Here is a 115343-nt window from a genome sequence, read left to right as displayed (position 1 = left end):
TCGTTCCGCCCACCGAAAATAGCCAGGAACTGGGCCATGTTCGCCAGATAGACGATAACACTGGCGAGGGCACCGGCCACCGATGCGATCAGGATGTCCCGGTTGTAGACGTGGCTGAGCTCGTGACCGAGAACGCCGCGTAGCTCACGATCGTCCATAATCTCCATGATGCCCTCAGTGCAACAGACCGCCGCGTTTCGCGGGTTACGGCCGGTAGCGAAGGCGTTGGGCGCCCGGGTCGGGCTGAGGTACAGCCGCGGCATGGGCATCCGGGCATTGCGGGCGAGATCCCCGACGATCGCGTAGAGCCGGGGCTGCTCGACCTGCGTCACGGGATAGGCCCGCATGGCCCGCAGGGCTATCCGGTCAGAGAAGAAGTAGGCGAAGCCGTTCATACCGACCGCGAGCACGAGCGCGATGACCAGACCTCCGCGCCCGAACAGCGAACCCACCACGATGATGGCGGCGGACAGCACGCCCAGCAGCAGCGCGGTCTTCAGACCGTTGAAGTGGCGGTGTGGCATGGCGATCGAGTGTCCGTCCTGTCGAACCGGTACACCTGTCTCAACGCGACGGCGCTGGCCGAACGTTCCCGTCGGACGTGTGGCCGCCGCCCCVGACCCGTACGGCTGCCGGCCCGCGGCGGGCCTCGCCCGGTCGGTCGCCGGGCTCGTCCGGGACGGCTTCGCGCAGGCGTGCGACCACGGCCGGGGCGAGCAGCCCGACCCGTTCGAGCTCCTCCGCGGTGAAGATCGCCAATCGTCGGTACACGGCGGCGATCTGTGGATCCAGCCGGTCGAGCGCGGTCAGATGTGCCACGACGGTGCCGAGATCACCGCGTCGCACCGGTCCGGTCGACGCCGACCAGCCGTCGGTCAGGGTGTTCGCCAGCGATGCCCGCAGCAGCGGACCGAGCGCCGCGGCCGGATCCGGCACGCCCGCCGCGGCCAGCACCTCGCCGGCAGCTGCCACCAGGGTGGTCAGGAAGTTCCCGCCGAGCACGAGAGAGGCGTGGTAGAGATCCCGCCGGTCATCCGCGACGGGCAGAGCGATGCCGCCGACGTCGGTGACCAGGCGGCGGGCCAGCCCCTCGGCCACGGGATCGGCGGTGATCCCGAACGGGACACCGACGAGGAGACCGGAGTCCTCGATGATCCCCGGCAGGGTCATGATCGGATGAAGCGCGATACGGGCCGCGCCCACGTCACCGCCTGCCGCCAGGACGCCCAGGCCGTGGCGCCCACTGAGATGCACGAGTGTCCGGCCGGGTCCGACGGCTCCCGCCGCGACCAGGTCCGTGACGACCGGCCCGATCGCGTCATCGGGCACGGAGACGAGGAGGACCTCGGCCCGCCCGGCGACCTCGGCCACCCCGCCGACCCCCGCGTCCGGAAACAGGTTCACGGCCCTCGATCGGTGCCGCGGCGAGCGCACTCCCACGGCCACCACCGGATATCCGGCCGCTGCCAGAGCGAGGCCCAGCGCCGTGCCGGCCCGGCCCGGCCCGACGATTCCCACCTTCTCCCGCGGCCCGGCCTCCCGCGGCCCGGCACTCGCCGCCGTGGACGAAGGTGCGGCGTCGGGTCGACCGTCATCCGGGCCGCTCGCGGCATCCGACTGCTCGTGCGGGCGATGCGTCATGTCCCGATGCTCCCCGTTCCGGAGCCRGCCGCTTCCGAGGGGGCCGCCCCTGATACCTGACCACCCGCCGACCCCGGCCGCCCGCACAGCCAGCATGCCCCGATGCCGGGCCTCACCGGACATACAGCCACAAGCCACCAAATAGCTACAATCGGTAACATCGCGGATCGGGCCAGGTCGCCGGCAAGAGCGAGCTCACCACTCCGGGCGCCCGACGTAAAGATCACCCTGTCGATTCCCTGACAGGCCGGGCCTCCCCCGAAATTGTGGAAAGCATTACCGGAAGCGCATTGAACCGGATCCGGCCGATCACCTCCATCGGGCGGTACACCCCTTCTGACCAGCGATATCAGGGTCAAGACACGCCAGCCGGACGATCGCAACGACAAAGACTATATACGTAGAGTTGGCAAACAATCACCATACGGCGCGACGGCTACGGAGACCGAGGTCGATCGTCGATCGTCGACGAGGATGGAGCGATCGAACTCGGCGGCACGGTGCGCGCGCATCATTGATAYGGCCGGTAGGCTGGAACGGTACCCGAGGAGGTCACTGAAGGTGTCAGAGCAGGTCAGGGAGAGGGAGACCCGCCGGCTCGACCGGGTCGTCGTGCGCTTCGCGGGCGACTCCGGCGACGGTATGCAGCTCACCGGAGAACAGTTCACCAGCGAGACGGCAGCATTCGGCAATGACCTGTCGACGCTTCCGGACTTCCCTGCCGAAATCCGCGCCCCAGCCGGCACGCCGGCCGGTGTGTCCGGCTTCCAGCTACATTTTTCCGATCACGACATTCTCACCCCGGGTGACGCACCGGACGTACTGGTTGCAATGAACCCGGCGGCCCTGAAGGCGAATCTGAAGGATCTGCCGCCGGGGGCCAATCTCATTGTCAACACCGATGCATTCACCGGCGGCAACCTCAAGAAAGCCGGCTATACGACGGATCCGCTGACCGACGGCACGCTGGATGCCTACACGGTGCATCGGGTGCCGCTCACCTCGATGACCATCAACGCGGTGCACGCCGCCGAGGGTGTCGGCGCCGGGGTCAACAAGAAGGAGGCCGAACGAGCGAAGAACATGTTCGCCCTGGGCCTCATGAGCTGGCTGTACCACCGGCCGACCGAGAGCACCGTCGGCTTCCTGGAGAAGAAGTTCGCCAAACGGCCCGAGATCGCCGCGGCGAACGTCGCGGCCTTCCGTGCCGGCTTCAACTACGGCGAGACCACCGAGTCCTTCTCGGTCACCTACGAGGTGGCGCCGGCCCGGATGAAGGCTGGTACCTACCGACGGATCACCGGGAACACGGCATTGTCCTACGGTCTGATCGCCGCCGGCGAGCTGACCGGCCTGCCGGTGTTCCTCGGCTCCTACCCGATCACCCCGGCCTCGGACATCCTGCACGAGCTGAGCCGGCACAAGCGGTTCGGCGTGCGGACCTTCCAGGCCGAGGATGAGATCGCCGGCATCGGCGCCGCGCTCGGTGCCTCCTTCGGCGGATCACTCGGCGTGACGACGACCTCCGGCCCGGGTGTCGCGCTCAAAAGCGAGACCATCGGCCTCGCGGTCAGTCTCGAACTGCCGCTCGTGATCGTCGACATCCAGCGCGGCGGCCCGTCCACCGGYCTGCCCACCAAGACCGAACAGGCCGATCTACTCCAGGCGATGTTCGGCCGCAACGGCGAGGCTCCGGTTCCGATCGTCGCGCCGCGCTCCCCGGCGGACTGCTTCAACGCCGCGATCGAGGCCGCCCGCCTGGCTACCAAGTACCGCACGCCGGTGTTCCTGCTCTCCGACGGCTACCTGGCGAACGGCTCGGAGCCGTGGCTGCTGCCGACCCGCTCGGAGCTGCCGGACCTGAGCGTCGCCTTCGCCACCGAGCCGAACCACACCGGGCCGAAGGGGCCGGAGTTCTGGCCCTACCTGCGTGATCCGGAGACCCTCGCCCGGCCGTGGGCAGTCCCCGGCACGGCGGGCCTGGAGCACCGCATCGGCGGCATCGAGAAGTCGGACGGCCAGGGTGCCATCTCCTACGATCCGGCCAACCACGACCGGATGGTGCGGCTGCGCGCGGCGAAGATCGACGGTATCGCGAACGATGTCGCGCCACTGGAGGTGGAGGACCCGTCCGGGCAGGCCCGGCTGCTCGTCCTCGGCTGGGGCTCCACCTACGGCCCGATCGCGGCCGGCTGCCGCCGGGTCCGCGCCAAGGGCATGCACGTCGCTCAGGCACACCTGCGTCATCTCAACCCCTTCCCCGCCAACACCGGGGACATCCTGCGGTCGTATRACAAGGTGCTGATTCCCGAGATGAACCTCGGGCAGCTAAGGACCCTGATCCGGGCCGAGTACCTCGTCGACGCGATCGGCTACAACCAGGTTCGCGGGCTGCCCTTCAAGGCCGCGGAGCTGGCGGGCGTCTTGGAGGACGTGATCAACCAGTGACCGTCACGACGAATCGCAGCGGCATCAGTAACCGGCTGCTCGACCTGGTGCCGGCCGCGCCGGCCCAGCAGAGCCGCAAGGACTTCACCTCCGACCAGGAAGTGCGGTGGTGCCCGGGATGTGGCGACTACGCCATTCTCGCCACCGTCCAGGGGTTCCTGCCTGATCTCGGGGTGGCCCGGGAGAACATCGTCTTCATCTCCGGAATCGGCTGTTCCTCACGGTTCCCGTACTATCTGCAGACGTACGGGATGCACTCCATTCACGGCCGGGCACCGGCGATCGCCACCGGGCTCGCCGCCTCCCGTCCCGACCTGTCGGTCTGGGTCGTCACCGGGGACGGCGACGCCCTGTCGATCGGTGGGAACCACCTGCTGCACGCGCTGCGCCGCAACGTCAACCTGAAGATCCTCATGTTCAACAACCGGATCTACGGACTGACGAAGGGGCAGTACTCCCCCACGTCCGAGATCGGCAAGATCACCAAGTCGACGCCGTTCGGCTCGCTGGACCGGCCGTACAACCCCGTGTCGCTGGCGCTGGGGGCGGAGGCCACGTTCGTCGGACGGTCCATCGACTCCGACCGGGCGCACCTGACCTCGGTGCTGCGCGCGGCCGCGGAGCACCCCGGCACCGCCTTCGTGGAGATCTTCCAGAACTGCAACATCTTCAACGACGGCGCCTTCGACCCGCTCAAGGACCGGACCAGCCGGGACGACGTGACGCTGAAGCTGGCCCACGGCGAGCCCCTCGTCTTCGGCACCGAGGGCGACAAGGCCATTCGACGGGCGCCGGACGGCAGCCTCGAGGTGGTCCCGGCGGGCAGCCCGGACGTCCTCGTCCACGACGCCTGGGCGGCCGATCCGAGCCAGGCGTTCGCGCTGTCCCGGCTCACCGGTGACTCGCACGGCGTCACCCCGATCGGCATCTTCCGCGACGTCGACGCGCCGACCTACGACGAGGCGTTGAACGCCCAGATCGCCGACGCCAAGACCCGCCAGGGCGACGGGGACCTGATGTCGCTGGTCGCTGGTGGGGAGACCTGGACCATCGAGTGATCTGAAAGCCGTCCGCTGATCTGATCAGCACTCCACAGCCCGTGGCCCGGCCGGCCGGGGCGTGCGCGCGGCCCCGCGCCCCAGACGGCCGGGCAGAGCCCGCATTACCACAGAACTATGTCATTGATAATGCCGCTTGGCAGCTATCTGCCGGGGAGTGCGCCACTCCGGCACCTTCCGGTAAGGTGACATCGCGCGTGGGGGTGCCGTGTGGCCCGGGGGGGCTCACAACACCGATGCAGCCGGAGGCGCAGTGCGGGTTCATCGAGCCCTATGCCCGCGGTCCGTGGCGAGTCCGCGTTCGCCCAGGGGCACCATCAACATGACCGTTCCGATCACGGCCGGTCGCGCCGGGCAACCCCGCGGCTCGGTCGGCGTCGTCGTCCGGACCGCTCCCGGAGGTCGCCGTGGGTAATCATTCGGCCGGTCGGCATTCACGCCAGCGCCAGGGAGCCGCCAGGCAGGCCACCGGCCGCCATTCGGCCGCGGCGCCGACGACCTCCACCGCGGCGGCCGCGTCGTTCCCACCGCCGACCCCGCCACGGCCCCCGGTCGCCCCACCCGGCGAGCTCGACACGATTACCGGCCCGCTGTCGGTGAGCACCTCCGCCCGCCGGGCCCGGGAGGCCACGGCCAGCCGGGTCGGCGATGCCGCCCAGCGTCGCCGGCCGCTGGACACGCTGTCCCGGACCGGCCGGCCACGGTTCGCCACGACAGCCACGACAGCCGCCGCCGGGGTGCAAGCCGGCGGCACCCTCGGCACCCTCTACAATCCCTTCCACGTTCCCGGGCCCGCCTCCCCCGCCGCGAGCCACCGGCCCGCCGACGTCCATCCGACGAACCCGTCCGCCGGGAGCCCCGGCCGGATGCCCGGCGCGCACCGGGCACCAGCCGATCGGCGAAGCAGCGGGCGGGTGCGGCTCGCCGCGGCGGGAACCGTCTCGCTCGCCGGGCTGTCCGCGCTGGTCGCCGGCGTAGCCCTGGGCGGCGATCCGACGGGCGCCACGACCGGCCCGAACGCCGGCGAGGCGCCTCGGGTCCAGTACACGGGCGGGACCGCCTTCGGTTCCTCCCAGACGCAGGCCTCCCGCGACCGTCCGCAGGCCGCCTTGCCCACTCCGTCCCAGGCGCTGCTGGCGCCGAGCACGAGCCAGTCCGGCCTGGGCGCCCACCCCGGTAGTCCGTCCGGGCGGTCAGGTTCCTCCCACGCCACCGGCGAGGCCTATCTGGGCCCCGGCACCTCGCCGATCCCGATCGTGCCACTGACGCCGCGGGACGAGCTCAGCTCACCCAGCACGAGCCCCACCGACCTGCGTACCATCGCGCCCAGTCCGACGGAGAGCGCCGGCGCGGCCACGACATCGCCGTCGCCGACCGACTCGTGGCCGTGGGGCGACYCGACCCCCTCAACGAGCCCGACGCCGACTTCGGCCGGTGGCTCCCTGCCGTTCCATCCAACGCCGATCGACGTCACTCCGCTGCTCGAGACATTCTTCGATACGCAGACCGGTGCCACGAAGGGCCACGCCGACCCAGCCGGAACCACATACACCTGTACGCAGTCCGCGAGCACCGCCACGGCGGCGGTCGCGTCGGGACACTGACCCAGGACGACCTGGCGACCTCGCGACCTCGCGACCTCGCGACCTGGCCGGATCTCACCAGATGCGGCCAGGTCGCCGGATTTCCGGGCGCTCCCCACACCACGCTCAGCCGGTGCGGTCAACCACGAAGTCCGCGAGGGACTCCAAGGCGGTCTTCGCCGGGTTGTCCGGCAACGACGCGAGGCATTCCCGCGCCCGGCTCGACCAGGAGATAAGTTCCGCCCGGGCCCGGGCCATGCCCACGTGGCCGCGTAGCAGATCGAGAGCCTCGCCCACCCGGTCCTCCGTGTTCCCGTCGCCGGGGGCGAATCCGGTGGTGATGAGCTCCCGGAGCCGTCCCGCCGCCCGGTCGTCGGCCTGCAGCGCGTAGAGCACCGGCAGGGTCGGGATTCCCTCCCGCAGATCCGTGCCGGGCGTCTTGCCGGAGTCCACCGGGTCCGAGGCAACGTCGATGATGTCGTCGGACAGCTGGAAAGCCACCCCGAAAAGCTCCCCGAAGGTCGCGAGGGTATCGACGGTGATCGGGTCCGCGCCCGCCARCATGGCACCGAGCCGACCCGAGGTCGCGATCAGCGAGGCGGTCTTGTCCGTGATGACCCGCAGATAGTGCTCGACCGGGTCCTGCCCGGGCGCCGGGCCCACGGTCTCCCGGATCTGCCCCTCGCACAGGGTCGCGATCGTCCGGGCGAGGATGCGGGTCGCCTCCGGGCCGAGGTCCGCCGTGATGTCGGAAGCGCGGGCGAACAGGTAGTCCCCGGTGAGGATGGCGACCGTGTTCGTCCACCGCGTGTTCGCGGAGGCCGCTCCCCGCCGCCGCGGCGCCTCGTCCATCACGTCGTCGTGGTAGAGCGTCGACAGATGGGTGAGTTCGATCGCCACCGCCGCCGGCACCACGCCGACGGCCTCGGGATCGGCGAACTGYGCCGCCAGCAGCACGACGATCGGACGGAAACGTTTCCCCCCCGCGTCGACAAGATGGCGGGAGGTCTCGGTCACGAAGGCGGATTCGCTGCGCACCGACTCGCGCAGCAGATCCTCCACCCGGRCGAGACCCACCCGCACGGCCTTTTCCAGATCAGGATCGGTCCTGATCCCCACGACGTCCAGCCCGATAGCGCTCATACCACCGTCAGCGTACGAAGCCGGACGTCGCGGCGGTCGTCGCGAGGTCCAGGAGTGGCTGTGGCGCTACTCCCAGTACAAGAGTAGCCACGGTACCGATGGCGACCGCGGCGAAGGTCAGCGTCGGGCGGGTCACCACCACCGGTCCCTCGGCAAGCGGCTCGGAGAAGAACATCAGCACGATGACCCGCACGTAGAAGAAGGCGGCGATGGCGCTGCACACCAGTGCAACGACTACCAGCGGGGTGGCGTCCCCGGCGATCGCGGCCTGGAACACCGCGAACTTCCCGGTGAACCCGCTCGTCAGCGGGATCCCCGCGAGCGCGAGCAGCAGGAACGAGAACGTCCCGGCCAGCAGGGGCGAGGTCCTGCCGAGCCCCCGCCACTGGGACAGGTCGCCGGCCTCGCCGTCGCCGGTACGGACCAGGGAGACCACGGCGAAGGCGGCGATCGTCGTGAAGCCGTAGGTCACCAGGTAGAACATCGAGCCGCGCAGGCCGTCGGTGTTGGTGCCGGCGAGGCCCACCAGCAGGAACCCGGCGTGCGCGATCGCCGAGTAGGCCAGCATACGCTTGATGTCACGCTGGGTCAGGGCGAGCACCGCGCCGACCACCATGGTGAGGATGGCGATCGTCCACAGGATTGGTCGCCAGTCCCAGCGCAGCCCTCCGAAGGCGACGTAGAAGACCCGCAACAGGGCACCGAACGCGGYGACCTTCGTCCCCGCCGCCATGAACGCGGTAACCGGCGTCGGCGAGCCCTGGTAGACGTCCGGCGTCCAGGAGTGGAACGGCACGGCGCCGATCTTGAAGAACAGCCCCACCGCCAGCAGCGCGAGCGACAGATAGAGGTAGGTGTCGTTCGCACCGGCGTTGCTGACCGCGTCCGCGACCGCCCCGAGCTCCACGCTGCCGGCAAATCCGTAGGCGAACGCGACGCCGTAGAGGAAGAAGGCCGAGGAGAACGCCCCGAGCAGGAAGTACTTCATCGCCGCTTCCTGCGACAGCAGCCGACGGCGCMGGGCGAGCCCGGCCAGCAGGTACAGCGGCAACGAGAGGATCTCCAGCGCCACGAACATCACTAGCAGGTTGTTCGAGGCGACGAAGAGCATCATCCCGGTGACCGAGAAGACCATCAGCGGATACGCCTCGGTCTGCACGTCTGCCGAGGTCTGCTGCGCCGTCGATCCCTTCGAGCCCGGGGTGATCGCGGCCKAGGCCACAATAGCCCCGCCGGACGAGTCAAGCTGGCGTTCGGCCACCAGCAGCACCGACAGCAGGGCGAAGACCAGGATCGTGCCCTGCATGAACAAGGTCGGCGCGTCGATCGCCAGCGCACCGGAGGCGAGGATGGCCTGCCGGCCGTGCARCACCGCCACGGCCACGAGCGCGGCGACGAAGCCCRCACCCGCCAGGATCGGTTGGAAGGTCCGCCGGGCCCGCTTCGTGGCGAAGGCGTCGACGAGCACCCCGACGAGCGCGACCCCGAACACGATCAGGATCGGGCTGAGCGAGGAGTACTCGATCGACGGCGGTGTGATCATCGGGTTCGATCCCTGCGCCAGGAGAAGGTCGGGTGTGGCGCTCACGAGTGGCCTCCGGACTCCGCGGCCACCGAGTGCGTCGGAGCCGGGTCAGACTTGCCGATATCGGCGTAGGTCGCCGTCACCGTCGGCGTGATGATGTCGAGCAGCGGCTTGGGGTAGACCCCGAGCGCGACGATGAGCGCGACCATCGGGGCGACGACGAGCTTCTCGCGCAGGCTGAGGTCGACCAGGACCTTGTTCTCCTCGTGCACCACCGGTCCGGTCATCGTCCGCTGGTAGAGGTACAGGATGTAGATCGCGGCCAGCACGATGCCGGTGGTCGCGACGATCGCCAGCGGCCTGTTCCGGGTGAACGTCCCCACCAGCACCAGGAACTCGCTGACGAAGCTGTTCGTTCCAGGCAACGCCAACGACGACAGTCCGGCGACGAGGAACACCCCGGCAAGCACCGGCGTCACCCTGGCCAGGCCGCCGTAAGCACCGACGTCACGAGTGCCGCGGCGCGCCACCAGGAAGCCCACGACCATGAAAAGCAGGCCGGTGGACAGGCCGTGGTTGACCATGTAAAGCACCGCGCCGCTGCCCGCCTGGGAGGTGAAGGCGAAGGTGCCCAGCGCGATGAAGCCGAAGTGGGCCAGCGAGGTGTAGGCGACCAGCCGTTTCATGTCCCGCTGCCCGATGGCGAGCAGGGCGCCGTAGAAGATGCCGATCACCGCCAGACCAAGCACCAGCGGGGCGAAGTAGTCGGCCGCGTCGGGAAACAGCGGGATGCAGTACCGGATCAGTCCGAACGTGCCCACCTTGTCCAGCACCCCGACCAGCAGCACCGCGCCGCCGGTGGGCGACTGCGCGCCGGCGTCGGGCAGCCAGGTGTGGAACGGGAACAGGGGGGCCTTGATGGCGAACGCCAGGAAGAAACCGAGGAACAGCAGCTTCTGCACCCCGGGGGTGATGTCCATCTGCCGCAGGGTGGCGAAGTCGAAGGTTCCGCTGCCGAGGTTGTCGGCGGAGACGACGTACAGTCCGATCACGGCAGCGAGCATCAGCAGGCCGCCAAAGAGGCTGTAGAGCAGGAACTTGACCGCCGCGTAGGAGCGCTGGGCCTGCTCCCGGACCGGGCCGTAGCTCCCGATGAGAAAGTACATCGGGATGAGCATCGCCTCGAAGAAGACGTAGAACAGGAAGACGTCGGTAGCGGCGAACACGCCGATCATCCCGGCCTCCAGCGCCAGCAGCAGCGCGAAGAACGCCGGGACCGACCGCCTGCTCCGCGTCCCGGCGCCGTCCACCCCGGCGCCGTCCACCCCGGCGCCGTCCACCCCGGCGCCGTCCACCCCGGCGCCGTCCACCCCGACGGCGGCCGCGCCGACGGCGGCCGCGCCGGTCGGATCCGTCGCACCGGTCGTCCCGCCATCCGCGCCTGCCTCGTCCCAGGACGCCAGGACCACGACCGGCACCAGCAGCGCGGCAAGCAGGATCRGCACCAGYGAGATGCCGTCGGCCCCCACCGAGTAGGAGATGCCGAAGGTTTTGATCCAGTCGTAGGACTGGGCGAACTGGAAGCCGGCCTTGTCCGGGTTGTAGGCCGCGGTCGCAAGGACCGCGAGCACCAGAACCGCCAGCGAGAGCCCGAGGGTGAGCTGCTTGGCGAGGGTCGACAGCCGGCGGGGCAGAGCGGCGACGACCACCGCACCCGCGGCCGKGACGATCAACATGATCGTCAACCAGGGGACTGTGTGCATGTCAGCCCGCCCTCACCAGCAGCAGCGCGCCGACCACGAGGACGGCACCTCCCAACATCGACAGAGCGTAGGACCGGACGAAGCCGGTCTGGAGGCGGCGCATCCGCCCCGACAGGCCGCCGATGGCGGCGGCGCTGCCYCGCACGAGCCCGTCAACGCCGACGAGGTCCAGCCAGACCAGGAAACGGGTCAGGTACTGGCCGGGCCGCATCGCGACGGTCTCGTTGAAGGTGTTCGCGAACAGGTCGTGACGGGCGGCGACGGTGGCCAGGGTGACCTCGGAGTCCGGCGGGGCCGTCGCCTCGACCGGGCGCAGCTGGTAGCGCACATAGGCCCCGGCAAAGCCGCCGGCGGTGACCACCAGCGTGAGYAGGGTGAGGACGAGCGGCGAGAAGGTGTGGACACCCTCGACCCCCGCCCCGGCGACCGGTTCGAGCCAGTCCTGCAGCGAATGGCCGAGGACGAACAGGCCACCGGCGAGGAGCGAGCCGACGGCCAGCAGGATCATCGGACCGGTCATCGACCCCGGGGACTCGTGCGGATGCCGAGCGTRCTCGCCCTCCGTCGTCCAGCGCGGCCTGCCGTGGAAGGTCATCAGAAACAGGCGGGACATGTAGAAGGCGGTGATGCCCGCGCCCAGCAGCGCGATCGAGCCGAGCAGGTATCCCGACGTCCCGCCCTTGTCGAAGGCGGTCTCGATGATCCGGTCCTTGGTGAAGAAGCCGGAGAACCCGGGGAACCCGATGATCGCCAGGTAGCCGACACCAAAGGTCACCCAGGTGATCTTCATATACCGCCAGAGCCCGCCGTAGTGACGCAGGTCCTGGTCGTCATTCATCGCGTGGATCACCGAGCCGGATCCGAGGAACAGACCGGCCTTGAAGAAGCCGTKGGCGAGCAGGTGCATGATGCCGATCGCGTAGCCGGCCGGTCCCAGCCCCACCGCGAGGAACATGTACCCGATCTGGCTGACTGTCGAGTAGGCCAGCACCTTCTTGATGTCATCGTAGGCACAGCCGATGACGCAGCCGATCAGGATCGTGACCGCCCCGATGATCACCACGACGGTACGGGCGGCCTGCGTCTCGTTGAAGATCGGCCCGGCCCGCACGATGAGATAGACCCCGGCGGTGACCATGGTCGCCGCGTGGATGAGCGCGGAGATCGGGGTCGGGCCCTCCATGGCGTCCGGCAGCCAGGCCTGCAACGGGAACTGGCCGGACTTGCCGCACGCAGCGAGCAGGAGCAGCAGCGCGATCGCGGTGATCGTGCCGTAACCGATGACGCCCGCGGCGGCCGAGCCGAACACGTCGGCGTAGCTCGTCGACCCGACGGTGGCGAACATGAACATGATCGCGAGCGCCAGCCCGACGTCCCCGACCCGGTTCATGTAGAAGGCCTTGTTCGCCGCGGTGGCGGCGGCCGGCTTGTACTCCCAGAACTTGATGAGCAGGAAGGACGACAGCCCGACCAGCTCCCAGCCGGCATAGAGCGACAGGAAGTTGTCGCCCAGGACGAGCAGCAGCATCGACGCCAGGAAGAGGTTCATGTAGGCGAAGAACTTCCGCCGGGCCGGGTCGTGCGCCATGTAGCCGATCGAGTAGATGTGGATCAGTGTCCCGACCCCGGTGATCAGCAGCACGAAGACGACCGAGAGCTGGTCGACCAGCAGACCGACGTCCACCCGGAAACCGTTGACCGGAATCCAGGAGTACAGCTGCTGGGACAGCGCCCGGTCGTCACCGGGGCGGTCGAGCAGGCCGGCGAACAGCACCAGACCGATCACGAAGCTGGCGGCGGAGGTCAGTGTGCCGAGCAGATGCCCGAACCCGTCGGTCCGCCGACCGCCGAGCAACAGCACCGCGGCTCCGGCCAATGGAAGCGCGATGAGCAGCCAGGTCAGCGAGAAGACCCCCGACGCGGCCGCATAATGGATCTTGCTGCCGCCATGTTCGGCGGCAGCGAGCAGAAGCGGGTCAGCGTTCATCGCGACTCCGCCGCGGATGCCATTGGCGATAATGCGTCACTGCAGTGTCGTCCGTTCTTCCGTGGCCGACGGCCGGTCGCAGCCGCGTTCCGGCGGCGGGAGCGGACCGGAGAGTCCACCCGACCCGGTCCGCGGTGGGAGTGCTGGTCAAGATCTGGTGCTCGCGCTCGTACTCGTGCTTGGCTGGGATCTAGTACTTCAGCAGGTTCACGTCATCCACCGACGCCGAGCGACGGGTTCGGAAGATGCTGAGGATGATGGCCAGGCCGATGACGACCTCGGCCGCGGCGACGACCATGACGAAGAAGGCCATGATCTGCCCGTCGAGGGTCCCGTGAATGCGGGAGAACGTGACCAGGGTCAGGTTCACGGCGTTGAGCATGAGCTCCACCGACATGAACACGACGATCGCGTTGCGCCGGACGAGGACCCCGACCGTGCCGATGGTGAACAGTAGCGCGGAGAGGATCAGATAGTTCGCGGGGTTCATCGACCGTCCCCCTTACCGGCGCCGACGGGCGCCGAGCCGTCCGCGTCCCGGGAGATGCCGCCGCCCGGCTCGTCGGGCGTCCCGGGGACGCCCCCGATGCCCGAGGCGCGCCCGCCGCCCGGCAACAGCCCTAGCGTGTCGGCGGAGTCATGCCGGGCGAAGACGCCCGGCCCGGGCAACGGGGTGACCTGACGGCCCTCGGTGAAGCGCCGCCGCATCCACTCCCGCTGGCTGATCCGGCCGCCTTCACGTTCCCGGTGGCCGAGGACCATCGTGCCGATCGCGGCGACGACGAGCAGCGCCGAGATCGCCTCGAAGACGAAGACGTAGTCGGTGAACAGCAGACGGCCGATCGCCTGGACGTTGCCGCCGGTGTTCGCCTCGGACAGGCCCTTGGCGCTCCCGCCGTCGATCGCCGAACCGATCGGGAAGGCCAGCAGGCCCGCGAAGCCGAGGCCGAAGACGATCGCGCCGAGGCGCTGACCACGGATGGTCTCCACCAACGAGTCGGACGAGTCGACCCCGACGAGCATCAGCACGAACAGGAACAACACCATGATCGCGCCCGCGTAGACGATGATCTGCACAAACCCGAGGAACGGTGCCTCCTGAATCAGGTAGAACACCGCGACGCAGAACAGGTTGGCCACCAGCAGCAACGCCGAGTGCACGGCGCTGCGGACCATCACCATGCCGAGTGCGGCCAGCACCGCGACCGGCGAGAGAATCCAGAAGGTCGCGGCCTCACCGGTGGAGGTGCTGGTGATGTCCCCCGCCGCGGCGAGGATCTCGTGGTTCATCGTGGTCGCTCCGAACCGGCGCCGTGGGCGGGAACCTCATCCGCCCGGGAGTGCTCGCCCGCCGTCCGCCGGGCAATGACGTCTGCTGCCTCCAGCTCCGCGGCCTGCCCCGCGACCTGCTCTTGCCCCGAGGCCTGCCAGGGCAGCGGGGCGTCGGGGTCGCGAGTGTAGTAGTCGGTCTCGCTGGAGCCGAGCCGCATCGGATGCGGCGGCGCCTCCATACCCTCGCGCAGCGGAGCGAGCAGCTGTTCCTTGGTGAAGATCAGATCCTGTCGGCTGTCGTCGGCGAGCTCGTAGTCGTTGGACATCGTCAGCGCCCGGGTGGGGCAGGCCTCGATGCACAGCCCGCACAGGATGCACCGCAGGTAGTTGATCTGGTAAACGCGGCCGTACCGCTCGCCCGGGGAGTACCGCTCGGCCTCGGTGTTGTCCGCGCCCTCGACATAGATCGCATCGGCCGGGCACGCCCAGGCGCACAGCTCGCACCCGACACACTTCTCCAGGCCGTCGGGATGCCGGTTGAGCTGGTGACGGCCGTGGAAACGCGGAGCGGTCTCCTTTTTTTCCTCCGGGTACTGCTCGGTCGTCGGCTTCTTGAACATCGTCCCGAAGGTGACGCCGAACCCCTTGTACGGGTCGAGGATCCCCATGACTCAACGCTCCTGACGCGGACCGGGGTCCGCGGGGATGACAGTGGACGACCCATTGGCCGAGGCACCGGCGGACACCGCCGGACGACCCCGTCCAGCGGCCTGCGGTGGGGGGGGCCACGGGATGCGGTCGAGGCTCGGCGCCTCGGCCAGCTTGCGCTGCTCGGCCTCCTCCAGCTCCCGTTGGTGCCTCGCGCCGCCGGGATCGATGAGCGCRACGATCAGCAGGATGCCGACGACCACGCCAAACCCGACGAGCCAGGGCGTGCGGTCGTCCACGTGCTTCTGGTAGACGCGGAAGGTCGCGACGGCCAGCACCCAGACCAGACCGACCGGGATGAGCACCTTCCAGCCGAAGCTCATGAACTGGTCGTACCGCAGCCGCGGCAGCGTCCCGCGCAGCCAGATGAAGAAGAACAGGAACGCCAGCAGCTTGAGGACGAACCAGATCAGCGGAACCCAGCCGGAGTTCAGACCGGACAGGCCGGGGATGGGCGGAGGCTGCCAGCCCCCGAGGAACAAGGTCGTCGCGATCGCCGAGACGGTGACCATGTTGATGTACTCGGCCAGGAAGAAGAACGCGAACTTGATGGAGCTGTACTCGGTGTGGAACCCGCCGACCAGTTCGCCCTCGGCCTCGGGGAGGTCGAAGGGGGTCCGGTTCGTCTCGCCGACCATCGAGATGCAGTACAGGACGAACGACGGCACCAGCACGATGTACCAGCGACCCGACTGGCCCGCCACGATGCCGGAGGTCGACAGCGTGCCGGCGTAGATGAACACCGCGACGAACGCGAGCCCCATCGCGACCTCGTAGGAGATGATCTGCGCGGCCGAACGCAGCGAGCCGAGCAGCGGGTAGGTGGACCCGCTCGACCAGCCCGACAGAATGAGCCCGTAGACGCCGAGGGAGGCGGCTGCCAGCAGGTAGAGCACGCTCACCGGCAGGTCCGCCAGTTGCAGCGTGGTCCGCTCCCCGAAGATCGAGACCTCCGGGCCGAAGGGGATCACCGCGAAGGCGAGGAACGCCGGCACCGCGGAGACGATCGGCGCCAGGATGAAGATCGGCTTGTCGGCGAGTACCGGGATGAGGTCTTCCTTGAGCATCAGCTTGGCGCCGTCGGCGAGGCTCTGCAGCCAGCCCCTCGGGCCGTGGCGGTTCGGGCCGACCCGCTGCTGCATCTTCGCGACGACCTTGCGCTCGAACACGATCGCGAACAGCGTCATCAGCAGCAGGAAGGCGAACACCGCMACGGCCTTGAGCAGGATCAGCCAGAACGGGTCGTCGGCGAACGCGTGCAGGTCCGGATCCGCGGCCGCGGCCCAGACGAGCGTGGACGGGGTGGCGCTCATGCGCGGCCTCCGGGAGTGTCGTCCCCGGCGGGGGTGCCGTCCTCGGCAGGGGGATCGTCCTCGGCGGGGCCCACCCGGACGAGGACCCCGGCGTCCCCGGCGAGCGCCCGGCGCACGTGCGAGCCCGGCGAGTGGGTCGGCACCCAGACCACCCGGTCGGGCATCGCCGTGACCTCGACGGGCAGGGTGATCGAGCCACGGGAGGCCGTGATGGTCACCCGTCTCCCGGCCACGGCGCCGATCTCGGCGGCGGTCGCGGCGGACAGGCGGGCCACCGCCGGGCGCGCGGTGCCCGCCAGGTAGGGCTCGTCGGCCTGCAGAGCGCCGTCGTCGACGAGCTGGTGCCAGGTCGCGAGCACCGCCTCACCCACCCCCGCGACGGGCGGCTCGGCGATCGGCTCCGACGGTGCGGGCACCCGGCTCACGCCGTCGCCGGCCCGACCCAGGGCGCGCAGCTCGYGGGCGGCCGCGCCGGCGTCGGGCAGGCCGAGGTCGAGGCCCATCTCGGCGGCAAGCAGGTGCAACACCCGGACGTCTGGCAGGGCCGGGGTGTCCAGGGCCCGCTGGAACGGTCGCAGCCGGCCCTCCCAGTCGACGAACGAGCCGGCCTTCTCCGCCACCGGGGCGATGGGCAGAACCACGTCCGCGACCTCGGCGATCGACGACCGGCGCAGCTCGATCGAGACGCAGAACGGCATCCGGGCGAGCGTCGCGAGCGCACTCGCCGGATTCGGCAGGTCCTCCGCGTCAACGCCGGCGACGATMATCCCGTCGAGCCGCCCGGCCGCGGCGGCAGCCAGCATGCCGTCGGTGTCGCGGCCGGGCGCGCCGGGCAGCGGACCCCCCCAGACCTCCTCGACCTCGGCGCGCCCGGCGGCATCCGTGACCGGGCGACCGCCGGGCAGCAGCGAGGGAAGCAGTCCGGCCGAGACCGCGCCGCGGTCACCGGCCCGCCGCGGAACCCAGGCGAGCGAGGCACCCGTCGCCTCGGTCAGCCGGACGGCCGCGGACAGGGCCCCGGGGAACTCCGCGGCCCGCTCGCCCACCAGGATCACCGCCCCCGGCGCCCGCAGGGCCCGCGTGGTCGGTGCTTCCGGCCCGCCCCGGTCGGGGGCGGCGAGCGCGTCGAGGACGGCCGCCTCCTCGCCCGGCCGCGTCGGCACGAGGGTGCCGGCGAGCTTGGTCAGCCCCCGGCTCGCCAGGGGGGCGAGCGCGTGCACGGCCGCGGCGTGCTTGTCCACGGCCTTACGCAGCCGCAGGAAGACGATGGGCGACTCCTCCTCCGGTTCGAAGGCCACCAGGAGCACGGMCGGGGCGGCCTCGAGATCGGCGTAGGTGACGCCGATGCCGGTACCGGCGACGGCATACCCGAGGAACTGCTCCTCCTCGGCGGAGTGCGGCCGGGCCCGGAAGTCCACGTCGTTGCTGGCCAGCGCCACCCGGGTGAACTTCGCGTAGGCGTAGGCGTCCTCGCGGGTCAGCCGCCCGCCGGTGAGCACCCCGACCCCGCGCCGGTCCCGGCACTCGGCCAGCCCCCGCGCGGCGTACTTGAGCGCCTCGCTCCAGGAGACCGGGACGAGCTGCCCGGTGTCGTCGTCGCGGATCAGCGGGGTGGTGAGCCGATCGGCCGCGCGCGCGTAGGTGAAGGCGAACCGGCCCTTGTCGCAGTTCCACTCCTCGTTCACCGCCGGGTCGTCGCCGGCGAGGCGACGGGTCACCCTGCCCCGGCGGTGGTCGGTGCGCAGGGAGCAGCCCGACGCGCAGTGCTCGCACGCCGTGGGCGTGGAGACCAGGTCGAAGGGCCGGGCCCGGAAGCGGTAGGCGGCGCTGGTCAACGCCCCCACTGGGCAGATCTGCACGGTATTGCCGGAGAAGTAGGAGGAGAACGGCTGCCCGTCGCTCACCGCGACCTGCTCGGCGGCGCCCCGCTCGAACAGCTCGATGAACGGGTCCCCGGCGATCTGGGCGGAGAACCGGGTGCAGCGGGCACACAGCACGCAGCGCTCCCGGTCCAGCAGGATCTCGGTGGAGATCGCCAGCGGCTTCGGGTACACCCGCTTGGTCTCCTTGAACCGGGAGACCGCGCCGCCGTTCGCCATCGACTGGTTCTGCAGCGGGCACTCGCCGCCCTTGTCGCAGATCGGGCAGTCGAGCGGATGGTTGAGGAGCAGGAACTCAAGCGTGCCGGCCTGGGCCTTGCGGGCGACCGGCGAGGTCAGCTGGGTCTTCACGACCATGTCGGCGGCCACCGTCGTGGTGCAGGAGGCGACCGGCTTGCGCTGGCCCTCCACCTCGACGATGCACTGCCGGCAGGCTCCGACGGGGTCGAGGAGCGGATGGTCGCAGAACCGCGGGATCTCGATGCCGAGCAGCTCGGCCGCGCGGATGATGAGGGTGCCCTTGGGCACGCTCACCGACAGCCCGTCGATGGTGAGGGTGATGAGGTCGGGTGCGGCCGGCTGGGCCGGCTCGGAGGCGCGAGGCCTGGATGGGGCGACGGTCATGATGGTCAGTGCGCTCCCGCGTAGGCACCCGGGGCGGACGCGGGCGAGCCGTCGCCGGCCGTGGCGTCTCCCGGGGTGGGGTTCGGCTTCGTGGTCACCGCACTCACCGGGATGAACTCGTCCCGGAAGTACTTGATCCCCGAGACGATCGGGGAGGTGGCCCCGTCGGCCAGCGCGCAGAATGCYCGGCCGAAGATGTTGTCGCAGGCGTCGACGAGGGTGTCCACGTCCTCGGCGTCGCCTTGGCCCCGTTCCATCCGGGACAGGATCTGCACCATCCAGGTGGTGCCCTCGCGGCACGGAGTGCACTTGCCGCACGACTCGTGCGCGTAGAACTGGGTGAGCCGGCGGACGACCTTGAGCATGTCGACCGTGTCATCCATGATCATGAGTGCGGCCGTGCCAAGYAGCGACCCGGCCTCCTGCATGCCCTCGAAGTCGAGCGGCGCGTCGAGGTGCTCGGCGGTCARCATCGGAGTGGACGACCCGCCCGGGGTCCACGCCTTGAGCCCGTGACCGCCCCGCACGCCGCCGGCCAAGTCGAGCAGCTCCCGCAGCGTGGTGCCCATCGGGGCCTCGTACTGGCCGGGCCGGGTCACGTGCCCGGACAGGCTGTAGATCTTCGGCCCCGGCGAGCGCTCCCGGCCCATTGACCGGAACCAGTCCACGCCGTAGTTCACGATGTACGGCACCGACGCGATCGTCTCGACGTTGTTGACCACCGTCGGGGAGGCGTACAGGCCGTGCGTCGCGGGGAACGGCGGGCGCAGCCGCGGCTGGCCGCGACGGCCCTCCAGGGAGTCGAGCAGGGCTGTCTCCTCGCCGCAGATGTAGGCGCCCGCGCCGGAGTGCAYGACGAGGTCGAGGTCGAAGCCGCTGCCGAGGATGTCCCGGCCGAGGTAGCCGGCMCGGTAGGCCTCGGCCACGGCGGCCTGCAGCCGACGGGCCGCGTGGATCAGTTCGCCGCGCAGGTAGACGAACGCCCGGCCGGCCCRCACCGCGTAGGCCGCGATGATGATCCCCTCGATGAGCGAGTGCGGGTCCGCCATCATCAGCGGCGCGTCCTTGCAGGTGCCCGGCTCCCCCTCGTCGGCGTTGATGACGAGGTAGTGCGGCCTGCCGTCGCCCTGCGGGATGAAGCCCCACTTCATCCCGGTGGGGAAGCCGGCGCCGCCGCGCCCCCGCAGCCCGGAGTCCTTCACCAGCTTGATGAGGTCGTCCGGGGCCATCGCGAAGGCGGTGCGCAGCGCGGTGTAGCCGTCGAGGCGGGTGTAGGTCTCGATCGTCCACGACTCCGGCGTGTTCCAGCGCCGGGTGAGGACCGGGGTGACGGGCATTGTCAGCTCCCCTTCCGTTCCGAGGAGGCCGGGGTCGTCGGCGCTGGAACCACCGCGGGCGGCGGCCCGGCAGGCGGTGGGGCGGCGGGCCGCGGCGCCGCCGCGTCGGCCACCACGCCGTGGGTGACCAGCGGCGCGGGCGCCTGCTCGGCGCTCCAGCCGGCCGCCTCGGCCACGAGGAGACCCACGACCGACGGCTCGCCGACCCCCGGGCCCGCGACGCCCTCCGGTCTCGGATCGCCGAACCCGGCGAGCTGGCGGGAGACCTCGGCGAACGAGCACAGCGGACCGCCGCGGGTCGGCGCCGGCCGCCGCCCCGCTCGCAGGTCCTCGACGATCGCCTGGGCGGAGTCGGGGTCGACCTGGTCGTAGAACTCGTAGTTCACCGTCATGACCGGTGCGTAGTCGCAGGCCGCGAGGCACTCGGCGTGCTCGAGGGTGATCGACCCGTCCGGCGTCGTCTCGTCATGGCCGACCCCGAGGAGCTTCGAGACCCGCTCGTAGACGTCCTCGCCACCGAGCAGCGCGCACGACAGGTTCGTGCAGACCGAGACGAGGTAGWCCCCGACCGGATGCCGCTTGTACATCGTGTAGAAGGTCGCCACCGCGCCGACCTCGGCCCGGGTGATGCCCAGCACGTCCGCGCAGAACGCGACGCCCTGCGCGGTCACGCATCCCTRCTCGGCCTGTACCAGGTGCAGCAGCGGGAGCAGGGCCGAACGGGATCGGCCGGCTGGGTACCTGGCGATGATCTCCTGCGCGGCCGCATGGGTCTCCGGCGAGAACGCCATCAACGATCAACTCCCCCGAGCACCGGGTCGACTGAGGCGACCCCGACGATCACGTCCRCCACCTGGCCGCCCTCGGTCAGCGCCGGGACGGCCTGCAGGTTGACGAAGCTTGGATCCCGCACGTGGACGCGGAAGGGTCTCGTGCCGCCGTCGCTGACCACGTGGTAGCCGAGCTCTCCGCGCGGCGACTCGATCTGGGTGTAGACCTGACCGGCCGGGACGCGGAATCCCTCGGTCACCAGCTTGAAGTGATGGATCAGGGCCTCCATCGAGGTCCCCATGATCTTCCGGATGTACGCGAGTGAGTTGCCCGTCCCGTCGGACCCGACAGAAAGCTGGGACGGCCAGGCGATCTTCTTGTCGGCGACCATGACYGGGCCGGGACGCAGCCGGTCCAGACACTGATCAACGATCTTGAGTGACTCGCCCATCTCCTCCAGCCGCACCAGGTAGCGGGCGAAGGAGTCGCCCTCCAGCGCGGTCGGCACGTCGAACTCGTAGGTTTCGTAGCCGCAGTAGGGCATGGTCTTGCGCAGGTCCCACGGCAGGCCCGCGGCGCGCAACACCGGGCCCGTGGTCCCCAGCGCGATGCAGCCGGCCGCGTCGAGAACGTTGACGTCGACCATCCGGGCCTTCCAGACTGRCTGGCCGGTGAGCAGCGCGTGATACTCCCTGATCCGCTTCGGCATGTCCGCGAGGAACGCCCGGATGGCCCGCTCGGCGCCGTCGGGGAGATCCTGGGCGAGGCCCCCGGGCCGGATGTAGGCGTGGTTCATCCGCAGCCCGGTGATGAGCTCGAGCAGGTCGAGGACCTTCTCCCGCTCCCGGAAACCGAAGATCATGGCGGTGGTGGCGCCGAGCTCCATGCCGCCGGTCGCGAGCCACACCAGGTGCGAGGCGATCCGCTGGAGCTCCATCACCATCACCCGGATCACCGTGGCCCGCTCGGGTACCTRCTCGGTGATGCCCAGCAGCCTCTCCACCGACAGGCAGTAGGCCGCCTCGTTGAACAGCGGCGAGAGGTAGTCCGCCCGGGTGAGGAAGGTGACCGCCTGAGTCCAGGTGCGGTACTCACAGCTCTTCTCGATGCYGGTGTGCAGGTAGCCGATGACGAGGCGGGTCTCGGTGACCGTCTCGCCCTCGATCTCCAGGACCAGGCGGAGCACCCCGTGGGTCGACGGGTGCTGCGGCCCCATGTTGACGACGATCCGCTCGTTCTCCTCCTCGCCGACGCCGAGGATCTGCTCCCAGTCGCTGCCGGTGACGGTGTAGACCCGCCCGTTCGCCGACTCGGTGAAGCCGGCCTCGTAGGCCGGATGCTCCCCGGGTCCGCCGACGGTCCCGGTCGGGCCCCCGACGCCGTTCGCGCCGTCGGGGGCCCCGGTGCCGTTGGGAGCCCCGGTGGTCAGATCGTCCGTGGTGGAGGAAGTCGACGTGTTGGTCGTCATAGCGAACCTCGGATGTCGCCTCGTGGGATGTCGCCTCGTGGGATATCGCCTTGGCGGTGCCGCCGRCCGGCCGGGGCCGGACGCGGGGTCACGAGTAGCTCCGGCGCTCGTCTGGCGGCGGGATCGTGGCACCCTTGTAGTCGACGGGGATGCCCCCCAGCGGGTAGTCCTTGCGCTGCGGGTGCCCGATCCAGTCGTCCGGCATCATGATCCGGGTCAGGCCCGGATGACCCGTGTAGACGATGCCGAACATGTCGTAGGTCTCGCGCTCGTGCCAGTCCGCGGTGGGCCACACCGAGGTCAGGCTCGGCACGGTGGGATCGGCGTCGGTGACGGACACCTCGACCCGGACCCGGCGACGGTGCGTCATCGAGGTCAGGTGGGCCACCGAGTGCAGGCGACGGYCGGTGACGTCGTCCGGGTAGTCCACGCCGGACAGCGAGGACAGCAGCTCGAACCGCAGGTCGGGGTCGTCGCGCAGGGTTTGCCCGACGGCGACGAGGCTCTCCCGGCGCACGTGGACGGTCAGCTCCCCGCGGTCCACCACCACCCGTTCGACGGCGTCGCCGAGCTGGGGGAAGGCACGTTCGAGCGCGTCGTAGACGGCGTCGGCGTCGGCGTCACCGAACGGGCGGGCGGTGGAGCTCAGGATCGGAACGGGCGTGACGAGCCCGCCGAACCCGGAGGTGTCACCGCTGTCACCGGCGCCGAACGCGTCCCGGCGCTGCCCACCCGGACCGCCGGGCACGCCGGCGGCGCCCGGTATCAGGTCGGCGGAGGCTGTGCTCTCGTCGCTCACTGCCTAGATCCCCCGATCCGGGCCGTCGACATCACCGATGCTCTCGGTGGTTGGACCGGGCCCGTGCGCCCGGGCCTCGTCACTCGGCTTGGGGTCGACCGGTATCCGCTTGGCGCGCCCGAACACCGACGGCGGCGCGAGGGCGGCGGGGCGGCGGGTGTCCAGGGCGGGTTCGACCGCCCCGCCACCCGTCGGCGCCGGCGCCCCGGCCGGGATCGAGAAGCGCTTGCGGTCGTTCACCGAGAGGGTCCGGGTGTCGAACGCGCCCTCCGGCAGACCGGCCCGGGCGGTGGCCACCTCGATGGGTTTCGGATACGGCGAGGAGCCGATCTTCGTGTGCTCGATCCGGCCAGAGATCGGGCCGGCGAGGATCTTCTCGTGCAGCTTGATGATGGCATCCATGAGCATCTCCGGCCGCGGTGGGCAGCCGGGGAGGTACATGTCGACCGGGACGATGTGGTCCACACCCTGCACGATCGCGTAGTTGTTGAACATGCCGCCGCTGCTGGCGCAGACACCCATCGACAGCACCCACTTGGGCTCGGGCATCTGGTCGTAGATCTGCCGCAGCACCGGCGCCATCTTCTGACTCACCCGGYCGGCAACGATCATGAGATCGGCCTGGCGCGGGCTGGCCCGGAAGACCTCCATGCCGAATCGGGACAGGTCGTAGCGGCCGGCTCCCGTCGACATCATCTCGATCGCGCAGCAGGCCAACCCGAAGGTCGCCGGCCACAGCGACGAGCGCCGTGACCAGTTGGCGAGCTTCTCGACGCTGGCGAGAAGCACACCGCCCGGCAGCTTCTCCTCTAGTCCCATTCCAGACCTCCACGCCGCCACTCGTAGGCGTACGCGACGAAAATGGTCGCCATGAACAACGCCATCGCGCCGAGACCGAATACCGCCAGACTGTCGAAGGCGACCGCCCAGGGGAAGAGGAAGATAATCTCGATGTCGAAGACGATGAAGAGCATCGCGGTGTTGTAGTACTTCACCGGGAAACGCTGCGGTCCGGCCGGGGCCGGGGAGGGTTCGATCCCGCACTCGTATGCGTCGATCTTCGCACGGTTGAACCGGCGCGGGCCGATYAGCGCACCGGCCGCGACCGAACCGACCGCGAACAGGGCCGCGATCACGAGCAGAACGAGGATCGGCACATAGTTCGAGAGCATGCCGAACTCCTCTCCTTCGAGAGTTTGTTACCGGACGTTGGGGTGAAACGGCTCGCCGGTGAACGGACCGCGAACGGTCCGGACTCGGTCCGCGGAACCAGTGGCCATTTCGGACACGTCAGGCCGCGGGAGCGAGCCGGGTCATCGCGTTGATCAGCCGGTCCATCGCATCCCCTCCCCGGGGGTCGGTGAGATTTGCCATGATCTTGAGAACGAAACGCATGAGGACCGGTCTCGGCAACCCGTAGCGGGTACCGAACGCCATAATCGTCGGATTGCCGATGAGCTGGACGAAGAACCGGCCCAGGGTGTAATAGCCCCCGTACCGGGCCCGCATGAGTTCCGGGTACTGGCCGAGTGCCCGCTCCCGCGCCGGACCATCCGGGCGGGCGAGGGCCTGCACGGCGATCTCGGCGGCGTACCGACCGGATTCGAGCGCGTAGGYGATGCCCTCGCCGTTGAAGGGATTCACCATCCCGCCCGCGTCACCGACCAGCAGCACGCCGTCGCGGTAATGGGGGGTCCGGTTGAAGCCCATCGGCAGGGCGCTGCCACGCACCGGGCCGATGGCGTTGTCCTCGGTGTATCCCCACTCCGGCGGCAATGCGGCGAGCCAGCGGCGCAACAGGTCCCGGTAGTCGGTGTTCTGGAAGGCGTCCGTGGTGTTCAGCAGGCCGAGGCCCACGTTGCTCGTGCCGTTACCGACCCCGAAGATCCAGCCGTAGCCGGGCAGCAGTCGGCTCTCGCGCGGCCTGCCCTCCCACAGTTCCAGATGGGACTCGAGGAAGTCGTCGTGCGTGCGGGGGCTGCGGTAGTAGCGGCGGACCGCGACCCCGAGCGRCCGGTCCTCCCGGCGGCGGATACCGAGGGCGAGCGCGATGYGGGCGCTGTTACCGTCCGCCGCGACGACCAATGGCGCCCGGAACGTCACAGGTGCCCGGTCAGTGCCGGTCCTGGCGTGCACGCCGACGACCCGTCCGGTGCGCTCGTCGAGCAGCGGACCGGTCACGGCGGTCCCCTCGTGCAGCCGGGCACCAACCTTCACCGCGTGGCGGGCCAGCAGATCGTCGAAGTCAAGCCGCGGACGGACCAGGCCGTAGTCGGGCCAGCTCGCCAGCTCCGGCCAGGGCAACTCCAGGCGGACGCCGCCGCCAATGATGCGAAGCCCCCGGTTACGGGCCCATCCGGCCACGGGCGAGGTGTCGACACCCATGTCCACGAGGCTGCGGACGGCCCGCGGGGTCAGCCCGTCGCCACAGACCTTCTCGCGGGGGAAGGTCGTCTTCTCCAGCAGGAGCACGTCGAGCCCGGCGCTGGCGAGATGGTAGGCGGCCGAGGAGCCACCCGGACCCGCGCCGACCACGATGAYGTCGGCGTCGGCCTTCGACCGGCCGGCCGCACCATCAGCCCTTGTCGTCGCCATGGTCACGAATTGCTCCGGATCTGCTAGACCACTCGTCCCGGGGGCGCCCCACCGGGGGCCCTCCACCTGTGTGCTCGTGAAATTCTTCACGAGCGTTCCCGGCGAGTGTAGGCCTTGCACAGGTCAATCGCACCAACCAGGATGCTGCGAAGAACGGACGGGTTGATTTCGTACACCCTATCGTTACCGTGAGCGATAGTTCGCGGCGCCGGACGCCCGCCGCCGGGGCTCGGCCGCCGATCGCCRTCGTGAGCGGCGGGTAAAATCTTCGCCCGATCAGCCTGGATCAGGCCAGCTCACCCGCCTGGTGTCGGTCCGCAACACTCGCCCGGAGCGTGAAGCGCAACGGAGAAACCACGAAGCCGGGCCCCACCGCCCGCCGGTGGCCCATATTCGCCCCCGGGGTGGGATCAGCGCCCGTGCGGGGTAGTCCCTCCACAGGTCACCCGAAACGCGGTGGCTCGTCCGCGGTCGCCGCCGGTGTCCCGACGACACGGACGCATCATCACCCGAACGCCGTCACCCGAACACCGTCACCCAAAGCAGCACGGACTGGGAACGAGAGAACGCGATGACCACCGCAGAGACCGTCGTCATCCCCACCCCCGACGGGCCCGCCCCGGCCACGCTCACCGAACCCGATGGTCCCGCACGCGGYGGCGTCGTCGTCCTCCACGAGGCGTTCGGCCTCACCGAGCACATCACCGATGTCTGCTCGAGGTTCGCGCGCGCGGGCTGGCGGGCCATCGCCCCCGACCTGTTCCACCGCGCGGGCTCGCCCGTCTTCGACTACGACGACCTCGCCTCCGCGGTGAAGATCCTCGATGAGCTCAACGGCACCGACCTTCTCGCCGACATCGACGCCGCGCTGGCCATCCTCGCCGAGGAGGGCACCRCCATCGACCGCTGCGCCGTCGTGGGCTTCTGCGTCGGCGGGAGCATCGCCTTCCAGGCTGCGGTGGCCCGGCCGTTCGGCGCCGCGAGCACCTTCTACGGTGGCGGGATCACCATGCGCCGCTTCGGGGAACCCGCCCAGCTGGATCTCGCCGACCGCCTGCAGGCACCGTGGCTCGGCCTGTACGGCGACCAGGATCCGAGCATCCTCGCTTCGGAGGTGGAGGACCTGCGGGCGGCGACACGGAAGGCGTCCGTGCCCGCCGAGATCGTCCGTTACCCACAGGCCGGGCACGGCTTCCACAACGACGCCCGCGCCGGCGCCTACCACGGCCCGTCGGCGAAGGACGCCTGGTCACGCATGCTGACCTGGTTCGACTCGCATGTTCCCGGCTGAGCCCACCCCGCCTGCCGTGGCGCCGGCCGGTCCAGCACCATGACCGGTCCAGCACCATGACCGGTCCAGGACCGTCAGTCCGGGGCGTGACCCCGGTGCAACGCCACCACGCCGCCGGTGAGGTTGCGCCAGCCGACCCGGGACCAGCCCGCCTCCCGCAGCAGGCCAGCCAGCTCCGCCTGGGCGGGCCAGGCCCGGATCGACTCGGCGAGATAGACATACGAGTCCGGGCTGTTGCTCACCGCGCGGGCCACGGCCGGCAAGGCCCGCATCAGGTACTCGACGTAGACCGTCCGCCAGAGCGCCCAGACCGGGCGGCTGAACTCGCACACCACGAGCATCCCGCCCGGACGGGTCACCCGACGCAGCTCGGTGAGGCAGCCGAACGTGTCGGCGAYGTTGCGCAGACCGAACGAGATCGTCGTCCGGTCAAAGGTCTCGTCCCGGAACGGCAGCCGCAGCCCGTCCCCGGCGGTCAGCAGGATCCGCCCAGCCTCCCCCGGCAACGGCCGCGACGCCAGCCGACGCTGCCCGGCCCGCAGCATCCCCAGGGAGAAGTCACAGGCCACCACATCGGTCCCGGCGAGAGCGAAGGCTCGTGACGAGGTCGCCGTCCCGGCGGCGAGGTCGAGGACCCGAAGCCCCGGCCGCAGGTCCAGCGCGCCCGCCGCGGCGCGCCGCCAGGTCCGGTCGAGCCCGCCGGTGAGCACGGTGTTGGTCAGGTCGTACCGGTTGGCCACCCCGTCGAACATCGACGCGACGTCCCGCGGACGTTTGTCGAGTCCCGCTCTGCTCACCATGCCCCTTCCCCGCTCACCATGCCCCTTCCCCGCCGCCGAACCGCGCCGAGGCCGCCGCCGAGGCGTCGCGGGCGGCCCTCTCGACGGTGTCCCAGTCGGTGCTCTCGCCRATCCGCCGCAGCCGCGTGCGGGTCGGCTCGTCGCACAGCGCGCCCGCGACCCCGGCGGTGTACAGGTCGCGGGCCCGGGCACCGAGCCCTGCCGCGACCGCGTGCTCCGTCTCCAGATCGGTGCCGAACATAGCGGGATCGTCGGTGGCAAGCGAGCACGCGACCCCGGCCCGCAGCAACGCCGCCAAGGGGTGGTCGTCGAGGGATGCCACCGACCGAGTCCGCAGGTTGGACACCGGGCAGACGTCCAGCACGATCCCCTGATCGACCAGCCGTCGCATCAGCTCGGGGTCCTCGGCGGCCCGGATCCCATGCCGGATCCGCCTGGCTCCCAGCGCGTCGAGCGCGCCCCGTACGGACACCGGGCCCGCCGTCTCCCCCGCGTGCGGGACCGCGGCGAGCCCGCCGTCGGCGGCCAGTGCGAACGCCGGCGCGAACGGCTCGGGGGGATGACCGACCTCCGGTCCGCCGAGCCCAATGCCGACGACACCGCGATCGGCGAACCGCACCGCCCACCGCGCCACCTCCATCGCGGCCTCGACCGGCAGCACCCGCTCGATGTCCGGGGTGAGGCGCACCTCGACGCCATAGCGTTCCCGGGCCTCGATCGCCCCGTCGGCGTAGCCGTGGAAGATCTCCTCGACGCGGACCCCCCGATGGACCCGGAACCAGGGCGAGAAGATGCCCTCCAGGTAGACGGCGCCCGCCCGGGCCGCCTCGGCGGCGTAGTCGACGACCACCTGGCGGAAGTCGGCCTCCGTCCGCATCACGTGGGTGGTGAGGATCCAGGCCTTCAGGAAGTGGTCGAAGTCGCGGAAGCGGTAGAGGTCCGCGAGGCCCTCGACCGTGCGGGCAGGCAGCGCCTCGGAGTTGCGGCGCGCCATCTCCAGCAGGGTGGYGGGACGGACCGTGCCCTCCAGATGGACGTGGAGTTCKATCTTCGGCCCGGTCGGGGACGGGACCGCGAATCCGGAGGGGTCACTCACCCGGTCACTGTATGGTGCGCCCGGCTACGCGGAGATGAGCGGTAGCGCGGTGGAGGAGAAGTGCGAGGCCACCCGGTCGTCAACCGGGTCCTGCGCCGGGTCGCGGTGCACGACGAGGTGCTGGTAGCGGGTGTCGCGCTGAGCGGGGATGYGGCCGGCAGCACGGATCAGGGAGATCAGCTCCGACCGGTTGGTGCGGTGGCGCGCCCCGGCGGAGGAGACGACGTTCTCCTCCAGCATCACCGAGCCGAGGTCGTCGGCGCCCATGTGCAGGGTGAGCTGGCCGATCTCCTTGCCGGTGGTCAGCCAGGAGCCCTGCAGGTGCGTGATGTTGTCGAAGAACAGCCGCGCGACCGCGACGAGGCGGAGGTACTCCAGGGTCGTCGCCTGGGTGCGCCCGCCGAGATGATTGTTCTCCGGCTGGTAGGTCCAGGGGATGAACGAACGGAACCCGCCGGTCCGGTCCTGGACGTCCCGGATCATCGTCAGGTGTTCGATGCGCTCGGCGTTCGTCTCCCCCGTGCCCATCATGAAGGTGGCGGTGGATTCCAGGCCGAGGTTGTGGGCGGTCTCCATCACGGACAGCCAGACGTGACCGGGCTCCTTCAGCGGAGCGATCGCCTGCCGGGGCCGTTCGGTGAGAATCTCCGCTCCCGCGCCCGCGAAGCTGTCCAGGCCCGCGTCCCGCAGCCGGGTAATGACCTCGGGAAAAGTCAGATCGGACGTCCGGGCGATGTGCACAACCTCGCTGGCGCCCAGCGAGTGCAGCGCCAACTGGGGATATGCCTTCTTGATGGCGGCAAAGGTACGCTCATACCACTCGATGCCGAAGTCGGGATGGTGCCCGCCCTGCAGCATGATCTGCGTGGCGCCGAGCTCGACCGCCTCCCCGCACTTGGCGACGATGTCCTCGACGTCGCGGACCCAGCCCTCGGYATGCTTCGGAGCGCGGTAGAAGGCGCAAAACCGGCAGGCGGTCACGCAGACATTCGTGTAGTTGATGTTCCGGTCGATGATGTACGTCGCGATGCCATCGGGGAAACGGCGCCGACGGACCGTGTCCGCCGCGCCGCCGAGCGCGTGCAGCGGCGCCCTCGTATAGAGGAGCAGCGCCTCCTCCGCGGAGATACGCCCGCCGGCTGCGGCCCGGTCCAGCACAGACCGGATCTCGCCACCACCCCGACCCACCGGAATCTCACCATCGACATCCATACGGCCCTCCCCGCGTAGCGCCTTCGGCGCGACGCGGGGACCCCTGGCATCGGGCGCCGTCCGGGGTCTCCGTCGAATCACCTTCGGCGATCCTCCCAGGGTAGCCGTCGGAGCCTTCGGCGCGACGCGGGGGATGAACGGTCAGTGTCCGGATCGCGTCCTCGGGTCCACCGGGCTGGAGCCACCACGGGTGGCGTCAGTGTAGCCGGCTGTCGAGGAGCCGGCCGGGCTGGCGGGACCGGCGTCGTGGTGACCGTGGCCGCGGCTGGTGAGCTTCGCCTGGAGCTGCTTGATCTTGGCCCGGTTCTCCGGCCGGTTGGCCGCGGCCTTGGCCTTGTTGACCATCTCCTTGGTCTTCGGGCTGTGTAGGAAGTCCGTGATCTTGTTCGAGAAACTGGCCATGACAACGGTGTACCTATCCGGGCAGGGGTTTACGCCTGCCGGTCACCCGTTCGACGACCCGCCCGAGGAGCCRCCGAACGTGTCCCTCACCCGGTTCCACAGGCTGTCGAGCTGGTCATGGGTGTCATCCTTGACGGACGTGACGACCTTGTTCCACAACCGCTGGCGCTGTTCGTCGACCATCAAGGCGATCTGGTCCGCCGCGGAGAGCAGCAGCAGGACGACAAGAACGAACAGGATCGTGCGCTTGAAAGGGATCCGCAGCCGGAACCGACGCCGGGGACGCGGTCGCGGCACCGATTCGGCGTAGGGAGCCGGCGCGCGTCCGCGCGGCGCCGGCCGCGCCTCGGCCACCCGCGGGGCCGGGGCAGGCGCGGGACCCGCGGGCGCCGACGGGGGCCGCTGCTGGGCCACGGGGCGGGGCCGGGCCGGCGCCTGGGGAGACGGTGCCGCCTCCGCGGCACGGCCGGCGTAGGGCTGACCGGCGTAGGGCCGACCGGCGTAGGGCCGACCCGCGTGGGCCTGGTCCGGGTAGGGCTGACCGGCGTGCGGAGAATCCACCCGGGGCTGGCCGCCGTGCCTCGGGCGGGCGTCCGGCGCCGGCGGCGGATGGCCCCCCTCGCCGGAATTGTCGAAACCCGATCGGTGGCCGTTCCCGTCGGCCTCATCGTCGTACTGGACGAATCCGCCGCGGCGCCGTCGACGGGCCCGCGGCACCCCGTGCCGCGGGCCCGCGGCACGGTCGGCGGCCGGTGGCGGTGCCAGCGCGGGTGGCGGCACAGGCGGACCGGCCGGCGGGGGCCTGTCGCGGGCCGAGTCGTTCCACCAACGGTCGCCGCCGAGGGGCCGGGGCTCATTCTCCCACCAGCGCCGCTGTTCATACGGGGTCGCAACGTGGGTCGGATCCGGCCAACCGGCCCCGGCACCCCCGGCGAGCGCGGCCGCCCCAGCCCCGGCGGTACTGCGCCCCCGTGGCCAGGTCCCGTCGAGCAGTGCGGTCGCGGCGTCCCGCGCGTCACCGGCCCGGCCGCGTTCGCCGAGTAGGGTGAGCAGCAGGTTCTCGGTGGAGGGCCGGTCCCGGGGGTCGCGGGCGAGCGCGGACCGGACGATCGGCGTGAGATCCGGCGGCATGGCCCGCAGGTCCGGCTGACCCGTCAGGATCTTCTCCGACATCTCCAGGTAGGTGCCGTGGCCGTAGGGGTGACCGCCGGTGGCCGCGTAGCCGATCAGCAGTCCCCAGGCGAAGACGTCGACCGCCGGACCGAGCGCAGCGCCCTCCATCTGCTCGGGCGCCATCCAGCCGACCGAGCCGAGGACCAGACCCGTCTGGGTGCGGCCCTTCGTCATGTCGAGCGTGCGGGCGATCCCGAAGTCGATGACCCGGGGGCCGGAGTACGACAGCATGACGTTGCTCGGTTTGAGATCCCTGTGCACGATGCCGGCCCGGTGGATGGCGGTGAGCGCGGACGCCACGCCGACCGCCACGCCCTGCAGTGTCGACAGCGGCAGCGGACCGGACTCGGTGACGGCCTGATCAAGCCGGACGCCGTCGATGTACTCCGTGACCAGATAAGGACGACGCGCGTCGGGATCGGCGTCGAGTACCTGGGCGGTGCAGAAGGGCGCGACCCGCCGAGCGGCCGCCACCTCGTCCCGGAAACGTGCCCGGAATTCCGGGTCGGCGGCGAGGTCCGACCTGATCACCTTGATCGCAACGAACTTCTCGGCCGCGTCCTGGGCGAGGAACACCGTTCCCATCCCACCCGCGCCCAGYCGACCGACGACCTGGTAAACACCGATCGTGGTCGGATCATCGGGATGCGGCGCCTCGGCCGGATATCCGCCGATAGGCGAAACCCGACGCGCCGATCGTTCCGTCACTGTTCTCCCGCCCGTGTTATACCTCCGGCCGYGGCCCAGGTACCGTTCCGGCCTGGGAGCCGTCACCGGTGCCGCAATTGTCTCCCCGTGCAGGGAGATGAACCCATCATCACGCCACAGTCCGTCGTCGCCCAGTCCCTACGGGCATCCRCAACGGCGCGGAAGTCACGCTAACCCTCTCGAGTAAATCGATGTCGAGCGTTGTCCGCCAGCCGACGCGGCGGATCCGATCGTTCCCGCCAGCCGTATCCGAGGAGACCGCAGGTGGTCGACAACAACCACAGGTGGTCGACGACTCACCATTCCGCGGATGAAGGCGGGTGAGGTGTGTCTCMGGCAGGATGAGGGAGGGAACATCCACTGCTACCGACCGGCTGCCCCGACAGCGCCGGTCGGCCGCCAAGCCTAGGGAGTCACCCGTGGTCACGCAGTCCGCCGATGCGCACCAGCCCGCGAACGCGGTCACGGAGACCGACCCCGCGGCCGGAGCGAGCGTCACCGGCGCCGTGCGGTCGGGGACGTCCCCGGTCGACACCGACGTCGACATGCTGATCGTAGGCGCCGGTCCGGCCGGTCTCTACGGCGCCTACTACGCCGGATTCCGCGGCATGTCGGTCGCGCTCATGGACTCGTTGCCCGAGGCCGGCGGTCAGGTCACCGCGATGTACCCGGAGAAGGTGATCTACGACATCGCGGGTCTGCCGGCCGTCCGGGGGCGGGAACTGATCGACGCCCTGTTGATCCAGGCGAACCAGTTCTCCCCCACCTACCTGCTGGGCCAGCAGGCCGCCGAGCTGGCCCACAAGCCGGACGCCGTGGTGGTGACCAGCAGCCAGGGCCTTCGGGTACGCGCCAAGGTCGTCGTCATCACCGGCGGTCTCGGCRCCTTCGCCCCCCGCCCGCTGCCCACCGGCACCGCGCATCTGGGCCGCGGCCTGGTCTACTTCGTGCCCAAGCTCGACGTCCACACCGGCCAGGACGTCATCGTGGTCGGCGGCGGGGACAGCGCCTTCGACTGGGCGCTGGYCCTGGAGCCGATCGCCCGCTCGGTCACCCTCGTGCACCGGCGGGACCGGTTCCGGGCGCATATGTCCACAGTCGAGCGGGTCGAGGCGTCCTCCGTCGAGATCCTGACCTTCACCGAGGTCGCCATGGTCCACGGTGAGGAGTGGATCGAGAAGGTCGAACTGGTGCAGACCCGCACCGGCGACCRACATGTCCGACCCGCGCAGGCGGTCGTCGCCGCGCTCGGATTCACCGCCGACCTCGGACCGCTGACCCGCTGGAATCTGACCATTGACAAGCGGCACATTGTCGTCGACCCGACGATGGCGACCGGGGTCGAGCGGATCTTCGCGGCCGGCGACATCACCGAGTACCCGGGGAAGGTCCGCCTGATCGCGACGGGTTTCGGGGAGGCCGCGACGGCGGTCAACAACGCGGCGCCGCTGGTGGACCCGTCGGCAAAGATCTTCCCGGGGCACAGCTCCGACGACGGCACCGGCGGCTGAGCGCCCGGCGGGCGTGRCCGACAGGCGTGGCCGACGGATGCGGCCGACGGATGTGGCCGTTTCCGACCGGGCACCGGCGGACCCGCGGCGCACRCTGGGAACATGCGCGGTCTACTGGTGATCGGTCACGGATCCCGGCGGGACGAGGCGAACGCGACGGTTCGGGAACTCGCCCACCGGCTCCTGGTCGATCCCGGCCATGTGGTCGATCCCGGCCATGCCGCCGCGCCATGGACGTGGGGGGCGGTCGAAGCCGCCTTCCTTGAAATCGCCCAGCCCGACATCGCCACCGGGTACGCCACGCTGGCCGACGCGGGATGCACCGAAATCGTCGCCTACCCGTTCTTCCTGTTCGACGGCAACCACACCCGCCGGGACATCCCGGCGGCACTGGAGGGCGCCCGGTGCCGGCACCCGACGACCCGATGGGTGCTGTCGGAGCCGCTCGGGCTGCACGCGAGCGTCGTCGACGCGGTCCGCGCGCGACTCGACGACACCCTGCGTCTCCTGGTCCGCGAAGCCGATGCCGCCACCCTGAAGATCAACCCCCAGGCGAGCCGGTGGACCGGCTGGTGACGACGAAGTCCGCGACGGCGGCCGCGAGCGGATGGACCCCGGGTTCGGTGGGCACGATGTCCACCCGCATGCCCGCCGCCGCGCAGGCCAGCGCGCTGCGTCGACCCATCGCCGCGATGAGCAGATCGGGCGGGAGAGGTCCGTAGATCTCGGCGGTGCCGCGGGCGGCGGTGGACGACGCGAAGACCGCGACGTCGAAGTCGCCATGCCGGAGCTCCTCGGCGATCCGGGGATCCGGCTCGGCGGTCACGTCGGTGAGCAGCGGCACCCGGCGCAGGGAACACACCGCGTCCGGCGGGTCCGCCGCGCCGGCGATCAGCACCCGCGACGAGCCGGTCGGACCGGCGGGACCGGCGGGACCGGCGGGACCGGTCGACGATGGATCCGCGGACAGCGGATCCGTGGACAGCTCGGCGACGGGCACCGAGGCGAGGCCCAGGCCGTCAAGCGCTTCCGCGGCGTCCTCGCGGGCCGCGACGAGAGTCAGGCCGGCCAACGCCCGCACGTCGGTGCCGGCTCGACGCAGCAGGGTCACCACGGCGGCGACCTCGTCCGCATCGGCCAGCAGCAGGCCGCCCGCTCCCGGCAGCGCCGCCACCAGCGCGGCACCGGCGTCCTCGACCGGCGCGGGCCGGGCAACGACGGTCTCGACCGCATCCGCGCCCAGCTGCCGCAGCCGGCGAGCCAGCAGACCCGGCCGCGGCCGGGTACGGGCCACGAGTACCCGGATCCCGGTGAGCGGCCCCGCCTCCAAGGCCAGCGCGTCCCGGCGCGCCGCGACCTCTCMGACCACGATCACCGCGGGAGACCGCACACCGGCCGCGATCGCGTCGATCGCCAGCGCGTCCAGGGTGGTCCGCAGGACCCGCTGCGCCGGGGTCGCCCCGCGCTCGATGACCGCGACCGGCGTCGCCTCGGGGCGACCGCCGGTGAGCAGCGCGTCGGCGATGTCCATGAGACGCGCCACCCCCATCAGGATGACGATGGTCGCCCGGGAGGCCGCGAGAGCGGCCCAGTCCACCGTCGACTCCGGATGGCCGGGTGGCAGGTGCCCCGAGACGATGGCAACTTCCTGCGCGAGACCACGATGGGTGACCGGGATGCCGGCACAGGCGGGTACGGCCAGCGCCGAGGTGACGCCGGGCACGACGGTGCACGCGACCCCCGCCGCGGCGCAGGCCTGCGCCTCCTCGCTGCCTCGCCCGAGCATGTAGGGATCGCCGCCCTTGAGGCGGACGACGCGCGCACCGGCGCGCGCCCGGTCGACGAGGACCGCGTTGATCTCCTCCTGGGTCCACGACGGGGCGGCCGGGCTCTTGCCCACGTGGATGATCTCGGCGCCGGCCGGGGCGGCGCCGAGGAGGACGGCCGCGGCGAGCCGGTCGGTGACCACGACGTCCGCGTTCGCCAGCACCTCACGGCCGCGAACGGTGAGCAGACCGGGATCGCCCGGACCCGCGCCGACCAGCCAGACCTCACCCACACTTCGCCCGTCCGTCACGGCGTGCACCGTACCTGCTCGGTTGCCTTCGAACACCGGCAGCCGGCAGGCCCGAGGAGGTCAGTGGATGCCGCACTCCGTCTTGATCGAACCGACCCACCGGCCCTCCCGGCCGGCGCCCCGCCGGGTGCACGGCCAGCAGCCGACCGAGTCGTAACCATCGGAGAGGAGCGGGTTGACGATGACGCCGTGCTCGGCMACGTAGCGTTCGACGTCCTCGTCGGTCCAAGCCGCGAGCGGGTGGATCTTCACCTTGCCCCGTCGGGCGTCCCAGTCGACGACCCGGAGCTTCGCCCGGCTGGGCGACTCCGCCCGCCGCGACCCCGCGGCCCAGGCACGGTAGGGCGCCAGGGCCCGATCCAGCGGAACGACCTTGCGCATCCGGCAGCACAGGTCCGGGTCGGTCCGGTAGAGGTCCTGGCCGTAGACGGCGTCCTGGCCGACGACGGTGAGCTGCGGACGGGCGCTGATGATCGGCAGGTCGTAGGTTCCGGCCACCGCGTCCCGGGTACCGACGGTCTCGGGGAAGTGATAACCGGTGTCGATGAAAACCACGGGGACGTCGGACCGAATCYGGGCGAGCATGTCCACGAGGATCGCCTCAGCCATCGAGGCGGCGATCGCCAGCTTCGTCCCGAATTCCCCGACCGCCCAGCGCAGGATCTCCTCCGCCGGCGCGCCCTCGAGGTCGTCCCCGGCCCGCAGCGCCCGGGCCTGCAACGCGGCATCCATCAGCTCGTCTCCTCGTCGTCACGCAACCCGGCTCCGGCGACGCCGCAGGCGGATGCCGCGGTCGTCCACCGGGCAGCCGCCCGGGTGCTGTCCATTGCCGATCACCGTGCCGCCTGCTCTTCCGCCGCGCCGAACGCCCCGCCCGTGATGACGGCGGTCCCGCCCGAGGCGACCGCGAGGGCCGTCAGGCTCAGCCGGAAGCCCCGCAGGCAGGACCGGCACGCCCAGTACCCGTGACCATGTCCCGCGCCGGAGCCCTCCGGCGGCGTGTCCGGGACGATGTCCTCCTCGCCGCAATACGGGCAGTAGAAGGGCACCACCCGCTCACCGCTAGCCATCTGCGGCACCGAGCGCCGTCAGTTGGGCCTCGTCGGCCCGCTCCGCCCAGTCCGCGAAGCTCTCCCCCGCGGTCCGGTCCGCCCGGTAGGTCTCCAGCACCGCGACGACGTAGTCGACGAGGCCGTCGGCGGTCACCTTCAGACCACGCGACTTGCGGCCCAGCCGCGACCTGGTGCCCAGGTGCCCGCCGAGGTGGACCTGGAAGCCCTCGACCATCTCACCGGTGGCGTCGTCCGGTACCAGGGAGCCCTTGAGCCCGATGTCGGCGACCTGAAAGCGGGCGCAGGCGTTGGGGCAGCCGTTGACGTTGATCCCGATCGGCTCGTCGAAGTCGGGMAGCCGGCGTTCGAGCTCGTCGATGAGGTCGCGGGCCCGACCCTTGGTCTCGACGATCGCCAGTTTGCAGAACTCGATACCGGTGCAGGCCATCGTGCCGCGCCGGAACACGCTCGGGCGGACCACCAGGTCGAGCGCACCGAGTTCGGCCTCCAGCGCGTTGACGTCCGCGTCGGCGACATCGAGGATGACGAGCTTCTGCGTCGTCGTGGCGCGGATGCGGCCCTGCCCGAACCGGTCGGCGAGGTCCGCCACCGCGCTCAGCGTGGTCCCGCTGAGCCGACCCGCCCGCGGTGCGAACCCCACGGCGTTGCGGCCGTCGCGCTGGCGGTGCACCCCGATGTGGTCGCGCCCCTCGCTGCGCGGCGGGGCCGGCGGCGGGCCATCGGGCAGCGCCGAAGCCAGGTACTCCTTCTCCAGAGTCGCGCGCACCCATTCGGCGCCCATGTCCGCGACCAGGAACTTCAACCGGGCGCGGGTGCGCAGCCGTCGGTAGCCGTAGTCTCGGAACAGCGATACGACGCCGTGCCAGACCTCGGCAACCCGCGCCGGCGGCACGAACGCGCCCAGCCGCACGCCGAGCCGTGGGTTCGTCGACAGACCGCCACCGACCCACAGGTCGTAGCCGGCTCCCAGCTCCGGATGGACGACCCCGACGAACGCGATGTCGTTGATCTCGTGCAACGTGCAGTGGTCGGCGCAGCCGGAGATGGCGCTTTTGAACTTACGGGGCAGGTTGGCCAGCGTGGGGTCGCCGACGAACCGGCGGACGACCTCGTCGATCGCCTCGCTCCCGTCGATGATCTCGTCACCGTCGACCCCGGCGAGCGGGCAACCGAGGATCACCCGGGGGGTGTCGCCACAGGCCTCGGCGGTGGTCATGCCGGCGTTCTCCAGCGCCGCCCAGATCGCCGGCACATCCTCGATCCGGATCCAGTGGAGTTGGATGTTCTGCCGGTCGGTGACATCAGCGACGTCCCGGCCGTAGCAGGTGGAGACGTCGGCGATCACCCGGAGCTGATCCGAGGTCATCCGGCCGCCGTCGAGCCGGATGCGCTGCATGAAGTAGGAGTCGTCCAGTTCCTCGGGTTCGAGGATCGCCGTCCGCCCGCCACTGATCCCCGGCCGGCGCTGGGTGTACAGACCCCACCACCGGAACCGGCCCCGCAGGTCCTGGGGATCGATCCCGTCGAAACCGGTGCGCGGGTAGAGGTTGAGGATGCGGTCCCGCACCTCCAGGCCGCCTTGGTCCTTCTTCATCCGCTCGTTCGCGTTGAGCGGCTCGGAATATCCCAACGCCCACTGGCCCGCTCCCTTGGGTCGGGACGGGCGCGCGGACCGGGCAGGACGAGCAGGAGAAGTCATGAGATCTCTCGGTGCGCGAGGAAGTCGCGGCGCCGACAGCGGGCGCCACGAACGGAGACGTCAGCGGGGGCGGCGACAGCCGGCGCTGGAAACCCGCAGCAGGTCGACGTGCAGACGGGCGACGAGCATCGGCTCGATCACCAGGCACGGCACCGCGGGGGACGACGCAGCCCGGCGCCGGCGGGAGGCATCGACCGGAAGGCCCGACGCCTGCCCAACCGGCACCCCACCAGCGAGGGCGCACGTAGTCACGAGCCCATGTTTCCACAGAAGTACGGCCGATGGGCAAGTCGGGGCACTGTCCGGCCTACTTCGACCCGCCATGCTGCTCCAAACTGCAACAAACCGGACAGCCAGCCCCGAGATCGTCCATCATGGCCGATGCGACCGATGCGGCAACCATGACAGCCACCGAACATAAAACTCTATCATGCCAGTGGAGAAAATGAACAATTCTGCCAGTCGCAAGATCGCTCAGATCGTCCGGTGGACGGCGCACAGYCGTCGAAGCTGCTCCACCAGCGGACCGGTGGCCAGCCCTTTCTCCAGCAGGGCGTCCGCGCCGAGTTCCAGCACCTGGTCGAGCAACGCATCCTCAGAGAATCCCGTGAAAATCACCACCGTGGCCCGCGGCACGACCCGCCGGATCCGCGGCAGGGCGGCGATGCCGTCGAGGACCGGCATGGCCAGGTCAAGCAGCACGAGGTCCGGCTCGGTGCGGACGACCTCGTCGATCGCCTCCGCGCCGTTGGACGCGGCGCCGACGATCACGAAGTCGGGTTCGGTCTCCAGCAACAGGCACAATAGTTCGCGCACGCCGTCCGCGTCGTCAACGACGACGACGCGCCGTGGACCGGGCGGAGGCACCTGCTCCCCCGGAGGGGAACCACGGCCCACAGCGGAACCGCCGGCCAGGCCGACGGCCTTCTCCCCGACGAGCCCGACGGTGTCGGCATCCACCGAACGGCCGGTATCCACCATTCTTTTGTACGCGCCCCGCCCGACCCCGCGCATCGTCATTCAGGATGGTTTCCGAGGATGACCCACGTTGGCCATCAGGCCGATACCCGCAGACCGTCGCGAAGCACCGCAGCCTGGACGCGGCCGCGATAGCACACCATGCGGGAATAGCCCGTCCGGACGAGCCCTCGGCGATTCCGCCGCTTTCTGCCAACACTTCCGTGGCAACGCTCGCGTTTCCCAACAATAACCCAAGAAGGTCGGCATAATGTCTCGACGGAGGCGCGGTACGACGGACGACTTCCACGCTACGATCAATCGGTCGACCACGAAGCGCGACGCCGATCAACTTCGCCTGCCACCCGACAGCTGAGAGTAATCATTGGAACTGGATGTGTATGGGACTTTTGACCTCTAGTCTACTAGGGTGCAGTCTGGAGTAATCTGATCACTATCGGTGACTCTCTGCTGGCCATCGGGCGGGCGACCGTCAGGCGGGCGGGCAGAGACAGCACACGACTGCTGAGCTTCCCTCCTCGGGAGGCGGGACCTTGCCACGCGGAAGGACGTCACAGATGCGGCAACGGAGCCGAGGCCGGCACGATGCGGCGACCGCCGAAGACCTGCTACCCGCTGAGGTCCGACGGCGGCGCTGTGAACGTGTCCTCTCTCGGGAGGAGCTCGCCCGACGCACCGGCTACAGCCGCCAGTACATTCGGTCAGCTCGAACAGCCCAGCCGAGGCATCCCCTCCCGGCCGGTGATCGCCGCAGTCGACGCGGCGCTGGAGGCCGGGGGCGCCCTCATCGACCTGCGTGAGGCAGCCGTCGCCGCCCGGGCGGAACGCCTGCGTCGCAGGCCCGATCCGGAGCGGGAGTCCCGCCGCCGGGTTTCGGATCTGCTCGACCACCGCCGGTCGGACACCGAACTGGACTACCTCGATCGGTTGGTGGCCGATCTGATCGCCAAGGCCGATCGGCTCGATCCACAGGACGTCACCGCCCAGGTGCTGGAGCAGCAGAACGTCGTCGACAACCTGCTACACACGCCCATGCTGCCGCACCAGCAGTTCCGGCTGTTCATGCTCGCGGGTCACCTGGCCGGGCTGCTCGCCATCTCCCTGTTGGACGTGGACGAGCTCGCGGGAGCCAGCACCTGCTGCCTCGAGGCGGCGGTGTTCACCGAGCTGACCGGTCACGAAGGACTACGGGCCTGGACCCTCGCGGTCAACAGCCTCATCGACGCGGCCGCCCGGCAGGTCTGCGAGGGCACCGAACCCGGCACCGAACCCGGCATCGTSTCCGGCGACGGYCCCGGGGCCCCCGTGCCACCGGACCCACGGTCCGGGCCGCCAGGTGAGCCCAGCGCTCCGAGGTATGCTCTGGCCGACGGGGATGATTCCGGTGGCGAGACTCTCGACGAGATGCTGATCGCGCCGGGCGGGCGAGCCACCCCGCCCCGGTTGATCGCGCTGGTAAAGGGCCGTATCGCGCGCTTCGCCACGGCGAGTACGCGCCGAGCGGTTCCGATTCCGCCGACCAGTATCTCCCGCGCGTTCCGACCACCGGTCTGAGCGGGGTTCCGACYGCCGGCCTGAGTGGCGCTCAGACGTCCGCGAAACGCAGTTCGCGCAGCGCCGGAACATCACCTCGCCGCGCGGCACGTCCGGCGAAGGCGATAATCCCCGCCTGCTGGCGCGCACCAAGCCGAAAGTCGAGAGTGGTGAAATACCGGGCCAGCGTGCCCGGGTCGAACACCTCAAAACGGGCCGCCCGCGCCGCGACCTCGTCCACATCACGCAGCGCCAGGTCGAGTCCGGAGCGGAACGCGCCGTGCACCTCCTTGACCACCCCGGGACGGCGTTCGGCGAAGGACCGTCGGGCGGCCCACACGGCGAACACCATGGGCAGGCCGGTCCACTCCTGCCAGGCGGCACCGAGATCGATGAGCCGGAGAGGATGGTCCGGACCGCCCCGCTCGGCGTCGTAGGTCGCCCGTAGCGCGGTATCCCCGATGATCACCGCGGCATCCGCCTCCCGCAGCATCGACGGYAGGTCCGGCGGCATCGTCACGTACTCCGGTCGCAGGCCGTGGCGCTCCTCCAGCAACATCCGGGCGAGCAGCACGCTGGTCCTGGACGTCGAGCCGAGCGCGACGGTCCGGATCTCCGCGAGCGGCGCCGCCGTGCTCAGYACGACGGACAGGACCGGACCGTCGGAGCCGACCGCGAGGTCGGGCAGCACGACGAGCTCGTCGGCATGCCGGAGGTACTCCACCAGGCTGATCGGACCGATATCGAGATCGCCGACGATCAGCGCGTCGTTCAGCCGGTCCGGGGTGTCCTTCGTCAGCTCGATGTCGAGCAGAGCACCGGAGTGGACCAGTCCCCAGTACAGCGGCAGGCAGTTCAGAAACTGGATGTGCCCCACCCGGGGACGGGCCTGGGTATCGCCGTCGTCGTCCGCTCCGGCTCCGGTCAACACCGTCCGCCCCGGCGCTCCTCCATGACCTCGATGACCRCGCGGCGCTGGCGCAACGCCAGGGGATAGCTGAGCAGCCCGCTGAACACCACGGCCAGGGCGAAGGCCAGCAGCCCGTTCACCCCCAGCAGCAGGACCACGGCCAGCACCGCTCCGAAGAGCACCACGCGTACCGCGAAGTACCGCAGGTTGATGCCGAGCAGGCCGCGCTCGCCCGCCTGGCCCGATTCGGTCGGYGAGTYGGGCATCGCCCGCTGTGGCCACGAAACCCGCTGTGGCMACGAAACCAGCCGCCTACGCGATTGCGCCATCACGTCCTCCGTCTCTTCGTCGGCACCCAGCCGAGCCGGCGCRGCACGGTCGGGAAGAAGCCCAGCCCCAGGAAGACGACGAACAGACCCAGCAGGCCGGCGGCACCGATCGGCAGACCGATCCAGTCGAGCACCACATACCCGGCCACCCCCGGAAACAGGATCACCAGGAAGGCCAGCACAAAGATCGATCCGATGCCGGGTGCTCCGTGGGGCCGGACAGGCCCGGAACCCCCGGGCGCCGGCGACTCCTCGGATCCGCGGGCCGGCCCCGGCCCCTCCCCGGTGCCCATCCGGTCCACCGGTCAGGCGTCGATCGAGGTCGGGACGTCACGCCGAGCCGGGTCGGGACCGTCGTAGACAYGGATCTCCCGGTAGCGGGTGTCCCGCTCGACCGGGCGGAAGCCGGCGTCGCGGATGATTGCGAGCAGATCCTCGCGGGTCATGGTGTGCGGCGTCCCGAACCGGTCCGCATCGTGCGTGATCTTGTACTCGACAACGGAACCGTCGAGGTCGTCGGCGCCGAAGTTCAACGCGAGCTGCGCCGTGGTGAGACCATGCATCACCCAGAAGCACTTGATGTGGTCCACGTTGTCGAACAGCAGCCGGGAGACGGCGAACGTCTTCAACGCCTCGGCCCCCGTCRCCATCGGCTGGTTCATCAACCGGTTGCGCGGGTCGCCGGCGGCGTCGTGCTGGAAGCGCAGCGGGATGAAGACCGTGAACCCGCCCGTGGAATCCTGCAGCTCACGCAGCCGCAGCACGTGGTCCACCCGGTGCCGGGGGTCCTCGACGTGCCCGTACAGCATCGTGCACGGAGTGCGCAGGCCCTTGGCGTGGGCGAGCCGGTGGATGCGCGACCAGTCCTCCCAGTGCGTCTCGTGACCGACGATCTTCTGGCGGACCTCCCAGTCGAAGATCTCCGCGCCGCCGCCGGTGAGCGACTCGAGTCCCGCGTCGATGAGCTCGTCGAGGATCTCATCGGCGGACAGGCCACTGATCTTCTCAAACCAGTGGATCTCGGTAGCGGTGAACGCCTTCAAGGCGACGCCGGGCAGCGCCTTGCCGAGCTCCCGCAGCGAGCGCGGATAGTAACGCCAGGGCRGCGTCGGATGCAGACCGTTGACGATATGCAGCTCGGTGATCCCGGCCGGCTCCATCTCCTTCGCCAGCCGGACAGCCTCCTCGATGCKCATGGTGTAGGCATCGGACTCACCGGGCTTGCGCTGGAACGAGCAGTACGCGCAGGACGCCGAGCAGACGTTCGTCAGGTTCAGATGCCGGTTGACGTTGAAGAAGGTCTTGTCGCCGTTCTTTCTGGTGCGAACCTCGTGGGCGAGACCGCCCAACCAGACGAGGTCGTCGCTGGCGTACAGCGCCTCCCCGTCGGCACGGCTCAGTCTCTCGCCGGCGGAAACTTTGGCCTCGATCTCCCGCTTGAGCCCAGCATCCATGCCTTCCAGCCTAGCCCGCCGGTCTCGGTGTCCTCGGAGGCGAGCACGGCTGCCCGGTCACAGCCGCCCCGCGATCCGCCCCGCGATCCGGCGGGGCGTCCGACTACTCGCGGCTACCCGGCGTTCCCGCTGTTCCCGCTGTTCCCGGCGTTCCCGGCGTTCCCGGCGTTCCTCGCATCCGGGCGCTGAGCGGCCCGCTGTGCGGCCCTGCGCTGCATCCGCCCGAGCGGCCAGGTCAGCAGTCCGGCGACAGCGAACCCAACGAGCAGCGCCATCAGCAGGTTCAGCCCGACGGCCACCAGGATCACGGTAATCACGGCGAGGGCTGCGACGCGGATCAGGAAATACGGCAGTTGCGCACGCAGGTTCACGTCCTGCGGCGCGGGCCGCTCGGCGCGAGTGGGACGACCCGGCCGCGCCGAGGCGGATCTGCGTGCCGTGGCCCCGTCCACCCCACCGGTTCCCCGGCCCCGGTTCCTCGTCGGTCCGCGCCCACCCGTCGCCATATCGTCCTCATCCCGCCGGCACCGCGGCCCCGGTCGGGGCCCGTTCCCGACAACTGTGCCTGTCCGGGTGGGGCCTGCGCCAGGGGGAACAGACGTCACCCGGCCGGTGGCGCCGTCTCGACCTCCAGCAGGTCACGGCGGTCCGCCAGGTCACGGCGGGCGCCGCCGAGCTCGCCGGTCCAACGCCGGAAGAGCGTGTGCGGCACGTCGGCGGCGTCGAGCACCCGCCCGGCCACGAAGTCGACGAGATCGCCGGCCGTCCGCACACCCGCGTAAAACCCCGGGCTCGCCGCGGCCACCACCGCCCCGGCGTCGTGCAGGTCCAGCATGTGGCGCAGCGTCGCGCGGGTGTAGGGCATCTCCCGCGGGACGACGATCAGACGGCGGCCTTCCTTGAGCGTGACATCCGCCGACCGCTGCAACAGATCCTTGGACAGTCCCAGGGTGATGCCGGCCAGGCAGGCGGTGCTCGCCGGGACGACGATCATCCCGCGAGTCGGGTACGAACCGCTGCTCGTCGGCGCCCCCAGATCACCAGGGGCATGTACCGCGACGAGGGTGGACACCGTATCGGCCAGCACGTCAYGATCGGCCAGCCGCGCCGACAGACCCTCCGGAGGTGACACCCCGCCCGGGGGCATGGACAGCCACGTGACCAGGGCTTTCGCCCAGGCGGAGTCACGCCAGGCGATACCCGTCTCATCGAGCAGGGTCAGGCGGGCCGCGCGGGACAGCACCAGATCGACTGGCAGCCGAGCGGCCAGCAGGCCACGCAGCACCGCGGCCGCGTAGGGGGTTCCACTGGYGCCGCTCACCCCGACCACCCACGGCAGGCGCGCTCCGGCCCCCTCCTCGGGGGCACTGAACACATCGGCCATGACGAATCCGATGCTCAGACGGCCAGACCACGGCTGGCGAGATCGACAACGGCGAAGAGGAACAAGACGATGCCGACGAATCCGTTCGCGGTGAGGAAGGCCCGGTTGACCCGCGACAGGTCGTTCGGGGACACGATGGCGTGCTCATAGCAGAATGCCGCCGCCGTCAGCACGAGCCCAGCCCACCACCACGGACCGGCGTTGTCCATCAGCCCGTAGACGATGAACAACGCAAAGGTGATCATATGCGTAACCGTGGAACCAATGAGCGCGGCCCGCACCCCGAACCGGGCCGGCACCGCACGCACGCCGATGCGCCGGTCGACCTCGGCATCCTGGCAGGCGTAGATCACGTCGAAGCCGCCGATCCAGCTACCGACCGCAAGGCCGAGCACCAGTGCGGCCCAGGACCACTCACCGGTGACCGCGATCCACGCGCCGACCGGGGCCACCGCCTGGGCGATGCCGAGCACGGCGTGCGGGAAGTCGGTGAACCGTTTCGCGTAGGGGTAGACGACGAGCGGCGCGACGGCGACCGGCGCGAGCAGCAGGCAGAGCCAGGACAAGGCCGCGGCGGCGGTGAGGAAGACGGCGAGCGCGACCGCGGCGCCGACGACCGCCGTACGCACCGAGACCACGCCGGTGACCAGCTCTCGGTTCGCCGTCCTCGGATTACGGGCGTCGATCGCGCGATCGATGACCCGGTTTGCGGCCATGGCGAAAGTTCGGGCCGCGACCATCGCCACGGTGACGAGGGCGAGGTCCGACCAGTGCACCGACCGGGAATCCGCGAACGAGGCGGCGAGCGCCGCGATGTAGGCGAACGGCAGCGCGAAGACCGAGTGCTCGATGACGACGAGCCGCAGAAACGCCCGTACCCGGCCGGTGGCGTGTCCCGGGCCGGCTCCCGACCCTCGCCCGACCGGCTCCGACGCGCCAGGCACCCACGCGGCGTCACTCACCGCGATCACCACTCCTTGTTCCTTGCCCAGCCAGAGGCCCCAGCGTCCTTTTTGTCCCTCTGGCTAGGCAAGAAAAACGGAGGAYGGTCACAGGCCATACTCCTTCCATCGGCGGGTGACCCGTTCGCGGACCGCCTCGTCCATGACGATCTCCTCCGGCCAGCCGCCGTCGCGCCGGTAACCCTCGCTCGGTAGCTTGCGGGTCGCGTCCACACCGACCTTGCCGCCCCAGAACTGCTCGTAGGCGGCGTGGTCGAGATGGTCCACCGGCCCGATGGTGGTGATCAGGTCGTGGGCATAGTCGACGTTGCCRAAGGCGCGCCAAGCGACCTCGTGGTAGTCGTGCACGTCGCAGTCGGCGTCGACGACCACGATCAGCTTCGACAACGACAGCAGCCCGGCCCCCCAGACCGCGTTCATCACCTTCTGCGCGTGCTTCGGATAACGCTTCTCGATGGAGACGATGCAGCAATTGTGGAACACCCCCGCCTCGGGCAGGTCGTAGTCGACGATMTCGGGAATCATCATCCTGACCAGTGGCAGGAAGATCCGTTCGGTGGCCTTGCCCATCGGACCGTCCTCCTGCGGCGGCCGACCGACCACGATCGTCTGGAACACCGGGTCACGCTGCATCGTCATCACGTCGACGTGCAGCGCCGGGAACGGTTCGACGGGCGTGTAGAAGCCGGTGTGGTCGCCGAACGGCCCCTCGGGCAGCCGCTCCCCCGGCTCGAGCCAGCCCTCGATCACCACCTGTGCGTTCGCGGGCACCCGCAGCGGGACGGAGAGGCAGTCGACCATCTCCACCCRCTCGCCGCGCAGGTAACCGGCGAACAGGTACTCGTCGAGGTCGGCAGGCAGGGGGGCGGACGCGGCGTAGGTGACCGCCGGGTCGCACCCGAACGCGATGGCGACCGGCAGCCGCTCCCCACGCCGCTCGGCGACCGCGTGATGCGCGTTGGAGTCCTTGTGGATCTGCCAGTGCATGCCGACGGTGCGTGCGTCATGGCGTTGCAACCGGTACATCCCGAGGTTACGCGCCCCGGTCTCGGGGTGCTTCGTGTGCGTCAGACCGAGGTTGAGGAAGGCCCCGCCGTCATTCGGCCAGGCGTGCACCCCCGGCAGCCGGAACAGGTCGACGTCCGGACCCTTGAGGACGACGTCCTGGCAGGGCGCGGTCCGGACCCGGCGGGGCGGGACCGAGGCGAGCGACGCTGCCTTGCCGAACGCCTCACGCAACCCGGACAGGCCGATCGGCAGCTGCGGGCGCAGCAGCGCGCCGAGCCGTTCACCGATGTCGTCCAGCGCCTCGACGCCGAGCGCGGCAGCCATCCGCTCCTCGGTGCCGAACACATTGATCGCCAGCGGCATGTCGGCGCCGGCCGGGGACTCGAACAGCAGAGCCGGCCCGCGCTCCCGTACCACCCGGGTCACGATCTCGGTGACCTCGAGACGCGGGTCGACGGGTACGGTGACGCGGCGCAGATCCTTCCGCCTTTCGAGATGAGCAAGGAACGCACGCAGATCCGCCCAGGCCATGAGCTCCATCCTCGCAGTCGCCACGGGTGGATGCCCGACCGCCCACAGGTGGTCACKATCCCAGTTCAACACGTCACGTCCCGGGCACGRCCTCGTCGGATAACGGACCGGGAGGACGAGGAGCCGGCGCGGAAGGCACACTAGAGATACACGGGCCGGCCATCACCACGACATGTACGTCCGTCGCGGGCCATAGCGGACGGTACGTGCTCGCCTGACCCATCTGGTGAGGTCGCCCGTCCGTGGCGCCATCCGTCCGTGACGTCGCCACGGGTCGGGGGTTTCGCCACGGGTCGGGGATTAGATGCCCGCGGATCGGATGTTCCATACCTGACAGGTCAAGACGGACATAACGATCAAGAAAAGCAGGAAGGAGCGACCGGCCGGTGCTGGGCCTCGCGCTGACGTTTGTGATCATTGGTGTTTGGGCTTACGCGATCATCGATGTCTTCGGGACACCCCCCGAGGAGGTTCGGATCATGCCCAAACTCGCGTGGATCGTAGCAGTGATCTTCCTTGGTATCTTCGGCACCGCCGGATGGTTTTTCTTCGGTCGACCTCGCGCGAACAGCGTCGGCGAGCGGCCGTTGCGCCGGCCGGTCTCCGACCATCCGGCCTTCGGGCAACGATCGTCCTGGGGCATCGACAGCCGGCGTGATGGCGGCTTCGGCCGGTACAGCRCGCGGACGGGCACCCGCCGGGCCGCCGTCCGGCCGAAGGGTCCCGACGACGACCCGGACTTCATGCGGGAGCTGTCCGCCCGGATCCGCAAGGGCGAGGCCGGACCTCCGTCGTCATCGTCCCGCGGCTGAGCCGCATGGACGCGGGGGATCCAGGGGCACGAGCCCGCGGCTGACCGGCTCCGCGCACCGGGACGAGCAGCGGTCCGTCGTTCCGGTACGCGGCCGAGCGGGGTGTTCTCCGCAGGCTGCGGGTGGCCSGCCCGTTCTCCCCGGCGGGGCCAGGCCGGGACCAGGGAGCAGCAGCCGTGGGGAGGGTCAGATGCCGGYGTAGGAGTGCAGCCCCGAGATGACCAGATTCACCAGGTAGTAGTCCACGAACAGGGCGCTGAAGGCCAGCAGCGAGATCGCCGCGGCCCGCCGCCCACGCCATCCGGCCGTCGCGCGGGCGTGCAGGTAGGCGGCGTAGCAGACCCAGGTGATGAACGACCACGTCTCCTTGGGGTCCCACCCCCAGTAGCGGCCCCATGCTGATTCCGCCCAGATCGCCCCGGCAATGATCGCGAAGGTCCAGATCGGGAACGCGAACGCGATGACCCGGTAGGACAGGGTGTCGAGCGCCGCCGACGACGGCAGGCGCATGACGATGCCGCCCCGGCGCTRCATGGCCTGGCTCGCGTCAGCCCGTCCGGCCGCGACCTCGGCCAGCCGATTTTCCCAACGCTCCTTGACGAGGAACAACACCGTGGTCACGGCGGAGACCAGGAACACCCCGCTGGCGACGATCGCACCGACCACATGGATCTTGAGCCAGTACGAGTTGAGCGCGGGCACCAGCGGTCCCGCTGCGACATAGAGCACAGTGCCGGCGAAACCGAGCGAGAGCACGACCGGCAGCATGACGAAGACGCCCAGCCACCGGACCGGCTGCCGGATCATCAGGGCGAGAAACGTCGTGACCGCGATCAGGCAGATCATCGACGAGAACTCGTACATGTTGCCCCAGGGCACCCGGTCCGCCGCGAGGCCACGAGTGATGACGGACCCCAGGTGCAGCGTCCAGCCGACGACCGTCAGCGCGACGGCGATCCGCCCGATCCACCGGGCACGCGCGGGAACCGCCACGTCGCCGTCGTTACCGGCGGCCAGCGTGTGCGCGGCGTTCGCCCGCCGCCGGACAGCCTCGATCTCCCGGGCCCGGGCCGCAGCGAGGGCCACGGCGGCGGGGTCGGACGGGTCGATCGGGGTCGCGGCCCCGTCGGTCGGGCCGGCCGCCTCGGCGGGATCGGCGGCGCCGCCGATCCCGCCGGCCGCCGCCCCGATCAGCGCTGCCGGCAGCCCGGCCCCCTGCCGTGCCGGGACGGCCGCCGCCTCCTGAGCCACGTCGTGGCGCAGGCCGAGCCGGCTGAACGCGAACTCGGCCGCGTAGCCGAGCATCGCCGTGGCGTACACCGCCTCGCCGCTGCCAAACAGATGATCGGAAAGGCTGGCTACGCCCTCGTTGACCGCCATCAGTGCTCCCGTTCGCTGGCACTCGACGCGGCATCGCCGGCTGCGGTGCCACCCGGTTCGGTACTACTGGGTTCGGTACTGCCCGGCTCGGTACTGGCTGGTTCGGTACTGGCTGGTTCGGCGCCGCTCGATTCCGAGGCGGTCGGCACGGACCGGTCGGTGCCCGCGGGCCCGGTGGCCTCGCGGACCAGGGTCGTGAGCTGGGCCAGCTCGACGGCGAACCCGTCGGCGTCGGAGCGGGACAGCCCACCGATCTCCACCGTGCACCCACCGGCGGCCGCTGGCCGGGCCCGCACCCATACCCGGCGGCGGCGCACCCGAAGACTCGCGATCAGCCCGACGATGATGAGGACCGCGAAGAGCAACGCCTCACCCTTGAACGGGTCGGACTTGACCTGGAAGGTGGCGAACTCGGCTACGCGGTCGGCCTCGAGGCTCATCCCGCCGGGTAGCCCGGTAAGGGTGCGCTGCCGCGGGTTGTCGAGGGCCAGGACCTGCGCGGTGCGCTCGCTGCCCGCCGGACCCGTCATCGTGATCTGGCGCAGGTCGCGGGTGTCGACCGTGTAGACGTTCTGTGGAATGCCCTCGTTGAGATGGAGGTTGCCGACGAATCCCGTGATCGTCAGACCGGGCGCGCGGGCGGCGGGGAACGCGGAGACGTATCCCTGGGTCGGGTCGAGGCGGGTGGTCGGCGTGAACACGCCGCTGAAGGCCAGCTGCTGGGGCTCCTTGCGGACGCCCAGCGCGGGCAGTCCGGTGTCGGGGATCTTGACGGTGCAGGTTGAGGTGAACATGCCGTCCCGCGGGGTACACGGCAYGTTCGCCTCCCAGACGACCTTGCGTGCGGCGTCGCGAAGCACGAAGTGCGGGGCGAATCCATGCCCGATGAGGTAAATCTTGGCGTTGCCGATCACCAGCGGATGGTTGACGCGGATGGTCGCCTTGCGGGTCGGGGCGTTCAGCGCGRCGGCATACGTGACGTCGGCGCGGAAGTCGGACGGCTGGCCGCTTGGCTGGAACGTRGCGTTGAACCGGTCCAGCGTGAGCGAGAACGGACGCAGCTTCGCGGTGTCGACGCGCTGACCAGCGTTGAACTGGTCATAGGAGATGATCGTGTTCGCGAACCCGCTCCCGGAAACGACGAGCACGGTCCCGGAGTATCCGTACCAGGAACCGAAGCCCACCGCGGCGAGCAGCCCCACCAGGGCAATGTGGAAGACGAGGTTGCCGGTCTCGCGCAGGTACCCCTTCTCCGCGGCGACGGAGTGGTCGGCAGTCCCCTTCGCGTCGTGGGCCTCCCCAGCTGTGGCCGTGGCCCGGAAGCGCCGTCGGCGCAGCGCCTGCCGGGCAGCCGCCATCGCGTCGGCGGACTCCATCGGACTCGTCCAGGCGCTGCCGCCGGGCAGCCGGCCGGGCCGGGCCGGGGCCTTCGGCGGCGCGGTGAACAGCGCCCTGGCATGCCAGCGGATCCGGGACGACAGGCAGCCAATCAGGGAGATGAACAGCAGCAGGTAGATCGCCGCGAACCAGGGCGCGGCGAAGACGTCAAACCCGGAGAACCGGTCGAGCAGCGGACCGAGGGTGGGGTGGTCGGCGCGGTACTGCTCTACCCGCATCGGGTTGATGGCGCGTTGCGGCAGCAGCGATCCGGGCACGGCAGCCAGGGCCAGCAGGAACAGCAGCAGCAGCGCGGTGCGCATGCTGGTGAGCTGACGCCAGGACCGGACGGCGAGGGCAAGGGCCGGATGCCGGGTGAACCGGCCACCGGCGCCGGGAGCGCGCCCCGGTCCGCCGGTCGGCGTACCGGGGTCGTCGGACGACGGACCGGCCGCGCTGTCCGGCGGATCGAACGCCTCGGGGGCGGCGGCGCGGGCGTCGGCGTGCCCCTCGGGCAGACGGCGCGCGCTGGCCGCCGCGTCGGAGTCGAATCCCGCGGACTCGACGGCGGAATCGAGGTCGGACTTCTCAAGGTCGGACTCGACCTCGACGGTGTCGATGGGTTCGACGTCGACGGACCCGGCGGCGAGTGGCGCGGGATCGACGGCGAGTGCTGCGGGATCGACGGTTCCGGACGCAGGCGCGAGCCGGGCGTTCGAACGGGTTGAGGAGGTCACAGCGGCGTCTCCGAGAAGCCGGGGGCGTAGGGCCGTAGGTTCGCAACCAGGTCGGCCCACTCCCCCGTGAGTTGAAGCACTCCGACCGTGACGAGCAGCATGCCGCCGAGCAGGGTCAGGATGCGGGTATGCCGTCGCAGCACCCGCAGGGCGCCGACGGCACGTCGGAAAGCCAGTCCGACGGCGAGGAACGGCAGCCCGAGCCCGAGGCAGTACACCGCGGAGAGGAACGCTCCCCGCTGCGCCGTCGCGCTCGTCACCGCCAGCCCCAGGACGGCCGACAACGTCGGGCCGAGGCAAGGCGTCCAGCCGATTCCGAAGAGCACCCCCAGCACGGGCGCGCCGAGCAGGCCGGGCGCCGGCAACCGGTGGATGCGCCACTCCCTGTTCGCCCAGGACAGCCGGGAGAACACGCCGGCGAACGCGAGTCCCATCACAATGGTGACAACCCCGAGAAGCTGGCTGACGCCGACCTGATGGCGGGTGAGCCACTGCCCGAGCCCACCGAACGCCGCGCCGTAGGACACGAAGACCGCGGTGAAGCCGAGCACGAACAGACCCGTGCCCGCGGCGACCCGCCCACCCGCGCGCAGCCGGTACAGCCGCGGCCCGGGCGACCCGGTCCCCTCGTCGTCCCGGGCGAGGGCACCGGAGACCGCCGCCCCGCCGGCCACCGCCATGCCCGGCACCGCCKGCACCGCTACGGACACCGCCGGCATCGCCGGTGCCCGGCCCGGCAGCCCGCCCGGGGTGGCGGCAACTCGCCTCGAACGATCCTGAAGCTCCGCCCCGGACAGGCCGGTGACGAAGCTGAGATAGCCCGGCACCAGCGGAAGGACGCAGGGGGAGAGAAAAGAGAGCAGTCCCGCCGCGGCGGCGACCGGCGCGGCGAGCAGGACCGGCCCGTCGGTGATGAGCCCGACCACGCTCACCGCGGGTCCTCCGCCCCGGGCAAACGGTGYCCGCTCACGCCTCGGCCTGCAGACGGCTCAACGCGGGCTTCAGGTCGTCGGGCAGCACACCACCGGTGAACCGGGCCGCGATCCGCCCGTTCTGGTCGAGCACGAACGTCGACGGGAGGCCCGGAGCGACCGGCCAGCCCGCGGCGAGGGTGCCCAGCTTGTCGACGATGCTCGGGTAGGACCTGCCGAAGTCCTGCGTGAAGGCCTTCGCACCGGAGACGGTGTCCTTCTCGTTGACACCGAGGAACGCCACCGTGGGGTTGTCCTTGGCCAGCTGGACCAGGCCTGGCGTCTCCGCGCGGCAGGGAGCGCACCACGAGGCCCAGAAATTGATCACAACGATCTTCCCTCGGTAGGACGAGAGGTCGAGGGAGGTCCCGTCGAGAGTCTTACCGGACAGGGGGGGTGCTGGATGCCGGTTTCCGGGGGCGGCGAAGTCCTGCCCGGCCGCCTGCTGGACGAAGCCGTAGCCCCCACCACCGGTGGCGTCGACCGAGTTCGCCCCGGGGGAGCAGGCGGCCAGCAGCCCGGCCGCCGCGAGCGCCACGGCGGCCAAGGCGATGCGTCCCGCCCGGCGGACACGGCGGGCCGACCAGGCCCGGCGCGTCCGCCGCATCGGGGCAATGCCTGTCACCGGCGGGTCCGACCTGTCATCCGACGCGGACCGCCATCCCTTCTCCGCCACGCGAACCAGTATGTGCCCTGCCCCTTCCCACCCGGGAACCTGTCTACGACCAACTGTAGAACTCAACTCAGGGTAGGTGGAGGGGCCGCGAGACGCGCATGGGCTTCTCGACGAAGGACACCTGTGGGCTTCATCTGCCAGGCGGGCACCGTTCCGCCGCCTCACCGGCCGCCGGCCACCGGCGGGACCGGGAGCGGACGGTAACCGCGGATCTGAAAACGGGCCGTGACGGTGGCGCTCCCGGGGAAGGCGGTTTCGGCCCGTCGGCGCAGCTGGTCGGGCGCCCGGTGATGGCCGGTCGGGCCCATCAGAGCCAGGTCGACGATCTGCTCGGTGTTCAGCGTGAGCGGAACGTCAACGTGCTCGACGATGATCGGCTCGAACCGTCCGGTGGTCCGTTCGTCGAGCCGGTCGCTCTTGCCCGTCTGTATCCCGACGAGTCCGAGCGGGCCGTGCAGCTCGGCGAGATGGCCCGGCCCGGGGGTGACGACGATGAGCAGCCCGTCGGGGCGCAGCACCCGGTGCATCTGGGCCAGGTTGCGCGGCGCGAAGACGTCGAGGRGCACGGCGACGGCGTGGTCGGCCACCGGCCAGGGGGCTGCGACGTCGAAGGAGACCGCGCCGATCCGGGGATGGGCACGCGCCGCGCGACGCAGGGCGTACTTGGAGACGTCGACGGCGAGGCCGACGGCGTCCGGTCGCGCACCGACCACGCCGGCCAGATGGTGCCCGKTCCCGGCACCGATGTCGAGGATCACCCGACCGGGCGGCCCGAATGGCCCCCCGGGGACGGGATGCGCGATCTGGGCCAGCCGGGCGGTGAGCGGCCCGTAGTGGCCACCACCGAGGAAGGACTCCCGCGCGGCGACCATGACGGCACTGTCGCCGACGACCCGCCGAGTCCGGCCGGTGCGCAGGTTGACATAGCCGCCGCGGCCGACGTCGAAGTCGTGCCCGGCGGGACAGCGCAGGGATCTGTCCGCCGGGTGCAGCGCGTGGCCGCACACGGGGCAGCGCAGAAACGGCAGCACGGCCCGCAGGGCCGCGAGGGCCGGCGGGGCAGCGACGGCCGGCGGGGCAGCGACGGCCGGCGCCGGTGACTCGGGACCGGTGGAGTTCGTCAGGCGCCGACCGATCCAGGCGTGTTCGCGGTCGGCCCGTTCGGCTCCGCGTACTCGACGCCGACGAGCTCGGAGTCCCGGTAGACGGCCGTGGTGACGCTCGCCAGCCCGCACTGCCGCCGGTCGGGACGGTGCCAGAGGGGCACTCTCTCCAGGGCACGCCGAGCCGTCCAGACCGGAAGCTGGTGGCTGACGAGCACGACGTGCCGACCGGGGTGGGCGTCGCGCCATTCCACGACGGCCACGAGCATCCGCGCGGCGATCTCGTCGTACGGTTCGCCCCAGGATGGGCGGAACGGATTGAGTAGCAGGCGCCACAGGGCGGGGTACCGGACCACCGCCGGGCCGGCCTCGAACGTTCTGCCCTCGAAGGCGTTGCGGCTTTCGATCAGCCGCGGGTCGACCTGGACGGCGAGTGCGTGCGCCGCGGCGATGGGCGCAGCGGTCTGYTGGGCACGATCCAGCGGACTCGCGACCACGGCCGCGACGTCCAGCTCCGCGAGGAACTCGGCGGTGACCTTCGCCTGCTGCTGGCCCTTGTCGGACAACCGGAACCCCGGCAGCCGGCCGTAGAGGATCTTCTCCGGGTTGAAGACCTCGCCGTGGCGGACCAGATGCACCCGGGTCAACGAAGTCGGCTCCGTCATGCCCGCCCCTCGGGAGAGGCGGAGACGGTCACCGGTTCGGGTACCGCCGCGGCGGCACGTGCGGCCGCCGGTGCCGCCGCGGCGATCCGCTCCACCGTCTCGTCGTCATGCGCGGCCGAGACGAACCACGCCTCGAACGCCGACGGCGGCAGGTAGATCCCGGCGTCGAGCATGCTGTGGAAGAACGCCGCGTACCGGGCGGTGTTCTGCGCCTGGGCGCCGGCGTAGTCGACCACGGTGGCGGCGTCGGTGAAGAAGAAGCTGAACAGCGATCCGGCGCTGCTCGGCAGGTGGGCCACGCCCTCCTCGGTCAACGCGGTTGAGACGATCCCGGCCACGTCGGCGGCGCGGGTGTCGACGGTGGCGTAGACCTCATCGGTGCAGGCCCGCAGGGTGGCGAGTCCGGCGGCGACGGCAATCGGGTTACCCGACAGCGTGCCCGCCTGGTACACCGGGCCGGCGGGTGCGAGCCTGGCCATCACGTCCGCCCGCCCGCCGAAGGCCGCCGCCGGCAGCCCGCCGCCCATCACCTTGCCGAAGGTGAACAGGTCCGGCGACCAGTCCTCGATCGCGCCCTCGTTGCCCCACCAGCCGGCGCGTGAGATGCGGAACCCGGTCATCACCTCGTCGAGAATGAGCAGCGCGCCGTGGATGTCRCACAGCCGGCGCAACCCGGCGTTGAAGCCGGGCAGCGGCGGGACGACCCCCATGTTGGCGGCGGCGGCCTCCGTGATGACCGCCGCGATCGTCTCACCGCGCTCGACGAAGACCGCCTCGACCAGCGCGAGATCGTTGTAGGGCAGAACGATGGTGTCCGCGGTGGCGGCGCCGGTGACTCCCGGGGTGTCCGGCAACCCGAGGGTCGCCACTCCGGAACCGGCGGAGGCGAGCAGCGCGTCAACGTGCCCGTGGTAGCAGCCGGCGAACTTGATGATGGTCGACCGGCCGGTGAAACCCCGGGCCAGTCGCACGGCGCTCATCGTCGCCTCGGTGCCGGAGTTGACCAGGCGCACCTTCTCGACCGGGCCGACCCGGTCGACGATCAGCTCCGCGAGCTCCACCTCCCCCGGTGTGGGGGTGCCGAAGCTGGTGCCGACCGAGACGGCGCGCGACACCGCCTCGACGACGGCCGGATGGGCATGCCCGAGGATCATCGGCCCCCACGAGCACACCAGGTCGATGTAGGTACGCCCGTCCGCATCGGTCAGATAGGGGCCGTTGCCCGCCACCATGAAGCGCGGCGTGCCGCCGACGGCACGGAAGGCTCGGACCGGAGAATTGACCCCACCGGGAACAACACGCTCGGCGCGCCGGAAAAGCTCCTCGGATGCCGGCGCGGCAGACGGAACCACCATGCCCACGATCCTCGCAGGTCGGCTCCGCCTCCCGCGCCCCGCGTGTCCGGTGGCACGCCGCGTCCTCCTCCCCGGTCCATGCTCCGCGTTGACCCACCCGCCACCATCGCTGGAAGCCATCGCTGGAAGCCATCGCTGGAAGCCATCGCTGGAAGCCATCGCTGGAAGCCATCGCTGGAAGCCGCCGGTGGACGGGGGTCTGCCCCGGCCGCCCACCGACGGCGGCTCGTGCGCCCGGTCCTCCCCGGACACCCGCGGCCGTCGGTCGGCCGCTGTCCCTCCCAGGCCCCGGCGTTCGGCGATCCACCGCCGGTCGGCCCGATCTCGATGGGCGAGGACTACCGCGAGGGCTACAAGGAAGACGACGACGTTGTCCCGATGGTTGTCCTGGTGGTTGTCCTGGTGGTTGTCCTGGTGCTGCTTGCCCTAATGGTGCCCGGTACGCCGCCCACACGACCCACTCCAGTCAATGATCATTAGGGATCATTGAGGYAAGCCTGGCCCACGCCKGACGGATTCCGTCTCGGGACGGCCGCGGGATGAGGAGCTTCTCGCCGAGGCAGGTAATACTCGCCCGTGGGCCCGTCTGATAACCTCAGAATTCGCGRCACGCCGTCTTCGGGGTACTACACGTCAGATCTTCGGGGGACACTCGACGTGGCAGAGACGCAGTCCGTTAACCAGCGTGTACTGAACAGCCCGAGTGATCATTAGTCGAAATTCGTTGGCGGCCTCACCCGCAAGGACCGGCGAGGTCGTATAGTAGGAATTGTAGAGTGCTGCCAGATCCAGTAGATAGYGGACGAGAATGGCCGGGCTATCCTCGCCTGTTGCTCTGGTAATCTTGCTAGGCAACTCCTGCAACCTGAGAATGAGCTGCGCCTCTTGGTCGCTGACCTCGAAATGTGTCAGGTCAACCAGACTCGGCACGGGCTTGCCCCATTTCCGTAGGATTGCCCGTGCGCGGCATGCGGTGTAGACAACATACGGTCCTCCTGACTTCTCGAAGGCCGTCAAGGTCGGAGAAAGATCTCCGCGAGCCATGGCGACAGTCGTCTTCATGTCCTGCTTGAGGTCGTTGAAGACGAGCGAGCCGACCGCCAACTGCTGGGCGGCGACGGAGAGTTCCTCCTCCGTCATCGTGYCGCGCTCCGCAGACCTCTTCCAAAAGTGCTCGAATGACATTTTCAGTAGATCGTTTACTCCGGCGACGCTGTCTCGGCTTGAGAGCTTCCGGCCAGTCTTCTCATCGACGTAGAAGCCAAAGTAGATGTGTCGGAGGTCCAGTTCGTCACGGCTTGCGATGCCCAGGACCTCGACAGCTTGAAAGAGCCGCGCGAAATGGACGCGCTGCTCTTGGCCCACGACATAGTAGATGCCGGACGGGTCGAAGATATCACGGCGGAGCTTGATGGCTCCGACGTCGCGTGTCGCGTAGATGCTCCGGCCGTCCGACCTGCGGACCACGAACCGCTCGTTTCCTGGAAGAGGAACGACGATGGCTCCGAGATCCTTCCGGGYGAATTCCACAGTCCGGTCGCGAACGGCGGAGGTGATCTCACCGGCAGACATGGCCTGCTCGATCTTGGCGATTTCCTCGCGCAGGCGACTCTCCGTGAACTCGAATGCCCGGCCGTCGCGCAGAGCGGTCTCGATCACCTCATTACCGGCCTGGAAGTAAAAGCTTTCACCGATCGTGAAGTCGATGTGGATGTCGAGTGCTTCATAGAAAGAACGGAAATCTGCAAGGCTCCAGTCCACCATCTTGGACCAGAGTTCCACCTCCTCGGAGTCTCCGCCTTCCAGCCTCGCAAAGCGGGCATCCGACGCCTCCACGTAACCCTTGAACGCAGACTCAAGCGCATCCTTGCTGTCCACGCCCGGGAAATAGCGCTGGAGYACGGCGGCGTCCGATTCGCTGGCGCCGCCCAGCCCTCCGCCGGAGGCAACCACCCTCTCCAGCGCGCGGCGGATGGCGTAGATCTCCAGCAGGCGATCGTTCTCGGTCATGGCTGCGGGAAACATATCGCCGAAACGGCGAAACCCCTCCAGCATGAAACCGAATCCGCCGAAGTCATTGATGTGGTTCAACCGGTATACGAGCGCACCGCATGCTTGGTGTAGATTGCCGAGCACATGCCCAATGATAGTTGATCGGACGTGTCCGGCGTGAAGCTTCTTCGCGACGTTCGGCGACGAGTATTCGATGATGAGGGTCCGCCTGGCGGCACTGTCGTTCTCGCCGAATCTATCGCCAAGGCTGTTGATCCCCTGGACGGCCTGCGCCAGCCAGTTATCGGACAGCGTGAGATTGATGTAGATGCCTTTGGCGGTGGCCTCGGAAWTTACCTTCTTGAGCTCCTCGACCTGCAGGGCCTCGATGGCCCGCGGAATGTAGGTCCTAACGAACTCTTTCGCGCCCGCCTCTTTAAGGAGCATCGGCATCTTAACCGTCACGTCGGCGCCGAACTTCTCTCGGGAGATCAACTCGATCTCTGCCGTGAGATCGGAACGCGCAAACTTCTCCTGYAATGCTTGCGTGACGATCGCACTTAGCCTTGCCAGCGGATAGTCGCGTGACGAAGGAAAGGCCGCGGGGCGAGACCCGCGAACCCGGTCGCGGAGATCTTCGATATCACGCCTACGCGTGGAGGTCACCTGGGCAAGCATATTCACGGCTCAGAGTTTATCAGGGCGGCATAGATTGGCTGGTGGAGGCGGTGTTTGCCCGTTCCTCATGTTGGGCGTTGGGCTTCGTGCGGACGATTTCGTGGCGGTTCGTCGGCACGGTGGCCGGGCTGGCACAGCCGATCCGAGCCCTCAGTCGGAGCATCGCTCGGCCCCGGTCCGCCAGCGCCCTGTCCGACCCGGGCGAGGACGAGTGCAGCGGCTGGGCCAGCACGCAGCCGACGAGGCCCCGGCGGTGTTGGTTCAGGCCGCGGGCCGGGACGGTGCCGATGGAACTTCCACCACCCCTCCCCCAAGCGACCCAGTCGACGCAGGTTTTCACGCTCCGTGAAAGTGGCGGACGTCACACCAGTCGAGGCTTCTGATCGTTTCCAGACTCGCTCGGACGTCCGTACCCCTCCGCGCCCCCGAACCGGCGATCGGCACAATGCGGCCGTTCCGATCCCCACAGCCCGCCGTCTGTAGGGATCGCGCGACGTTGGCCATCCCGGGGCCTGGTGAGAGGTGTACGGGATCTCGGTGGCCGCCGATCTGGTCGGGATGGACCCGCAGAGCCTGCGTCTGTACGAGCGGCGCGGGCTGCTGGAGCCGGCCCGCACCGACGGCGGGACCCGCCGCTACAGCAGCGACGACCTGGCCCGGCTTCAACGGATCGGGCATCTATCTGCGATCCCTAGACCGTTGTAGGAAACGGATCTACTTGGCCACTCCGAGCTGGCAGGTCGCGGTTGTTGGCCAGCGCCAGCGCCCCGGCTGGCCACCGTAGTTGGCCAGCCGGGGCACGCCTAGGATGATCGGCCATGGCCGAGTCTGCCCCGAACTATCTGACGACCGTCGCGGCGGCGTATGACGGCGTGGCCGAGGTGTATGCCGAGCTATTCGCCGACGTGCTCGACCGCCAGCCGCTGGAGCGTGCGCTGCTGTCCGCGTTCGCCGACCTCACGCGCCCCCTGCCCGGCCCGGTCGCCGACCTCGGCTGCGGGCCCKGCTATGCGACGGCCCACCTGCACCGCTTGGGGCTGGACGTGTTCGGCGTGGACCTGTCACCGAAGATGATCGCTATCGCTCGACGCTCACATCCACAGCTGCGTTTCGAGGTGGGCACGATGACCGCGCTGGACCTGCCGGACGGCATCCTCAGCGGCGCCCTGTGCCGCTACTCGCTCATCCACACCCCGCCCGCCGACATCCCCGCCATCCTCGCCGAGATCTACCGCCTCCTTGCACCCGGCGGCCACCTGCTCCTCGGCTTTCTGGCCACCGACGAGCCCGCGGCCGGGGTGCACGCCTATGACCACCGGGTCACCGGCGCGTACCGCTGGCCGCCCGACCACCTCACCGAGCTGGCACGGCAGGCAGGACTGGTCGAGGTCGCCCAGCTGGTACGAGCACCGACGGACGAAGAACGAGGCCGACAGGCCCAGCTACTGGCCCGCCGCCCCCAGCAGACGTAGGCCTCCACCGGATTACGCCCGTACCGGCACCGAGACCACCTCACATCCGAAACAGCCCATCCTCAGGCAACCGGCCCCCTCGCCGTCGCTCGGCGCGGCCAGAGGAGGGGCCGACGGGCAGCGTCTACTTGGCCATTTTTGGCGATCCAGGAGGCGGCGGAGGCGCTGTTCGTCGTGATGCAGAACCTGGTGTCAGGTGAACCGATCGGCGAGGTCGCGCAGTCTGCGTGCCGCGGCGAGGACGTCCTGAACATCACCGCCGCCTGGCAGGATCGCTGACTCCTCCATCCTGGTCGCGTAGCGCAGGTAGCGGTCTCGCGCGTAGTCCCGGCACGGCAGGCAGGTGACACGTTCGGGATGGGTGGAGGTCGAGGCATACGAGACCTGCGTGCCGCATCCCGTCCGCACCGCGTGAGGTGCGTCGCCGACGAGCCCGAACACTGATGCCGTCACCGCGCGCAGATCGGCGCTGGCGTTCGGCACGGCCCACTCGACATGTACATGCGGGTCGTCCACGCTGCCCCTCCTTCGAACCCATCGTCCCATCGGGCCCGCCGGTTCGTCGCTGTCTGCGGGCAGACCTGCGATGTCTGCGTGGCCGTACGGTGGAACCCGTGATCCTCCCCAAGGAGCGGGACCCCCGGTTCATCACGGTTCGCCGTGGGGGCACGCTCACGGACTCCGATCATCAGCTCCTGGCCGTGTGGGCGGCAGCYTGCGCAGAACACGTTCTGTACCTCTTCGAGTCGGTGCAGCCGTCGGACCCCCGGCCCCGCCATGCGATCGAGCAGATTCGAGCCTGGTCGCGAGGCRAGATCACGATGTCCCAGTCCCGCTCGGCAGGCGGCCATGCCATGGCCGCCGCCAGGGTGATGAGCGGAGCGGCTCGTCACGCGGCGTTCGCCGCCGGTCAGGCCGGGGTGGTCGCCCATGTCGCCGCACACGAACTCGGTGCCGCGGCCTACGCGATCAAGGCCGCGCGGGCGGCGGCGCCCGCGGGCGAAGCTGAGGCCGCCGCACGGCTTGAGTGCCGTTGGCAGCGAGAACAGCTCCCGGACGCGATTCGCGAACTGGTTCTGGACGATCAGCGACTGCGCAACGACATCTGCTGGTCAGTGTTCGACGGCTGACACTGCTGCGACCGTCGTGGCCTGTCTGAGGACGGGATGCGGCGAGGTGGAACATCAGCGGTTCGATGCGGAACCGGCCCTCGGCCGGGGCGGCGAGTTCCTCCTCGACGACGTCGGACGTTAACCCGGTTCATCACGAATGCCCGTGGCGTCGCGCCCCAGGAACAGTCATGACGGAGTGGGTCAGGAGGGTGTCCTCCCCGGATTCCGAGTGCGGTCGAGGAGATCAAGGATGGGCAGGAGGGTGTGGGCGAGGTGTTCGCCGTGCGGGGTGAGCATGAGGTGTTCTTGATCGTCGGTGTGCAGCAGTGCGGCGCCGACGGTGTGTTCAAGGTGGTGGATCTGCCGTCTGAGGGCGTCGGTGYGGATGCCGAGGGCGCGGGCGGCGTCGCGGAGGTGGGCGTGGCCGGGGGTGGCGAGCAGTCTGYGGACACGCTGTTCGGCGCCTCGGCCGTCGAGGACGGTCCAGGTCAGCGGGGTGAACGCGTCGGGTCCTCCGTGCGGGGCCAGGGGGTGGGTGTGGGCGGCGGTGCCGCGGCGGGTGGGGATGCCGAGGGCGCGTGCTCGGGCGCTGACGTCGGTGCCATGGATGCCGAGCTYGGCGGCGATGTCGGCGAAGTGTCGTCGCTTGACTTCGTATTGCTCGCGTAGCCAGGCGGGATCGACCGCGGCGAGGATCGCGCGCCCGGACAGCTGGGTGGGCTCCGTGATGGTCGGGGGCTGGACAGTGTGGGGCGGTTCGATGGGGGCGGGGTCGGTGGGCCCAGAGTTCCCGGCGGTGCACGCGGGTGGGGTCGAGGCCGGGCCAGGTGATGCCGGTGATCCAGTCGAAGGGCGGTTCCCAGGTGACAGGTTCGTCGACCCTGCCGCGGCGCAGGATGTGTGCGGCGCGGTCGTGCAGATAAGCGATCGCGCCAGGCGGTCTCGTCGAAGTCAGGCTGGCGCAGGCGTCGCCATCGCCGGCGGCGGGCGTAATCGATGGGGGCGCCGTGGGTGTCGAAGGCGACGGCGTGCAGGTCGTCGAGGCGCTGCGCGACACCCGCCGGCCGGGCGACGGTGCCAGGATGGCTGCGGCCGAGCTCGGCGAGCAGATTGTCTACGTGACGTTGCGCGGTGACGATCGGACCATCGGGACGCAGCGCGACCGCGTCGGTGTCGGCGGGTGGGGCCGTGCAGGCGGGCGGCTGGCGTCCGCGCGGGTGTGACGGGAGCGGCAGGCCGGTCGTGTCGCACCGTCCCGGGGCCGCGGGGCGGCTGGTCAAGGGCGGGGCGGTGAGCCCGGCCGCAGGCGAGGCAGGTGTCGACGAGCAGAAGATGATGACGGGTGCAGGCGAAGGTCCAGGGCAGCCGCCAGGCCAGCATCCACCGTCCGCCGTTGCCGGCGAGGCACCGGGGGCAGAACCGTGATCCTTTGAGCTGGTTCCACCAGCGGGGCGGCCGGGGCCGTCCGGTCGGCCGGATACCGCCGAGTAGGCCGGTGTCGTCGTAGCGGGCGAGGGTCATCGCGGTGAGAGTCTGTGGCCGAAGGCCAGTGACGGTGGCGAGCGCGGCGCGTTCGACGGGGTCGAGCCGGTAGGTCCAGGGCCGGTGGCCGAGCTTCTCGGTGCTCGGCTGACCTGCCAGGCCCGCGAGGGTGAGGATGTCGGAGACCTCGGCGTGCAGCAGGCGGGCGTAGGCGTGCAGGTAGCTGTCGAGGTCCTCACCGGGCAGCGGGGCCAGCCGGATCGGGATGCTGTCGACCACCGGCTTATCCCGCCGCCGGCAGCGCCGGCTCGGCGCGTGGGGTGCTGGCGGGTCGGCTGGTCAGCCGGCGGTGGGTGAAGGCGGCGTGCAGTTCCTGGCGGGCGGCTTCGGCGGCGTCGTTGCGGACCTGGTCGAGCAAGGCGGGAGTGAGCCGTTCCTGGCCGGTGCGGACCGCGCGGCGGCAGCCGCGGGCGATGAGCGTCATCAGCGAGGCGAAGTGGCCGGTGCTGCGGGCGAACAGGTAGTCCGACAGGTCGTCGGCGACCATCCCCGGATGGCCCTCGGCGAGGATCAGGTTCTTCTCGATCGCCAGGAGCAGCCGCCGCCAGGTGCGCCGGCCCGGCTCGGTCTCGATCTCGAACGGGTCGACGGACAGCGTCGTCCACCGGCGGCCGTTCTGCGCGAGCTCCTCCTCGGACGGGCCGAGTCCCTCGGCGAGCAGGCCGCGGCGGATGATCCCGACACCGACGTAGAGGAACGTGACCGGGAAGGTGTTCGCCAAATATTTGAAATGGTTCGCCACATCGCGGCCGTCGGCGCGCCGCGGGTCGAGGAAGTGGACGTCATCGATCACGATCAGCCGGGTGTCGCAGGCCAGGACCGCATCGGCGGCCTTGTGGCCGAGGTGCTCGGCGTTGCCCCGCTCCGAGCCGGGCAGGTGGAAGAACCGGCAGAGCATCGTGTTGAACGTGCGTTTCGTCGTCGACGAGGTCAGGCAGACGTGCGCGACCGGGACCCGCTCATGGCCGCCGGTGGTCGTCGGCCCGTAGCGGGCCAGCTGGCGCTGGTGGAAGCCGCGGGCGAACGTCTGCGCGACCGTGGACTTCCCCAGCCCGGGGAACGCGTCGATGACCGCGGCGCCTTTGACCTTGTCGCCGTCCTGCCGGTTGGCCTCGACGATGTCATCGAGGTCGTCGTGGACAGCCCGCATCTGCGGGGTGCGGATCGGGCCGAGGTTGGCGTGCCAGACCGTGCGCTGCTCGTCGTAGTCCGCCCGCGCCGTCGCCGACAGCGCCGCCAGGCCGGCGCGGTCCAACGCTTCGGGGCGTGGCCGGTCCGGGGCGGTCACGAACGTCGTCCATCCCTGTTTCGTCGACAGGCTGTAGGCGCGTTCGCCGCCGTCCGGCGGTGCGGTCACACGATCTCCATCGCGTCGGCGTAGAAGTCGTCTTCGCCAGGGAACGGGGCGCCAAGCTCGTCGTCGCGGTCGTCATCGCCCGCCGTCTCCTCGGCCGAACGGTCCTGGTCGGGCGAGGCGACCGCCGGGGCGGGTTCGTCCGGGACGGCCGTGTCGCCGACGAGACGCAGCCGCCGTTCGGACAGGCGCACCGCCATGCGCCGCTCGGCCCGGTTCCCGGCCAGGCCCGCGTCCCAGCGTTCCAGCAGCCGGGCCAGCGCCCGGCGGGTGTCGGGGAACCGGTCGGTCGCGGTGGCGAGCTGGCGAGCGTAGGCGAGCGCGTCGGCGCTGAACGGCCCGCCCAGGGCGTCGGCGTGTTCCCAGCGCAGCACATGCCAGCGCTGGTCGGCCGGGTCCTGGAAGTAGACCCGGCTGACGTCCTCGGCATAGACCCGGATCGGCCACTTGCCCGTGTGAACGCCGGTGTGCGGGCTGGTCCGGTTGCGGTAGGGCGACAGAGCTGGCCCGTCGTAGCGCAGCCCGCCGATCTCCACCCCGTAGTGCTGGATCGTGCGCCATTCGACCGCCAGGAAGTCGAAGACCAGGTCCGCCCGCGCGGGCACCTGGAGATGACCGGCGCGCGCCACCCCGTGGGCGAACATCTCCAGCGGCGACACTGCTAGCCCCGGCACCTCGGGGACCACGAGCCCGCCGTGGGGCTGACGGTGGTAGCAGTCCGCGACCCACTGGCGGATGAGTTCTTCGAGCTCGTCGAGGAAGTAGAACGCCTGCTCCTCGACGTCGGCGCCCCGGTGGTGGACGTCCGGGCCCTTGTAGCCGGGTAGCGCGACGAGTAGCTGCTCGCGCAGCGTGCGGAAGAACCGCTCGACCGCGGCCTTGTCGGTGGCCTGCGCGACCCGCGCCGGCTGCACCGAGATCCCCAGCCGCTGGCAGACCGACAGCAGATGCTCCGACAGATAGATCCGGCCATGATCGACCACCAGGGTCTCCGCCGCCACCGACGGCAACAGCGGGACGCCGCCGGCGTCGACGAGCCGCTCGACATCGACCACCACCCGCCCAGGAACACCGTGATAGGGCGGGCGGACATCCACCCAGCCCGCCGCCGGCTCCGGCAACGGACGGACCGACTCGAACAGCACCGCCGCGGCGTCGACCGCCTTCGTCGACACCGGGGTCAGCCGCAGCCCGGTGATGCACCGGTCGTAGCGGTCCATCGCGACCGTCAGCTCCGCCTGCACCCAGCGCAGCGTCACCCGCTCCATCGCGAACACGTCCAACCTGGTCGTGTCCACCAGCAGGTACTCACCCGGCCGGTGCGCCCGCAGCTTCCCGTAAGGCGCCACCGGGCGACCGGCGATCTCCCGCCGGCCCTTGGCTCCACCGAACGCGCTGGTGCCGCGGCTCAGCTCCCGCAGCAGGGCCCGCGCCCGGGTCCGACCCGGCAGGCGCACCACCCCCGGGCCGTGCTCCTGCTCAAGCCGAGCCTCGATCGCCGCGAGAACCAAGTCCTGAGTCGGCGTGCTCGCGTGGCTGAACTCGGCGAGCACGCCCCGCGCCGTATCCACCCAGCGGCCATCCACCACGCTCAGCGCTGTCTGTCGCCGCCGCCACCGCTCGTCGACCAGCCCCGCCGGAACCCCGTGCGGACCTCCTGCACGTGCCCGACCCGATCGGCCAGCGCCTCACGGCCAGCCGCGTTCAAGCCCGCCAGATCCGCGCCCACGCCCGCCACCGCGTCGACCGGGACGTCGGTGAGCAGCCGGGTGCTGGGATGCGCCAGCAGATGAGCCAGCCCGACCTGCCGGACCCCGCCACCGACGTCGGTGAGCAGCACCGAGCCCGCCGTCAGCTCGGTCACCGTCCACCACCGGCCGTCGTGCGCCAGCCGGCTACCGACCGCCACGTCCACCCGCGCCTGCGCCATCACAGCGCCGTCTCCAGCGTGCTGTCGTCGCCCAGCCGACGGTGCAGGTCCGTCGACAGCCTTCGCTGCCACAGCAGCGTCAGCGCTGCGGCCTTGACCTRCCCCGCCGGGCTTTCCCGCGTCGCGCGACCGACAAGCGAACCGATCGTGTCACCGGGCCGGAACGCCGCGACGACGGCATCCGTCAACCCGTCGGGCAGCAGACCCGGYCTGCGATAGCCGGCCAGAAACCGCAGGTTCGCGAGATAGACCGCCTCGGTGCCGCTCCAGATCTCATACGCCCAGCCGTGCGACCGCGCCACGACGCCCGGCCACCGCAGCGCCTCGGCGACCACCGGGTCCTCCAGCCGAGACACCGGCTTCACGTTCACCAGCCGCGCCGCCCCATCCRCATGCACCARCAGGAGGTCCGGCACGTGCCGGCGGACCCGGCCACCGACCGTCGCCCGCAGCAGGAACGGTTGCGCCGCGATCCCGACCACCTGCGTGTCGAAGTCCGCGACCGGCAGCCGCGCCAACTCCAACCGGCTCTCGTAGACGACATGACCGCCCGTCGTCGCAGACCAGTACCAACCCGGAAAATGCGGCTGCCCTCGCACGCTTCGGACCGTCCGCCACGGCACAGCCGCCATCACCTGCGCTGCCGTAACGTTCCGTATCGGGCGTTCGACCTCACCCTCCGCCGTGCGCAACAACACGACCGGCTCAGGCAGGTCCTCCCCGTCCGCGCAGGCCGAACCCGAAGCCCGCTTCTGCGCGACCAGTTCACCGTCGATGTCCGAAAGGTAGGGCGCCAGGAGGCCGGAACCGCCGCAATGCATCGCAGGGCRCACCTCGGACCACACCCGCGRCCCCAGAGAACACGGCAATCAGCGAGTTCCTACAGATCGAAATGACGATTATCCGAGGCTGGCACCCCGCGAACCATTCAGCCGGAGAGCCGACGATCTCGCGCCGACCTTCCGCACCCGCGACGGCGGCAGAATCGCTCCGGACYGGCATCACCCGACGTCTCCCGCAGATTGGCCAACTACCACGGCCAGYGGCCATCTACTGGCCAACCATCACGGTGAGTGGCCATCTGTCCGCGATCCCTACAGATCCCTAGACCGTCATACGCGTACCCGACCACCCCAACGGACCCCCATCGGCGTACCCGCTAATTGGGTACGTCTGAGGCGGCGCATCGGTGCAGCTCAGCGAGCATCTGGCACGTACCCGGGTAGGCCAAGAGTAGGCCAAGAGTAGGCCAAGAGTAGGCCAAGAGTAGGCCAAGAGTCATGCCATTACTGGCATCCTATCTAATCATGGTCACGAGCGGGAGTGGTCGGCAGAATGCACGCGCTTGGCAGAATCGGATAGTGCGGTTAGCGTTTATTTGCCGAATTCCCCCGCCTGTTCTGTGAGGTGCCGTGGTCGATCCGTCCCGCCTCCGCCGACTCGCACGACGGGCCAGCGCAGACCGGGGACGGGCCGCCGCAGACCGGCCCGGYGGACACGGGCGGAAACGGCCCCACGGCGGTGCSCGACGCCGGCGGACCGACGTCCCGCGCCACGAGACCGGCGTAACTGGCTGAACGCCTGAGGGAGGCCAGCCCGTACCCGGCTGGCGACCGGGGGCACGCCCTCCGACGTCAACAGAAAGCTGACGGATGCGGGTGTCGGCTACCGCTAGTCCCGGCACCCGCACGACCGGCCGGCGGAAAGGCGCCGGGCCGATCACCCGTCGGCCCTTTCTATCGAACTATTCCACCCGGCTGGCGACCCCAGTCCCGTTGGCCCTGGTCCCGTTGTAGCTGGTCCCGGCCCTGACGACCATGGTCCCGGCGCCACTGGTCCTGGCTACCGCCGCTCTGGCGGCTGTCGTCGTGGCGTCGCTCGTCCTCGCGGCCCTGGTCCTGCCGCCCGATGCYCCGACCGCCCTTGTTCCAGCCGTTCCAGTCGTTCCGCTTMCAGCCGTCCGTGGCGTGCCAATGGTTGACACTCCGYACGGGAACGCGGTCGTCGGCCCAGGCGCTTGAAGCCGCCGGTCCCACCGTCACACAGACTGCCGACACGGCGGACAGGGAGGCGACCACCGCTTTCCTCTTCAGGGATCTTGTCATGATTCTCCCGTCATCAAAAATATCGATCGACTACTTGCGATGGGAAGACTAGCCGTACGCACCGGCGCCTGGCTGGATTGCGCCCGGCGTGTTCGCGCCAGAGATGGCCGGAAGCATTTGGCGGCAGATCACATGTGATTCTCGTGTGTTTTTCATGAAGCCTTTCTGTGATTCTTAGAAAACCCTGAAGACGGGAGCCAAAATTCGATGGACAAAGTACATCAACGCCACATCCCGCGGATCGTTGTCGAGACCCGGATTAGTCTGGCGAACGGCGACGGTTACGAAGTACCTCCGCCGACGATCGTTGTCACGATCGGCGGAAGCAGCCCGGCGCCGACCGACGCCGACGCTTGGCCGACCGGCGGGGGGTGCCRGCAGCGCCGGCCGCGATGGCCCGCATGGGCATGAACGCGGTGGTCAGCGTCTATGGCGACCTCAGTCGGAAACCATGATCCGAATCATGCGGATCGGGCCACACTCCCCGGGAGGCTACCGGGCGCGAGGTCGCGTAGGATTCACCCTGTGTCGAGGACACATGCCACGGCCGAGACGCCGGCCAGCCAGATGATGATGCACATGCCGTCCGGCCTCTTCCGCGCGTCTTGACAGACTGACCGATGAGGCCCTGACGGAGCCTCGTCGGTGAGGCTGCTACCGGGGCGGAAGGACTCACACCAGATGGGCCGCTACTTCGTGACGACGGCGATTMCGTACGTCAACGGCAAGCCGCACGTAGGTCACGCTCTCGAACTGATCGAGACCGATGCGTACGCACGTCATCTTCGTCAGCGCGGCCACGAGGTCCGGTTCCAGACCGGCACCGACGACAACGCCCTGAAGAACGTCCAGGCGGCCGAGGCCGAGGGGATTACACCCGCCGAGTACGTCGAGCGGGTCGCCACCGGGTTCGTKGGSCTTYGCGGTCCGTTGGGCCTCTCGTTCGACGATTTCATCAAGACGAGCACGGACCCCCGTCATCGGCCGGGAGTCGAGAAGCTGTGGTCGGCCTGCGCCGACCGCGGGGACTTCTACCGCAAGACCTACGCCGGTCTGTATTGCGTGGGATGCGAGCTGTTCTACCAGCCCGACGAGCTGGTGGACGGCCGCTGTCCGGAACACGGGACCGTTCCCGACCTGGTGGAGGAGAGCAACTGGTTCTTCCGGTTGGGCCGCTATCAGGACCAGCTCCACGCGCTCATCTCCACCGACCGGCTGCGCATCGAGCCCGCCGCCCRCAAGCGGGAGGTGCTGTCCTTCATCGAGGCCGGTCTGGAGGACTTCAGCGCGTCGCGGAGCATGAGCCGGGCCCGCGGCTGGGGTATTCCGGTCCCCGGCGACCCCGAGCAGGTCATCTACGTGTGGTTCGACGCGCTCGGGAACTACATCACCGCCCCCGGGTACGGCAACGACGACGACAGCTTCCAGTACTGGTGGAACGACGCCGACAGGCGAGTGCACGTCATCGGCAAGGGCATCATCCGCTTTCACGCCGTCTACTGRCCGGCGATGCTGCTCTCGGCCGGGGTGCGCCTGCCCGACACCATCTTCGTGCACGAGTATCTCACCGCCGACAGCATGAAGATCAGCAAGTCGGCTGGCAACGCCGAGGATCCCGCCGACATCGTCGCCGCCTTCAACACCGACGCGCTGCGGTGGTGGATGCTGCGCGACGTCGCCCGAGCCGGCGACACCGACTACACGACCGAACGGCTCGTGACCCGCGCGAACGAAGACCTCGCCAACAACATCGGCAACCTGGTCAACCGGACCGTGTCGATGGTGAAGCGGTACCGGGACGGGCTCATTCCCCCACTCGCCCTCGACAATCCCGCGGCCGCCAAGCTGCGGGCAGTGCGCGACGAGACCCCCCGGACGATCGACGACGCCTTCGCCGCCTTCGACTTCCGCCGGGCGGCCGAGGTCATCACGAGGATCGGCGACGAGGGTAACCGCTACGTGGAGGCTGCCCGGCCCTGGGAGCTCGCGAAGGCGGAGCGCAAGGAGGGAGCGTCGCGCGACGCMCTCGACGCAGTCCTCGCCGAACTGGTCGCCACGTGCCGGGAGCTGGCGGAGCACCTCGCGCCCTTCCTGCCTGACTCGGCACCGCGCATCGCCGCGCAGTGCGGCGACGGCGGGTCGCGGGTCGCGGGTCCCAGCCCGGTGTTCCCGCGCCTGGAGGCCCCGCCGGCCGAACCGGCCACGACCTGACCGACGCCGTGGAACCGCTCCGGCCGGACCCGCTCAGGCCGGACCCGCTCAGGCCGGCCGCAGTGCGGTGAAACGCCGCAGCCGCAGACTGTTCGTGACGACGAAGACGGAGCTGAACGCCATCGCCGCCCCCGCGATCATTGGGTTGAGCAGACCGGTCGCGGCAAGCGGTAGCCCGGCCACGTTGTAGGCGAACGCCCAGAACAGATTGCCCTTGATCGTGCGCAGGGTGGCGCGCGACAGTCGGATAGCATCCGCCACCAGGCGGGGATCCGCGTTGACAAGCGTCAGATCCGACGCCTCGATCGCCGCGTCGGTGCCGCCGCCCATCGCCAGGCCCAGATCGGCCTGGGCGAGCGCGGCGGCGTCGTTCACCCCGTCGCCCACCATGGCCACGACCCGGCCCTGCGCCTGCAAGCGACGGACCGCCGCGACCTTCTCCTCGGGCAGGACCTCGGCGATGACATCCTCGTCCGCGATGCCGACCTCGGCGGCGACGGACCGGGCGACCGCCTCGGCGTCCCCGGTCAGCAGGACCGGGTGCAGCCCGAGCCGACGCAGATCGGCGACGGCCGCGGCCGCGGTGGGCTTCACCGTGTCGGCGACACTGATCAGTCCACGGGGACGGCCGTCCCAGCCGACCACGACGGCGGTATGCCCGGCGGCCCGTTCCCGGTCCAGCTCGGCGGCGAGCGCGTCCRGGAGTTCCACGAACACCTGGGGCCGCCCGACGAGCACCGCATGCCCCTCGACGGTGCCGCGCACGCCGAGGCCCGCGGTGTTCGCGAAGTCCGCGACCGGCGGCAGCACACCGACGGCCACCGCGTGCTCCCCAGCCGCACCAGCGGCCACCGCGTGCTCCCTGGCCGCGTCGGCGATCGCCCGGGCGATGGGGTGCTCGCTCGCGTCCTCCACCGCCGCGGYGAGCCGGAGCACCTCGGCGGCCTCCTCGCCGGGAGCCGGCAGCACCGCGACAACCTGCATCCGCCCGCTGGTCACCGTGCCGGTCTTGTCGAGTAGGACGGTCTGGACCCGCCGCGTCGACTCCAGCACCTCCGGGCCGCGGATAAGGATGCCCACCTGCGCACCGCGTCCCGTCCCGACCAGCAGCGCCGTCGGCGTGGCCAGGCCCAGCGCGCAGGGGCAGGCGATGATCAACACGGCGACGGCCGCGGTGAAGGCGTCGGTCGCCGGCTGCCCGAGAGCCAGCCAGACCCCGAGGGTGACGAGTGCGAAAATGATCACCACCGGAACGAACACCGCCGAGACCCGGTCGGCGAGGCGCTGGACGCGGGCCTTGCCACTCTGGGCCTCCRTCACGAGCCGGGCGATGCGCGCCAGCTGCGTGTCGGCACCGACCCGGGTGGCCCGGACCACGAGCCGCCCGCCGACGTTCACCGTCGCCCCGACAACCGCGTCACCCGGGCCGGCCTCGACGGGCACCGACTCGCCGGTGACCATGCTCGCGTCCACCGCCGACAGCCCATCAAGCACGACGCCGTCGGTGGCGATCTTCTCGCCCGGACGGACGACGAACTCGTCCCCGATCCGCAGCGCCTCGACCGGGATCCGCTCCTCGACCCGCCGCAGGCCAGTCCCCCGCGCGCCGTCCGCCGGCCGGACGCGCAGCACGGTGACGTCCTTCGCCCCGAGGTGGAGCAGCGCCCGCAGGGCCGCGCCGGAACGCCGGCGGGCACGTGACTCCAGGAATCGGCCGGCGAGCAGGAACACCGTCACCCCGGYGGCGACCTCCAGGTAGAGGGCCGTGCCCGCGCCGCCGTGGRCACTCCCGCCGGTGCCGTGACCACTCCCCGAGTGGACGATCTCGCCGGCCGAGGCTTCCGGGCCCGRGAATCCGCCGGTGAACGAGAACGAGTGCCGCATCCCCGGCTCGCCCGCTCCGCCCAGGAACAGGGCGTACAGCGACCAGACGAAGGCGGCCAGCGTTCCGAGGGAGACCAGGGTGTCCATCGTCGCGACACCGTGCCGGGCGCCCCGGGCCGCGGCCCGATGGAACGGCCAGCCTCCCCAGAGCACGACCGGCGTCGCCAGGGCCAGCGAGACCCACTGCCAGTAGTCGAACTGCCAGGCGGGCACCATGGCCAGTACGATCACCGGCATGGCGAGCGCCGCCGAGACCGCCAGCCGGACGCGCAGCGCCCGCAGCGCCGCGCCGGGTGCGTCGTCCTGCGTGCCGCCGCCGTCCTGCGCGCCGCCGTCCTTGGCATCCGCCGCACCCGCCACCTGCTCGGCCGCGGTGCCGGCTACGACCTCGGTGTCAGCCTCGGCATCGGCTGCCGTCTCGGCCCCGGTGTAGGCCGCCGTCTCGGCCCTGGTGTCAGCCGCGCGTCCGGCGGCCGGGGCCGCGGAGTAGCCCGCGGCCTGGACCACGCGGATCAGATCGTCGAGACGGACCGCGGGGGCCTCCGTGTCCGTGAGGGTCACGGTGGCCTTCTCGGTGGCGTAGTTCACCGAAGCGGTGACGCCGTCCAGCTTGTTGAGTTTGCGTTCCACCCGCGCRGCACACGACGAGCAGGTCATCCCGCCGATCGCGAGCTCGATCCGCGCGGGGTGACCCCTTCCGACGTCGAGAGTGGTCATCAGCTCTCCCCTTACGGCGGATTCCTGACGGCGGACCGGAAGGTACCGCCGGTCACGGGCGGTGGGAGCGGACACACCCGCCGACCACCGGCACCGTTGGCACCACCGAAGCGCTACGCCCGCCCGACAAGCTCGTATCCGGCCTCCGCAACGGCCTCCCGGACGGCGCCGTCCTCGACGACGCCATCGCTGACGAGKGTGACCCGACCCTCGGCCAGGTCCACGGCGACGTCCGACACGGTCGGCAGCCGCGCGAGCTCCTCGGTCACGGATCGGACGCAGTGCTGGCAGGTCATCCCGGCCACCGTGTAGGTGGTCGTGTAGGCGGTTGTCGTCATGGCCGTTCCCGTCTCCTCGTCTCCTCTTGTAAGCCGCCCCGGCCCCAATGGATCTGCCCGACCCACCGRCCCACCGGCGCCCGTCCCACCTCCCGAACATACCCTCCCCCCGTATGGTGTACCGGTACCCGGTGGGGGTATCTTCCGAACCAATGGTCGATCATCACGGGGGAGATCCCACCCACGCCGACACAGGAAGGCCGCGACGCACAGCCCCACCTTGGCCAACCCGCCGGCCTACTTCGGGCAACATGCCGAACACTTTCCGCACATGTCGAGCTTCCGGCACCATCGTGGAGAGCAGGCGCACGGGACTGTGACCGGATGGGCGGCCAGCTGGGCGACGGGAGCGCATCACATCAGCGCATCGCAATACGGCCGGGTGGTCCAGAGTCCATCAGATCCTGCGCGGACGGACGACCGGCACATCAGCCGGGCACCCACGACCCGGCACGTCGGGGCGCCGCCTCGCGGTGGTCACCCACCGGTCCGGCGCGGCCCGCTCCCGGCGCGGCCCGCTCCGTTGAGCGCGGCCTCCCGCCCGGATACCTGTCCAGAAAGCTGCCGGCGGACAGGAATCGTCACCGAGGGGGACAGTCAGCGGGCGGCGGCCAAGCGGCGGGCAACCTCGGTGGCCCAGTAGGTCAGGATGATGTCCGCCCCGGCCCGGGAGATCGCGGTCAGCGTCTCGTCGATCGCCCGGTCCCGGTCGATCCACCCGGCCGCCGCGGCGGCCTCCACCATCGCGTACTCGCCCGACACCTGGTAGGCCGCCACCGGTACGTCCACCGTGTCGGCCACCGCCCGCAGCACGTCCAGGTAGGCCAGCGCCGGTTTCACCATCACCGCGTCCGCGCCCTCGGCGAGGTCGAGCGCGACCTCGCGCCGGGCCTCCTCGGCCGAGCGAGCCGGATCCTGCTGGTAACCGGTCCGGTCCCCGAACTGCGGGGCGCACTCGGCGGCCTCGCGAAACGGCCCGTAGAACGCCGAAGCATACTTAGCCGAGTAGGCGATGATCGGCAGGTCGACGAAGCCCTCCGCGTCCAGCGCGGCCCGGATCGCGCCGACCTGGCCGTCCATCATCCCGCTCGGCGCGACGACCTCGGCACCCGCACGGGCCTGCGCCACGGCGATCGCGCCGTAGCGCGCCAGGGTGGCGTCGTTGTCGACCTCCCCGGAGTCGGTGAGCAGACCGCAGTGCCCGTGGTCGGTGTACTCGTCCAGGCACAGGTCCGTCATCAGGACGACGTCGCCACCGACCTCGGAGGCAAGATCGGCGAGCGCGAGCTGGACGATGCCGTCCGGGTCGTCGGCGGCCGAGCCCCGGGCGTCCTTCTCCGCGGGCACACCAAACAGGATGAGCCCGCCCACGCCGGCCTCGGCGGCCTCGACGGCCGCCCCCCGCAGCGAGGAGCGGGTGTGCTGGACGACACCAGGCATCGAGGCCAGTGGAACGGGATCGGCCACGCCCTCCTTGACGAACATCGGCAGCACCAGGTCGGACGGGTGCAACCGCACGTTCGAGACCAGCCGGCGCAGCGCGGACGAGCGGCGCAGCCGGCGGGGACGTGCCGTCGGATAGCCGGCCCCGGCCCCGGCCCCGTTCCCCCGGGCCTGCGCCCTCACCGCCGCGAGCCTCGCCGTGGCTTCGGCAACCGCGCAGCGAGCGGCCCGATCTTCCCGAGCTCCTCCCGGTGTTCGGCAGCGAACTCCGCCAGCGCCCCGACAAGGGCGGGGATGGACGCCTCCGGAGCCTGCACGTCGACGCGCAGCCCGAGCTCCTGGGCAGTGGCGGCCGTCGCCGGACCGATCACGGCGATCACCGTCGTCTCGTGGGGCTTGCCGGCGATGCCGACCAGGTTGCGCACGGTCGAGGATGAGGTGAAGACGACCGCGTCGACCCGGCCGCCCTTCAGCGCCTCCCGGATGGATGCGGGCGGCGGAGCGGCACGCACGGTGCGGTAGGCCGTCACGTCATCGACCTGCCAGCCGCGTTCCTTCAGGCCGGCGACCAGGGTCTCGGTGGCGATGTCGGCACGCGGCAGCAGCACCCGGTCGAGCAGGTCGAGGGTGTCGTCGAAGTCCGGCCAGTCCGCCAGCAGCCCCTCGCTGGACTGCTGCCCGGACGGGACGAGATCGGGCCGGATACCGAAGGTACGCAGCGCGTCGGCCGTCGCCTCGCCGATCGCCGCAACCTTGACCCCCGCGAACGCGCGGGCGTCGAGGCTGCGTTCCTYGACCTTCTCCTGCACCGCCTTGACCGCGTTGACCGAGGTGAAGGCCACCCACTGGTAGCGCCCAGAGACCAGACCGGTGATCGCGCGCTCCATCGGGGCGGCGGTCCGCGGGGGCTCGACGGCGATCGTCGGCACCTCCAGCGGGCTTGCGCCGTGCGAACGCAGCAGGTCGGACAGGATCGCCGCCTGTTCCTTGGTCCGCGGGACCAGCACCGTCCAACCGAACAGCGCCCGGGTCTCCCACCAGGAGAGCTTGCCGCGGGTCGCGACCACCRGGCCGATGGACAGCACGACCTGGGTGATCGGGGTGGGGGCCGCGGTCAACAGCGGTGCCGTGTCCGCCTCGACCCGGTCGAGCGTCGAGGTGACGGTGCGCTGGTCGGTGGTGGTGCCGTCCACGGTCACCGCGATCGGGGTGTCACCGGGCCGCCCGTGCTCGACGAGCGCCGCCGCGACCTTGCCGACCTCCGTCGGTGCCGCCGTGACCACGAGGGTGCCCGGGGTCTGGGCGAGGGCACCCCAGTCCAGGTCACCGGGGGAGGAGATCGGCGCACCGAACCCGCCGAAGCCGCCCGCGGCACCGAGGCCCAGCGGCGAGCCGAACCCGCCGGTTCCCAGGCCACCGCCGAGCCCGCCCCCGAGACCGGCGATCGGCCGTCCGCCCAGCCGCGAGGCCCCGAACGGAGGACCGGTGAGCGGACCCACCGGCTCGCTCCCGCCGAACGGCGAGGACGCCGGCACGGTGCCCGACGACGAGAAGACCCCGGAGGTACTGGCGAAGGTGACCGGCGCGCCCGGGGCGACCCCGGCGTAGGTCGCGACCGCGGCGCCGGTGAGGATGCCGGGCACCACCCGATAGGGGATCTTGGCCTTCGCGAGCGCCTGGGCGTCCGCGGCGCCGATGCGGGTCAGCCACGGATCGGAGGCGTAGAGCCGGACCACCTTGTCACCGGCACGGGCCCTGCTCACCACCGCGGCGGTCRCCGCCTCCGCGTCACGGACCGGCTTCGGCGCCTCGAGGTCGCCGATGCGCAGCACTTCGGCGGTGAGGTTCTCCACCACCGCCGGCGCCACCTCGGGATCGGCAACCACCAGGTCGGCGGCGGCCAGGGTCTCGACCGCGAGGACGGTGAGCAGTCCGGGGTCACGCGGTCCGGCACCCACCAGGGCGACCGGGGAGACGGGCTTCTTCGTTCGTCGGGTGGCCATGCTCAGCGGGTTCCCATCAGCGAGTGTGCTCCGGCGGACAGCATGTCGTCCGCGAGGCGCTGCCCGAGCGCCTCCGGGTCGACGGCGGATCCGGTGACGTCACGCCGGAGGACATCGCTTCCGTCCGGCGCGGCGACGACCGCCCGCAGGCACAGACGACCCGCGGGAGGCGCACCGCCGGCCTCCGCCGCGGCTCCTTCGGCCAGCTCCGGAAGAAGCTCGGCCAAGGCGCCGACCGGGGCAGTACAACCAGCTTCGATGCCGGCGAGGAACGCGCGTTCCGCTCTGACCGCGACGGACGACGATGCGTCATCGAGCACAAACCGTAGCAGCTCGGCGAGGCCCGTATCGACGGGCTGGCCGCCATCTGACCACGTTTCGCCACCGGTTTGTCCCACAGCGGGACCTGAACCCGGCCCGGCGGGCACCAGAGCGCGCGCCGGACCGGCCACGACGAGCCCGGCACCGCCCGTGCACTCGATCGCCAGGGCTCCCTGGCCGGGCGCGGGCAGCATCACCGTGGGTTCGAGGATCTCGGTGACGGCATCGAGCCGGTCGAGCCGCGCCAGCCCGGCGTGCGCGAGGACGACCGCGTCCACCTCACCGTCGATGGCCTTCTTCAACCGGGTGTCGACATTGCCGCGGATCGTGACGACCTCCAGCCCGAGGCCGAGAGCACGCAGCTGCGCGGCGCGACGTGGGGATCCGGTCGCGATCCGGGCGCCGGCCCTGAGCTCGGCCAGGCGCCGCCCGCTCGGGGCGACCAGCACGTCCCGGGGGTCCGCCCGCGGCGGGACCGCGGCGAGCACCAGACCGGGTGGGGTGGCCGTCGGAAGGTCCTTCAACGAGTGGACCGCCAGGTCGATCTCGCCGGACAGCAGGGCGTCGCGCAGCGCGCTGACGAAGACGCCGGTCCCGCCGATCTGGCTGATCTCCCCGGACGAGCGGTCCCCCGCCGTGACGATCGGCACCAGCTCGACGGCGCAGCCCACCCGCGCCCGCAGGGTGGCAGCGACCGTCCCGGACTGGGCCAGCGCCAGCGCCGAGCGCCGTGTTCCCAGCCGCAGCCGGCGGCCGGCGAAACGGGCCAGCAGGTCGGCGCCGGTACCCGTGGCGCCGGTACCCGTGGCGCCGATGCTCGTCGGATCGGTACTCGTCGGGTCGATCCCCGTCACGAACGCTCCAGCAGATCAAGGTCAGGCGCGGACACCACGGCGGGCACCTCACGCGGCAGATCGAACAGTTCCCGCAGGGCCTCGGCGTAGGCGTCCCCACCGGGCGCCCCGGCCAGCTCCTGTACCCGCACGGTCGGGGCGTGCAGCAGCTTGTCGACGACGCGCCGGACCGAGCCCTCCACCAGGCTCCACTCCCGATCGTCGAGGTCGGGCAGGCGGGTGTGCAACCGGGCGAGCTCGCTACGCACCACGGCGGCGGCGTGGGCCCGCAGCGCGACGACGGTCGGCGCCACCCGGCCCGCCCGCCGGCGGTCGAGGAAGCTCGCGACCTCGGCGGCGACCAGCGCGCGGACCGCCTCCACGTCGTGCGTCACCTGGGCGCCGTCCAGCGCGATGCGCAGTGCGTCCAGGTCGATCAGACTCACCCCGGGCAGCTCGCGCACCCCCGGGTCGATATCGTGCGGCAGGGCCAGATCGAGGAAGACCAGCGGGCGCCCTGCCCGGCCGGGCAGGGCCGCGGCAACCAGCTCGTGCTCGACAACGAGACCGCTCGCGCCGGTCGAGGAGATCACCAGGTCCGCCATGGTGATCTCGTGGGCCAGGTCGGTGAGACCGACGACCCGGGCCTCGTGGGCCTCGGCGACGCGGGCCGCCCGGGCGGCGGTCCTGTTCGCGATCACAACCTCCCCGGCGCCAGCTCGCCGGACGGTCTGCGCGGCCAGCGATCCCACCGCGCCGGCACCGATGAGCAGCACCCGGGTCCCGGCCAACGGCGGGGGTTCGGGCGTCACGGCGTGTCGCGGCCCCTCGGCCGCGACTCCTCCCCCGTCCAGCGCCCGCCCGCCCGGCGGCGCCACCGGCACGGCCGGAACCTCGCTGTGGAGGCCCAGGCCGGAAGCGGCCAGCCGGACACCCACCGAGACAATGGAGGCGCCGGCGGCATCGATGGACGTCTCGGAGTGGGCCCGCTTGCCGACCCGCAGCGCGGCCTGGAACAGGCCGGACAGCGCGCTGCCCGCCACCCCGGCGGCCTGACCGGCCCGGAAGGCCGTGCGTACCTGACCGAGGATCTGGCTCTCCCCGACAAGCATGGAGTCCAAGCCGCACACCACCGAGAACAGGTGCCCGATGGCCCGCGCCTCGTGGTGGACGTACAGGTGGCCGGCAAGATCACCGAGGTCGATCCCACAGATCCGGCTGAGCTGGTCGGAGATGTCGGCGACCCCGCCGTGGAAGGTCTCAACCTCGGCATAGATCTCGATGCGGTTGCACGTCGAGAGCACCACAGCCTCGCTGACGTGGGTGCCCTCGGCCAGATCGTGCAGGACCTTCGGGATGTCCTCGGCCGAGACCGAGGTGCGTTCGAGCAACGACGTGGGCGCGGTCTGGTGGTTGAGCCCGACCACCAGGAGGCTCACGACGCCTCACCTCCGGCCATCAGCGCTCCCGCGGCCGGCAGCGTCCCGCGCGCCGGCGATCCAGGCTCCGGGGTGTGCTCCAGGCGCACCGCGCCCGGTTCCCCCTCCCGATCATCCCGGGTCGGCCGATCGTCCCGAGCCATCCCGGCCGGACGAGCTGCCCCCGCCGGACGAGTCATGCCTACTTGCCGAGTCACCCGCACGACCTCATCCGTATCGGTCTCCAGCCTGCCCGCGGAGGGCTCCGTCCCGTCCGCGCTCGTCACCCCGTCCAGGCCCGCCGCCCCGAGCGCGGCGAGGACCTCGTCGCCGCCTGGCAGCGCCTCGCGTGCCGAGGGCGCCCGCCGCGCCGGGCGCGCCCGGCGCGGCGGCACGGCGTCACGCCCGGAGCCGGCGCCCGGTGTGGATCTCGCGCCCCGTCTCGGTGATGTGTCCCGTGCCGGCGACGGACGTTTACGTGCTTCATGGAACGAGAGGATCTGCAGTTCCACGGCAAGGTCGACTTTACGCACGTCCACACCGTCGGGTACCGAAAGCACCGTGGGGGCGAAGTTGAGGATGCTGGTGACCCCGGCAGCGACCAGACGATCACACACCCCCTGCGCCGCGGCTGCCGGCGTGCAGATCATCCCGATCGTGACCTGACCCTGGACGATCACCTGTTCGAGATCGCCGACGGGACTGACGACAACCTCACCGACCCGCTCGCCGACTCGCTCGGGATCCGCGTCGACCAGGGCCACGATCCGAAAGCCCCTGGCATAAAAGCCGCCGTAACCCGCCAGGGCGTGGCCGAGGTTGCCGACTCCCACCAGCACAACCGCTCTGTCCTCGGTGAGGCCCAGTTTCGCGGCGATGCAGTCGAGCAGGACATCCACCTCGTAGCCGACGCCCCGCGTGCCGTAGGAACCGAGATGGGACAGATCCTTGCGAACCTTGGCCGGAGTGACTCCGGCGGCGGCCGCGAGCGTGTCCGAAGACACAGTATAAACCCCGCTTTCCGCCAATGTCGTCAGCACCCGGAGGTAGAGCGGAAGCCGCGCGACCGTCGCCTCCGGAACGTCGGAGGAACGCCTGGAAGCCGTGTCACTACGTGTACGTCGCCGGATCACCGCCGGGCGACGCCGTGGCTGACTCATCCGCGGCTCCGATCTCTAGGCGCGCGGTTACGCCCGGAGCTATGGGCCCGAATCCGTGGCCCCGCCGACACCCAGCGTGCGGTAGTCCCGGCGTGCGGTAGTCGGCGCCACAAGTCGGCTGTCCTCGGGCAGTGTACGACTTCGTGAAGGGATTCACGAAGTGCCGAGGAGAGCCGGCCCCCTGATCAGCGACCACCCTTGGCAGGGCGCAGCGCCCACCGGCCGCCGGCGAGCGCCCGCCRCAGCCGGTCCTCCTCCACCCGCCAGTAACCGTGTTCCCGGCCGTCGAGCAGGATGACCGGCACCCGGTCGCCGTAGGCGTCGGCAAGCTGGGGATCGGCGTCGACATCGGCCTCCCGCCACCCGACCTGCTCCTGCTCGGCGACCCGGACGACCGCCGCCCGCGCGGTGTCGCACAGATGACATCCCGTCCGGGTGAGCAGTGTGATACGCACACCGTCGCGGCCGGAATCCGCCTGTTCCAACCCGTCGTCCATTCCCCGATGGTAGGCGCGATCCCCGTCGCCGCCGAGTGGCTTTCCGAACCGCTCGGTGGGACCGAGGTCCGTTCAGGGGCCCGGCCCCGGCCCCGGCGTGCGGTCCGGTCCGGACCTCGCCGGAAGACGCCCTCTGCCTGCGCCCGGACGATCTCCGACTTCCCGCGCTCCCTCCTCCGGCTACACTCAGCTACTAACGGAACCATGTGCGCCGGGCCTTCCGGCCCACCTTGCCGCGACCGCATCCTCCGGAGCCCGGGCTGTGACCGAATGCACGCTCGCCGACCTCGTCGACCTCGTCGACCTCGCCGCCCCGCGCCGCGGCCCCCTCCGCCGGCAGGAYGCGATGTCCCCGGTGGGCGCCCGGGAGGACCGCGAGCGAGTCGGGGACCCTCAGGGCGATCCGGCCGACGACGACCGGACGGCGCTCGTCGCCCGGGCCCGGCGAGGTGACGTCAACGCCTTCGGGCTGCTCTACGACCGGTACGCCAACCTCGTGTTCCGGTACGCGCTGTACCGGCTGGGCGGGGATCCGGTGGCCGCCGAGGACATCGTCAGCGAGACCTTCCTGCGTGCCTTCCGCTCCATCGGCACGTTCCAGTGGCAGGGACGGGACATCGGTGCCTGGTTCATCACCATCGCCCGCAACCTGCTGGTCGATCAGGCCCGCTCGGCGCGGCGCCGGTTCGAGATCCCGACGGCGGACATCCTCGCCGCGGCCGAGCACCGAGCCACGGCGCTGACGGCGCCGAGCCCCGAAGAGTCGATCCTGGCCGTGCTGACCCGCCGCGAGCTGCTCGACGCCGTCCGCGAACTGCGCCCGGACCAGCAGGAGTGCGTCGCGCTCCGGTTCCTCGAAGGGCTGTCGGTCCGCGAGACCGCGCTGGCCATGGGCCGCAACGAAGGGGCGGTCAAATCCTTGCAGTTCAGAGCAATTCGGACACTTGCCCGCGCCCTTCCCGCAGCAGGCACGGCCTGACCTCCGGGCCCCTCGCCGTGAGCGATATCCCAGATCACGTCGCAACCCCGGCCCGGTCGTTGTTCCACCGGCACTTTCCCGCCGTCACGTTCGAGCGGCGGCCGCCGCGAAGTCGTGCCGCACCGTACTCTGACGGCGTGCCGGCGAACCATGGCGTGGATCGCGGCGCGCGGAGGTGGCGACAAGGGGTGGGTGGCGGCCCCGGTCACTTCCCGAGCCGAGCCCTTGCTCCGCCCCGGACAGCATGGAGTTGACGATGAGGGTGCGACGACGCAGGGACCTGGCCACGACGAGGCAGGCCGCCGAGGCCGCCGCGATCGCCGCCTTGAAGGTCGCGGCCGAGGAGGTTCCGCGGGCTCCGCTGGACGAGTCGGCGGCCGCGTTCTTCGACGTGGACAACACCATGATGGCGGGCGCCTCGATCTTCTACTTCGCCCGCGGCCTGGCCGCCCGGGACTTCTTCAACTCGCGTGACCTGATCCGGTTCGGCTGGCAGCACATCACCTACCGGCTGCGTGGGCTCGAGGACCCGAGCGGCATCCGGGATGCTCGGGAGACCGCGCTTGCCTTCGTCGCCGGGCGCACGGTGGCCGAGATCGTCCGTTACGGCGAGGAGATCTACGACGAACGGATGGCCGAGCAGATCTACTCGGGTACGCACGCGCTCGCCCAGCAGCACCTTGACGCGGGCCAGCGAGTGTGGCTGGTCACGRCCACCCCGGTCGAGCTCGCCTCGGTCATCGCCCGGCGGCTGAACCTCACCGGCGCCCTCGGCACGGTCAGTGAGGTCTCCGCCGAGGGCACCTACACCGGCCACCTGGTCGGCGGCCTGCTGCACGGCCAGGCGAAGGCCGAGGCCGTGCAGGCGCTCGCCGAGCGGGAGGGCCTGGACCTGTCGCGGTGCTGGGCCTACTCGGACTCGATCAACGATCTGCCCATGCTCTCCCTGGTGGGCCACCCGGTCGCGATCAACCCGGATCCGGACCTGAAGACCGTGGMCCGGGAACGCGAATGGCCGATCAAGGACTTTCGCACGGCCCGCAAGGCAGCCAAGATCGGCATTCCGACGGCAGCCGGGGTGGGCGCGCTCGCCGGCGGGGTCGCCGCCGGCATGGCGTTGCGGCGCCGGGCCGCGGGCGCCTAGAGCACCTTCGGCGCCGGGAAAGAACCTAGAAGAACACCGAGCGGCGCTGCATCAGCAGGCTGTACAGCGTATGCTGGATGGTCTCCCGGATGCGGTCGGTGAGCTCGAACACCAGCATCGGGTCGTCCGCCGCCTCAGCGGTGTACGTCTTCGTTGGGACCGGCTCCCCGAACTCGATGATCCATTTGGACGGAAGCGGGATGAGCCCCAGCAGACCGAACCACGGGAAGGTCGGTGTAACCGGCAGGTAGGGCAGCCCGAACAGGCGAGCGAGCGACTTCGCGTTACCGATCATAGGATAGATTTCTTCGGCTCCGACGATCGTGCACGGAATGATCGGCACACCCGTCCGCAACGCGGCCGAGACGAATCCACCGCGCCCGAACCGCTGCAACTTGTACCGCTCGCTGAACGGCTTGCCGACGCCCTTGAAGCCCTCCGGCCAGACCCCGACAAGGTGCCCGGTGTTCAGCAGGTGTTCCGCGTCAGCCTGACACGCCAGAGTGTTGCCGATCTTACGAGCCAGCGGGGCCAGGAACGGCACCGCGAACACCAGGTCGGCGGCGAGCATGCGCAGGTGGCGATGGGCCGGATGATGATCGAGGATGGCCACGGCCATCATCAGCGCGTCCATTGGCAGGGTGCCCGAGTGATTGGCCACCACCAGAGCGCCACCCGTGTCCGGGATGTTCTCCAGCCCCCGGGTCTCGACCCGGAAGTAGTCCCGGTAGATCGGCCGCAGCAGCGGAGCGACGACGTGTTCGGTGAGGTCCGGGTCAAACCCGTGCTCGTCGACGACGTAGTCGCCGGTGATGCGCCGCCGCAGGAAGGCCAGCGCTCCCGCGAGGGCCGTCTCCAGATCACCGGGTTCGGCCGTCGGCGGTGGCGCACCGTCCGTCCTGGCAGCGCCATCGGGCCCGGCAGCGGCGGTGGGACCCGTCGCCGGGTCGGACGGCCCACCCGCCGCCGACCGGCTTTCGGTCAGCGTCGCCTCGGCACCGTTGAGCGAGGAGCGAGGGGACGCGGCGGCTGGACCAAGGAAGACCTCGTCGGGGGAAACCTCGTCGAGAAAAGCCGGGTCACGCGAAGCCGGGTCACGCGAAGCCGAATCGGCTGCGGCGGATTTCCAAGGCATGATCTGCGCTTCACCCCGGGATTCGTCACCTTTTATCACGTGTTCCGCCTCCCCCCTATCCGATCCCGCACCCGGCGGGCCGCAACCGCCCTCCATCACCCTGTTCCCACCAGCCGGCGTCGGGCCAGCGAATCGAGCATCCTGTGCTCGGCTCGGGAGATCAGATCGTGGTCGATGGTGAACCGGAGCCCGCGCTGGCGGACGAAACTGTCGAAGGTCTCCATCGTCGAGTACCGGGGCCGGTAACCGAAGATCTCCTTCAGCCGGGTCGTGTCCACGGCCCGGCCGTGCGCGAGGAAGTCAAGCTGCTCAGCGGAGAAGTCGACGAGCCGCAGCCGCCGGGCGATCCCGCCCAACACCCCGATCGCGGGGAACGGCACCGGCGTGGACGGCCGACCCGCTCGGCGGATCGCCTGCGAAAGCAGGAGCACACCGTCCCCGGCCACGTTGAACGTCCCCGGGTGGGCGCGGCGGGTCGCGCGCATCAGCACGGCCAACGCGTCATCGGAGTGCAGCAGCTGGATGCGGGGGTCGAAGCCGAGGACCGTGGGAACCAGCGGAAGGTCCAGATAGCGCGCGAGCGGGCTGTCGATCTGCGGACCGAGGATGTTGGTGAACCGCAGCACGGTTACCGCGATGTCGGGACGTCGCCGGCTGAATCCACGCACGTAACCCTCGACCTCGACGGCGTCCTTGGCATAGCCACCGGCGGGCAGGGCGCGCGGCTCAGTGTCCTCTGTAAACAGCGCGGGGTCGCGAGCGGACGACCYGTAGATCGACGTCGTGGACTTCACGACCAGCTTGGTGACACTGGGCGCCTTCTGGCACGCGGCCAGCAGCTGCATCGTGCCGATGACGTTGATTTCCTTCATCGCGGCCCGTCCACCCGCACCGAGCGGCGTGGCGATCACGTTCAGATGCAGCACCGTATCGATCTCCGTGGTGGAGATCACCTTTGCGATCAACGGATGCCGRATGTCCGCGCGCACAAACTGGGTCCGCCCGAGGTCGCTGGTGGGAGCAGTGGTATCGACCCCGACGACGGCCTCGACCCCCGGGTCAGCCGCGAGCGCCATCGCCACCTGCGCCCCCAACGGCCGCGCTACACCGGTCACCAACACACGGCGTGGTCTCATGGCAGTCTCCCGCAACGCCCGCATGGTCCAGCCCGGCACCCGGACCGGATGGCCGGGCGACCGGGCAGCCCGAACCAGGCCGACCGGAGCGCGCCACCGTTCCCCGGGACCGGGGGCCGCGATGTCCGGCCGAGAAAGGTTCACGCGGTCCGATCGTGGGCTCATCGTACGCCCGTCCCTCGACCGCTCATTGCACAGCGTAAGGCCAGCCGCGCACATCGAATACGGAAAGTAGGGGAAAAACAACCCGTCCGAGCCGGACGAGGATCGACGCCGGCCAGGCCCGGTGCCGCTGCCGACGCTGCCGGCCCAGCGGTGATGCCGGCATCACCGCTGGGCCGGCAGCGGAAAATCCAGGATGGAGCGTCCCGGTGACGGGCTCCTCGGCAGCTGCGCCACGACGACCGCGTCCTGGCGCCGCAGCCGCAGCAGGTCGGCCGCTCGCCCACAATTTACTGCGATCATCACTCGACGCAACGCGTCCTCACACAAGGTGACTCCACCGCGGGGCGCATCGCCGTAGGTATGCGTGAACGTGAGCCGCATGACGCGGTTGCCGGCGCGGACCTCGACCAGATCTCCCAACAGAATACCGGCGGCCTCCAGCTCGGCCCGGGTCATGTTGAGCGAGAGATTGCCGAAGTGGTCGACGGACACGACCTCGCCRTGCACATGGTCGTCGTCGACGCTGCACGCCCGCGGCTGGAAACGCGTGAGCGCGTCGGGGTCGAGCCGGGGGCCGACGTCGGTGAGGGCGAGTCCGGCCGCAAGCCGGGCCGCGACCGGCGCATAGACGTCCCGTCCCCGGAACACCGCGGTGGGCAGCGGCAGCCACAGCTCCCGGTTGGAGATCTCGTGCACCGCGGCGACGCCACCGAGCGCATCCCAGGCCAGCGACGCCACGCCGTTGTCCGGGCAGACGAAGGTCGAGCCGTCCGTGCTCCGGATCGCCGCGCCGCGGGTGTAACCGTCGGCATCGAGCCGCTCCACGACGACGAGATGAACCCCCATCGGAAGATAACCGATCGCGCCGACCAGGGTGACGGCCGCATGCCCGACGTCCTGCGGCGCGATGGCGTGGCAGACGTCGAGGACGCGCGCCGACGGGGCGTGCCGCGCGATAACCCCGTGACACACCCCTACAGAGGCATCGTCGACGCCGTAGTCGGACAGGAAATTGATCCACGATCCCGTCATGCCGTCTCCCTGGCTGCGGGCCGGCCACGCTGCCACCCGAGGGAAACAGCCTGTCACACGGTGACAGTTACAGCACGCAAAGCCACATGATACGAGACGGCATGGCGGTACGAACTCGCGACGTGCGGGGTGGACACCGGACGCCGGGGACCGCGGATCGGCCGACTGTCTCCAGGTACGACCGGACTCCCGGGTACGCCCCACCCCCCGGTGGGCGACCCGCGTCCTAGTGCGCTACCTACTTCCTGGCAGCGGCCTGACTTCCTGGCAGCGGCCTGACTTCCTGGCAGCGGCCTACTTCTTGTTGCGGCGCTGAACGCGCGTCCGCTTCAGCAACTTGCGGTGCTTCTTCTTGGCCATCCGCTTACGACGCTTCTTGATGACAGAACCCACGTACCCGACCGATCTATGTTGAGGAAGTTACCGGGCGAGCCTACCCGCCACGGCGGGCAACCATCGGAGCCCGGGTGCTCCGGTACCCGGGTGCCCTCAACTACGGCCGAGTTCCCGCGACCGACTGCTCGCCGCCTCCAGGGCGTCCATGAGCGCCGCGCGCACACCGCGACGGTCCAGCTCCCGCAGTGCCGCGATCGTGGTCCCGGCCGGAGAGGTGACGGCCTCCCGCAACAGCGCCGGATGCTCACCGCTCTCGYGCAGCATCCGCGCCGAGCCCAGGGCGGTCTGGGTCATGAGTTCCGCGGCCAGGGTGCGGGGCAGCCCAAGGAGCACACCCGCCTCGATCATCGCATCGACAAGATAGAAGAAGTACGCCGGTCCGCTGCCGGACAGGGCCGTCACCGCGTCGAGCTGGGACTCTGCCACCCGCGTCACCCGGCCGACCGGCGTCAGCAGGGCTTCTGCCGTGGCGAGGTGCTTCTCCTCGGCGTAGCGGYCCCCGCAGATCGCCGAYATCGCCTCCCCGACGAGMAGCGGGGTGTTCGTCATCACCCGGACCACCGGGGGAAGCGAAGGTAGCCGCTCCTCGAGAAGATCAGTGGTGATGCCCGCCGCCAACGACACCACGAGCGTCCCGTTCGCGACCACCGACCCGATCTCGGCCAGCAGGGTCCCGACGTCCTGGGGCTTCACCCCGATGATCAGAACATCCGCCTTGGCTGCGGCCACCGTCGGCGCCTGCACCTCGACGCCGTGACGCGCCACGATCTCACCAGCCCGGTCGGCATCACGTTCGGCCACGACGATGTCCTGAGCGGCATGCCCGGACCGCAGCAGCCCCGACAGCATCGCCCCGCCGAGCCGTCCCGCCCCCATGACCGCAACGATCATGACCATCCTTCCCTTCCACCCGCTTCTACCCCGGCCTGGAGGTTACGGCGCCCTCGGGCAGCCAGCGGAACGCGGATCCCGGCCCGCCGTCGTGCGCGGGCTACCAGCCGTAGCCCGACTGGCGATCAACTCCATGTCGCCCGTCGTACTCGAGCCGGCGTTCGTGGCCACCCCAGTGGCCGGGCTCGTGACCCGTCCAGGGCTCGTGACCCGTCCAGGGCTCGTGACCYGTCCAGGGCTCGTGACCCGTCCAGGGCTCGTGACCCGTCCAGGGCTCGTGACGTTCGCCCCGCCGGCCGACGACGGATCGAGGATCGTAGATTATTTCGGCGGTGTATGCCCGGTCCGTGGCCGCCGGCCGCTGCGCCTCCTCGCCGCCGTTTTGCCGGCCTCGCACCGCCCACGACAGGTCGGCGGTCTCGGTGAGTCCGTACCCGTACCCCGGCCAAGGACGGACGTAGCCCTCATCGATCCATTCATCACCCCATTCATCGGCATCGTCCGGGCCACCCGCCGGTTGATCGGACCCGACCTCGTACGACGACCAGCCACCGTCGCCCGACCAGCCACCGTCGCCCGACCAGCCACCCCGCGACCGGGCCCCGGGCGGATCGCCGGGCCGGTCGTGATCCAGCCGATCAGACCGACCGGTCGTGGCCGACGCGACGCGTGCCGGCCGGTCTGGCTCGCCAGCCGGATACACCTCGTCAAGGGTGTACAGCCCGGCGGCCCGGCGGTCCCCGTCAGGCCGGTAACGCTGTCCGGATTCACCGGTCCGGTCCCAGGACCGGTGGTGCCGGTGGCCCTCGTACCGGCCGGCCCGCGGGACGGCCGGGTGCGAGAACCGTCCGCGGTCGGGCTCCCGGGCCGGTTCGGGAATGCGCGCCCAGGTGGCGGCGCCGGGTCCAATGTCGTCTCCGGGAGCGGGCCGCGCCGCCGGGATCGCGCCCGGCGCGGGCCCACGGGGGGTGTCGGCCCACGGGGGTCGGGCACGCTGCGCAGGCTTCTCCACGAACCGGTTCGAGAAGTACGCGATGAACGTGCTGACCGCCRCCGCCACGACAACCGACGGCCACAGCCCGATCCGGGGCACCAGCTGCCCGTTCGCAACCGAGATCACCGGATAGTGCCAGAGGTAGATACTGAAGGTGATCTTACCGAGGAAGGCCATCCGTGGACTGCCGAGCAGGCGGACCCAGCCGGCGTCGCGGCGCAGGTCGGCGCCCAGGATGACCACGGCACCGAGCAGGGCGCTGGGCAGGTAGGCGGCATGGTCGAGCCAGTTGGCGTCATAACCGTCCTTGTTCGGCCCAAGGAAGGCGAAGAAGATCAATCCGATCCCCGCGACGAAGCCGAGATCGGCGATCCGACGGCCCGCCCGCCAACGCTCGACCGTCGCCGCCGTGACAGGGGTCATCGTGCCGATCTGCTGGGCGTGCCGGCGGCGGCGCGGCGCGGCCAGGTCCGGCTCCTCGGCGACGAGGGCGCGCAGGCGGGTGTCACGCCAGACCGCCAGCAGACAGCCGATCAGCAGCGGTGCGACGTGCGTGTCCAGCGCGAGGTACACCCGCGAGTGCGGGGCGCCGCCGGCGGCCACGGTCCAGGTCCAGACCGCCGCGAAGGCGATCATGGCGAAAAGCATCTTCAGCAGGTGCGCCCGGAACCGGTCCGAGCGGCTGACAATCAGGAACAGCCCCGGCCACAGGAGATAGAACTGCTCCTCCAGGGACAGGGACCACACGTGGGCCAACCATCGCCCACCGGCGGCAGGATGCAGGACCTTGTACCAGTTGTTGACATTGAAAAAGGCGGAGAGCGCACTCCCGACGTAGTCGTCCCGGAAGGGGATGTCGTTCCATTTGAACGCCACCGTCACCGCGAGCCCGACGAGCAGGTACACCCACATCGCGGGCATCAGCCGGTAGGCCCGGCGCACCAGGAATCGACTCACCGAGATCGTCCCGGTCCGGCTGTGTTCGGTCAGCAGGAGCGTGGTGATAAGAAATCCACTCAGCACGAAGAAGACGTCGACGGCGACGTTGCTGGCCTGGATCGCACCCATGTGGCCGGCGAGGATGGTGTAGATACAGACGATCCGCAGCCCGTCCAGCGCCGGGTTGTACGCGAACTTCGCCGCGGCGGCCGCCGCCGGCCCGGCCGGCGGCTCCCAGCCAGCCGGGGTGCCGTCGCGCGTTATCCTCGTTATCCCTGTCGCCTCAGTCTGCTGCGGGGCAAGCCGCATGATGACCGTCGCCTCCTCCATCGGGCGTCGGCAGTCCCGGCACCGACACCCGACACTCAGGGTGACCGTACGGTGCCGCGATAACCCGAGCGTGAGTCGCTCCCAAACCATGCCGCCGGTCGGACCAATGACCCGGATACGGGTACCCGTATCACTCCGCTACGCCAGCGAAGTCAGACATCACTGTGCGAATGACGCAAGACTAACGGATCGGAAAATTCGGGACAAGGCAGGTACCGGTGGCCACAAAACAACGCCACCCCAAAAGCGACGCTGTGCGCACGGTTCATTACGAAGTCACATCGGCCGAACCATGGCGTCACAGCGCGTCAGAGAAAGGGGAAGATCACCGGACGGGAGAGCCTCGGCAGAGGCGCCCACGCTGTCTCTCCCGCGCGCTACTCGGGAACCTGGGCAATCACCAGGAGCGTACGAAACGGCTCGACGACGACACCGTCAGGAAAGGCGCGCAGCATCGTGCGACGCTCCGCGTCAAGGAAATCGTCGAGGCGATCGCCGATGGCCGCGACGTAGGACTTCGACCGCTGCCAGGTGAGGTAGTCATCGATGTTAATCCGGCGCCGCCACCGGCCGGTCAGGGTGACAACCYCCCTGAAGTGGCCGGTCCACCGCAACTCGTCGGCGAACGGTCGCGCACGGTACCCGCGGTGATATCCGGGGTTCATCCGCTCGAGCCGTTCCTGCTGGCACTGCCACCACCGGTACTCCTCGGCGTCGACGTCGTTCCACCACACGGCGAGGGCTCCGCCGGGCCRCAGCACGCGGGCGGCCTCGGCCGCGGCGGTCAGTACCTGTACCCAGTGCCATGCCTGGGCATAGCAGACCAGGTCGACGACCTGGTCCCGGAAGGGCAACGCCTCCCCGTCCCCGCGCACCGCGGGCAGTCCGGGGCTGCGCTGGCGCAACCGCGCCAGCATGGTCGGCCCGGGTTCCACCGGTACCACCCGCGCGCCCCGGCCGATCAGCAGACGCGTGGCGATGCCGGTCCCGGCGCCGACGTCAAGCACGTCCGCGCCGCGCAGCGGCCGCCCGAGGAACCGCTCGACGTCACGGAAGATGTGGTCGGGATAGCTCGGCCTGGCCGCGGCGTAGGCATCCGCCAACGGGTCGAACAGCGAGCCGGTGGGAGTACGACCAGAAGGGACGGACACTGCGTCATGGTGGCACTCGACCATGGCGGCGAGCCACGGGAACGGTGTCAGCCCCGGAGGTGGGTCAGCCGGCGGTGGACCCGGATGCGGATCAGCCGTAGGTGGATCAGCCGTAGGTGGATCGGAGTCCTGCGGCGGACGGTGCGGCGAAGTGCAGACGGGTGAACGCCAGCGCCTCGGCGAGCTCGGCCTCGCGCTGGGCACGCGACTCGGCCCACCTGGTATTGATCTCGACCACCACGGTGCCGTCGAAACCGCCGGCGGCCAGCAGTTCAAGCAGCTCCGCACAGGGCTGCGTGCCACGACCGGGGACGAGATGTTCGTCCTTGGCCGAGCCCAGACCATCGGCCATGTGCACGTGGACCAGCCGCTCGCCGAGAAGCTCGGCCATCTCGAGCGGGTCCGAGCGGGACACACTCGTGTGCGACAGGTCGAGGGTGACATGCGCGTAGTCGTCTTCGACCGGGGACCAGTCCGGGGCATAGGCGGAGACCTCCCGCCCCCGCGCCCGCAGCGGGAACATGTTCTCCACCGCGAAGCGGATGTCRGTCTCGCCGGCCATCCGCTCGATGCCCGTCACGAACTCGCGGGCATAGTCTCGCTGCCAGCGAAACGGCGGGTGGACGACGACCGTCGACGCGCCGAGCGTCTCGGCTACGGTACGGGCCCGCACCAGCTTCGCCCATGGATCCGTACCCCAGACCCGCTGGGTGAGCAGCAGGCACGGCGCATGAATGGCCAGAATCGGGATGCCGTGATAGTCCATCAGCCGCTTCAGCGCCTGCGGATCCTGGCTAACCGGATCGGTCCAGACCATGATCTCGACCCCGTCATACCCCRGCCGCGCCGCCATCTCGAAGGCCGAGGCGGTGGACTCGGGATAGGTCGAGGCCGTTGAGAGCGCCACGCGGGCACCCGGAGCGGTCGTGGCCAGCTCGGGCGCTCCGCGCGGGACAATGAGCGAGGAGCTACCGCCACCACCGGGCCCCGAACCGCCCGCGACCCCACCGGACGAGATCGGGGCGGGAGCCATCGCGGTCGGCGACACCGACCGCGCGTCGTCACGCCATGCCTGCAATCCGTCTCCCTGCCGCGCGAGCCGGGGGTTGGCCGTCACGACCGACCTCATCTCCCAGGCTAGGCCATCTCCGCGGCCCCGCCCGCACAGACATCCGCGGGATGACGGTCGGAACCTTCATATCGCCCGTGACAACGGCCACATCGGGCAATTACGCGCATCAAGAACACTTTCTGCAAGGTTCATCTCACCCTCTGCCAGGTGAAGGGAGTTCATCGCTCCGGCGTCAGGATGAGGTGAGCCAGTCCAGGCGGCGCAGGATCACCCCTTCGCGCAGGGCCCAGGGGCAAATCTCCACCTCGTCGATGGCGAACAGATCGAGAGCCTCGTCCGCGACGACCGCCMCCGCGACCAACTGGGCCGCCCGGGAGGCGGAGACGCCCGGCAGYGCCGCGCGCTCCTCGACCGACATCCGGCACACCTTGGCCGTCACCTCCACGAGGTCGTCCCGGCGCAGCACCCTGCGGGTATAGGGACCGCGGCTGTAGGACTCCGCACCGGCGATCCGAGCCARCGACCGGAAGGTCTTCGACGTCGCCACCGCCCTCGTGTGCTCCCCCAGGGGATAGATGGTGCCCACGATCGGCGCGATCTGGGACCGGACGTAACGGCGCAGCTCGCTGAGCTCGGACCGCTTGGGCGGGTCGCTCGGGGCCAGCCAGTCCCGGGTCAGCCGGCTCGCGCCAAGCGGCAGGGATGCGACCACCTCGGGGTCCTCGTGCATGCCGGCGCCGATCTCCAGGGAACCACCGCCGATGTCCAACGCCAGCAACCGGCCGGCGCTCCAGCCGAACCACCGGCGGACGGCGAGGAAGGTCAACCTGGCCTCCTCCTCCCCGGGCAGGACGCCGATGGAGACCCCGGTGGCCTCGCCCACCCGGCGCAGGACCGCCTCTCCGTTGGTGGCGTCCCGCAACGCCGACGTGGCGAAGGCCGCCAGATCGTGGACCCCGAGCGCGTCGGCCTGCTGGCGCATGTCCAGGACGCAGGAGGTCAGGGCGCGCTCTCCAGCGGCGTCCAGCGCCCCGTCCGCGTCGAGYAGTTCCACCAGCCGCAACGGCACGCGCACGCTGGCGGCCGGCTGCGGCTGGCCGCCCCGGTGCGCGTCCACGACAAGCAGGTGGACGGTGTTCGAGCCGATGTCGATCACACCGAGACGCATTGGACCGGGATGTGGACCCGCCGGGAGCGGACTCACCACGGCCGCCTGCCGTCCCGGGGCGACGGCGGCGTCGGGCTGCGCCACGATCTTCGGAAACCACGCACCCGGACGCACGCCACCGARCACCTCTTCACCGTTCCCTCCGGCCGCGACCGCCGGGGTCACGGCTCGAACTTGTATCCCAGTCCCCGGACGGTCACCAGGTGCCGCGGGTTGCCGGGTTCGTGCTCAATCTTTGTCCGCAGTCGTTTGACGTGGACATCCAGGGTCTTGGTGTCGCCGACGTAGTCCGACCCCCAGACCCGGTCGATCAGTTGGCCCCGGGTCAGCACCCGGCCCGCGTTGCGCAGGAACATCTCCAACAGCTCGAACTCCTTGAGCGGCAGGGTGACCGTGGTCCCGTCGACGGTGACGACATGGCGCTCAACGTCCATCCGGACCGGGCCGGCCTCCAACGTCGCGTCCCCCACCTCCTCGTTCTCCGACCGCCGCCGCAGCACCGCGCGGATCCGCGCCACCAGCTCCCGGGCGGAGAACGGCTTCGTGACGTAGTCGTCCGCTCCGAGTTCCAGCCCGAGCACCTTGTCGATCTCGCTGTCCCGAGCGGTCAGCATGATGATCGGCACAGTGGAACGGGTTCGCAAGGTTCGGCACACTTCCGTGCCCGACAGCCCCGGCAGCATGAGGTCCAGCAGGACAAGATCAGCCCCCCGCCGATCGAACTCGGCCAACGCGCTGGGGCCGTCGGCGACGACCCCCACCTCGAAGCCCTCCCGTTCCAACATGAACGACAACGCGTCGGAGAAGGACTCCTCGTCCTCGACCACGAGCAGCCGGGTCACCTGTTCGCTCCCCTTGTTACGTTGGACGGACCGGCCGACCCGGACCGCTTCCTGTTACCGTCGATGGGACGGGTGGACCCGCCGCGTCTACCGGTCATGACCGATACCGTTCACCGTTCACGAACCGCCACCGAGTTCATCATCGCCATGATGTTCACCATCGCCATGATGTTCACCATCGCCCCGACCGCGGGCGTCGGCATCGGCCCCGACGACGTCGAAGCCATCCACCCCGTCATCCTCGCGGGTTTCGTCCGAGCCGTCCGTCATCGCATCGTCATCGTCGCCGGTGAACAGCGGCAACCGGAGCGTGAAGGTGGAACCCGCGCCCTCGGCGCTCCACACAGAGACCACGCCGCCGTGATTGGTCGCGATGTGCTTGACGATGGCGAGCCCCAGGCCGGTCCCACCGGTCGCGCGGGATCGCGCCGGATCCGCCCGATAGAAGCGTTCGAAGACCCGTTCCAGGTCCTTCTCCGCGATCCCGATGCCCTCGTCGGCGACGGAGATCTCCACRGTCTCACCGCTGCGCCGAACCCCGAGCACAACCCGGGTGCCACGCGGCGAGTAGCTGATCGCATTGTCGAGCAGGTTCGCGACGGCGGTCACGAGCTGGCCCTCATCCCCACACACCGGCAGGTCACCGTCGCCGATCACCGCAACCGAGATCGCCTGGGCCTGCGCTGCCAGCCGGGTGCGGTCGACCGCCTCGGTGAGCACCGCGGACGCCCGCATCGGCCRCAGGTTGGGCAGCGGATCGGCGCCCTGCAGCCGGGAGAGATCGATGATCTCCTGAACAAGACGGGCGAGCCGGGTCGATTCGTGGGTCATCCGGGAGGCGAACCGGCGGACTGCCACCGGGTCCTCGCAGGCCGCGGCGACCGCTTCGGCGAGGACGTGCAACGCACCGACCGGCGTCTTGAGCTCGTGGCTGATGTTCGCCACGAAGTCCCGACGGACGGCCTCGACCCGACGCGACTCGGTAATGTCATCCACGATGACGGCGACATGACCGGACGAGTCCAGCAGCCGGGCCCGGGCACGCACCGCCAGCCCCTCCTGGTCCGGTCGGGGACGGGTGAGGGGGGGCTCGGGGACGGGCGGCAGCTCAAGCTGCCGCTCCTGGTCACTGCCCGCGAGCCGGGTGGCCCGGACGAGATCGGCCAGCTCCGCCACCGCGATCTCGTCGGCGGCGACCACACCCATACGTCGCGCGACCATGTTCACCAGGACCACCCGGTCCGCGGCGTCGAGGACGAGCAGACCGGTCGGCAGGYCGGCGATCACCCGACGCACGAGCCTTGCCGGCAAGGTCATGCCGCCGGTGTCSCCGCCGGACGCCGAACCAGTAGTCAGGTCAGTCGTCGAACCGGCTGTTCCAGGCACCGCTGTCATCGTCCACCATCGTCCGCTCACCCTGTAYGGCCTGCCGACCTGCACGAGCCGCGGATGCGGTGTGTACCGGTTGTCATGGCATCCGCCGACCTGTCACCCACTCGCCGMATGCTAGGTGTCCGCATGCCACCTAGGTATTGCTCTGCAAGCCTCCACCGCCGATCGTCGCTAGCTGTTCATCAGACCCATCGTCAATGTTCACCAGAGAGCGAGAGGTCCGCATCATCGTCAGAACCGGAGCGACGCAAGTACCCAGAAGCACCATGATCGAATCAATCCCTCAGGATCTCTGACCCCTCGATCCCCCACCGAATGAGAAGGAGCCGTCCGTGCGGGACGCCTTCACCGACGAACTCGACAGCATCAACCGGTCCCTGATCGAGATGACCAACCTGGTCGCCTCGGCCATGGCCCGGGCCACCACCGCTCTCCTCGACGCCGATCTCCAACTCGCCGAGAACGTCATCAGCGGAGACGAGACGGTCGACCTGCTGCGCAACGAGATCGAGGAGCGGGCCTTCGACGTGATGGCCCGCCAGGCCCCGGTCGCCACCGATCTGAGGATGATGGTGGCCACGCTGCGGATCGTCGCCGACCTGGAGCGGATGGGCGACCTCGCCCTGCACGTGGCGAAGGTCGCCCGCCGGCGCTACCCGGGCCGGGCGGTCCCGCCGGAGCTCCGGGCGACCCTGCTGGAGATGGGGCAGGTCGCGCAGCGCATCGTCGCGAAGGCCGGATCGGTGATCGCCAGCCGGGACACCGACCTCGCCAAGCAGCTGGAGGCCGACGACGACGCGATGGACGGGCTGCACCGCGCCCTGTTCCACATACTGATCGAGAAGCCCTGGCCGCACGGGATGGAGGCGGCGATCGACATCACTCTCTGCGGCCGCTACTACGAGCGGTACGCCGACCATGCGGTCTCGGTCGCCCGCCGGGTGCTCTACCTGGTCACCGGGGATTCCAGCGGCGCGTGAGGGCACCCGGGGAGATCCGCCCCCGGTCTCGCGCGGGCGTGGCCCCCACGCACGGCCCGACGGTTCCCCGCGTGCATCCCGCCGGCGCTACGGCGGCTGCCCGTGATGGCCCGCGATGATGGCACGGGCCGGTCGGGACTATATGACTCAGTCGGGACTATATGATTATAGTCCCGACTATTTTTAGCCTCGACTATCTTCTTGATTGCTTTTCTGACTACTTCTTGGTGCCCTGCGCGGCGACGGCGGCCGCGGCGAGCGCCGCGGCGTCGGGGTCGAGGTACCCCGAGCTCACCACACCCAGCTGGTCGTCCAGCTCGTAGCGCAGCGGGATGCCGGTGGGGATGTTGAGCCCGGCGATGTCGGTGTCGCTGATGTGATCGAGATGCTTCACCAGGGCGCGCAGCGAGTTGCCATGCGCCGCCACCAGGACGGTACGGCCGGTCCGCAGGTCCGGCACGATCGCGTCGTACCAGTAGGGCAGCATCCGGGCAACGACGTCGGCGAGGCACTCGGTCCGCGGGATGACGTCGGGGGCAAGGTCGTCATAGCGCTCGTCCACCCCGCTGACCTGCTCCGGACCGATCTCCGGCGGCGGCGTGTCATAGGAGCGACGCCAGAGCTGGAACTGCTCCGCGCCGAACTTCTCCAGCGTCTCCGCCTTGTTCAGGCCCTGCAGGCCGCCGTAGTGCCGCTCGTTGAGCCGCCAGGTGCGGCGAACCGGAACCCAGGTGCGCCCGGCGGCATCCAGCGCCAGCCAGGCGGTGCGGATCGCCCTGGTCAGCAGGGACGTGTGCACCACGTCCGGCAGGACGCCGGACTCCCGCAGCAGCTCACCCCCGCGAGTGGCCTCCTTGGCACCCTTCTCGGAAAGATCAACGTCCACCCAGCCGGTGAACAGGTTTTCGCGGTTCCAAATGCTCTCACCGTGGCGGAGCAGGACGAGCGTCGGCATACCCGAGATCCTGCCCGCTCGGCGGCCCGCTCGGCCAGCATTGCCGGTTGTTGCCTGTGACTCCCCGGCTCGGGGCCGGTCGTGCCGGCGACCGGTTGTCACCCGGCGGCAGGACAGGAATCCGGCGGCACGACAGGAATTCATCCGGAACTGAACGACCCCCGGGCGCTCCGCCGCCGCGCGAAGCGGAGGCGGGCCGTCGGGACTTGCGACGGCGCCCGGGGGTCGGGTGTCTGCCTGGTTCTCGCCGGTGCCGGTGCCCATGGGCCACCCGGCTAGAGGTGAGGACCACGAGACCGGCTAGCGGACAGCCACCTCACGAGTCCTATGAGCATACAAAGCCTGGACCACCTCCCTTCTCGTGTACCCGTGACGCTACGCGGACCCAGGGGCGCATCGCAACGGCTTTTCCGCGCGCGTTGATGGGACGCTCCTGACACCGGCCGGTCGGAACAGCCAGGCCACCCGCGCGGGCCCGGGGCCACAGCCGAACCGTGCGCGGACCCGGCCGAGGCACGCCACGGGGACCTAGACTGAGTCCCATGACCGCAGGGTCCCTCACGACGCCCGCCTCGCTCTCCCCGTTGCTCGGCCTGCCGGGTGCGGTGGCCGGCACTGCCGAAGACGACGCGGTCGCCGCCCACTACGGCGATCCGCTACGGGAACAGCGCGCGGTGCGCGGCGGTGCCGCCGTCGTCGACAGATCACATCGGGACGTGCTGCGCGTCTCCGGCCCCGACCGGCTCTCCTGGCTGCACAGCATCACCTCTCAGCATCTGTCCGCGCTGGGCGCGCTGCGGGGCACCGAGGCGCTGGTGCTCTCCCCGCACGGCCACGTCGAACACCATCTCGTCCTCGCCGACGACGGCACGTCCACCTGGGTGGACGTCGAGCCCGGCACCGGCGGCATCCTGCTGCGCTACCTGGAGTCGATGCGCTTCATGCTCCGAGTGGAGCCAGCGGACCTCGGCGCGGTGACGGCGGTGCTCAGCGTGCTCGGGCCAAGGGCCGCGCAGGTCGCGGCCGCGGCACTGGGCGGGCCGGGTGACGGCGCGCCCGGCCCGGGCCTGCCCGAACCACAGGCACCCGGCCCGGTCGGGGCGCCGATCACCGGTCCCTACCCGGTCGGCCGTACCGGGACGGGCACGCTGGTCCGGCGGATGCCCCACGGCGTCGACCTCCTCGTCGGCCGGGCCGACCTGACCGGCACCGTCGAGCGGCTGCGCGCCGCCGGGGCGGGTCTGGCCGGRCTGTCCGCCTTCGACGCCATGCGCATCGCCTCCCGACGGCCCCGGCTCAGCCGGGAGACCGACCATCGCACCATTCCGCACGAGGTGGGGTGGCTGGCGAGCGCCGTGCACCTGGACAAGGGCTGCTACCGCGGGCAGGAAACCGTCGCCCGGGTGCACAACCTCGGTCGCCCGCCGCGGCGGCTGGTGCTGCTGCATCTCGACGGCACGGTGGCGGCGCCCCGTTCCACCGTCACGGTCGGCGGGCGCGAGGTCGGGTTTGTCGGCAGCTCCGAGGTCCACGAGGAACTCGGCCCCATCGCCCTGGCGGTGATCAAGCGGTCCGTGCCGACGGATGCCTCCCTCGTCGTCGCCGATCCCGACGGCGCGCCGCTGGCCGCCGCGATCGATCCGGACGACGAGCCAGCCACGACGGCGCCGAAGCGTCCCGCCGGGCGGCTGCGTTCCTGATTCCCGGCCGGCTCGGGTTCCGGCCGGCTCAGACAGTCCGGGCGAGGATCTGATCGAGTTCCCGCACCGCCGGGTCGGTGCCGTGCCGCCGCAGCCGGCGGCGCAGCTCGTCGGCCCGGCGGGCGTTGCGCTTGGATCGCGTCGCCGCCAGCATCGGCAGGGCCTGGCGGGTCAGCTCGCACCCGTGATCGACGTTACCGAGATCCATCTGGACCGCGGCCCACCGAAGCAGGTAGGTGGCCCGGTCCCGGGCCCGGGAGTCTGGCTGGATCGCCAGGGAGCGTTCCAGCCACCGGTCCGCCTGCGCGAGGTGACCGAGATCGATGTAGCAGCTGCCGATCTGCGCCTGGTACTCGGCCTCGTCGAAGTAGGACGACCAGGCGGGCTCCTCAGGCCGCGCGGTGACCATCGCTTCCTCCGAGCAGGCCAGCGCCTGCGCGCAGGCGCTGGCCTCCCCGAGCGCGGCATGGGCACGGGCCCGCCGCATGTGCAGCATGGCGCCGACGCGACCGGACGCCCCCCCGGCGCTGGCCACGGCGGCCTCGGCCAGATCCACCGCCTCCCGCGGGCGGGCGAAGTCCACGCATTGCAGGGACATGTTCTTCAGCACGTTCGCACCGAGCATGCGGTCCCCGCCGGCGTGCGCGGCATGCAGCGCGGTGATCCAGTACCGCTGGGCGGCTGTCTGGAAGCCGGCGTCGAACGAGACCCATCCCGCGAACCGGGCGAGCTCCGCAGCCACCAGATGYAGGTGACGGCCCACGTGCTCGGTATAGGATCCGCGCGCCAGCAGGTCCGCCACCACGCCGAGCTCGGCGTCGACCAGCCGGCGCACGCTCTCCCCACCGAGCCGCTCATCCATGACCCGTAGCCCGGGGATGTTGTGCTCGATCCGGTTCACGATCTGGTCGTCGACCCGTCCCCCGTTCAGGGCCGCCGCCAGCCGGGCCGGTTCCATGCCGAGCCACTGCGTCGCGAGTTCCGCCACCCCGGTCCCAGTGATCGTCAGGAAGCCGCGGCGGTCGGAGAGCGCGTCCTCGACGACGTCCATGATCGAGGTTATGCTGCCACCCGGCGTCCACGGGTACTCGGTGCGCACCGCGTCGCCGGTCGGTAGCCACGCGGGCCAGGGGTGCGACTCCAGGCGATCGTTGGGCACGCCGAGCTCCGCGGCGAGCGCGAGCTGGGACACCCGGTCGGGCACGACCCCACGGTGCTCCCAGCGCCAGACCTTCTGCCGCTCGGCGGCCATGTTCGCCACCCCGAGGTCACGTGCGCGGCGGGCCACGACCCGCGCCAGACGCTGGTAGGACCACCCGCGCTGGGCTCGGATGAACGCAAGCGGATGAGTGCAGGCATGAGCGTTATCCGTCAGCATCGACGATCTCCTCGCAGTCGCATCTCCAGGGGCACTTCCGTGAGTACCTACTAACGCTATGTCGCGACATCTTGGTGCTCCAAGAGACGACTCCGGTGCGATGCGTGCACAGAGGTCACTCCCGGACCACTGGCGGGCCCTGATTGCACGCATGTCCGCCGAGCGTCCGAAAAAAGCGTGTTATATTTTTTTGACCGAATGCGACCACGTCGACCGGTCAGAAATTCTCCCGAGTCGGGCAGCCGGGGACAGGCCCACGGGGAGGGCCCCTCCGCGATTCACGCGGCGCCGATCCGACTGGACGCGCGGGGTGGGAGGGGGGACGGCTGCGGCGGATCGAGGCCGCGCCGCGTCAGATCCGGGCGCCGGCGGCGTCGAAGAAGGTCAGGGTGGACAGCGGTGCGCGCAGGGTGACCCGCATGCCCACGCCGGGCACCTCAGCGGCGTCGACCCTGACGGCGAGCACCCCGGCGGAGGTCCGGACGTACACCGTCCGCTCCGCCCCGAGCCGCTCGCTCACCACGACCTCACCGGTTACCCGCAGCGCGTCCGACGCCAGCGCCACCGGCGCCACCACGGCGTCCGCCGGTACCGATCCCGATCCAGTGGAAGCCGCCGCCACCAGGACCAGGTGCTCGGGCCGGACTCCGAATGCCGTCGCGCCGGCGGGGGCGGGCAGGGCGAATCCGTCCCCGTGCAGTTGGCCGTCATGCCAGCGTCCCTCCCGGACGTTCATCGGCGGGCTGCCGATGAACGCCGCGACGAAGCGCGTGGCGGGCCGGTCGTAGATCTCGTCGGGCGTCCCGATCTGCTGCAGCCGGCCGCCGCTGAGCACCGCGACCCGGTCACCGACCGCCATCGCCTCGGCCTGGTCGTGCGTGACGAACAGGGCGGTGGTGCCGAGCCGGCGCAGCAGGCCCACGATCTCGACCCGCAGATCGACCCGGAGCTGGGCGTCGAGCCCCGACATCGGCTCGTCCAACAGGATCACCCGGGCCCGGGTCGCGAGTGCCCGGCCGATCGCGACCCGCTGGCGCTGGCCCCCGGACATCTTCGCGGGCCGGCGAGCTGCCAGCTCACCGATGCCGAGCATGTCCAGCGTCTCACGGGCCCGGGCCACCGCCGCGGCCTTCGGCAGGCCGCGGCCGTGACGCAACGCCAGAGTGAGGTTCTCCAGCGCCGTCAGATGCGGGTAGAGCGCGAAATGCTGGAAGACCATGGACACGTCCCGGCGGTGGGGTGCGACGCCAAGCTGGCTGACCGCGCCGAAACGCAGATCACCCGACGTCGGCTCCTCGAGCCCGGCGCAGATCCGCAGCAGCGTCGACTTGCCCGAGCCGGACGGTCCGAGCAGCGCGACGATCTCCCCCGGCGCAACCGTCAGCGTGACGTCGCGCAGCGCATGGACCGGGCCGAACGACCGGCCCAGCCCGTCGATCTCGATCGGCACCCCCGCGGTGGCGGCCGTCACCACGGCGGGTCCGTCGGCCGGTTCCGTGATCCGGGTCATCGGTCTCTCCCGCGGCGTCCGCCGGTCAACGGGTGAGTTCCACAGCCTGGCTCTGGGCCGCGGCGAGGGCCCTGACCGGGTCCTCGCCCTTAAGGATGCGCTGCACCTGGTCCGAGATCGCGCTCGGGACCTCCCCGCCGCGGGCCCCGCTCCAAGCCGGCGCCTTCACCAGCGAGGGGATGAGCGCGTTGAACGGCTTGAGCTGCGGATAGGTCTCGTAGAACGACCCGAGCTGGCTGACGGCCTGAGTATCCACCGGGATGTAGCTCAACGCCTCCGTGCTCGCGGCCACGACGTCCGGCGAAAGCAGCGACACGACCAGTTCGGTCGCCATCTCCCGCTGGCAGYGGTCGGTGGACAGGACCGTCAGCGCGTTGCCGCCCGCGACCGGGTGCTGGGTCCCGCCGGGCAGAGTCGGGAACGGGACCGCGCCGGCCCGGAAACCCTTCGTCCCCTGCCCCGCGATGAACTTCAGCCCGCCGGCCACGGAGGCCACCGTCACGGCGGTCATCGCCGTCTGCCGGCGGATGCCGAACCGCAGCAGGCCCTGCTGGGTCGGATCGGCGGAGTGCGTGCCGTAGCTCGCGGCCTTCGCGAGGAACGCGGCGGCCTCGCGGGCCGCCGGGGTGTTCAGGGCGGGCCGACCGTTCGCGTCCTGGATCGGCGTCCCCTTGGAGCTGGCCAGGGTGTTGAGGATCCACTGCCCGAACTGCTGGCCGGTCGGCAGGTCGAGGGGCTGGATATTCTGACCCGAAGCCTTGATCTTGTCGGCGGCGGCGATCACCCCGTCGGTCGTGCCCAGCGTCGCCGGATCGACGCCGGCCTTCTGCAGCACGTCGAGGTTGTAGACCAGGGCCAGAGACGACACCTGCTGGGGAATGCCGATCTGCTTCCCGGCGACCTGCCCGAGGCCGACCAGCCGTTGGTCGTAGGACGCGCGCAGCAGGCGCGGGGAGAGCTCCTGGGCGCCGAGGTCCCGGGCGAAGGTCGGGAGCAGGTCGAAGCCGGCGACCGCCACGTCGACGGAACGGCCGGCCGAGCGGTCGGCGCTGATCTGCTGGACGAGGGAGGTGTAGTCCGGCGCACTCGTGTTGAGGTCCACGGTGAGGCCGGGATGCGCCTTCTCCAGATAGGCCTTGCCGGATTTCGCGACGTCGTTGAGCGTGCCGACGGCGGACATCCGCAGCGTCTTGACCTGGGCCACGCAGGCGGGCGACGCCTTGGCGCCCGCCACGTTGTCGACGCCGGCGTCGGCTGGACGGGCCGTGGGGCGCAGGCTCTCCGCGGGGTCTGCCGGGCTCGCGTCACCACCGCCGCCGCACGCGGTCAGGATGATCATCGCGGCGGCGACGGGCAGCGGCAGCATTCGGCGAATACGGATCACACGTTCTTCCTCTCAGGCACCGGCACCCGTACCGGTAATTCCGGCGGCGAGACGGCGTTGGGCGGCGACGAAGACGACGAGCGACGGCAGGCTGATGATCAGCGCGGCCGCGGCGAGCTCKGTGAAGTCCGGAATGACGGAGGAGGAGTCGGTCATCAGGCGCGCGAGCGCCAGCGGCGGGGTGGCGATGTCCGGCGACCGCGCGACCAGCAGCGGCCACAGGTACTCGTTGTACGACAACAGGAAGCTGAACACCGATACGGAGGCGATCGCGGGCGCGGCGAGCGGCACGATGATCGTCCACAGCGTCCGCCAGGTACCGAGCCCGTCCATCCGCGCGGCTTCCAGGACCGACCCCGGGATGGTACTCATGTACTGCCGGAGCATGAAGATCATCGCCGCGTGTGTCATGAACGRCAGGACMAGGCCGACCCGGGTGTCAGCGAGTCCGAGCGCGKAAATGGTGACGTAGTTCGGCACGGCGGTGATCTGGGTCGGCACCAGCAGGGTGGCGAGCACCACCGCGAAGGCTGCCGTACGCCCGCGAAAGCGCAGACAGGCGAAGGCGTAGGCGGCCGGGATCGCCGTCACGAGCTGCAACGCGAGGATCGCCAGGCTCACCGCCACCCCCGTGAGCAGGGCAGGTCCGAGATCACCGGCGTACCAGGCGCGGTCGAACGAGCTCAGGTCGATGCTGGACGGGATCGGGTTCGACGTCAGCGCCAGCGCGGTCTGCCGCGGCCCAACGGCGGTCCGCACCATCCAGACGAAGGGCAGGACGGCCGCGACGATGCCGATCGTGAGCAGGACGAGACGCCCGATCGTCGGTCCGGTCGGTGACCGGCGGCGACCGCGCCGCGATGCCGGGATCCGCGCCGGCGCCGATCCCGGTTGCGGGGCCCGCCGACGCGAGGCTCGCCGCACGGCGTGGCCACGGGGCGTCGGCCCGGACGCCGGACTGGAGGTGTCGACGCTCACGCGGCGGCCTCCCGGGTGCGTCGGATGCGGCGCCCGAGCAGCCCACCAGCGGCAMCCAGTGCCACGATCACGACAAACAGCATCAGGGCGATCATCGAGGCATATCCGATGCGGAACGATCCAGTGAATCCGACCTCGTAAATGTAGTAAATGATCGTCGTGCTGGAGTCCAGGGGGCCACCTTTCGTGAGCACCGCGACCGTTTCGAAGGTCTGCAGGGTCAGAATGGTGACGAACATCCCCAGGAAGATCGTCGTCGGGGCGAGCAGCGGCAGGGTGATGTGACGCAGCCGGGCGAATCCGTGGATGCCGTCCACGTCCGCCGCCTCGTACACCGATCTCGGGATCGCCGTCAGCCCGGCGAGATAGACGACGAAGACGAAGCTCGTCAGCCGCCAACCACCGACGAGGGCCACCACCGGCAACGCGGTCGAGGTGTCGCCGAGCCAGTCGACCGGAGCCACCCCGAACAGCCCGACGACGGTGTTCGCGAGACCGTCGGGGCTGCTGTCGAACATGTAGGCAAACACGACCGCCATGGCCACAATATTCGCACTGACCGGAAGAAACAGCGCACATCGCACCAGCGCCCGGCCATGGGTCACCCGTTCGGCGGCCAGCGCGAGCGCCAGCCCGATCGCGATCGCGGGTACCACCGTGAGGGCGCAGTACAGCAGCGTGTTGCGCACGGCGCCGGCCAGGTCCGCGTCGGAGAGAGCGGTACGCAGGTTCGCCGTGCCGACCCAGTCGAAACGCGGTCCCGTCAGGGTCTTGTCCGTGCCCGCGATGAACGCCGACACCAATGCGGGCCCGATGACGAAAACACCGAGTCCCACGAACGCCGGCAGCAACAACACCCCGGCTCGCCAGCCCGCCCGGCTATCACCCGCCTCACGCGTCACAGTTATGCATCCTGGCCCCACCTGTGCCGGGATGCCGGTACGGGGGTGGCTCCCGCGGAGKAGCAGCCGGTGCCTGCACGTGCCGTCCGGTCCGTCCACATCCCCCGCGCCACCGCCAACGGCCCAGGCGGCACCGCCAACGACTCGGATCGACCCCCACGGCCCACGCGCCGCACCCGGTCGACGGCGAATCGTGGTGACCGATCCGTGGCGGCTGTCCCCTCAACGGCCAACGCCTGCAAGAATGACAGGAAACGTCAGTCGATCTTCGGGAACACCATGAGCGACCGCAGCGAGCCCGACCACGCCTCCGCCTGGGGGCGTGTCGCCGATGACGGCACGGTCTTCGTTCGCACGGCCAGCGGCGAACGTGCCGTCGGATCATGGCGGGCCGGCAGTCTCCGTGAGGGTCTGGCCCACTTCGAGCGCCGCTTCGACGATCTGTCCGCCGAGGTCGAGCTGCTCGAGCGGCGGCTGACGGTCAGCGGGGTCGATCCGGCCGGGATCGTCGGCAGCGCACGGCGGCTGCTCGATTCCCTCGACGAGGCCGCGGTCGTCGGTGATCTGGATGCGCTGCGCACGCGGCTGGAGGCCGTGGTCGCCGCCACTGAGGAACATCGCTCCGCGCTCGCTGCCGAGCGGGCCGAGCGGGCCGGCCGGATCGCCGCGGCCAAGGAGCAGCTGGTCGCCGAGGCCGAACGGCTCGGCCGCAGCTCGGAGTGGAAGACCGCCGGGGAGCGGTTCCGCGCGCTCGCCGAGGAGTTCCGCGCCGCCGGCTCGTTGGACAAGCGCACCGACTCGGCGCTGTGGCGGCGCATCGCCACGGCCCGGGACGAGTTCACCCGCCGCCGGACCGCGCACTTCGCCGCCCTCGACACGCAGCGGGCCCGTTCGAGGGAACGGAAGGAGGCGATCATCGCCGAGGCGGAGGCGCTGTCCGACTCCACCGACTGGGCCGGCACGGCCGCCCGCTACCGGGCGTTGCTCGCCGACTGGAAGGCCGCCGGTCGCGCGGCAAAGGATATCGACGACGCGTTGTGGAACCGCTTCCGTGCGGCGCAGGACGCCTTCTTCACCCRCCGCAACGAGGCCAATGCCGAGCGCGACGCCGAGTTGCGCGAAAACCAGGTCARGAAGGAGAAACTGCTGGCCGAGGCGACGGCGTTGGATCCGGCCGATACCGACCGCTCGCTGCGTCGTCTCCGGGAGATCCAGGACCGCTGGGACGAGATCGGACGGGTCCCCCGGGAGGTCGCGGGCTCCCTGGAGCGGCAGATGGCGGCCATCGGCGACAAGCTGCGCGAGGCCTCCGACGCCCGCTGGGCCCAGCGCTCCCTCGCTTCCTCACCATTCGTGACGAAGCTGCGGGAATCCGTCGCGAAATTGGAGGCGAAGCTGGCCCGGGCCCAGGCCGCCGGACGCACCAAGGAGATCGCCGACACCGAGTCCGCCCTCGCCGCCCAGCGGGCCTGGCTGGCCCAAGCCGAGGGACAGTCCCACAACGACTGAGCCGCGCCGGCAGGCGCGGGCGCTTCGTATGGACCCGAAAACGGGGAACTGCGGCATCCGCCGTGGTCGAAGGGGCGAAGGTCCGCGGAGTACCAGGTGGTGCACCTCGGGGCGGACACGTCCAAAGGGCGCTAACTGACCGCTTGCCAGAGTTAGCAACCCGACGTATCGTCGACTGCGTTGGTGATGTGTTGTGGCGGCGCACTCGTTTCCGTGCCGACCGGAGCTTGCCGAGGCAGCATGGCCTCCCCTGAATCGCAGCGTCCACGGACGGCGGGCTCTCGGCGGACGGTCGTCCGCGGAGTCCGAGGAGTCCGCGGAGTCCTCGGCCGCGGGGTCCAGCCGTATGCCGAGGTTCACGGATGGCGGGGCRCCCGCCATGGGCGCGGCAACCCGCCTCGCCCTCCGGCGAAGGAGGCGTTCGACCCGGTGGCGGCCCTGAATGTGYGCGATCTCGGCGATTTCATCCGCGATCAGCGGCACAGCGCACAGATCTCCCTTCGTCAACTCGCCAAGCAGGCCGGGGTGAGCAACCCTTACCTCAGTCAGATCGAGCGAGGCCTCCGGCGGCCGTCCGCGGAGATTCTTCAGCAGATCGCGAAGGCGCTCCGCATCTCCGCCGAAGTGCTCTACGTGCAGGCCGGAATTCTGGAGGAACGGCAGGGCGAAGAGAACGTCATGGCTGCCGTGCTGGCGGACGAATCCCTGTCCGAACGACAGAAGCAGGTCGTGCTCGACATCTACGAGGCGTTCTGCCGGGAGAACGCCATCGCGGCGCGGGCCGGCCGCGGCCACCCGGACAGCGACGCCGAGGCCGGGCCGCGCGGGTTCGTCCCCGGCGAGCCCGCCGCCCCGACCGCGGGTCCGGCCGCCATCGGTGATTCGGCATCCGCACGGGGTCCGGCCGCCACCGCGGGAGCGACCTTCGCGGAGCCGACGACGAAACGGAGATCCGCCCGACAGGCGTCGGCGACATCCCGGGGCGGCACCACCACCGCGGCGCGGTCGGCCTCGTCGGACGGTACGGGTAAGCCGTCCCCGGGGACCGCCCCGGGCCGCACCAGGCGATCGAAGGCCACGGGAGGCGAACCGGCGGCGGCGACGAGGACCGAGAGCGGTCCGATCACCGGCGCTCCCCCCGCGTCCCTACCCACACCGGCAGCACCGGCAGCACCGGCTCCGCAGCCGACCACCGACAACCCGGTCGATCAGACCTAGATCGACCGGCGGAGACCGCGACGAAAAGGAAAGCGGTACTCCGTTCCTGTACGGCCTATCACCATCCTGACCCTCACATCATTTACCCGACCTTTCACCCGTCGGCGACGAGGCGCTAACAGGAAATCTCTACACGAAATCAACGAATCTTCGAACCGAGGGAGACATCATGGCCACCACGCGCACGACGAACCGCCCCGCCAGCCGTMCCACCGCCCGCGTCAGCGCGCAGGCCCAGGAGGACACGGCCGAGGCGAGGGCCGAAGTCAGGGTTCCGCTGGCGGAGGTGCGCAAGCCGCTCTACGCGTCGGTGGGAGCGGCGGATCTCGCTGTGGCGAAGCTGCTCGCCCTGCCGACGACCACAAGCACCGAGGTTCGGAAGATCTCCGACCGGGTCGGCGCGCTGCCTACCCAGGCGGCGCGGGTTCCGACCCAGGTCGGGACGGCCGTGCGTGCGCTGCCGGCCACCGTCACCTCCCAGATCTCCGACCTGCAGGGACGCGCCACCTACCTCTACAACAGCTTCGCCACCCGGGGCGAGAAGCGGGTGGCGAGCATCCGGCGCAGCCCGGCCACGGAGGAGGCGGTGCAGCGCACCCGGACGGCAGTGAGCCAGACCCGCGCCGCGCGCACCTCGAGTCGCAAGGCGGCCGAGGCGGTCGGCCGGGCCGTGACCGAGGCCGCCCCCGAGAAGTAACGGCCCGCGAACATCGACACACCGGATCACCAACGGAYGGTCATTGACCTGTTCCGGTCGACCACGGGTCCGGGGCCTGCTGTCCGGGGCCCGTGGTCCGATGTGTTGTATTAACTTATGCGCTATCGCCCGCTGGGATCCTCCGGACTACTGGTGTCTGTCGTCGGCCTCGGCTGCAACAATTTCGGCTCGCGCGTCGACCTCACCGGCACCCGTGCGGTCGTCGACGCGGCGCTCGACGCCGGGATCACGTTCTTCGACACCGCCGACACCTACGGGAACAAGGGCGGCTCGGAGACGCTTCTCGGGCACGTGCTGCGAGGCCGCCGCGACGATGTCGTCCTCGCCACAAAATTCGGCAACGACATGGGCGGCATGTACGGCCAGGACTTCAGCGCGCGGGCGTCCCGGCGGTACATCCGCAAGGCGGTCGAGGGTTCGCTGAGCCGGCTGCAGACCGACTACATCGACCTCTACCAGCTGCACACCCTGGACGCCTTCACGCCGAYCGAGGAGACGCTCGAGGCCCTCGATGAGATCGTCAAGGAGGGCAAGGTCCGTTACATCGGTGCCTGCAACCTCGATGCCTGGCAGGTCGCCGACGCGGAGTGGACCGCCCGGGCATCCGGGACGACCCGCTTCATCTCCGCGCAGAACCACTACAACCTGCTGGAACGGGGCGTGGAGGCAGAGCTCGTGCCGGCCGCCCAGAAGTACGGCATCGGCGTCATCCCGTACTACCCGCTGGCGAACGGCCTGCTCACCGGCAAGTACCAGCGCGACGAGGTGCCGGCACCCGGCACCCGGCTGGYCGGCCGGCAGGACGAGCTGACCGACGAGGTCTTCGACCGGCTGGACGCCCTGGAAACCTTTGCGCGGGAGCGGGACCGGTCACTGCTGGACGTCACGATCGGCGGGCTGGCCGCCCAGCCCGGGGTCGCCTCGGTCATCGCCGGCGCGACCAGCCCGGTCCAGGTGCGCGCCAATGCCGTGGCCGGTCAGTGGCAGCCCCGCGCGGACGACCTCGCGGTGCTCGACAAGATCGCCGTGACCCGCCGTCCCGCCGACTGAACGCGGGACCGACGGATCCACGATCCGGGACGTCCCGTCAGATCTCCGCTGGGGCGTCCCGCACCGCACCGGCAGAACGCCCGAACCGCCCGCCGGGGGCCAGTCGATGGTCAGCTCGCCCAGCCGCCAGCGCCGCCGGTCGCCGCGGACCGGCCAGCCCTGGGCCCGCAGATCCGCCACGGCTGCGATCCACCGCTGGCGTGGGGAGAAGACGGCCCGCGGCGCGGCCCGCTCCCAGGCGCGGTCGAAGGCCGTGAACAGCCGGTGGACGTCATGGCCGGGCACGTTGTGCTCGATGAGCGCCTTGGGGAGCCGCTCGGCGAGCTCGGACGGACGGGYGAGGCTCGCCAGATGCGCGGAGAGGGTCAGCGTGGGCCCGGCCGGGCCCCGCGCGCCGGACGGCAGCCAGGCCGGCGCCGCTCCCGGGGCCGGAAGACCGAACCAGCAGGCGCGCCGACCCGTCTCATCGCAGGTTCCCTCGACGAGCATCCCGCCCGGGGCGAGCCGCGCCAGCATCGTCGCCCACGCGCCGGGGACCGCCGCCTCGGGATACTGCCGTAGCACGTTCAGGGCACGCACCAGCACCGGGCGCTCCCCTGGCGGCGGAAGCTCGAACCCGCCGCGGGTGAACCGCAGCCCGGGAGGTCTCGCGGCCGGAGCGGCCCGGGTGACCCGGTCCTGGTCGAGCTCCAGGCCGACGACGCGCACGCCCGGACGCACCGTTCGCAGCCGCTCGTAGAGCTCCACCGTGGTCACCGGAGACGCGCCGAAGCCGAGATCGACGACCAGGGGATCCGCCGCCCCACGCAGCAGCGCGGCGGCCGCGTCGAGCGTCCAGCGATCGATCCGTCGCAACCGGTTCGGCGCGGTGGTACCCCGGGTGGGCATCCCGAGGGCACGCGCCCGTCCGGCCGCGAGCCGCGGCTCCCGACGGGAGGAGTTCGTCACGGATCCACCCTGGCAGACCGGCAGACCAGCAGACCAGCAGACCAGCAGACCAGGGACCGGCCGGGAGCCCGAAGGGGGGAGACMAACAGTTGAYCCGACAACCGGCCGGGTAGAACGGTTGGAGACGTGTTCGTCCACAGCAGGGTTGGTCGTGTCGGGCAGGCGCCGGTGGCGTGCGGATGCGGAGGTGCTCGATGCGTCTGATCAGAAGTGGCGCCGCCCAGGTCCGCGGTGAGGCCGAACGGCGCGGGCGGCCCAGTCGGGTCGCGATGCTGTCCATGCACACCTCACCAATGGAACAGCCGGGAACGGGCGATGYCGGGGGGCTCAACGTCTACGTCGTCGAGCTGTCTCGGCAGCTCGCGGCGCTGGGGGTGGAGGTCGAGGTGTTCACCCGCGCGGTGAGCAGCAAGCTGCCGACCTCGGCCGAGCTGTTGCCGGGTGTGACGGTCCGCCACGTTGACGCCGGCCCGTTCGAGGAGATCCACMGGGAGGATCTTCCCGCCTGGCTGTGTGCGTTCACCGCGGCTCTGCTGCGCGCCGAGGCCGGGCACGAACCAGGGTGGTTCGATGTGATCCACTCGCACTACTGGCTGTCGGGCCAGGTCGGTCTCGCGGTGGCACAACGATGGGGTATCCCGCTCGTGCACACCTCCCATACGCTGGCGAAGATCAAGAACGGCGCGCTGGCCGTCGGAGACCGCCCGGAGCCGCCTGGCCGGCTACTCGGCGAACAGGAGGTCATCGGGGGGGCCACCCGGCTGCTCGCCTCCACGCCGGACGAGTACCGGCACCTGATCGATCTGTACGACGCGGCGTCGGACCGGGTCGACGTCGTCGCGCCCGGCGTCGACCTTGAGGTCTTCCGGCCAGGTGACATGGCGCAGTCCCGGGCCCGCGTCGGCGTGGATCCCGCCGACGACCTGCTGTTGTTCGTCGGTCGGATCCAACCGCTCAAGGCGCCCGATCTGCTGCTGCGCGCCGCTGCGGAACTGCTGCGGCGCGATCCCGCCCGCCGCTCGCGGCTCACCGTCGCCGTGGTCGGCGGCCCCAGCGGATCCGGTCTGGAACAACCCGACGCCCTGGTCAAGCTCGCGGCGTATCTCGGGATCTCCGATCGCGTCCGCTTCCAACCGCCGGCCCCGCAGCAGGAACTCGTCCACTGGTACCGCGCGGYCACCGCCGTCGTCGTCCCCAGTCACAGCGAGAGCTTCGGCCTCGTCGCGCTCGAGGCCCAGGCCTGCGGCACCCCGGTGGTCGCCGCGGCGGTCGGGGGCCTGCGCACCGCGGTCGCCGACGGTGTCTCCGGGCTGCTCGTCTCCGGTCGGACCCCCGCCGTCTATGCCGACGCGCTGGACCGGCTGCTGCGCCAACCACGATGGCGGGCCCGGCTCTCCGCCGGAGCGGTGGCCTGGGCCGGTGGGTTCGGCTGGTCGGCCACGGCCCATGGCGTGCTGCGCAGCTACCGGCACGCGCTGAGCCCCACCGCCGTCGCCGTCTGAGAGAGGATCTCCGCCGGAACCAGCATCGTCTACCAGCTACCGGGGAGGCCCCAGCCATGACGGCGCCCATCGACGCAGCGGAACGCAACCGGCTCGACGTGGTGATCGATGACACGCTTAAGGATCTCTGTCTCGCCTACGACCATGTCGACACCGGCTCGTTCCTCGTCACGCTGGAGGGCGAACACAAGCTGCGCACGATGACGTGGCTCGTCGTGCAGGACCACACCCTGCTCGTCGAGGCGTTTTTTATGCGCGCCCCGGCGGAGAACGCGGCGGGCACCTACGGATTCCTACTCGGCCGCAACGCGAAGACCTATGGGGTGCACTTCTCCATCGACCGGGTCGGTGACATCTTCCTCACCGGGCAGGTCCCGCTGCTGGMGGTCACCGCGGAGGAGATCGACCRCATCCTTGGCTGCGTCGGCTCCTACGCCGACGAGAACTTCGACCCGGCGATAGCGCTGGGATTCGCCTCCGCCATCGAGCGGGAGAAGGCGTGGCGGGCCAAGCTGGCCGCCGACGCCGGCTCGGCCACGAAGCCGGGATGAGACCCGGTCCCGAGGAGGACGCGGTGCTTCCCGGCGATTCACGCGTCCCCGTTGCACCCAGGCCGTTGCGTTCAGGCTGTTACATCCAGGCCGTTGCGTCCAGGCCGTTGCGTCCAGGCCGTTGCGTCCAGGCCGTTGCGTCCAGGCCGTTGCGTCCAGGCCGGGCGCTCCTCAGTAGACGAGGGCCTGCACGCCGTCCGCGAGAACCTCGTCGACGAACGCGGCGGCACCGGCGATGCGGACGCCGGGCAGGACGTCGTCCGGGCCGATGGAGCGCCGGGCCGCACACTGGGTGCACAGGGTGACGCGACCCCCGGCGAGGACGGCGGCGAGCAGATCGGGCAACGGCGCCGCCTCCGGCAGGCTGAACTCCTCCGCCCGGCCGGGCAGCGCGAACCAGGCGGACTCCCCGGTAAGCCAGAGCGAGACGTCTGTACCGGCGGCGACGGCGACCGCCGCGACCGTGAACGCCTGGGAACACCGTTCCGGCGCATCCGTCCCGGCGGTGACCTTGACGACGAGCGGGCGGGCCATCGTGCCAGTCTGCCAAATCGCACCCATCCCGTGCGTCCCGCCGAGGAACGAGTCCGACGACCCGTGCTTCCACTTGGCCAGCGCTCCGCCGCTCCCATCCGTCCTGCCTGCCCGCGGCTATGGAATCGTAATGAAATAAAAAATGCATGTTCGGGAGCATCTTGACAGGTAGGCGCATGGGGCCGGCTGGGTAGACGCCGCGTTCATGGTGATCCGTCTCATTTGCGCCGGACATACCCCCCAGCAGGCCGAGCAGTGGGCTGCGGGGCTGGCGGCACCGACGAGGACGGGACCGCCTTCGCCTGCCACGTGGCGGGACTGTGGAGCATGCGAGCGGCGCGGTCGGAYAGCCTTGCCGCTCAGAACCGAGCCGCCCTGGCGCGCAGCTATGCCGCGTGGCGCCTGAGGTGACCAGGACCGGTACGGCCACGAGGAGTCCCGTGATCTCGTCGTCTAGGCTACAGACGTGCTGCACTACTTCTTCACCGGGCTTCTGGTGGCGATGTCCGTCCTGATCGCCTGGTTCTCCGGTTACGTGGTCTACAAGCTGTACGAGGGTCAGCGTTGAGCGCCGGGAAGCGGTCCGCGGCCGGATCGGCGCGGTCCGACACGGCGACGAGCACCGTTG

Annotated in this window: 100 protein-coding genes and 3 pseudogenes (2 of these 103 cut by a window edge); 26 read left to right on the top strand and 77 right to left on the bottom strand. The window is 70.4% G+C overall.

Annotation, left to right across the window (positions count from 1 at the left end; translation table 11 throughout):
* Positions 1-524, bottom strand: partial view of a zinc metalloprotease HtpX gene (gene htpX, locus Manayef4_RS14755; protein WP_070131959.1) — the 5' portion only. Its footprint begins 349 nt before the window's first position; only the first 524 of its 873 coding nucleotides appear in the window; it begins with the start codon at positions 522-524; its stop codon lies beyond the left edge, outside the window.
* A 40-nt stretch (positions 525-564) separates the two neighbouring features.
* The gene (locus tag Manayef4_RS14750) at positions 565-1641 is read right to left on the bottom strand and encodes a DUF2520 domain-containing protein (RefSeq protein WP_070131958.1); all 1077 of its coding nucleotides are present in this window, start codon (positions 1639-1641) and stop codon (positions 565-567) included.
* 561 nt (positions 1642-2202) lie between these two features.
* Here Manayef4_RS14750 and Manayef4_RS14745 point away from each other — a divergent pair.
* The 3 genes from Manayef4_RS14745 (at position 2203) to Manayef4_RS14735 (ending at position 6751) form a co-directional block, all read left to right on the top strand.
* The gene (locus tag Manayef4_RS14745; RefSeq protein WP_070131957.1) at positions 2203-4089 is read left to right on the top strand and encodes a 2-oxoacid:acceptor oxidoreductase subunit alpha; all 1887 of its coding nucleotides are present in this window, start codon (positions 2203-2205) and stop codon (positions 4087-4089) included.
* Positions 4086-5147 carry a 2-oxoacid:ferredoxin oxidoreductase subunit beta gene (locus Manayef4_RS14740; protein WP_011435014.1) on the top strand — a complete coding sequence of 354 codons (1062 nt, stop codon included), beginning with the start codon at positions 4086-4088 and terminating at the stop codon, positions 5145-5147. The genes Manayef4_RS14745 and Manayef4_RS14740 overlap by 4 nt, the downstream gene beginning before the upstream one ends.
* Positions 5148-5554: 407 nt before the next feature.
* Positions 5555-6751, top strand: coding sequence for a hypothetical protein (locus Manayef4_RS14735; protein ID WP_070131956.1), 1197 nt, complete (start codon positions 5555-5557; stop codon positions 6749-6751).
* 105 nt (positions 6752-6856) lie between these two features.
* Here the strand turns inward: Manayef4_RS14735 and Manayef4_RS14730 are convergent, their stop codons facing one another.
* The 16 genes from Manayef4_RS14730 to Manayef4_RS14655 all read right to left on the bottom strand — a co-directional run bounded on the left by Manayef4_RS14730 (position 6857) and on the right by Manayef4_RS14655 (position 25915).
* On the bottom strand, positions 6857-7873 hold the full coding sequence (locus Manayef4_RS14730) for a polyprenyl synthetase family protein (RefSeq protein WP_070131955.1): 1017 nt from the start codon (positions 7871-7873) through the stop codon (positions 6857-6859).
* A 7-nt stretch (positions 7874-7880) separates the two neighbouring features.
* Positions 7881-9416, bottom strand: a complete 1536-nt coding sequence (gene nuoN, locus Manayef4_RS14725) for an NADH-quinone oxidoreductase subunit NuoN (protein WP_070132030.1) — start codon at positions 9414-9416, stop codon at positions 7881-7883.
* Between the two features lie 41 nt (positions 9417-9457).
* Positions 9458-11161, bottom strand: a complete 1704-nt coding sequence (locus Manayef4_RS14720; RefSeq protein ID WP_070131954.1) for an NADH-quinone oxidoreductase subunit M — start codon at positions 11159-11161, stop codon at positions 9458-9460.
* A gap of 1 nt (position 11162) precedes the next feature.
* Entirely contained in the window at positions 11163-13148 is a 1986-nt protein-coding gene (gene nuoL, locus Manayef4_RS14715) for an NADH-quinone oxidoreductase subunit L (RefSeq protein ID WP_070131953.1), read from the bottom strand.
* A gap of 190 nt (positions 13149-13338) precedes the next feature.
* Positions 13339-13638: an NADH-quinone oxidoreductase subunit NuoK gene (gene nuoK / locus Manayef4_RS14710; protein ID WP_011435008.1), complete on the bottom strand. Its 300-nt coding sequence runs from the start codon at positions 13636-13638 to the stop codon at positions 13339-13341.
* Positions 13635-14438 (bottom strand): NADH-quinone oxidoreductase subunit J, encoded by an 804-nt coding sequence (locus Manayef4_RS14705; RefSeq protein ID WP_011435007.1) that lies wholly within the window; start codon positions 14436-14438, stop codon positions 13635-13637. Before Manayef4_RS14705 ends, nuoK begins: the two co-directional genes overlap by 4 nt.
* Positions 14435-15088 (bottom strand): NADH-quinone oxidoreductase subunit NuoI, encoded by a 654-nt coding sequence (gene nuoI, locus Manayef4_RS14700; RefSeq protein WP_011435006.1) that lies wholly within the window; start codon positions 15086-15088, stop codon positions 14435-14437. Before nuoI ends, Manayef4_RS14705 begins: the two co-directional genes overlap by 4 nt.
* A gap of 3 nt (positions 15089-15091) precedes the next feature.
* Complete coding sequence (gene nuoH, locus Manayef4_RS14695) at positions 15092-16441, bottom strand: NADH-quinone oxidoreductase subunit NuoH (RefSeq protein ID WP_011435005.1); 1350 nt, start codon at positions 16439-16441, stop codon at positions 15092-15094.
* Positions 16438-18945 carry an NADH-quinone oxidoreductase subunit G gene (locus tag Manayef4_RS14690; RefSeq protein ID WP_070131952.1) on the bottom strand — a complete coding sequence of 836 codons (2508 nt, stop codon included), beginning with the start codon at positions 18943-18945 and terminating at the stop codon, positions 16438-16440. Before Manayef4_RS14690 ends, nuoH begins: the two co-directional genes overlap by 4 nt.
* Positions 18946-18950: 5 nt before the next feature.
* Positions 18951-20282, bottom strand: coding sequence for an NADH-quinone oxidoreductase subunit NuoF (gene nuoF / locus Manayef4_RS14685; protein WP_070131951.1), 1332 nt, complete (start codon positions 20280-20282; stop codon positions 18951-18953).
* 2 nt (positions 20283-20284) lie between these two features.
* Positions 20285-21073, bottom strand: a complete 789-nt coding sequence (gene nuoE / locus Manayef4_RS14680) for an NADH-quinone oxidoreductase subunit NuoE (protein ID WP_070131950.1) — start codon at positions 21071-21073, stop codon at positions 20285-20287.
* A complete protein-coding gene (locus Manayef4_RS14675; RefSeq protein ID WP_070131949.1) occupies positions 21073-22521 on the bottom strand; it encodes an NADH-quinone oxidoreductase subunit D in 1449 nt (482 codons plus the stop codon). Before Manayef4_RS14675 ends, nuoE begins: the two co-directional genes overlap by 1 nt.
* Positions 22522-22609: 88 nt before the next feature.
* Entirely contained in the window at positions 22610-23320 is a 711-nt protein-coding gene (locus Manayef4_RS14670; protein ID WP_070131948.1) for an NADH-quinone oxidoreductase subunit C, read from the bottom strand.
* A 3-nt stretch (positions 23321-23323) separates the two neighbouring features.
* Complete coding sequence (locus Manayef4_RS26710) at positions 23324-24139, bottom strand: NADH-quinone oxidoreductase subunit B (RefSeq protein WP_070131947.1); 816 nt, start codon at positions 24137-24139, stop codon at positions 23324-23326.
* Complete coding sequence (locus Manayef4_RS14660) at positions 24130-24492, bottom strand: NADH-quinone oxidoreductase subunit A (RefSeq protein ID WP_011434998.1); 363 nt, start codon at positions 24490-24492, stop codon at positions 24130-24132. Before Manayef4_RS14660 ends, Manayef4_RS26710 begins: the two co-directional genes overlap by 10 nt.
* 118 nt (positions 24493-24610) lie before the next feature.
* Positions 24611-25915: a geranylgeranyl reductase family protein gene (locus Manayef4_RS14655; RefSeq protein ID WP_175443393.1), complete on the bottom strand. Its 1305-nt coding sequence runs from the start codon at positions 25913-25915 to the stop codon at positions 24611-24613.
* Between the two features lie 571 nt (positions 25916-26486).
* On the opposite strand from Manayef4_RS14655, the gene Manayef4_RS14650 reads away from it, so the two are divergent.
* Complete coding sequence (locus tag Manayef4_RS14650) at positions 26487-27206, top strand: dienelactone hydrolase family protein (RefSeq protein WP_070131945.1); 720 nt, start codon at positions 26487-26489, stop codon at positions 27204-27206.
* A gap of 74 nt (positions 27207-27280) precedes the next feature.
* On the opposite strand, the gene Manayef4_RS14645 is transcribed toward Manayef4_RS14650, so the two are convergent.
* The 5 genes from Manayef4_RS14645 to Manayef4_RS14625 all read right to left on the bottom strand — a co-directional run bounded on the left by Manayef4_RS14645 (position 27281) and on the right by Manayef4_RS14625 (position 32597).
* Positions 27281-28003, bottom strand: a complete 723-nt coding sequence (locus Manayef4_RS14645) for a demethylmenaquinone methyltransferase (protein WP_070132029.1) — start codon at positions 28001-28003, stop codon at positions 27281-27283.
* Positions 28004-28019: 16 nt separating this feature from the next.
* Positions 28020-29102 carry an adenosine deaminase gene (add, locus tag Manayef4_RS14640; RefSeq protein ID WP_070131944.1) on the bottom strand — a complete coding sequence of 361 codons (1083 nt, stop codon included), beginning with the start codon at positions 29100-29102 and terminating at the stop codon, positions 28020-28022.
* Between the two features lie 24 nt (positions 29103-29126).
* Complete coding sequence (gene mqnC, locus Manayef4_RS14635) at positions 29127-30314, bottom strand: cyclic dehypoxanthinyl futalosine synthase (RefSeq protein ID WP_070131943.1); 1188 nt, start codon at positions 30312-30314, stop codon at positions 29127-29129.
* A gap of 141 nt (positions 30315-30455) precedes the next feature.
* Complete coding sequence (locus Manayef4_RS14630) at positions 30456-30716, bottom strand: hypothetical protein (RefSeq protein ID WP_011434992.1); 261 nt, start codon at positions 30714-30716, stop codon at positions 30456-30458.
* A gap of 42 nt (positions 30717-30758) precedes the next feature.
* Positions 30759-32597, bottom strand: a complete 1839-nt coding sequence (locus Manayef4_RS14625) for a serine/threonine-protein kinase (protein WP_011434991.1) — start codon at positions 32595-32597, stop codon at positions 30759-30761.
* 545 nt (positions 32598-33142) lie between these two features.
* Between Manayef4_RS14625 and Manayef4_RS14620 the strand changes: the two genes are divergently transcribed.
* Complete coding sequence (locus Manayef4_RS14620) at positions 33143-34108, top strand: NAD(P)/FAD-dependent oxidoreductase (RefSeq protein WP_070132028.1); 966 nt, start codon at positions 33143-33145, stop codon at positions 34106-34108.
* 102 nt (positions 34109-34210) lie between these two features.
* Complete coding sequence (locus Manayef4_RS14615) at positions 34211-34684, top strand: CbiX/SirB N-terminal domain-containing protein (protein WP_011434989.1); 474 nt, start codon at positions 34211-34213, stop codon at positions 34682-34684.
* On the opposite strand, the gene cobA is transcribed toward Manayef4_RS14615, so the two are convergent.
* From cobA to Manayef4_RS14585, 6 genes are all read right to left on the bottom strand, one after another.
* Complete coding sequence (gene cobA / locus Manayef4_RS14610) at positions 34650-36185, bottom strand: uroporphyrinogen-III C-methyltransferase (protein WP_070132027.1); 1536 nt, start codon at positions 36183-36185, stop codon at positions 34650-34652. The genes Manayef4_RS14615 and cobA overlap by 35 nt on opposite strands.
* A 60-nt stretch (positions 36186-36245) precedes the next feature.
* A complete protein-coding gene (locus Manayef4_RS14605) occupies positions 36246-36917 on the bottom strand; it encodes a phosphoadenylyl-sulfate reductase (RefSeq protein WP_070131942.1) in 672 nt (223 codons plus the stop codon).
* Positions 36918-37018: 101 nt separating this feature from the next.
* Positions 37019-37255, bottom strand: coding sequence for a hypothetical protein (locus tag Manayef4_RS14600; protein ID WP_011434986.1), 237 nt, complete (start codon positions 37253-37255; stop codon positions 37019-37021).
* Positions 37248-38957: a nitrite/sulfite reductase gene (locus Manayef4_RS14595; RefSeq protein WP_011434985.1), complete on the bottom strand. Its 1710-nt coding sequence runs from the start codon at positions 38955-38957 to the stop codon at positions 37248-37250. Before Manayef4_RS14595 ends, Manayef4_RS14600 begins: the two co-directional genes overlap by 8 nt.
* 60 nt (positions 38958-39017) lie before the next feature.
* Positions 39018-39209, bottom strand: a complete 192-nt coding sequence (locus Manayef4_RS14590; RefSeq protein WP_035729528.1) for a putative leader peptide — start codon at positions 39207-39209, stop codon at positions 39018-39020.
* A gap of 222 nt (positions 39210-39431) precedes the next feature.
* Positions 39432-39917 carry a response regulator transcription factor gene (locus Manayef4_RS14585; RefSeq protein WP_035729690.1) on the bottom strand — a complete coding sequence of 162 codons (486 nt, stop codon included), beginning with the start codon at positions 39915-39917 and terminating at the stop codon, positions 39432-39434.
* Between the two features lie 575 nt (positions 39918-40492).
* Between Manayef4_RS14585 and Manayef4_RS14580 the strand changes: the two are divergent.
* Positions 40493-41489, top strand: a pseudogene (locus Manayef4_RS14580) (helix-turn-helix transcriptional regulator).
* A 31-nt stretch (positions 41490-41520) separates the two neighbouring features.
* Here Manayef4_RS14580 and Manayef4_RS14575 read toward each other — a convergent pair.
* The 8 genes from Manayef4_RS14575 to Manayef4_RS14540 form a co-directional block, all read right to left on the bottom strand.
* The gene (locus tag Manayef4_RS14575) at positions 41521-42399 is read right to left on the bottom strand and encodes a menaquinone biosynthesis protein (protein WP_011434982.1); all 879 of its coding nucleotides are present in this window, start codon (positions 42397-42399) and stop codon (positions 41521-41523) included.
* Positions 42393-42644 (bottom strand): DUF4229 domain-containing protein, encoded by a 252-nt coding sequence (locus Manayef4_RS14570; protein WP_254665663.1) that lies wholly within the window; start codon positions 42642-42644, stop codon positions 42393-42395. The genes Manayef4_RS14575 and Manayef4_RS14570 overlap by 7 nt, the downstream gene beginning before the upstream one ends.
* A 62-nt stretch (positions 42645-42706) precedes the next feature.
* Positions 42707-43000, bottom strand: a complete 294-nt coding sequence (locus Manayef4_RS14565; RefSeq protein ID WP_070132026.1) for a hypothetical protein — start codon at positions 42998-43000, stop codon at positions 42707-42709.
* Between the two features lie 12 nt (positions 43001-43012).
* Positions 43013-44161, bottom strand: a complete 1149-nt coding sequence (mqnE, locus tag Manayef4_RS14560; protein ID WP_070131940.1) for an aminofutalosine synthase MqnE — start codon at positions 44159-44161, stop codon at positions 43013-43015.
* A gap of 113 nt (positions 44162-44274) precedes the next feature.
* A complete protein-coding gene (locus Manayef4_RS23110; RefSeq protein WP_011434978.1) occupies positions 44275-44667 on the bottom strand; it encodes a hypothetical protein in 393 nt (130 codons plus the stop codon).
* Positions 44668-44762: 95 nt separating this feature from the next.
* On the bottom strand, positions 44763-45545 hold the full coding sequence (locus tag Manayef4_RS14550) for a UbiX family flavin prenyltransferase (protein ID WP_070131939.1): 783 nt from the start codon (positions 45543-45545) through the stop codon (positions 44763-44765).
* Positions 45546-45559: 14 nt separating this feature from the next.
* Positions 45560-46519, bottom strand: a complete 960-nt coding sequence (gene mqnP / locus Manayef4_RS14545) for a menaquinone biosynthesis prenyltransferase MqnP (RefSeq protein WP_011434976.1) — start codon at positions 46517-46519, stop codon at positions 45560-45562.
* A 75-nt stretch (positions 46520-46594) separates the two neighbouring features.
* Entirely contained in the window at positions 46595-48046 is a 1452-nt protein-coding gene (locus Manayef4_RS14540; protein WP_070132025.1) for a menaquinone biosynthesis decarboxylase, read from the bottom strand.
* A gap of 386 nt (positions 48047-48432) precedes the next feature.
* On the opposite strand from Manayef4_RS14540, the gene Manayef4_RS14535 reads away from it, so the two are divergent.
* Positions 48433-48858, top strand: coding sequence for a PLD nuclease N-terminal domain-containing protein (locus tag Manayef4_RS14535; protein ID WP_070131938.1), 426 nt, complete (start codon positions 48433-48435; stop codon positions 48856-48858).
* Positions 48859-49044: 186 nt separating this feature from the next.
* Here Manayef4_RS14535 and ccsB read toward each other — a convergent pair whose 3' ends face one another.
* The 7 genes from ccsB to hemL all read right to left on the bottom strand — a co-directional run bounded on the left by ccsB (position 49045) and on the right by hemL (position 57122).
* Positions 49045-50238 (bottom strand): c-type cytochrome biogenesis protein CcsB, encoded by a 1194-nt coding sequence (gene ccsB / locus Manayef4_RS14530; RefSeq protein ID WP_070131937.1) that lies wholly within the window; start codon positions 50236-50238, stop codon positions 49045-49047.
* Entirely contained in the window at positions 50238-52352 is a 2115-nt protein-coding gene (locus tag Manayef4_RS14525; protein ID WP_070131936.1) for a cytochrome c biogenesis protein ResB, read from the bottom strand. Before Manayef4_RS14525 ends, ccsB begins: the two co-directional genes overlap by 1 nt.
* The gene (locus Manayef4_RS14520) at positions 52349-53284 is read right to left on the bottom strand and encodes a cytochrome c biogenesis protein CcdA (protein WP_070131935.1); all 936 of its coding nucleotides are present in this window, start codon (positions 53282-53284) and stop codon (positions 52349-52351) included. Before Manayef4_RS14520 ends, Manayef4_RS14525 begins: the two co-directional genes overlap by 4 nt.
* Positions 53285-53318: 34 nt before the next feature.
* A complete protein-coding gene (locus tag Manayef4_RS14515; protein WP_023839805.1) occupies positions 53319-53930 on the bottom strand; it encodes a TlpA disulfide reductase family protein in 612 nt (203 codons plus the stop codon).
* Between the two features lie 230 nt (positions 53931-54160).
* On the bottom strand, positions 54161-55030 hold the full coding sequence (locus Manayef4_RS14510) for a putative RNA methyltransferase (protein ID WP_254665662.1): 870 nt from the start codon (positions 55028-55030) through the stop codon (positions 54161-54163).
* An 89-nt stretch (positions 55031-55119) separates the two neighbouring features.
* Positions 55120-55767 carry a histidine phosphatase family protein gene (locus Manayef4_RS14505; protein ID WP_011434968.1) on the bottom strand — a complete coding sequence of 216 codons (648 nt, stop codon included), beginning with the start codon at positions 55765-55767 and terminating at the stop codon, positions 55120-55122.
* Positions 55764-57122 carry a glutamate-1-semialdehyde 2,1-aminomutase gene (hemL, locus tag Manayef4_RS14500; protein ID WP_011434967.1) on the bottom strand — a complete coding sequence of 453 codons (1359 nt, stop codon included), beginning with the start codon at positions 57120-57122 and terminating at the stop codon, positions 55764-55766. Before hemL ends, Manayef4_RS14505 begins: the two co-directional genes overlap by 4 nt.
* Positions 57123-57350: 228 nt before the next feature.
* On the opposite strand from hemL, the gene Manayef4_RS24305 reads away from it, so the two are divergent.
* Complete coding sequence (locus Manayef4_RS24305; protein ID WP_035729516.1) at positions 57351-57602, top strand: hypothetical protein; 252 nt, start codon at positions 57351-57353, stop codon at positions 57600-57602.
* Between the two features lie 153 nt (positions 57603-57755).
* Here the strand turns inward: Manayef4_RS24305 and argS are convergent, their stop codons facing one another.
* A complete protein-coding gene (gene argS, locus Manayef4_RS14490; RefSeq protein WP_254665671.1) occupies positions 57756-59792 on the bottom strand; it encodes an arginine--tRNA ligase in 2037 nt (678 codons plus the stop codon).
* A 522-nt stretch (positions 59793-60314) separates the two neighbouring features.
* Here argS and Manayef4_RS14485 point away from each other — a divergent pair.
* Both Manayef4_RS14485 and Manayef4_RS14480 read left to right on the top strand, forming a co-directional pair.
* A pseudogene (locus tag Manayef4_RS14485) lies at positions 60315-60473 on the top strand (MerR family transcriptional regulator); the annotation flags it as partial.
* A 137-nt stretch (positions 60474-60610) separates the two neighbouring features.
* On the top strand, positions 60611-61264 hold the full coding sequence (locus Manayef4_RS14480) for a class I SAM-dependent methyltransferase (protein ID WP_070131932.1): 654 nt from the start codon (positions 60611-60613) through the stop codon (positions 61262-61264).
* A 192-nt stretch (positions 61265-61456) separates the two neighbouring features.
* Here Manayef4_RS14480 and Manayef4_RS14475 read toward each other — a convergent pair whose 3' ends face one another.
* Entirely contained in the window at positions 61457-61780 is a 324-nt protein-coding gene (locus Manayef4_RS14475) for a hypothetical protein (RefSeq protein ID WP_023839810.1), read from the bottom strand.
* Positions 61781-61878: 98 nt separating this feature from the next.
* Between Manayef4_RS14475 and Manayef4_RS26705 the strand changes: the two genes are divergently transcribed.
* The 3 genes from Manayef4_RS26705 to Manayef4_RS26035 all read left to right on the top strand — a co-directional run bounded on the left by Manayef4_RS26705 (position 61879) and on the right by Manayef4_RS26035 (position 63599).
* Positions 61879-62394, top strand: a complete 516-nt coding sequence (locus Manayef4_RS26705) for a putative immunity protein (protein ID WP_070132023.1) — start codon at positions 61879-61881, stop codon at positions 62392-62394.
* Between the two features lie 246 nt (positions 62395-62640).
* A complete protein-coding gene (locus Manayef4_RS26040) occupies positions 62641-63045 on the top strand; it encodes a hypothetical protein (RefSeq protein WP_070131931.1) in 405 nt (134 codons plus the stop codon).
* A 338-nt stretch (positions 63046-63383) separates the two neighbouring features.
* Positions 63384-63599: a hypothetical protein gene (locus tag Manayef4_RS26035; protein ID WP_023839813.1), complete on the top strand. Its 216-nt coding sequence runs from the start codon at positions 63384-63386 to the stop codon at positions 63597-63599.
* A gap of 542 nt (positions 63600-64141) precedes the next feature.
* On the opposite strand, the gene Manayef4_RS14455 is transcribed toward Manayef4_RS26035, so the two are convergent.
* The 4 genes from Manayef4_RS14455 to Manayef4_RS14440 are packed head-to-tail and all read right to left on the bottom strand — an operon-like array spanning position 64142 to position 67900.
* The gene (locus Manayef4_RS14455; RefSeq protein ID WP_023839814.1) at positions 64142-65275 is read right to left on the bottom strand and encodes an ATP-binding protein; all 1134 of its coding nucleotides are present in this window, start codon (positions 65273-65275) and stop codon (positions 64142-64144) included.
* Positions 65272-66843: a Mu transposase C-terminal domain-containing protein gene (locus Manayef4_RS14450; protein WP_070132022.1), complete on the bottom strand. Its 1572-nt coding sequence runs from the start codon at positions 66841-66843 to the stop codon at positions 65272-65274. The genes Manayef4_RS14455 and Manayef4_RS14450 overlap by 4 nt, the downstream gene beginning before the upstream one ends.
* Before the next feature lie 20 nt (positions 66844-66863).
* Positions 66864-67202 carry a hypothetical protein gene (locus tag Manayef4_RS14445; protein WP_011434956.1) on the bottom strand — a complete coding sequence of 113 codons (339 nt, stop codon included), beginning with the start codon at positions 67200-67202 and terminating at the stop codon, positions 66864-66866.
* Positions 67202-67900 (bottom strand): TnsA-like heteromeric transposase endonuclease subunit, encoded by a 699-nt coding sequence (locus Manayef4_RS14440; protein WP_349257447.1) that lies wholly within the window; start codon positions 67898-67900, stop codon positions 67202-67204. Before Manayef4_RS14440 ends, Manayef4_RS14445 begins: the two co-directional genes overlap by 1 nt.
* A 2088-nt stretch (positions 67901-69988) precedes the next feature.
* Between Manayef4_RS14440 and Manayef4_RS14430 the strand changes: the two genes are divergently transcribed.
* Positions 69989-71518, top strand: a complete 1530-nt coding sequence (locus tag Manayef4_RS14430; protein ID WP_070132020.1) for a methionine--tRNA ligase — start codon at positions 69989-69991, stop codon at positions 71516-71518.
* Between the two features lie 48 nt (positions 71519-71566).
* Here the strand turns inward: Manayef4_RS14430 and Manayef4_RS14425 are convergent, their stop codons facing one another.
* The 8 genes from Manayef4_RS14425 to Manayef4_RS14390 all read right to left on the bottom strand — a co-directional run bounded on the left by Manayef4_RS14425 (position 71567) and on the right by Manayef4_RS14390 (position 82132).
* Positions 71567-74119, bottom strand: a complete 2553-nt coding sequence (locus Manayef4_RS14425; RefSeq protein ID WP_070131929.1) for a heavy metal translocating P-type ATPase — start codon at positions 74117-74119, stop codon at positions 71567-71569.
* 113 nt (positions 74120-74232) lie between these two features.
* Positions 74233-74457: a heavy metal-associated domain-containing protein gene (locus tag Manayef4_RS14420; RefSeq protein ID WP_011434951.1), complete on the bottom strand. Its 225-nt coding sequence runs from the start codon at positions 74455-74457 to the stop codon at positions 74233-74235.
* Between the two features lie 597 nt (positions 74458-75054).
* Positions 75055-76083 (bottom strand): porphobilinogen synthase, encoded by a 1029-nt coding sequence (gene hemB / locus Manayef4_RS14415; protein WP_023839819.1) that lies wholly within the window; start codon positions 76081-76083, stop codon positions 75055-75057.
* Positions 76080-77903, bottom strand: coding sequence for a uroporphyrinogen-III synthase (locus Manayef4_RS14410; RefSeq protein WP_070131928.1), 1824 nt, complete (start codon positions 77901-77903; stop codon positions 76080-76082). The genes hemB and Manayef4_RS14410 overlap by 4 nt, the downstream gene beginning before the upstream one ends.
* A 2-nt stretch (positions 77904-77905) precedes the next feature.
* Positions 77906-79078 (bottom strand): hydroxymethylbilane synthase, encoded by a 1173-nt coding sequence (hemC, locus tag Manayef4_RS14405; RefSeq protein ID WP_070131927.1) that lies wholly within the window; start codon positions 79076-79078, stop codon positions 77906-77908.
* Positions 79075-80496, bottom strand: coding sequence for a glutamyl-tRNA reductase (locus Manayef4_RS14400; protein WP_011434947.1), 1422 nt, complete (start codon positions 80494-80496; stop codon positions 79075-79077). Before Manayef4_RS14400 ends, hemC begins: the two co-directional genes overlap by 4 nt.
* Entirely contained in the window at positions 80493-81608 is a 1116-nt protein-coding gene (locus Manayef4_RS23095) for a redox-sensing transcriptional repressor Rex (protein ID WP_232234864.1), read from the bottom strand. The genes Manayef4_RS14400 and Manayef4_RS23095 overlap by 4 nt, the downstream gene beginning before the upstream one ends.
* A gap of 212 nt (positions 81609-81820) precedes the next feature.
* Positions 81821-82132, bottom strand: coding sequence for a glutaredoxin family protein (locus Manayef4_RS14390; protein WP_070131926.1), 312 nt, complete (start codon positions 82130-82132; stop codon positions 81821-81823).
* A gap of 262 nt (positions 82133-82394) precedes the next feature.
* On the opposite strand from Manayef4_RS14390, the gene Manayef4_RS14385 reads away from it, so the two are divergent.
* Together Manayef4_RS14385 and Manayef4_RS14380 are read left to right on the top strand one after the other, a co-directional pair.
* On the top strand, positions 82395-83111 hold the full coding sequence (locus tag Manayef4_RS14385) for a sigma-70 family RNA polymerase sigma factor (RefSeq protein WP_011434944.1): 717 nt from the start codon (positions 82395-82397) through the stop codon (positions 83109-83111).
* 256 nt (positions 83112-83367) lie between these two features.
* Entirely contained in the window at positions 83368-84255 is an 888-nt protein-coding gene (locus Manayef4_RS14380; RefSeq protein ID WP_070131925.1) for an HAD-IB family hydrolase, read from the top strand.
* A 25-nt stretch (positions 84256-84280) separates the two neighbouring features.
* On the opposite strand, the gene Manayef4_RS14375 is transcribed toward Manayef4_RS14380, so the two are convergent.
* The 11 genes from Manayef4_RS14375 to Manayef4_RS14330 all read right to left on the bottom strand — a co-directional run bounded on the left by Manayef4_RS14375 (position 84281) and on the right by Manayef4_RS14330 (position 96823).
* Positions 84281-85390, bottom strand: coding sequence for a lysophospholipid acyltransferase family protein (locus Manayef4_RS14375; protein ID WP_011434942.1), 1110 nt, complete (start codon positions 85388-85390; stop codon positions 84281-84283).
* Positions 85391-85485: 95 nt separating this feature from the next.
* Entirely contained in the window at positions 85486-86526 is a 1041-nt protein-coding gene (locus tag Manayef4_RS14370; RefSeq protein ID WP_070132019.1) for an NAD-dependent epimerase/dehydratase family protein, read from the bottom strand.
* Between the two features lie 327 nt (positions 86527-86853).
* Positions 86854-87723: an SAM-dependent chlorinase/fluorinase gene (locus Manayef4_RS14365; RefSeq protein ID WP_023839822.1), complete on the bottom strand. Its 870-nt coding sequence runs from the start codon at positions 87721-87723 to the stop codon at positions 86854-86856.
* A 294-nt stretch (positions 87724-88017) separates the two neighbouring features.
* Positions 88018-88116 carry an AURKAIP1/COX24 domain-containing protein gene (locus tag Manayef4_RS23090; RefSeq protein WP_003948845.1) on the bottom strand — a complete coding sequence of 33 codons (99 nt, stop codon included), beginning with the start codon at positions 88114-88116 and terminating at the stop codon, positions 88018-88020.
* A gap of 96 nt (positions 88117-88212) precedes the next feature.
* A complete protein-coding gene (gene proC / locus Manayef4_RS14360; protein ID WP_175443392.1) occupies positions 88213-89010 on the bottom strand; it encodes a pyrroline-5-carboxylate reductase in 798 nt (265 codons plus the stop codon).
* Positions 89011-89110: 100 nt separating this feature from the next.
* Positions 89111-91252, bottom strand: a complete 2142-nt coding sequence (locus tag Manayef4_RS14355; RefSeq protein ID WP_083282477.1) for an acyltransferase — start codon at positions 91250-91252, stop codon at positions 89111-89113.
* A gap of 398 nt (positions 91253-91650) precedes the next feature.
* Positions 91651-92448, bottom strand: coding sequence for a class I SAM-dependent methyltransferase (locus Manayef4_RS14350; RefSeq protein WP_070131922.1), 798 nt, complete (start codon positions 92446-92448; stop codon positions 91651-91653).
* A gap of 82 nt (positions 92449-92530) precedes the next feature.
* Entirely contained in the window at positions 92531-93457 is a 927-nt protein-coding gene (locus Manayef4_RS14345; RefSeq protein ID WP_139140098.1) for a sugar phosphate isomerase/epimerase, read from the bottom strand.
* 271 nt (positions 93458-93728) lie between these two features.
* On the bottom strand, positions 93729-94778 hold the full coding sequence (locus Manayef4_RS14340; protein ID WP_254665658.1) for a Ppx/GppA phosphatase family protein: 1050 nt from the start codon (positions 94776-94778) through the stop codon (positions 93729-93731).
* Between the two features lie 47 nt (positions 94779-94825).
* Positions 94826-95506 carry a response regulator transcription factor gene (locus Manayef4_RS14335; RefSeq protein WP_011434934.1) on the bottom strand — a complete coding sequence of 227 codons (681 nt, stop codon included), beginning with the start codon at positions 95504-95506 and terminating at the stop codon, positions 94826-94828.
* A gap of 117 nt (positions 95507-95623) precedes the next feature.
* Complete coding sequence (locus Manayef4_RS14330) at positions 95624-96823, bottom strand: ATP-binding protein (protein WP_254665657.1); 1200 nt, start codon at positions 96821-96823, stop codon at positions 95624-95626.
* Positions 96824-97230: 407 nt separating this feature from the next.
* On the opposite strand from Manayef4_RS14330, the gene phoU reads away from it, so the two are divergent.
* Positions 97231-97878, top strand: a complete 648-nt coding sequence (phoU, locus tag Manayef4_RS14325; RefSeq protein WP_011434932.1) for a phosphate signaling complex protein PhoU — start codon at positions 97231-97233, stop codon at positions 97876-97878.
* A gap of 217 nt (positions 97879-98095) precedes the next feature.
* On the opposite strand, the gene Manayef4_RS14320 is transcribed toward phoU, so the two are convergent.
* Positions 98096-98833 carry a phosphoglyceromutase gene (locus tag Manayef4_RS14320; RefSeq protein ID WP_023839828.1) on the bottom strand — a complete coding sequence of 246 codons (738 nt, stop codon included), beginning with the start codon at positions 98831-98833 and terminating at the stop codon, positions 98096-98098.
* Positions 98834-99375: 542 nt separating this feature from the next.
* Between Manayef4_RS14320 and Manayef4_RS14315 the strand changes: the two genes are divergently transcribed.
* A complete protein-coding gene (locus Manayef4_RS14315) occupies positions 99376-100533 on the top strand; it encodes a folate-binding protein YgfZ (RefSeq protein ID WP_011434930.1) in 1158 nt (385 codons plus the stop codon).
* Between the two features lie 28 nt (positions 100534-100561).
* Here the strand turns inward: Manayef4_RS14315 and Manayef4_RS14310 are convergent, their stop codons facing one another.
* The 5 genes from Manayef4_RS14310 to Manayef4_RS14290 form a co-directional block, all read right to left on the bottom strand.
* Positions 100562-101911 carry a transcriptional regulator gene (locus Manayef4_RS14310; RefSeq protein WP_011434929.1) on the bottom strand — a complete coding sequence of 450 codons (1350 nt, stop codon included), beginning with the start codon at positions 101909-101911 and terminating at the stop codon, positions 100562-100564.
* 352 nt (positions 101912-102263) lie between these two features.
* Entirely contained in the window at positions 102264-103421 is a 1158-nt protein-coding gene (locus tag Manayef4_RS14305) for an ABC transporter ATP-binding protein (RefSeq protein ID WP_011434928.1), read from the bottom strand.
* Between the two features lie 25 nt (positions 103422-103446).
* Positions 103447-104805, bottom strand: a complete 1359-nt coding sequence (locus tag Manayef4_RS14300) for an extracellular solute-binding protein (protein ID WP_070131920.1) — start codon at positions 104803-104805, stop codon at positions 103447-103449.
* A 12-nt stretch (positions 104806-104817) separates the two neighbouring features.
* Complete coding sequence (locus Manayef4_RS14295) at positions 104818-105783, bottom strand: carbohydrate ABC transporter permease (protein WP_083282464.1); 966 nt, start codon at positions 105781-105783, stop codon at positions 104818-104820.
* Positions 105780-106685, bottom strand: a complete 906-nt coding sequence (locus tag Manayef4_RS14290) for a sugar ABC transporter permease (protein ID WP_070131919.1) — start codon at positions 106683-106685, stop codon at positions 105780-105782. Before Manayef4_RS14290 ends, Manayef4_RS14295 begins: the two co-directional genes overlap by 4 nt.
* 279 nt (positions 106686-106964) lie before the next feature.
* Between Manayef4_RS14290 and Manayef4_RS14285 the strand changes: the two genes are divergently transcribed.
* The 4 genes from Manayef4_RS14285 to Manayef4_RS14270 all read left to right on the top strand — a co-directional run bounded on the left by Manayef4_RS14285 (position 106965) and on the right by Manayef4_RS14270 (position 111180).
* Positions 106965-108194, top strand: coding sequence for a DUF349 domain-containing protein (locus Manayef4_RS14285; RefSeq protein WP_254665656.1), 1230 nt, complete (start codon positions 106965-106967; stop codon positions 108192-108194).
* A 429-nt stretch (positions 108195-108623) separates the two neighbouring features.
* Positions 108624-109412 carry a helix-turn-helix transcriptional regulator gene (locus Manayef4_RS14280; RefSeq protein WP_070131918.1) on the top strand — a complete coding sequence of 263 codons (789 nt, stop codon included), beginning with the start codon at positions 108624-108626 and terminating at the stop codon, positions 109410-109412.
* A gap of 169 nt (positions 109413-109581) precedes the next feature.
* Entirely contained in the window at positions 109582-110109 is a 528-nt protein-coding gene (locus tag Manayef4_RS14275; RefSeq protein ID WP_070131917.1) for a hypothetical protein, read from the top strand.
* Between the two features lie 117 nt (positions 110110-110226).
* Complete coding sequence (locus Manayef4_RS14270; RefSeq protein ID WP_070131916.1) at positions 110227-111180, top strand: aldo/keto reductase; 954 nt, start codon at positions 110227-110229, stop codon at positions 111178-111180.
* A 93-nt stretch (positions 111181-111273) separates the two neighbouring features.
* Here Manayef4_RS14270 and Manayef4_RS23085 read toward each other — a convergent pair.
* Positions 111274-112068: pseudogene (locus Manayef4_RS23085) on the bottom strand (class I SAM-dependent methyltransferase); the annotation flags it as partial.
* Between the two features lie 254 nt (positions 112069-112322).
* Here Manayef4_RS23085 and mshA point away from each other — a divergent pair.
* Both mshA and Manayef4_RS14260 read left to right on the top strand, forming a co-directional pair.
* Positions 112323-113630 (top strand): D-inositol-3-phosphate glycosyltransferase, encoded by a 1308-nt coding sequence (gene mshA, locus Manayef4_RS14265; RefSeq protein WP_070131915.1) that lies wholly within the window; start codon positions 112323-112325, stop codon positions 113628-113630.
* A gap of 56 nt (positions 113631-113686) precedes the next feature.
* Positions 113687-114181, top strand: coding sequence for a YbjN domain-containing protein (locus tag Manayef4_RS14260; protein WP_070131914.1), 495 nt, complete (start codon positions 113687-113689; stop codon positions 114179-114181).
* 171 nt (positions 114182-114352) lie between these two features.
* Here the strand turns inward: Manayef4_RS14260 and Manayef4_RS14255 are convergent, their stop codons facing one another.
* A complete protein-coding gene (locus tag Manayef4_RS14255; protein ID WP_035729484.1) occupies positions 114353-114715 on the bottom strand; it encodes a DsrE family protein in 363 nt (120 codons plus the stop codon).
* Between the two features lie 564 nt (positions 114716-115279).
* Between Manayef4_RS14255 and Manayef4_RS14250 the strand changes: the two genes are divergently transcribed.
* Positions 115280-115343, top strand: partial view of an FABP family protein gene (locus Manayef4_RS14250; RefSeq protein ID WP_011434916.1) — the beginning only. 503 nt of this gene lie beyond the right edge of the window; 64 of the gene's 567 nt are visible here — the first part of the coding sequence; it begins with the start codon at positions 115280-115282; its stop codon lies off the right edge, out of view.

It is taken from the genome of Frankia sp. CgMI4 (assembly GCF_001756285.1).
Taxonomy (GTDB): Bacteria; Actinomycetota; Actinomycetes; order Frankiales; family Frankiaceae; genus Frankia; species Frankia casuarinae.
This window is presented reverse-complemented; position numbering and strand designations above follow the sequence as displayed.

Excerpts from the sequence above, each read along its gene's own strand:
- nuoK (WP_011435008.1), bottom strand. The coding sequence starts at position 13,638 with ATGAACCCCGCGAACTATCTGATCCTCTCCGCGCTACTGTTCACCATC.
- Manayef4_RS14705 (WP_011435007.1), bottom strand. The coding sequence starts at position 14,438 with ATGAACCACGAGATCCTCGCCGCGGCGGGGGACATCACCAGCACCTCC.
- nuoI (WP_011435006.1), bottom strand. The coding sequence starts at position 15,088 with ATGGGGATCCTCGACCCGTACAAGGGGTTCGGCGTCACCTTCGGGACG.
- Manayef4_RS14630 (WP_011434992.1), bottom strand. The coding sequence starts at position 30,716 with ATGGCCAGTTTCTCGAACAAGATCACGGACTTCCTACACAGCCCGAAG.
- Manayef4_RS14615 (WP_011434989.1), top strand. The coding sequence starts at position 34,211 with ATGCGCGGTCTACTGGTGATCGGTCACGGATCCCGGCGGGACGAGGCG.
- Manayef4_RS14600 (WP_011434986.1), bottom strand. The coding sequence starts at position 37,255 with ATGGCTAGCGGTGAGCGGGTGGTGCCCTTCTACTGCCCGTATTGCGGC.
- Manayef4_RS23110 (WP_011434978.1), bottom strand. The coding sequence starts at position 44,667 with ATGGCGACGGGTGGGCGCGGACCGACGAGGAACCGGGGCCGGGGAACC.
- Manayef4_RS14515 (WP_023839805.1), bottom strand. The coding sequence starts at position 53,930 with ATGCGGCGGACGCGCCGGGCCTGGTCGGCCCGCCGTGTCCGCCGGGCG.
- Manayef4_RS14445 (WP_011434956.1), bottom strand. The coding sequence starts at position 67,202 with ATGGCGCAGGCGCGGGTGGACGTGGCGGTCGGTAGCCGGCTGGCGCAC.
- Manayef4_RS14375 (WP_011434942.1), bottom strand. The coding sequence starts at position 85,390 with ATGCCTTGGAAATCCGCCGCAGCCGATTCGGCTTCGCGTGACCCGGCT.
- Manayef4_RS14320 (WP_023839828.1), bottom strand. The coding sequence starts at position 98,833 with ATGCCGACGCTCGTCCTGCTCCGCCACGGTGAGAGCATTTGGAACCGC.
- Manayef4_RS14305 (WP_011434928.1), bottom strand. The coding sequence starts at position 103,421 with ATGACCCGGATCACGGAACCGGCCGACGGACCCGCCGTGGTGACGGCC.
- Manayef4_RS14255 (WP_035729484.1), bottom strand. The coding sequence starts at position 114,715 with ATGGCCCGCCCGCTCGTCGTCAAGGTCACCGCCGGGACGGATGCGCCG.